This is a genomic window from Clostridium sp. FS41 (assembly GCF_000954015.1).
Taxonomy (GTDB): Bacteria; Bacillota; Clostridia; order Lachnospirales; family Lachnospiraceae; genus Enterocloster; species Enterocloster citroniae.
Window position 1 is genome coordinate 1 of record NZ_JYHN01000061.1, and the last position, 115,343, is coordinate 115,343.

At 48.9% G+C, this 115,343-nt stretch carries 110 protein-coding genes and 1 pseudogene (1 of these 111 running past the window's edge); 98 read left to right on the forward strand and 13 right to left on the reverse strand.

The features are described 5' to 3' along the window. Positions 1–351 precede the first annotated feature (351 nt). From CLFS41_RS14550 to CLFS41_RS14675, 26 genes are all read left to right on the forward strand, one after another. Entirely contained in the window at positions 352–876 is a 525-nt protein-coding gene (locus CLFS41_RS14550) for a hypothetical protein (protein ID WP_082082612.1), read from the forward strand. Beyond that, on the forward strand, positions 857–1,591 hold the full coding sequence (locus tag CLFS41_RS14555; protein WP_007866127.1) for a CpsB/CapC family capsule biosynthesis tyrosine phosphatase: 735 nt from the start codon (positions 857–859) through the stop codon (positions 1,589–1,591). Before CLFS41_RS14550 ends, CLFS41_RS14555 begins: the two co-directional genes overlap by 20 nt. A 27-nt stretch (positions 1,592–1,618) precedes the next feature. Next, positions 1,619–2,407 (forward strand): Wzz/FepE/Etk N-terminal domain-containing protein, encoded by a 789-nt coding sequence (locus CLFS41_RS14560; protein WP_045092879.1) that lies wholly within the window; start codon positions 1,619–1,621, stop codon positions 2,405–2,407. Between the two features lie 3 nt (positions 2,408–2,410). Continuing rightward, positions 2,411–3,154, forward strand: coding sequence for a CpsD/CapB family tyrosine-protein kinase (locus CLFS41_RS14565; RefSeq protein WP_007866119.1), 744 nt, complete (start codon positions 2,411–2,413; stop codon positions 3,152–3,154). A gap of 81 nt (positions 3,155–3,235) precedes the next feature. Further along, on the forward strand, positions 3,236–4,288 hold the full coding sequence (locus CLFS41_RS14570) for an LCP family protein (RefSeq protein WP_045092688.1): 1,053 nt from the start codon (positions 3,236–3,238) through the stop codon (positions 4,286–4,288). Between the two features lie 90 nt (positions 4,289–4,378). Beyond that, a complete protein-coding gene (locus tag CLFS41_RS14575) occupies positions 4,379–5,008 on the forward strand; it encodes a hypothetical protein (protein ID WP_045092689.1) in 630 nt (209 codons plus the stop codon). Between the two features lie 101 nt (positions 5,009–5,109). Beyond that, complete coding sequence (locus CLFS41_RS14580) at positions 5,110–7,053, forward strand: nucleoside-diphosphate sugar epimerase/dehydratase (protein WP_045092880.1); 1,944 nt, start codon at positions 5,110–5,112, stop codon at positions 7,051–7,053. Between the two features lie 255 nt (positions 7,054–7,308). Then, a complete protein-coding gene (gene loaP, locus CLFS41_RS14585; protein WP_330376654.1) occupies positions 7,309–7,914 on the forward strand; it encodes an antiterminator LoaP in 606 nt (201 codons plus the stop codon). Continuing rightward, a complete protein-coding gene (locus tag CLFS41_RS14590) occupies positions 7,904–9,211 on the forward strand; it encodes a DegT/DnrJ/EryC1/StrS family aminotransferase (protein WP_045092691.1) in 1,308 nt (435 codons plus the stop codon). The genes loaP and CLFS41_RS14590 overlap by 11 nt, the downstream gene beginning before the upstream one ends. A 30-nt stretch (positions 9,212–9,241) precedes the next feature. Then, entirely contained in the window at positions 9,242–9,988 is a 747-nt protein-coding gene (locus CLFS41_RS14595) for a sugar transferase (protein WP_052665747.1), read from the forward strand. Positions 9,989–10,031: 43 nt separating this feature from the next. Beyond that, the gene (locus CLFS41_RS14600) at positions 10,032–11,360 is read left to right on the forward strand and encodes a hypothetical protein (protein ID WP_045092692.1); all 1,329 of its coding nucleotides are present in this window, start codon (positions 10,032–10,034) and stop codon (positions 11,358–11,360) included. Next, positions 11,357–12,790 (forward strand): oligosaccharide flippase family protein, encoded by a 1,434-nt coding sequence (locus CLFS41_RS14605; protein ID WP_045092693.1) that lies wholly within the window; start codon positions 11,357–11,359, stop codon positions 12,788–12,790. Before CLFS41_RS14600 ends, CLFS41_RS14605 begins: the two co-directional genes overlap by 4 nt. Positions 12,791–12,834: 44 nt before the next feature. Continuing rightward, positions 12,835–14,064: an ATP-grasp domain-containing protein gene (locus CLFS41_RS14610; RefSeq protein WP_052665750.1), complete on the forward strand. Its 1,230-nt coding sequence runs from the start codon at positions 12,835–12,837 to the stop codon at positions 14,062–14,064. Positions 14,065–14,101: 37 nt separating this feature from the next. Further along, on the forward strand, positions 14,102–14,308 hold the full coding sequence (locus tag CLFS41_RS14615; RefSeq protein ID WP_045092694.1) for a hypothetical protein: 207 nt from the start codon (positions 14,102–14,104) through the stop codon (positions 14,306–14,308). Between the two features lie 56 nt (positions 14,309–14,364). Next, complete coding sequence (locus CLFS41_RS14620) at positions 14,365–15,537, forward strand: polysaccharide deacetylase family protein (protein WP_045092695.1); 1,173 nt, start codon at positions 14,365–14,367, stop codon at positions 15,535–15,537. A gap of 55 nt (positions 15,538–15,592) precedes the next feature. Next, positions 15,593–16,969, forward strand: coding sequence for an MmgE/PrpD family protein (locus tag CLFS41_RS14625; protein ID WP_045092696.1), 1,377 nt, complete (start codon positions 15,593–15,595; stop codon positions 16,967–16,969). Further along, on the forward strand, positions 16,962–17,933 hold the full coding sequence (locus CLFS41_RS14630; protein ID WP_200895095.1) for an aldo/keto reductase: 972 nt from the start codon (positions 16,962–16,964) through the stop codon (positions 17,931–17,933). Before CLFS41_RS14625 ends, CLFS41_RS14630 begins: the two co-directional genes overlap by 8 nt. Positions 17,934–17,944: 11 nt before the next feature. Next, positions 17,945–19,072, forward strand: coding sequence for a phosphonopyruvate decarboxylase (aepY, locus tag CLFS41_RS14635; RefSeq protein WP_045092697.1), 1,128 nt, complete (start codon positions 17,945–17,947; stop codon positions 19,070–19,072). A 16-nt stretch (positions 19,073–19,088) separates the two neighbouring features. Further along, on the forward strand, positions 19,089–19,991 hold the full coding sequence (locus tag CLFS41_RS14640) for a hypothetical protein (protein WP_045092698.1): 903 nt from the start codon (positions 19,089–19,091) through the stop codon (positions 19,989–19,991). A 50-nt stretch (positions 19,992–20,041) separates the two neighbouring features. Beyond that, positions 20,042–21,193 (forward strand): HpcH/HpaI aldolase/citrate lyase family protein, encoded by a 1,152-nt coding sequence (locus CLFS41_RS14645; RefSeq protein ID WP_045092699.1) that lies wholly within the window; start codon positions 20,042–20,044, stop codon positions 21,191–21,193. 35 nt (positions 21,194–21,228) lie between these two features. Further along, positions 21,229–21,747, forward strand: coding sequence for a fumarate hydratase C-terminal domain-containing protein (locus CLFS41_RS14650; RefSeq protein ID WP_082082599.1), 519 nt, complete (start codon positions 21,229–21,231; stop codon positions 21,745–21,747). Then, positions 21,731–22,600, forward strand: coding sequence for a fumarate hydratase (locus tag CLFS41_RS14655; protein ID WP_045092700.1), 870 nt, complete (start codon positions 21,731–21,733; stop codon positions 22,598–22,600). The genes CLFS41_RS14650 and CLFS41_RS14655 overlap by 17 nt, the downstream gene beginning before the upstream one ends. A 68-nt stretch (positions 22,601–22,668) precedes the next feature. Continuing rightward, positions 22,669–23,151: a VanZ family protein gene (locus tag CLFS41_RS14660; RefSeq protein WP_052665751.1), complete on the forward strand. Its 483-nt coding sequence runs from the start codon at positions 22,669–22,671 to the stop codon at positions 23,149–23,151. A 16-nt stretch (positions 23,152–23,167) separates the two neighbouring features. Then, a complete protein-coding gene (gene glmM, locus CLFS41_RS14665; protein WP_045092701.1) occupies positions 23,168–24,598 on the forward strand; it encodes a phosphoglucosamine mutase in 1,431 nt (476 codons plus the stop codon). Between the two features lie 22 nt (positions 24,599–24,620). Continuing rightward, positions 24,621–25,067 (forward strand): helix-turn-helix domain-containing protein, encoded by a 447-nt coding sequence (locus CLFS41_RS14670; RefSeq protein WP_045092702.1) that lies wholly within the window; start codon positions 24,621–24,623, stop codon positions 25,065–25,067. A 21-nt stretch (positions 25,068–25,088) separates the two neighbouring features. Beyond that, entirely contained in the window at positions 25,089–27,350 is a 2,262-nt protein-coding gene (locus CLFS41_RS14675; protein ID WP_045092703.1) for a hypothetical protein, read from the forward strand. Positions 27,351–27,460: 110 nt separating this feature from the next. On the opposite strand, the gene CLFS41_RS31175 is transcribed toward CLFS41_RS14675, so the two are convergent. Next, positions 27,461–27,553 (reverse strand): DUF6783 domain-containing protein, encoded by a 93-nt coding sequence (locus tag CLFS41_RS31175; protein ID WP_322746753.1) that lies wholly within the window; start codon positions 27,551–27,553, stop codon positions 27,461–27,463. Between CLFS41_RS31175 and CLFS41_RS31180 the strand changes: the two genes are divergently transcribed. The 16 genes and pseudogenes from CLFS41_RS31180 (at position 27,527) to CLFS41_RS14750 (ending at position 46,826) form a co-directional block, all read left to right on the forward strand. Then, complete coding sequence (locus tag CLFS41_RS31180) at positions 27,527–27,634, forward strand: hypothetical protein (protein WP_306797695.1); 108 nt, start codon at positions 27,527–27,529, stop codon at positions 27,632–27,634. The two genes, CLFS41_RS31175 and CLFS41_RS31180, sit on opposite strands and share 27 nt — an antisense overlap. Next, positions 27,613–28,809, forward strand: coding sequence for a nucleotide sugar dehydrogenase (locus tag CLFS41_RS14680; RefSeq protein WP_045092704.1), 1,197 nt, complete (start codon positions 27,613–27,615; stop codon positions 28,807–28,809). Before CLFS41_RS31180 ends, CLFS41_RS14680 begins: the two co-directional genes overlap by 22 nt. Positions 28,810–28,859: 50 nt before the next feature. Beyond that, complete coding sequence (locus CLFS41_RS14685; protein ID WP_242856871.1) at positions 28,860–29,990, forward strand: glycosyltransferase family 4 protein; 1,131 nt, start codon at positions 28,860–28,862, stop codon at positions 29,988–29,990. After that, positions 29,987–31,501 carry an oligosaccharide flippase family protein gene (locus tag CLFS41_RS14690; protein ID WP_045092705.1) on the forward strand — a complete coding sequence of 505 codons (1,515 nt, stop codon included), beginning with the start codon at positions 29,987–29,989 and terminating at the stop codon, positions 31,499–31,501. The genes CLFS41_RS14685 and CLFS41_RS14690 overlap by 4 nt, the downstream gene beginning before the upstream one ends. A gap of 42 nt (positions 31,502–31,543) precedes the next feature. Further along, a complete protein-coding gene (locus tag CLFS41_RS14695; RefSeq protein ID WP_045092706.1) occupies positions 31,544–32,581 on the forward strand; it encodes a glycosyltransferase family 2 protein in 1,038 nt (345 codons plus the stop codon). A 10-nt stretch (positions 32,582–32,591) separates the two neighbouring features. After that, positions 32,592–33,857: an O-antigen ligase family protein gene (locus tag CLFS41_RS14700; protein WP_242856872.1), complete on the forward strand. Its 1,266-nt coding sequence runs from the start codon at positions 32,592–32,594 to the stop codon at positions 33,855–33,857. Beyond that, the gene (locus tag CLFS41_RS14705; protein ID WP_045092707.1) at positions 33,854–35,125 is read left to right on the forward strand and encodes a hypothetical protein; all 1,272 of its coding nucleotides are present in this window, start codon (positions 33,854–33,856) and stop codon (positions 35,123–35,125) included. Before CLFS41_RS14700 ends, CLFS41_RS14705 begins: the two co-directional genes overlap by 4 nt. Beyond that, positions 35,122–36,945: a diguanylate cyclase gene (locus CLFS41_RS14710; protein WP_045092708.1), complete on the forward strand. Its 1,824-nt coding sequence runs from the start codon at positions 35,122–35,124 to the stop codon at positions 36,943–36,945. The genes CLFS41_RS14705 and CLFS41_RS14710 overlap by 4 nt, the downstream gene beginning before the upstream one ends. Continuing rightward, entirely contained in the window at positions 36,946–38,655 is a 1,710-nt protein-coding gene (locus CLFS41_RS29015) for a glycosyltransferase (protein ID WP_052665753.1), read from the forward strand. 70 nt (positions 38,656–38,725) lie between these two features. Continuing rightward, entirely contained in the window at positions 38,726–39,625 is a 900-nt protein-coding gene (locus tag CLFS41_RS14720; protein WP_007861462.1) for a 6-hydroxymethylpterin diphosphokinase MptE-like protein, read from the forward strand. Continuing rightward, positions 39,622–40,662, forward strand: a complete 1,041-nt coding sequence (locus CLFS41_RS14725) for a glycosyltransferase family 2 protein (RefSeq protein ID WP_007861460.1) — start codon at positions 39,622–39,624, stop codon at positions 40,660–40,662. The genes CLFS41_RS14720 and CLFS41_RS14725 overlap by 4 nt, the downstream gene beginning before the upstream one ends. A gap of 18 nt (positions 40,663–40,680) precedes the next feature. Continuing rightward, on the forward strand, positions 40,681–41,352 hold the full coding sequence (locus tag CLFS41_RS14730; protein WP_045092709.1) for an acylneuraminate cytidylyltransferase family protein: 672 nt from the start codon (positions 40,681–40,683) through the stop codon (positions 41,350–41,352). Beyond that, positions 41,352–42,563 carry a glycosyltransferase gene (locus CLFS41_RS14735; RefSeq protein ID WP_045092710.1) on the forward strand — a complete coding sequence of 404 codons (1,212 nt, stop codon included), beginning with the start codon at positions 41,352–41,354 and terminating at the stop codon, positions 42,561–42,563. Before CLFS41_RS14730 ends, CLFS41_RS14735 begins: the two co-directional genes overlap by 1 nt. Positions 42,564–42,619: 56 nt before the next feature. Beyond that, positions 42,620–43,618 carry a radical SAM protein gene (locus tag CLFS41_RS14740; RefSeq protein ID WP_007861444.1) on the forward strand — a complete coding sequence of 333 codons (999 nt, stop codon included), beginning with the start codon at positions 42,620–42,622 and terminating at the stop codon, positions 43,616–43,618. A gap of 22 nt (positions 43,619–43,640) precedes the next feature. Next, positions 43,641–45,380: an EAL domain-containing protein gene (locus CLFS41_RS14745; RefSeq protein ID WP_045092711.1), complete on the forward strand. Its 1,740-nt coding sequence runs from the start codon at positions 43,641–43,643 to the stop codon at positions 45,378–45,380. 216 nt (positions 45,381–45,596) lie between these two features. Continuing rightward, a pseudogene (locus CLFS41_RS14750) lies at positions 45,597–46,826 on the forward strand (sugar transferase). 100 nt (positions 46,827–46,926) lie between these two features. On the opposite strand, the gene CLFS41_RS14755 reads toward CLFS41_RS14750, so the two are convergent. After that, positions 46,927–48,054, reverse strand: coding sequence for a glycoside hydrolase family 88 protein (locus CLFS41_RS14755; RefSeq protein WP_007861435.1), 1,128 nt, complete (start codon positions 48,052–48,054; stop codon positions 46,927–46,929). A 430-nt stretch (positions 48,055–48,484) separates the two neighbouring features. Here CLFS41_RS14755 and CLFS41_RS14760 point away from each other — a divergent pair, with 430 nt between their 5' ends. The 7 genes from CLFS41_RS14760 to CLFS41_RS14790 all read left to right on the forward strand — a co-directional run bounded on the left by CLFS41_RS14760 (position 48,485) and on the right by CLFS41_RS14790 (position 56,211). Beyond that, on the forward strand, positions 48,485–49,834 hold the full coding sequence (locus CLFS41_RS14760) for an ABC transporter substrate-binding protein (protein ID WP_045092712.1): 1,350 nt from the start codon (positions 48,485–48,487) through the stop codon (positions 49,832–49,834). 80 nt (positions 49,835–49,914) lie between these two features. Next, positions 49,915–50,808, forward strand: coding sequence for a sugar ABC transporter permease (locus tag CLFS41_RS14765; protein ID WP_045092713.1), 894 nt, complete (start codon positions 49,915–49,917; stop codon positions 50,806–50,808). 6 nt (positions 50,809–50,814) lie between these two features. Beyond that, positions 50,815–51,666, forward strand: a complete 852-nt coding sequence (locus tag CLFS41_RS14770) for a carbohydrate ABC transporter permease (RefSeq protein ID WP_007861431.1) — start codon at positions 50,815–50,817, stop codon at positions 51,664–51,666. Positions 51,667–51,844: 178 nt separating this feature from the next. Further along, a complete protein-coding gene (locus CLFS41_RS14775; RefSeq protein ID WP_045092714.1) occupies positions 51,845–53,443 on the forward strand; it encodes a glycoside hydrolase family 28 protein in 1,599 nt (532 codons plus the stop codon). Positions 53,444–53,478: 35 nt separating this feature from the next. Further along, complete coding sequence (locus CLFS41_RS14780; protein ID WP_007861427.1) at positions 53,479–54,525, forward strand: LacI family DNA-binding transcriptional regulator; 1,047 nt, start codon at positions 53,479–53,481, stop codon at positions 54,523–54,525. Beyond that, positions 54,494–55,345 carry a sugar phosphate isomerase/epimerase family protein gene (locus tag CLFS41_RS14785; RefSeq protein ID WP_007861425.1) on the forward strand — a complete coding sequence of 284 codons (852 nt, stop codon included), beginning with the start codon at positions 54,494–54,496 and terminating at the stop codon, positions 55,343–55,345. The genes CLFS41_RS14780 and CLFS41_RS14785 overlap by 32 nt, the downstream gene beginning before the upstream one ends. A 41-nt stretch (positions 55,346–55,386) precedes the next feature. Continuing rightward, positions 55,387–56,211 (forward strand): RNA methyltransferase, encoded by an 825-nt coding sequence (locus tag CLFS41_RS14790; protein ID WP_007861424.1) that lies wholly within the window; start codon positions 55,387–55,389, stop codon positions 56,209–56,211. A gap of 5 nt (positions 56,212–56,216) precedes the next feature. Here CLFS41_RS14790 and CLFS41_RS29020 read toward each other — a convergent pair whose 3' ends face one another. Continuing rightward, positions 56,217–57,623, reverse strand: a complete 1,407-nt coding sequence (locus CLFS41_RS29020) for a GntR family transcriptional regulator (RefSeq protein ID WP_052665754.1) — start codon at positions 57,621–57,623, stop codon at positions 56,217–56,219. A gap of 208 nt (positions 57,624–57,831) precedes the next feature. Between CLFS41_RS29020 and CLFS41_RS14800 the strand changes: the two genes are divergently transcribed. The 20 genes from CLFS41_RS14800 (at position 57,832) to CLFS41_RS14900 (ending at position 79,394) form a co-directional block, all read left to right on the forward strand. Further along, complete coding sequence (locus CLFS41_RS14800; protein WP_045092715.1) at positions 57,832–59,523, forward strand: methyl-accepting chemotaxis protein; 1,692 nt, start codon at positions 57,832–57,834, stop codon at positions 59,521–59,523. Between the two features lie 242 nt (positions 59,524–59,765). Then, positions 59,766–61,667, forward strand: a complete 1,902-nt coding sequence (locus tag CLFS41_RS14805; RefSeq protein ID WP_045092716.1) for a sigma-54-dependent Fis family transcriptional regulator — start codon at positions 59,766–59,768, stop codon at positions 61,665–61,667. A 261-nt stretch (positions 61,668–61,928) separates the two neighbouring features. Further along, positions 61,929–62,873 (forward strand): nickel ABC transporter permease, encoded by a 945-nt coding sequence (nikB, locus tag CLFS41_RS14810; RefSeq protein WP_045092717.1) that lies wholly within the window; start codon positions 61,929–61,931, stop codon positions 62,871–62,873. A gap of 12 nt (positions 62,874–62,885) precedes the next feature. Then, on the forward strand, positions 62,886–63,743 hold the full coding sequence (locus CLFS41_RS14815) for an ABC transporter permease (RefSeq protein WP_045092718.1): 858 nt from the start codon (positions 62,886–62,888) through the stop codon (positions 63,741–63,743). Positions 63,744–63,755: 12 nt separating this feature from the next. Continuing rightward, complete coding sequence (locus tag CLFS41_RS14820) at positions 63,756–64,760, forward strand: ABC transporter ATP-binding protein (RefSeq protein WP_242856874.1); 1,005 nt, start codon at positions 63,756–63,758, stop codon at positions 64,758–64,760. Beyond that, positions 64,757–65,716 carry an oligopeptide/dipeptide ABC transporter ATP-binding protein gene (locus tag CLFS41_RS14825; RefSeq protein ID WP_045092719.1) on the forward strand — a complete coding sequence of 320 codons (960 nt, stop codon included), beginning with the start codon at positions 64,757–64,759 and terminating at the stop codon, positions 65,714–65,716. The genes CLFS41_RS14820 and CLFS41_RS14825 overlap by 4 nt, the downstream gene beginning before the upstream one ends. 22 nt (positions 65,717–65,738) lie before the next feature. After that, entirely contained in the window at positions 65,739–67,310 is a 1,572-nt protein-coding gene (locus CLFS41_RS14830) for an ABC transporter substrate-binding protein (RefSeq protein WP_045092720.1), read from the forward strand. Positions 67,311–67,337: 27 nt separating this feature from the next. Next, entirely contained in the window at positions 67,338–68,561 is a 1,224-nt protein-coding gene (locus CLFS41_RS14835) for an amidohydrolase family protein (RefSeq protein ID WP_045092721.1), read from the forward strand. 5 nt (positions 68,562–68,566) lie between these two features. Next, positions 68,567–69,394 carry an HAD hydrolase family protein gene (locus tag CLFS41_RS14840; RefSeq protein ID WP_045092722.1) on the forward strand — a complete coding sequence of 276 codons (828 nt, stop codon included), beginning with the start codon at positions 68,567–68,569 and terminating at the stop codon, positions 69,392–69,394. Between the two features lie 287 nt (positions 69,395–69,681). Continuing rightward, the gene (locus CLFS41_RS14845) at positions 69,682–70,683 is read left to right on the forward strand and encodes a 4-hydroxythreonine-4-phosphate dehydrogenase PdxA (RefSeq protein WP_045092723.1); all 1,002 of its coding nucleotides are present in this window, start codon (positions 69,682–69,684) and stop codon (positions 70,681–70,683) included. A 23-nt stretch (positions 70,684–70,706) separates the two neighbouring features. After that, positions 70,707–71,738 carry an aspartate/glutamate racemase family protein gene (locus CLFS41_RS29025; protein WP_052665755.1) on the forward strand — a complete coding sequence of 344 codons (1,032 nt, stop codon included), beginning with the start codon at positions 70,707–70,709 and terminating at the stop codon, positions 71,736–71,738. 20 nt (positions 71,739–71,758) lie between these two features. Next, complete coding sequence (locus CLFS41_RS14855; protein ID WP_045092724.1) at positions 71,759–72,433, forward strand: hypothetical protein; 675 nt, start codon at positions 71,759–71,761, stop codon at positions 72,431–72,433. Positions 72,434–72,620: 187 nt separating this feature from the next. Further along, a complete protein-coding gene (locus tag CLFS41_RS14860; RefSeq protein WP_052665757.1) occupies positions 72,621–73,280 on the forward strand; it encodes a class II aldolase/adducin family protein in 660 nt (219 codons plus the stop codon). A 63-nt stretch (positions 73,281–73,343) separates the two neighbouring features. Further along, positions 73,344–73,688, forward strand: coding sequence for a cupin domain-containing protein (locus CLFS41_RS14865; protein WP_227161857.1), 345 nt, complete (start codon positions 73,344–73,346; stop codon positions 73,686–73,688). A gap of 18 nt (positions 73,689–73,706) precedes the next feature. Further along, a complete protein-coding gene (locus tag CLFS41_RS14870; RefSeq protein ID WP_045092725.1) occupies positions 73,707–75,224 on the forward strand; it encodes an FGGY-family carbohydrate kinase in 1,518 nt (505 codons plus the stop codon). 1,179 nt (positions 75,225–76,403) lie between these two features. Beyond that, positions 76,404–76,604: a hypothetical protein gene (locus tag CLFS41_RS14880; RefSeq protein ID WP_045092727.1), complete on the forward strand. Its 201-nt coding sequence runs from the start codon at positions 76,404–76,406 to the stop codon at positions 76,602–76,604. 3 nt (positions 76,605–76,607) lie between these two features. Then, complete coding sequence (locus CLFS41_RS14885; RefSeq protein ID WP_045092728.1) at positions 76,608–77,036, forward strand: hypothetical protein; 429 nt, start codon at positions 76,608–76,610, stop codon at positions 77,034–77,036. Further along, on the forward strand, positions 77,021–78,175 hold the full coding sequence (locus tag CLFS41_RS31005) for a bifunctional DNA primase/polymerase (protein WP_052665759.1): 1,155 nt from the start codon (positions 77,021–77,023) through the stop codon (positions 78,173–78,175). Before CLFS41_RS14885 ends, CLFS41_RS31005 begins: the two co-directional genes overlap by 16 nt. Further along, positions 78,159–78,872 (forward strand): AAA family ATPase, encoded by a 714-nt coding sequence (locus tag CLFS41_RS31010; RefSeq protein WP_045092729.1) that lies wholly within the window; start codon positions 78,159–78,161, stop codon positions 78,870–78,872. Before CLFS41_RS31005 ends, CLFS41_RS31010 begins: the two co-directional genes overlap by 17 nt. Positions 78,873–79,061: 189 nt before the next feature. Beyond that, positions 79,062–79,394 carry a hypothetical protein gene (locus CLFS41_RS14900; RefSeq protein WP_045092730.1) on the forward strand — a complete coding sequence of 111 codons (333 nt, stop codon included), beginning with the start codon at positions 79,062–79,064 and terminating at the stop codon, positions 79,392–79,394. 792 nt (positions 79,395–80,186) lie between these two features. Here the strand turns inward: CLFS41_RS14900 and CLFS41_RS14905 are convergent. From CLFS41_RS14905 to CLFS41_RS14915, 3 genes are read right to left on the reverse strand one after another with little or no spacing between them, the layout of a single operon-like run. Beyond that, the gene (locus CLFS41_RS14905) at positions 80,187–80,459 is read right to left on the reverse strand and encodes a type II toxin-antitoxin system YafQ family toxin (protein WP_045092731.1); all 273 of its coding nucleotides are present in this window, start codon (positions 80,457–80,459) and stop codon (positions 80,187–80,189) included. A gap of 2 nt (positions 80,460–80,461) precedes the next feature. Beyond that, positions 80,462–80,671, reverse strand: a complete 210-nt coding sequence (locus CLFS41_RS14910; RefSeq protein WP_045092732.1) for a hypothetical protein — start codon at positions 80,669–80,671, stop codon at positions 80,462–80,464. 21 nt (positions 80,672–80,692) lie between these two features. After that, positions 80,693–80,902: a helix-turn-helix transcriptional regulator gene (locus tag CLFS41_RS14915; RefSeq protein ID WP_045092733.1), complete on the reverse strand. Its 210-nt coding sequence runs from the start codon at positions 80,900–80,902 to the stop codon at positions 80,693–80,695. Positions 80,903–81,148: 246 nt separating this feature from the next. Between CLFS41_RS14915 and CLFS41_RS14920 the strand changes: the two genes are divergently transcribed. From CLFS41_RS14920 to rny, 14 genes are all read left to right on the forward strand, one after another. Next, positions 81,149–81,433, forward strand: a complete 285-nt coding sequence (locus tag CLFS41_RS14920; RefSeq protein ID WP_045092734.1) for a hypothetical protein — start codon at positions 81,149–81,151, stop codon at positions 81,431–81,433. 88 nt (positions 81,434–81,521) lie between these two features. Further along, entirely contained in the window at positions 81,522–81,824 is a 303-nt protein-coding gene (locus CLFS41_RS14925; protein ID WP_045092735.1) for a hypothetical protein, read from the forward strand. Between the two features lie 348 nt (positions 81,825–82,172). Continuing rightward, complete coding sequence (locus tag CLFS41_RS14930) at positions 82,173–82,424, forward strand: DUF6809 family protein (protein WP_045092736.1); 252 nt, start codon at positions 82,173–82,175, stop codon at positions 82,422–82,424. A gap of 33 nt (positions 82,425–82,457) precedes the next feature. Further along, positions 82,458–82,679 (forward strand): hypothetical protein, encoded by a 222-nt coding sequence (locus CLFS41_RS30765; protein WP_242856876.1) that lies wholly within the window; start codon positions 82,458–82,460, stop codon positions 82,677–82,679. Continuing rightward, positions 82,680–83,582 (forward strand): site-specific integrase, encoded by a 903-nt coding sequence (locus tag CLFS41_RS14935; RefSeq protein ID WP_242856878.1) that lies wholly within the window; start codon positions 82,680–82,682, stop codon positions 83,580–83,582. A 214-nt stretch (positions 83,583–83,796) separates the two neighbouring features. Next, positions 83,797–84,294 (forward strand): QueT transporter family protein, encoded by a 498-nt coding sequence (locus tag CLFS41_RS14940; RefSeq protein ID WP_007861423.1) that lies wholly within the window; start codon positions 83,797–83,799, stop codon positions 84,292–84,294. Between the two features lie 177 nt (positions 84,295–84,471). After that, positions 84,472–85,857 carry a UDP-N-acetylmuramate--L-alanine ligase gene (gene murC / locus CLFS41_RS14945; RefSeq protein WP_045092895.1) on the forward strand — a complete coding sequence of 462 codons (1,386 nt, stop codon included), beginning with the start codon at positions 84,472–84,474 and terminating at the stop codon, positions 85,855–85,857. A 350-nt stretch (positions 85,858–86,207) separates the two neighbouring features. Then, entirely contained in the window at positions 86,208–87,629 is a 1,422-nt protein-coding gene (locus tag CLFS41_RS14950) for a DnaD domain protein (protein ID WP_045092737.1), read from the forward strand. A 15-nt stretch (positions 87,630–87,644) separates the two neighbouring features. Continuing rightward, the gene (locus tag CLFS41_RS14955; RefSeq protein WP_045092738.1) at positions 87,645–88,625 is read left to right on the forward strand and encodes an ATP-binding protein; all 981 of its coding nucleotides are present in this window, start codon (positions 87,645–87,647) and stop codon (positions 88,623–88,625) included. Between the two features lie 118 nt (positions 88,626–88,743). Beyond that, on the forward strand, positions 88,744–89,913 hold the full coding sequence (locus CLFS41_RS14960) for a ribose-phosphate pyrophosphokinase (protein ID WP_007861419.1): 1,170 nt from the start codon (positions 88,744–88,746) through the stop codon (positions 89,911–89,913). Between the two features lie 329 nt (positions 89,914–90,242). After that, the gene (locus tag CLFS41_RS14965; RefSeq protein WP_045092739.1) at positions 90,243–91,286 is read left to right on the forward strand and encodes an acyltransferase family protein; all 1,044 of its coding nucleotides are present in this window, start codon (positions 90,243–90,245) and stop codon (positions 91,284–91,286) included. Between the two features lie 383 nt (positions 91,287–91,669). Beyond that, complete coding sequence (recA, locus tag CLFS41_RS14970; RefSeq protein WP_040415863.1) at positions 91,670–92,767, forward strand: recombinase RecA; 1,098 nt, start codon at positions 91,670–91,672, stop codon at positions 92,765–92,767. After that, entirely contained in the window at positions 92,764–93,390 is a 627-nt protein-coding gene (locus tag CLFS41_RS14975; protein WP_045092740.1) for a regulatory protein RecX, read from the forward strand. The genes recA and CLFS41_RS14975 overlap by 4 nt, the downstream gene beginning before the upstream one ends. Positions 93,391–93,551: 161 nt before the next feature. After that, positions 93,552–95,066 carry a ribonuclease Y gene (rny, locus tag CLFS41_RS14980; protein WP_347468568.1) on the forward strand — a complete coding sequence of 505 codons (1,515 nt, stop codon included), beginning with the start codon at positions 93,552–93,554 and terminating at the stop codon, positions 95,064–95,066. A 95-nt stretch (positions 95,067–95,161) separates the two neighbouring features. On the opposite strand, the gene CLFS41_RS14985 is transcribed toward rny, so the two are convergent. Then, positions 95,162–95,863: a cyclic nucleotide-binding domain-containing protein gene (locus tag CLFS41_RS14985; RefSeq protein ID WP_007861412.1), complete on the reverse strand. Its 702-nt coding sequence runs from the start codon at positions 95,861–95,863 to the stop codon at positions 95,162–95,164. Positions 95,864–96,140: 277 nt separating this feature from the next. Between CLFS41_RS14985 and CLFS41_RS14995 the strand changes: the two genes are divergently transcribed. From CLFS41_RS14995 to CLFS41_RS15020, 6 genes are read left to right on the forward strand one after another with little or no spacing between them, the layout of a single operon-like run. Beyond that, entirely contained in the window at positions 96,141–97,058 is a 918-nt protein-coding gene (locus tag CLFS41_RS14995) for a phosphate/phosphite/phosphonate ABC transporter substrate-binding protein (protein ID WP_045092896.1), read from the forward strand. 23 nt (positions 97,059–97,081) lie between these two features. Continuing rightward, positions 97,082–97,855 carry a phosphonate ABC transporter ATP-binding protein gene (phnC, locus tag CLFS41_RS15000; RefSeq protein WP_045092897.1) on the forward strand — a complete coding sequence of 258 codons (774 nt, stop codon included), beginning with the start codon at positions 97,082–97,084 and terminating at the stop codon, positions 97,853–97,855. Further along, the gene (phnE, locus tag CLFS41_RS15005; protein ID WP_007861407.1) at positions 97,845–98,624 is read left to right on the forward strand and encodes a phosphonate ABC transporter, permease protein PhnE; all 780 of its coding nucleotides are present in this window, start codon (positions 97,845–97,847) and stop codon (positions 98,622–98,624) included. Before phnC ends, phnE (CLFS41_RS15005) begins: the two co-directional genes overlap by 11 nt. Continuing rightward, positions 98,621–99,403 carry a phosphonate ABC transporter, permease protein PhnE gene (phnE, locus tag CLFS41_RS15010; protein WP_007861405.1) on the forward strand — a complete coding sequence of 261 codons (783 nt, stop codon included), beginning with the start codon at positions 98,621–98,623 and terminating at the stop codon, positions 99,401–99,403. Before phnE (CLFS41_RS15005) ends, phnE (CLFS41_RS15010) begins: the two co-directional genes overlap by 4 nt. 33 nt (positions 99,404–99,436) lie before the next feature. Next, positions 99,437–100,279, forward strand: coding sequence for a metallophosphoesterase (locus CLFS41_RS15015; RefSeq protein ID WP_045092741.1), 843 nt, complete (start codon positions 99,437–99,439; stop codon positions 100,277–100,279). Positions 100,280–100,319: 40 nt separating this feature from the next. Then, positions 100,320–101,057 carry a phosphatase gene (locus tag CLFS41_RS15020; protein ID WP_045092742.1) on the forward strand — a complete coding sequence of 246 codons (738 nt, stop codon included), beginning with the start codon at positions 100,320–100,322 and terminating at the stop codon, positions 101,055–101,057. Between the two features lie 48 nt (positions 101,058–101,105). Here the strand turns inward: CLFS41_RS15020 and CLFS41_RS15025 are convergent, their stop codons facing one another. From CLFS41_RS15025 to CLFS41_RS15035, 3 genes are all read right to left on the reverse strand, one after another. Next, positions 101,106–103,172, reverse strand: a complete 2,067-nt coding sequence (locus tag CLFS41_RS15025) for a thioredoxin domain-containing protein (protein ID WP_045092743.1) — start codon at positions 103,170–103,172, stop codon at positions 101,106–101,108. 56 nt (positions 103,173–103,228) lie between these two features. Continuing rightward, complete coding sequence (locus CLFS41_RS15030; RefSeq protein ID WP_045092744.1) at positions 103,229–104,695, reverse strand: GntR family transcriptional regulator; 1,467 nt, start codon at positions 104,693–104,695, stop codon at positions 103,229–103,231. Between the two features lie 91 nt (positions 104,696–104,786). Further along, positions 104,787–105,296 carry a PAS domain-containing protein gene (locus CLFS41_RS15035; protein WP_045092745.1) on the reverse strand — a complete coding sequence of 170 codons (510 nt, stop codon included), beginning with the start codon at positions 105,294–105,296 and terminating at the stop codon, positions 104,787–104,789. 204 nt (positions 105,297–105,500) lie between these two features. Between CLFS41_RS15035 and CLFS41_RS15040 the strand changes: the two genes are divergently transcribed. The 4 genes from CLFS41_RS15040 to CLFS41_RS15055 all read left to right on the forward strand — a co-directional run bounded on the left by CLFS41_RS15040 (position 105,501) and on the right by CLFS41_RS15055 (position 108,070). Further along, positions 105,501–105,989 carry a hypothetical protein gene (locus CLFS41_RS15040; protein WP_045092746.1) on the forward strand — a complete coding sequence of 163 codons (489 nt, stop codon included), beginning with the start codon at positions 105,501–105,503 and terminating at the stop codon, positions 105,987–105,989. Next, positions 105,986–106,504 carry a permease gene (locus CLFS41_RS15045; protein ID WP_045092747.1) on the forward strand — a complete coding sequence of 173 codons (519 nt, stop codon included), beginning with the start codon at positions 105,986–105,988 and terminating at the stop codon, positions 106,502–106,504. Before CLFS41_RS15040 ends, CLFS41_RS15045 begins: the two co-directional genes overlap by 4 nt. Positions 106,505–106,591: 87 nt before the next feature. After that, complete coding sequence (locus CLFS41_RS15050; RefSeq protein WP_045092748.1) at positions 106,592–107,134, forward strand: N-acetyltransferase; 543 nt, start codon at positions 106,592–106,594, stop codon at positions 107,132–107,134. Between the two features lie 63 nt (positions 107,135–107,197). Beyond that, complete coding sequence (locus CLFS41_RS15055) at positions 107,198–108,070, forward strand: Cof-type HAD-IIB family hydrolase (RefSeq protein WP_045092749.1); 873 nt, start codon at positions 107,198–107,200, stop codon at positions 108,068–108,070. Between the two features lie 21 nt (positions 108,071–108,091). Here CLFS41_RS15055 and CLFS41_RS29035 read toward each other — a convergent pair whose 3' ends face one another. The 3 genes from CLFS41_RS29035 to hcp form a co-directional block, all read right to left on the reverse strand. Continuing rightward, positions 108,092–109,039, reverse strand: coding sequence for a DUF6179 domain-containing protein (locus CLFS41_RS29035; protein WP_052665762.1), 948 nt, complete (start codon positions 109,037–109,039; stop codon positions 108,092–108,094). A 32-nt stretch (positions 109,040–109,071) separates the two neighbouring features. Then, positions 109,072–109,620 (reverse strand): DUF6323 family protein, encoded by a 549-nt coding sequence (locus CLFS41_RS15070; protein WP_045092750.1) that lies wholly within the window; start codon positions 109,618–109,620, stop codon positions 109,072–109,074. 325 nt (positions 109,621–109,945) lie between these two features. After that, the gene (gene hcp / locus CLFS41_RS15075; protein ID WP_045092751.1) at positions 109,946–111,583 is read right to left on the reverse strand and encodes a hydroxylamine reductase; all 1,638 of its coding nucleotides are present in this window, start codon (positions 111,581–111,583) and stop codon (positions 109,946–109,948) included. A gap of 362 nt (positions 111,584–111,945) precedes the next feature. Between hcp and CLFS41_RS15080 the strand changes: the two genes are divergently transcribed. The 5 genes from CLFS41_RS15080 to CLFS41_RS15100 all read left to right on the forward strand — a co-directional run. Next, positions 111,946–112,569 (forward strand): helix-turn-helix domain-containing protein, encoded by a 624-nt coding sequence (locus tag CLFS41_RS15080; RefSeq protein WP_007861381.1) that lies wholly within the window; start codon positions 111,946–111,948, stop codon positions 112,567–112,569. A 57-nt stretch (positions 112,570–112,626) separates the two neighbouring features. After that, positions 112,627–113,100 carry a GyrI-like domain-containing protein gene (locus tag CLFS41_RS15085; protein ID WP_007861374.1) on the forward strand — a complete coding sequence of 158 codons (474 nt, stop codon included), beginning with the start codon at positions 112,627–112,629 and terminating at the stop codon, positions 113,098–113,100. A gap of 2 nt (positions 113,101–113,102) precedes the next feature. Next, positions 113,103–113,567 carry a GNAT family N-acetyltransferase gene (locus CLFS41_RS15090; RefSeq protein ID WP_007861373.1) on the forward strand — a complete coding sequence of 155 codons (465 nt, stop codon included), beginning with the start codon at positions 113,103–113,105 and terminating at the stop codon, positions 113,565–113,567. Between the two features lie 52 nt (positions 113,568–113,619). Continuing rightward, positions 113,620–113,991 carry an ACT domain-containing protein gene (locus tag CLFS41_RS15095; protein WP_045092900.1) on the forward strand — a complete coding sequence of 124 codons (372 nt, stop codon included), beginning with the start codon at positions 113,620–113,622 and terminating at the stop codon, positions 113,989–113,991. Between the two features lie 125 nt (positions 113,992–114,116). Further along, a protein-coding gene (locus CLFS41_RS15100) for a M28 family peptidase (protein WP_045092752.1) crosses the window boundary here: on the forward strand, positions 114,117–115,343 show its 5' portion. Its footprint extends 789 nt past the window's final position; only the first 1,227 of its 2,016 coding nucleotides appear in the window; it begins with the start codon at positions 114,117–114,119; the stop codon falls past the right edge of the window.

Genomic DNA, 115,343 nt, shown 5'->3' on the forward strand with positions numbered 1-115,343 from the left:
ACCACAGAATAATCATTCTGTGGTGATGAGTCTGCATATCAAATAATGAGAACCTGCATTGTATGTATTTTATAACAAAATGTGGGGGGAGTCAATATACATAAAGCTGTTTTTTCTCCAATACAATGAGGCCGGGAAGGATAAAATCATGAACCGGCCTTTTCGTCATGGGTATTTTTTCTTTTGAAGTTCCACTCAAAAGTCACAATACCCATTTTTATTTGATTTTCATTTAAACATTGTCATCAAAATACCGCAGAATGATTATTCCGTGGTGGATAAAAATAAGGGGACATGTTAAACAGTGGCTTTCATATGTTGGATGATATTACACATGGAAAGGATGGTCATATGGACACTGGAGTACAGGATGGTTTGATTATTGCGGAGGACGATATCCTGAGAGATGGAGGACAGTATCCGGAATATACCGCCACCATGTTTATCGTGATTGAAAATTATTATAACGGAATCGCAAAAGATTATTTACAGACATTTTATTACGAAGAACCTTTTTACTTTTTTGGGCTTGATAATATGCTGATTCAGCTTGAGAACGTTATGGACATGGCCGGTGTTCCGCGCAAATGCAATGAATACCGATATCTAAGCAAGAATCCGCCTGCGCGGAAACGGGCAAAGGGGACTGAAAAAAGGAACAGTCCTGTACCTCTCCAGCATGTAAGGTTTAACCCTAACAACATATGTTCCGCCAAGAACATTTTCTCCATCAGGGTGTATTCCAGACGGAACGCAAGCATTCAGGGAACCCTGAAGAATTCCAAAGGGCAGATGAATTTCAGAAGCGGTATGGATGTGATCCGTGGGATCCACGGGTGGATGGAAGAGGTAGTGAATGAGGGAGATGAATTCTGATAAGGGATGGGTGGACATACATACCCATATACTGCCGGGGGTTGATGACGGGGCTGGGGACTGGGAGGAAACCATAACCCTGCTGAAGATGGCATATGAGCAGGGGACACGCCATCTGATAGCTACCCCTCATTTTTCGCGCAGACAGGAAGTTGGCCGTTTAAAAGAACTGTGCAGGCGCCTGGAGAGGGAAGCCGGCAGCATTTCCAGTGATTACCATGTAAGCCTGGGGCAGGAGATCATGTATTTTGAGAGTATCCTGGAATACCTGGGCGAGGGAAAGGCCCTGACACTGGCAGGGAGCAGGTATGTGCTGGTGGAGTTTGCACCCGGGGACAGCTTTGGCAGGATAAGCAGGGCAGTCCGTCAATTAGTGCAGGCATCCTATTTTCCGGTAATCGCGCACGTGGAACGTTATCCGTGCCTTGCCCGGGATGAGTTGTTGAAAGAACTGATCGATTATGGTGCATATCTGCAGGTGAATTTTAAAAGCCTTACCGGTGTGTGGATGGACAAAAGACTCCGGTGGTGCAGACGGAATCTGAAAAAAGGGTATATTCATTTCCTGGCAACAGACATGCACAATATAGCGGTCCGTCCCCCTGGAATGCAGGAAGGGATATTGTGGCTGAAACGGAATGCGGGCGAGGAGAAAGCAATCCGGATCCTGCGGGAAAATCCCGAATTTATACTGGCAGACCGGATGCTGCTGTAAGAAAAAAGTGTGGAAAAGGTAACAGTGATGGAAAACAAACTATACGAAGACAGAGATGAAAATGAAATAGAGATTGATGTAATGGAACTGCTGTATGTGTTCAAGAAAAAGGCATGGATCATCATACTGGCCGCAATTGCGGGATGTATGGCGGCGGGCCTTTACAGCGTGATGATATTAAACCCGGTCTATACATCAACATCTATGGTGTACGTTCTGTCTAAGGAGACAACATTGACTTCGCTGGCAGATCTGCAGATCGGCAGCCAGCTGACAAAGGATTACAGTGTCATGATAACCAGCAGGCCGGTACTGGAACAGGTGATCGAAAAGCAGGGCCTGGATCTGACCTATGACCAGCTGAAAGAAAAGATTACGATCACCAACCCCACGGATACCCGTATCCTCAATATGACGGTATCGGATGAAGACCCTGTAAGGGCCAGGGCAATCGTGGACGAGGTGGCCAGGGCCTCATCTGATTACATAGGCGATATTATGGAAATGATACCGCCCAAGATCATAGAAGGCGGTGTAGTCCCGGACAAGCCGGCTTCCCCCAATGTGACAAGGAACGCTGCGCTGGGAGGCATGGCGCTTGCCGTGATATCCTGCGCAATCATAACCCTTCAGGTCATTATGAATGACACCATACGGTCTGAGGATGATGTGTCTAAGTATCTGGGAATCAGTGTCCTGGCCGCCATACCTGATAACGGTGAGGCGGAAAAAGAGCAGCCTATAAAGTTCCGGGGCAGAAAAGAGAGCCGGAAGAAACAGAAACCAGGATATAAGAAAAAAGGCAGGGAGGATTAAGGAATGGGACAGACATTAAGCCTTAAAAATACAGGCAGGAAAGATTACCATTACGAGGAAGCGGTCAAGACGCTCCGCACCAATATCCAGTTCTGCGGAAATAACCTGAAGACCATTATGTTTACAAGTTCATTGCCCAGTGAAGGAAAGAGTGATACGACCTTTGCAGTTGCAGCCTCCTTTGGGAGTATAGGCAAAAAGGTACTGCTGATCGATGGGGACATCCGCAAGTCTGTGATCGTAAAAAGGCATGAGATCCAGGGAAACCCCTGCGGGCTGTCCCAGTATTTAAGCGGACAGAAAACAGCGGAGGAGATCTGTTATGGGACAGATGTGGAGAATCTGGATATTATCCTTGCAGGCCCCTATTCGCCCAACCCATCGGAACTCTTAGAGGATCCCCTGTTTAAGGAACTGCTGGACCGTGCCAGGTTAAAGTATGACTACATTATCATAGATACGCCGCCCATGGCAAACCTTATAGACGGAGCCATTATAGCCAGCCTGTGTGATGGGGCCGTGATCGTTATTAACAGCGGGACCATCAGCTACCATCTGGTGCAGAAAGTAAAAAGCCAGCTGGAAAAAAGCGGGTGCCGTATCCTGGGGGCTGTGCTGAACCGGGTGGGGACGGATTACGATAATGGATACTATAAAAAATATTATGGAAAATATTATGGAAGATACTATGGAAAAACTTACGGCGGAGGGGGCGAGAAATACCAGATCCTGGATGAGGCCAGGTGAAATGAGGCCAGGTGAAATGAGGCCGGACCAGATGAAGCCGGACCAGATGAAGCCGGGCAGGATTCGGAATGAGGATATGGAATGAAACGGATCAGAATAAAACGGAATCAGACCCGCAGCTGGTGGAAGCAGGTATTTACAGCAGCCGGCGTGGTCCTCCTCGCTTTCTTTGTTTACCATACCTGCCAGTTATATCTGGACAGGAAGGCGTCGGCAGAGCAGGCGGCGCAGTGGCGCCAGGACCAGATCGGATCCACTGCAAAGGGCATGGGGGACAGGATCGAGTATGAGGGAAAGACCTACCGGCGCAATACTTATGTAAAGGCCATCCTGTGTATGGGAATAGACAGGACCGGAAGCCTGGGGGAATCCAGGGTAGCGGGACAGGGGGGACAGGCGGACGGAATCTTTCTCATAGCCCAGGACACTGCAAGGGACAGGGTAAAAATCATGATGATCCCCAGGGACACCATGACGGAGATCACTCTGACAGACCTAAGCGGCAATGAACTGGGACAGGGGATACAGCATCTGGCCCTGGCGTATGCCTATGGAGATGGAAGGGAAAAGAGCTGCCAGTACATGGCGGATGCGGTGAGCAGGCTGCTTGACGGGCTTTCCATAGATGGATATATGGCTTTCAGCATGTCGGTCATACCGGTTGTGAATGACGGGGTGGGCGGCGTTGCCGTAACCATAAAGGACAGGGAACTGGAAAAGGCGGATCCTGACTTTATTTATGGAAAGGATCTTACGCTCCGGGGAAAACAGGCTGAAGCCTATATCCGTTACAGGGATACAAAACAGGCTCAAAGCGCAATCGGCCGAACGGAGCGGCAGAAATCCTATATAGAGGGTTTTTTAAAGGCGGCCAGGAAAAAGGCCGGCCGGGATGATGGCTTTGTGCCATGGATCCTGAAAGAAATAGAACCTTACATGATAACAGACATGACAAAGGACAGATATTTGGATATGGCCCTGGCATTTATTGAAAAGGGGCAGGATGTGGGGATAGGCGATATGCTGACACTTCCGGGTAACGCTGTGGAAACGTCAATCTATGATGAGTACTATCCTGACAAGGATCAGATCCGTCCATTGATCCTGGAACTGTTTTACAGACCGGAGGAATAGACGGGTACAAAAAGGGAAAATAAGTATAGCAACAACTACTTATTGATAGAAAGATACAAAATTATGCAATGGAAAGGAAGAGTGAGAACTATGAGAAAAAGAATCACAACAATCGCATTGGTTGCTGCACTGGCTGCATCACAGTCAGTATGCACGTTTGCGGCTAACAGCCCGGGAACAGGCCCGGTGATCAGCGATGGAGGCAGCGATGGAAGCAGTTATGACGCGGGAACCCGCACCAACACAACTGCAAAAACCGGGACTACCACCAACAAGGTACAGTTTGGCGGAGGAGTACAGACCAACAGTAGGGGGCAGGCCGTGGTAGGCGATACGGCTCTGGAACTTGTAAAGGACACTGGCAGCGCTGTTGCCGGACTTCCGGAGAGCGTGGTTAACGCCATCAACGGCATCAACAGCGGGCGTCCGCTGAATGAAGCTGTTCCAGGTGTGGACCTGACCGGGTACAGTGCACTGGTTGGAACCCAGGCAATCGTTACAAAGGATGCCTCAACCAATGCTGAGAAGGCAGGGGCAGTGGAAGTTCCTATGTATATCCCCAACCTGGTTGACGGACTGGGAAATGTACAGGTGCTTTTCTACAATAACTTAACCGGAACCTGGACTGTAATACAGCCAACCAGGATCGATACAGCGTCCAAGATGCTCTATTTTAACATTCCAAACTCAGGTACGGTTTCAGTTATTTACAAACGTTAATGCCAATGCTCTGAGCGGCTGGAAAAAAGGTGGGTATGAAAGTGGCATGTAAAAACAAACTTGTTTTAGAAAAATGTCTGCCCCATAGCAAACGGGTAAGAATGGGGGTCCTCTGGGCCTATGACATGGCAATGGTCTGGATTTGTGCATGCCTGGCTCTGGGGCTTAGATTTGACCTGAACCTGTCGGCCGTCCCGATCCAGTATGCCAGGGAACTGTGGAAGTACGGTTTTCTGCAGATGGCAGTGGTGTCCCTCGTATTTTACGGGGGACACCTGTACGCCATCATGTGGGGAACAGCCGGTATACGGGAAATGGTACTGGTAGGCCTGTCCTGCCTGTCGGCTGCACTGGTGCAGCCGGTTGGGATACTGCTGTTTGATGCACGGATGCCCAGAAGCTATTATGTGCTGTGGTTTGTGCTTATGACGGCAGCGTCCATGTGGGGGCGCAGCAGTTTTCAGGTGATGCAGAGAATCGTAAACAGGCTGAACCGGGCGATGGACAAGGAAGAGCCTCCCCGTGTCATGATCATTGGCGGAGGAAAGGCAGGGACCCTTATTGTCCGGGAGATGAAGGGCAGTGAGAAGATCCACGGCCTGCCTGTGTGCATTGTGGATGACGACAGGGACAAGCAGGGCCGGATGATCGATGGTGTTCCCATAATGGGGACCAGGCAAGACATCGCAAAGCTTGTAAAAGAAAAGGAAATAGATAAGATATACGTTGCCATCCCGGCCGCCGCGCCTGAGCAGATACGAAATATTCTTGGAATATGTCAAAAGACAGGATGCCAGGTTAAGACACTTCCCGGCGTATATCAGCTGATGAACGGCGAGGTGAATATTTCCAGGCTCCGGAAGGTAGAGATCGAGGACCTTTTAGGCAGGGAGCCGGTCCGTACCAATCTGGATGAGATCATGGGCTATGTAAAGGATAAGGTAGTCCTGGTCACCGGGGGCGGTGGTTCCATTGGCAGCGAGCTGTGCAGGCAGCTGGCGGGACACAAGGTAAAACAGCTCATTATATTTGATATATATGAAAATAATGCCTATGAGATCCAGCAGGAACTGAGACGTAAGTACCCGCAGATGGATCTGGTGGTGCTGATCGGTTCCGTGCGCAATACAAACCGTCTGGAATATCTGTTCCGTACATACAGGCCAGACATTGTATATCATGCAGCGGCCCATAAGCATGTGCCTCTGATGGAGGACAGTCCCTGTGAGGCCATTAAAAATAATGTGATGGGAACCTATAAGACAGCCAGGGCAGCCATCAAATATGGGGTAAAACGCTTCATTCTCATTTCCACGGATAAGGCAGTCAATCCCACCAATATTATGGGCGCAAGCAAACGGCTCTGTGAAATGGTTGTGCAGATGAGCAACCAGAAAAGCAGTACGGAGTTTGTTGCGGTCCGCTTTGGAAATGTTCTGGGAAGCAACGGAAGTGTCATCCCGCTGTTTAAAAGACAGATTGAAAGCGGCGGACCGGTAACTGTGACACATAAGGATATCATACGGTACTTTATGACCATACCGGAGGCGGTCAGCCTGGTGATACAGGCAGGAGCCTATGCAAAGGGCGGGGAAATATTTGTCCTGAACATGGGAAATCCGGTCCGGATTCTGGACATGGCCGAGAACCTGATCCGTTTGTCCGGCTATGAGCCGTACAAGGACATTGATATCTGCTTTACCGGACTCAGACCCGGGGAAAAACTGTATGAGGAGCTGCTCATGGATGAAGAAGGTCTCCAGAAGACGGAGAATGAGCGCATTTTCATAGGAAAGCCCATAGAAATGGATTATGACAGGTTTGAGCGGGCGCTTCACCGTTTGGGGGAGGCTGCCAAAAGCGAGACAGGAAACGTACGCCAGCTGGTACATGAACTGGTGCCGGAATACCATTACAAGGGTATGGACTCAGATCTTGCTGCCGCAGAGGCTGCAGCGGGTCGGGAATCCGGTGTTGTGGCTTTGAACGCAGACCGGTTGACCGGGCATAAGAAGGTTGCAATGTATCAATTGGGATTAAAGTAGGATGAAAAGGGTATGAAAGCAGAATTGTCGCTTTGCCGCATTCTGAGGTCATACCTGTTATATTGTTACTCTCAGTGGACAAGGGGACACATGCCGCAGAAGCGCAAATCTGTGGCGCAAAGCCGTGTGTCCCCTTGTCCACTTAGGGTAAGCCTTTTTCTATGGAAAGATTGCCGGATCCTTTGGAGAAACGTAAGGCGGCAGGTCTTGTCCATGGGATGGCGGAGCATGCCCTTTTGAGTGGAACAACAAACCGTGAAATCAATTAGGATTGAGGAACTGAGAACGGATAAAGTCCCTGAAAAGCTGGAGGATATGGGAATGGAAAACTGGTATGCAGTGCAGGTGAGGACCGGAAGGGAAGAGTCTGTTCTGCATTTGATCAAAAAGATTGTGGACAGGACAGTGCTGACAGAATGTTTTATCCCGTACTGTGAACGGATGAAACGCTATCAGGGTGAATGGCATAAGGAGCGGTCTGTTTTATTCCCAGGTTATGTATTCCTCATTACAGAGCGGGTGGATGAATTGTTTCAGGAGTTGAAAAAAATACCGGAATTTACAAAGATCCTTGGAGATGGTGCGGGGTTTATACCTTTAAGGGAGGAAGAAAGGAAAATGCTGACAGATACAGGCGGCCGCGATCATCTGTTTGAAATGTCCCGGGGATACATTGTGGGAGATCAGGTGATTATTACCTCCGGCCCCATTAAGAAAATGGAAGGAAAGATCACATTTATTGACCGACACAAACGGTTTGCTGTTGTGCAGATGGACATGTTCGGAAGAAAAATTGACGTAAAAATAGGACTGGAGATCGTTAGAAAACAATCCAAGGGAGAATATAAACATGGTAACTAATAAATTCTTATCTGACCCAAGATTTCAAGGGATCAAGCCGTTTGAGAGTAAGGTTTGGCTTTCTTCCCCTACTATGCACGGTGATGAGCAGAGATGGGTAGACGAGGCAATCACAACAAACTGGGTGAGTACGGTTGGAGCAAATATAAATGAAGTCGAGTCTGCTGCTGCTGCAAAGGTCGGGCGTGGATATGCTGTTGCACTGTCAGCCGGCACGGCAGCACTCCACCTTGCTGTTAGACTCTGTGCTGAGCGAATCTACGGACAGTCAAAGATAGGCAAAGGTTCCCTGGAAGGACACAAAGTATTCTGTTCTGATATGACCTTTGGCGCAACGGTAAATCCCGTAGCATATGAGGGAGGAGAGGCTGTTTTTATAGATACGGAGTATGATACTTGGAACATGGACCCGGTTGCCCTGGAAAAGGCGTTTGAGATTTACCCGGATGTGAAGCTGGTTGTAACAGCCCATCTGTATGGAACTCCTGGGAAGGTTGATGAGATCAAGGCTATCTGTGAGAAGCATAGAGCGCTGATTGTGGAAGACGCGGCCGAGTCCTTTGGTGCCACATATAAGGGCGTCCAGACCGGTATGTTCGGTACAGAGTCAGTAATTTCCTATAATGGCAACAAAATTGTGACCGGCAGTTCCGGGGGAATGCTTTTGACCGATAGCCTGGAGGATGCAAACAAGGCAAGAAAATGGTCCACACAGAGCCGGGAGGATGCGGCGTGGTATCAACATGAGGAGCTGGGGTTCAACTATCGCATGAGCAATATCATAGCAGGTATTGTTCGCGGACAGCTTCCTTATTTGGAAGAACATATCAGGCAGAAGAAAGCAATTTATAAGAGGTACAAAGAAGGCTTAATCGACCTCCCTGTGGAGATGAATCCCTTTGACGCTGAGAACAGTGTGCCGAACTACTGGCTGAGCTGTCTGACCATTAAAAAGGAAGCAATGTGTCCGCAGGTCCGCGGTGAAAAGGACTCGCTTTATATCAGCGAGCCGGGAAGGTCCTGCCCTGCAGAGATTTTGGAGGCCCTTGCCGCTTTTAACGCAGAGGGCCGTCCGATCTGGAAACCGATGCATATGCAGCCTGTCTACCGAATGCATGGATTTGTTACCAGGTTTGGATCGGGGAGGGCTGGAAGTAACGCCTATATCAAAGAGGAGGATGTGGTGGATGTGGGCGCTGATATTTTTGAGAGAGGACTGTGCCTTCCCAGTGACAACAAGATGACGGCAGAGGAACAGGATGTTGTGATAGATATTATACATAGGTGTTTTGAGTAACAATAAAAAGTTGAAAGATAGGAAGGATTAATGGGGATGAACAAAGATGTTGCCGAGCAAATGGAAATAAGAACAGATATCCCAAAACCACGTAATACAATTTATTCAAAATATATAAAAAGGTTGCTTGACATTCTGCTGAGCGGGATTGCAATCATTGTATTGAGTCCATTGTTAGTGGTTATTTCTATTCTAGAACTGGTGTATCATGGAAAGCCTATTTTTTATATTGATAAGAGGCCAGGAAAAGATGGAAAAATTTTCGGTGTATATAAGTTTCGCTCCATGTCTAATGAGTGTGATAAGAATGGAAAACTTCTTCATCCAAGTAAACGTATTACGCCATTTGGCCGTATATTGAGAAGATATTCTCTAGATGAATTAGCAAGCCTTTTTAATGTGTTTAATGGGACTATGTCAATCATAGGCCCACGTCCATTGATGATTGAATATTTACCACTTTATAATGAGCGTCACAAGTATCGTCATAGTGTTCGCCCTGGACTTGGGTGCTGGAAGATTGGTGGAGATGACAAATTGACTGCGGCGTCCTGGACGTGGAATGTACAGTTTGAGAGCGATATATATTATGTTGAACATGTCAGCTTCCTCCTTGATGTCAAAATGGTATTAAAAACAATTAAGATTATGCTTTCTAAAAGTGAAATGAGAACGAACTCCGATAGGATTAGGTTTAATGGAACAAATCTTAATGAAACACGACCGAGGCATGAAATTATAAAGGAGGAAGCTGAAGTAACGGAAAAAGGGCAATGAGGAAGACATCATTGGGGCATAGGTTGGCAGGAGATTTTAATGTATGTATATAAAAAATAGGTATTTTAAAATATATAAATATGGATTCATCACTTATGGTATTGACAATAACTCGCTGGTTGATCGGTTTTGTGCATTTATTCTTGCAATCAGCTGTATTTTGCAGCATTATAAGGGCTTTTACAAGAATGCTGGTTTTTCTGCTCTTCTTGTAATATCGCCATATATATTGCTAAAGCTGCTGAAGAAAATGGTAAATGGGAAATTTGATTCAAGGTGTCTGTTGGCGATTAGTCCTTTGATGTTGTTCCAGCTTTATAAGACATTTTCTCACGATATAAGCTTTAGCAAACTGTTGTATGGTGCGTTTATGATGGTTTTCTTTTTTGCAATTGCAAGTGGCTGTGTTAATGTTCGGTATTTTGTAAAATCTGCAACACATATAAGCTGCATTGCAGGCGTTTGTTTGATCATACAATACATACTATATTATCTATTGCATTTTCATCTCCAATTTGTCCCCACATCTCTCCTGCTTCCGGAAAGCAGTATATGGATACTTGGGGCTAAAACCGGCTTAATTAATATAACAGGCAGAAGTAATGGTTTTTATAGACCAAGTGCCTTCTTTTTGGAGCCCTCTCATCTATTTATCTACTGCTTCCCTGTCCTGTGCTTGCTTTTATTATCTCCTAATATGAAGCCATGGAGGATGAAGATGGCGTTTATTATTACGGCGGGCATGGTCCTTTCCACATCAGGTATGGGACTTGGTGTGGCAATAGGATTATGGGGGGTGTATTTTGCTTTATATAAAAACGGGAAAAGTGATGAGAATATAGCAAGGATCCGGAATTTGATTTCGCCTAAGAATGTGGGGATTTTAATAGTATTTCTTACTGTGTTGACTGTAATGTATTTTGAGGTGGATATTTTTCGGAATATTGTAATACGGATTTTTAATTCCGGATCAGGCAATCAATCAACGGCGATCAACGGAAGGGTCAGGCTGGCAAGGATGCTGGTCGGAGGCTTGTCAGGTAAGTCATTCATATTTGGAGTGACAGATAATGTCAGTGAGATAGAATTCAATTTGTCAGGATTTTATGCAACGTTGTATAAGTATGGGCTTATTGGGATCTTTCTTTCGTATGCATTTTATGTCCAGGGATTATTTAAGCTAAAAGGAGCATACTTTTGGTTGACTTGTATCATTGTAGTTATTTCCTTTTTTACGGCTCATACACATGGAACCTTTTATATGATGTACTACATTATTGTACTAATGGATGGACACTATGCGTATGATAAGAAATTTCTGAAAAGGTCCATAAAGACCGGGAGTCCATGGAATGAAGGATGGCACATATGAAAACAACTGAGTCAGTGAATACAAAAATATTATTAAAGTCAAGTTTTTGGTATGTGGTATCAAATTTTTTGACGCGGGGTCTAGTCTTTATTACCACACCTATTTTTACCAGACTGATGACAACAAAGCAATATGGGAATTTTTCTGTATTTGCAAGCTGGCAATCCACCTTTCTGATTATCTGTGGTCTGGAAATATACGCGACATTGAATAGGGCAAGATTTGATTACAAAGAGGAAGGGGAACTGGACAGCTACATTACATCCTGTCTGGTCCTGAGTAGTATGATAACAGCTGTTGCGCTGGCGTTATACTTAATTTTTCCGGAATTCTTTCACAGGCTTCTTCTCCTAGACCGGAAGTATATCCTTATTATGTTTGCCTATCTGTTTGCACAACCTGTTTTCTTAATGTTTCAGGCAAAACAGAGAGTTGAATACAAATATAAGCTTAGCTCCGCCATATCCTTTGCATTAGTAGTGGGATCTTCTCTGATAGCAGTGGCTCTGGTGTATTGGCTGGAGGATGACCGGCTGCTTGGCAGGATTATTGGACAGTATGTTCCATATATTATTGCCGGTGTTATATTCTATGTTTTTTTTATAAAAAAAAGTGCAGTCATACGTCTGAAATCCTGGAAATATGCATTGGCCATGGGACTCCCTTTAGTATTTAGTTTTCTTGGAAGTCAGATCCTTTTAAATTCAGACCGGGTGATTGTGCAGCATTTGTGTTCATCGGACGAGGTTGCATGGCTTGTGCTTGCGACAACATGCGCACATATCATGCTGATTTTTGTTCAGTCCCTCAATAATGCCTGGGCGCCATGGTTTTATGATAAACAGGACAATCAGGACTATTTTGCTATCAGAAAGGCATTTCGGGTCTATATGTGTTTTATTCTGTTCTGTACGTTCGGTGTATTAATGATTGGCCCTGAGATTGTAAGGATATTGGGGGGTAAAAGTTATGCGGAATCCGTATATGTTCTTCCCGCAAATATGCTGTGTGGAGTGTTTACGGCTTTGACATCACAATTTGTAAATCTTGAAACATTTTATAAGAAAACACATTATGCAGCAATTCTAACTTCTATTGTAGCAGTTATTAATATTGGTTTGGATATAGTGGGGGTGTTGATGTGGGGATACCGTGCCGCATGTTATGTGACAGTTTTCTGCCAGATCTTATTAATTATGATGCATTATATCATAACCATCAAGATGGATATCAGTAAGATACTTCCTGCAAAAGATTTGGCTGCAGAACTTCTGGTATCTGTAATATTAATTCCGGTTTCGCTGATATTTTATCGGTTCACAGTGATTCGTTGGGGATTTATCATGGTACTCATTCTATGTTCAGGAATTGCAGCTGTAACGAAACGCCAAGAAATACTAGGATTTGTTAAAAGATATAGGAAAGTGTAGTGGCACTGCTACTTAAAATGAGAAAACTGGGAGGAAATGTTTATATGAAAGCCTTTGTGTTGGCAGGGGGCTTGCCTCAAATAACATTAATTAAGGAATTAAAAAAACGCAATATTGCAACAGTACTTGGAGATGGAAGCGAAAACGCCCTTGCACGCCCTTATGCGGATCAGTTTTGCCAAGTCAATATTTTTGATATAGAAGCGGTGAGAAATATTGCTGTTCAGGAAGGCGTTGATTTTCTGATCACCTGCTGTGCGGACCAGGTGCTTTTAGTTGTAGCCCAGGTATCGGAAATGCTGGGGCTTCCTTGCTATCTTGATTATAAGACTGCAAAGATGGTATCTGATAAGGAACTGATGAAAAAGGTTTTTGTTGAGAATAGGGTACCCACATCACAGTATGTTGTAATGAATGAACTGGATCTGTCCCGAATCAGGAATTTGCAATATCCTCTTATTGTTAAACCTGTGGATGCTTATAGCTCTAAAGGGGTGAGAAAAGTGCGGAATATGGAAGAATTGAAATGCGCTTTTGATGATGCAGTGCAGATCAGTCGTACTAAAACTGCATTGGTAGAAGAATTCTTTGCCGGGGAAGAGATTAGTGCAGATATTTTTGTGGTGGATGGAACGGTGCATATTCTGTGCGTTTCCAACAGCGAAAAAATAAGGGATGATGATCGTTTTGTCATCTTCCGCGGCAGGTTTCCAGTGCATGCTTCTCCTAAACTGTTTGCTGAAATCAGGAAAGTTTCTCAACAGATTGCAGATGCTTTTGAGATTGAAAATGCACCTATGCTGGTACAGATGATTACAGACGGAGAGCAAGTGTCTGTTCTAGAATTTTGTGCACGTACTGGAGGGGGAATGAAATACCTGCTTATCAGACATTCTTGTGGGGTTGATGTCATAAAAGCAGTGGTTGATCTAACTATGGGAATTAAGCCGGTTATTGAGGTTTGCACACCTGAGAATAAATATATTGTTAATGACTTCATATATTGCAGGCCTGGCGTTTTTGATCACATGGAAGGGTTTGAGGAACAACTGAAAGAGGGAAACATATCTGATTTTCATTGCTTGAGACCGAGGGGGATGAGGTTTAATGGTATTACAAGCAGTAGTGACCGTGTAGCAGGAGTTACGATACAAGCAGATACCATAGAAGAATTCAACCAAAAACACAGAACGTTTGTAGATTCTGTAAAAGTATTAGATACGGATGGGAATGATATTATGAGGCATGATCTGTTGCCTGAGCTTACAGTATAAACTAATATTAATGCTGTATTTACAAAGGAGTAAGAGGATGAAAAAACTGGTTGTATTAGTATTGTGCCTTGCGAGTTTAAATATGATTTTGGTCGGATGTGCACACAAAGGAAATATATCTGAGAAACATGCAGTTCAAAGTGTTGATGCTACAAGTGCTGTTATGCAGGAAAAAGATGCCCAAGACGCGAACGAAACACTGACGGCTGTAGGTGGGGGGGGGGGCATTCTGATCAAGAGATAGCGGATGTATCGAAACAACCGACTTTGCTGCAAAAAGGAGTAAAAGAGTCGAATGGAATGTTTTATGAAGGGGAGAATGGTAGTTGGCATATTTATGGAATACCTGAAAAAGCCAGTTTTGTATCCCTTTCAGGTGGAAAGAACAGTATCCCGGAGTGGATGGCAACAGGAGAAATTGTATATGTAGAACTTAATTCAGATTCACCAGTGGAGTTGGTTTTCAGGGCTTTTAATGAAGAATATCCAGATGGATTCAGGTTATTGGCAATACAGGAGAGTGCGGTTTATAAGATACCGGATTTGAGCTCTTTTTCCGGGATTGATGTTAGACTACAGGTTTCGAGTGGTGAGGAACATATTGATACGGTTCTAAATCCTAAAATCAGTTTTACATTACCCGATTACGGAAATCCAATGCTAACAATTATTGATGCTGACGGGGGAATCCTCTATCTAAAAGATATTCTTCCTCTCTGTAATGAGATGGGGGTAAGTATTTCAACTGCGGTAACGACTACTCGAATTGGCAGCAGTAGCAAATGGATGACTTGGGAGGATATTAAAACCTGTCATGCTATGGGGGCAGAGGTGTTGTGCCATACCTATTCCCATCCAACCCCCAATGATCTGTTATTGCTATCAGATCTAGAGATTAGGGAAAGGTTGACTACAGCTAGAGATAAGTTGTTAGATGAGGGAATTGAAACCGGAGATATTCTTGTTTATTCATCCAGTACAGGATATGAGATACGCATGTTAAATGCAGCAAGATCTGTATTTAAAGCTGGAATCATTATTGGAGGAAATACGATCAACTCAAAGGATTCGGATCCATATAGACTAAAACGCTATAGGATTGATTTTGCATCCGGTGATGGTGATAAGTCCAGGGAAGATTATGATTTAGAAGATATTAAAAGATATATAGACACAGTATCAGTTTGCGGTGGTTGGGAAATTATGATGTTTCACACTTCAAATACAAAATGGTGTCAGTTGGTGGAAGTGGACACAGATGGGCAGCCTGTATATGACGAAAATAATGAGGTGATTCCATTGTATGATCAGGAAGGAAAACCACTTACTGACAGCGATGGAAGTGAATATGAAAGAACTGTGGGACATCTGGTGTATGTACCAATGCTAAAGGAGGCAATTGAATATGCCAGAAGCAAGGGCGTTGAAATTGTGTCGGCAAAAGATGGCTATGAGGCATATTTCCAGCATTGACCCCCAGTTGACTATTAAGAATAAAAAGTAAATTGATGAGATTGGAGATTGGTGCGTGAATACTTCAAACAGGTTTATTAATTCAATAGACAGGATTCAAAGGCAGATGGTACCGGAGAATGTCTTAAATAGAGCAAGGCAATCCTTGCTTGATTATGTTGCGGTTACAACTGCAGGGGCAAAATTTCAAAATAAGAAGATTAAAGACTATATTGCATTTGCTAATCCGGAACAGGGAGAGTTTACGGTAATTGGAACAAAAGAGACTTTGGCATTAAAAGAAGCCGTATTTCTCAATGGTTTAAATGCCCATGCACTTGATTTTGACGATGGAACCAACTCCGGGATCATACATCTGGGTTCTCCCATTTTTTCACTGCTTCTTCCACTGGCCCAGAGGTATGATGTAAAGATTGAGGATATGCTGAAGGCTGCAGTTATTGGTTATGAAACTTCTTATACAATGGCTGTTTCCATCCAGCCCGGACATAAAGCACTTGGTTATCATGCAACCGGTACCTGCGGTGTATTGGGGGCAGCGATAGCAGCATCCTATATGCTGGACTTTTCGGAAGAAGAGAGGTACAACGCGTTTGCGGCAGCATGTGTATCCGCCACGGGGATGTTAAAAGTCCTGGATGACGGCTCGGAACTGAAACCCTACAATGTGGCAAAGGCTGCATTGCTTGCGCTCACCTCTATACAGCTTGCAAAAGCAGGTTTTAAGGGACATCCGGATCCACTGGGGGGAAACCGCGGCTATTTCAGGATGATGACAGGAAAAGAGGATATAGAGTTAAAGCCCATGGTTTTGAATGGTACATACGCGATCCAAAAGACCTACACAAAGCCATATGCCTCCTGCCGTTACACGCACCCTTCCATTGAAGCCGTCATTCAGCTGAGAAATGAGTATGGCCTTACAGCAGGGGATGTGGAGAGCATTCATATCAAAACGTATTCACTGGCTGTCAGCGGCCATGACCATGTGGATATCCTGGGATCCTATTCGGCAAAGATGAGTATACCTTACAGCGCAGCGGCAGGCTTCCTATACGGTAAAGCAGGCCTGCAGGAGTTTAGTGAAGCAGGTGTTCAGGACAAGGTTGTCCTTGATCTGACAAAGAGGGTAACGGTTGTCCCGGATGAGGAAATCAGCGCAGCGTTCCCAGCGGTTCAGGCTGCGGTAGTGGAGCTTAAAACCACGGATAACAGGACACTTGAAAAACGTGTTGACTTCCCCAAAGGGGAGCCTGAAAATCCGCTGAGTGATGAGGAGTTTAAGGAACGGTACCATGGGCTGATGGATTATGCAGGCATCGGCAGGGAAGCCGGCAGCCGTATTTTTGATACTGTTTACCGGGAAAATGTGTCTGTGAGAGAAATACTGGAACTGTTTATAACGGAAAGGCAGGAGCCTGCAGATGAATAAGAAAATAAAACTGGTTCTCGGCACAATGACATTTGGTGAATCCGTGTTTCATCCGGACGTGGAGGCATTTATCCAGACGTTTCTCCATGCCGGATATGAAGAATTGGATACCGCTTATGTGTACAACGAAGGCCGGTGTGAGGCCCTTTTGGGGGAAGTGATAAAGAAAATGGGTAGGGATAAAATAAAAATCTCTACCAAGGTCAACCCCAGGATATCCGGAAAACTGGACGGAGAAGCTGCCTTTAAACAGCTGAACGAGTCCCTGGACAGATTGGGGATTGACAGCGTGGATACATTTTATCTTCATTTTCCTGATCTGAATACTCCTGTGGAGTCCGTACTGGAAGCCTGCGCTGTTCTTTATGATCAGGGAAAATATAAAGAACTTGGACTCAGCAACTTTCCCGCCTGGCTGGCGGCAGATGTTTACCACAAGTGCAGGGAACATGGCTGGGTACTGCCAACAGTCTATGAGGGCATCTATAATCCGCTGACCAGAAAAGCGGAAACAGAATTAAATACAGCCCTGGATTACTTTGGGATGCGGTTCTATGCCTACAATCCTATGGCAGGTGGATTGCTGACAGGACGGTATGGCAGGTTTGAGGAAACACCGGAGCAAGGGCGGTTTACACATCGGCCCAACTACCAGAAACGGTATTGGAAAAAGTCTTACTTTGATGCGGCGGATGTGATAAAAGCAGCATGTGAACGGAATGGCATCAGCATCATTGAGGCGGTATACCGCTGGCTGGCGTATCACTCCATGTTGAATGAACGCCGGGGGGATGCCATCCTGGTGGGAGCGTCTAAGCTGAGCCACTTAAAGCAGAATATGGAAGCTGTGAATGCAGGTCCGCTGCCCTCAGATGTGACCGATGCTTTTTCTTCAGCCTGGGAACTGTGTAAAGCGGACAGCCCGGAGTACTTCACATTTTTTAAAGGCACTGCAAAAGAGTAGTAGGAGGAGAGATGTTAGATCAAAATCTAGTGTTGGATGAATTGAAAAAGAATGGTGTAACCTTTTTTACCGGGGTACCGGATTCATATCTCAATGGTTTTTGCAATCATATATTAAAGAACGCACCGGACCGAACGATTATTGCGGCAAACGAAGGCAATGCCATAGGGATTGCCTCAGGGTATTATTTTGCCTCAAAGGAGATACCGCTGGTATATATGCAGAACAGCGGAATGGGCAATACGGTAAATCCTCTTGTGTCATTGGCGGACGAGCATGTATATGCTGTACCTATGCTGCTGCTGATTGGATGGCGGGGACGGCCGGGTACAGGCGACTGGCCGCAGCATGAGCTGCAGGGGGAGATCACTCCCGGCCTCCTGGATATTATGCACATCCCTTATACCGTGCTGGAGGATGACAACGGGAAGATAGGAGATGTACTGGCCGCAGCTGTCTCTTATGCCCGTGAGAACCGGAAGCCTTACGCACTGATTGCTCCAAAGGGGGTTATGGCCGGGGAAAAGACAGACAACAGGGATGACAGGTATCCGATGAACCGGGAAGAGGCGATTGAGATCATACTTGACCATTTGCCTTCTGAGACGATTTATGCTGCCACCACGGGACGGGCTACCCGAGAACTCTTCTTTTTGAGGGAGAAGCGAAAGGAAGGTAAGGACCATGATTTCCTGAATGTAGGAGCCATGGGACACACATCTTCGGTTGCCCTTGGAATTGCACTGGAGAAGAAGGACAGGAAGGTGGTTTGTCTGGACGGCGACTCGGCAGTGATGATGCACCTTGGGGCTATGACCATGGTCAGTAAACTGGATGTACCCAACTTCATTCATATTGTTTTGAATAACGGTGCCCATGAATCCGTGGGCGGGCAGCCTTCTGCCGGTCATCTGGTGGATCTCACCGGAATTGCCCAGGCGTGCGGCTACCGGACGATCGGAAAACCTGTGGGCACAAGGGAGGAACTGATCAAAGCTTTGGATGATTTAAAGAATAGTGGTCAGGCCTCTTTCATAGACGTCCGGATCCATAAGGGGCTTAGTGGAAAGCTGCCGCCCCTTGATTTCTTACATAAAGAGGCGGTTGACGGTTTGATATACGAACTCAACAAAGATTGAGGGAAAGGATCATTGAATGAACAGTATGGAAAAAACAAGAGAATTTTTAAAATCAATTGGACTCCCGGGCGGTGATGCATACCATCTCCCTGACTCTAAGAAGCGGTTTGCTGACGGCGGGCAGTACCGCTTTGAGGTTCCTGGTATCCAGGGGCCCAAAGCTATGATCGCTCTATTGGAGGCAATGGATTCCTATGGACTTTACCTGCACCGTGTTACCCAGACCCAGGGTATCATGCGTATGACAGATGATGAGATCACAGAAATGGTGGAGTATGCCAAACAGTGGCAGACAGACCTGATCCTTGCCATTGGTCCGAGAGCGACCACTGACACATCCGCTTCCGTGCATACGGAGGAGGGGGTGAGAATGGGATACCGCCTGCGCGGACAGGAGCAGATCGTAAGGGCGATCGAAGATGTAAAACGGGCGGCACGCCTGGGCTGCAGAGGCTTCCTTGTCTATGACGAGGGCTGTCTTTATGTGCTCAATGAAGCGAGGAAGGCGGGGGAGATACCAGCTGACTGCCATTTTAAACTTTCGGCTCATGCAGGGCATGGCAATCCTGCGGCAGGTAAGCTTTTGGAATCCATTGGCGCGGACTCTCTGAACCCTGTGCGCGACATCCAGCTTCAAATGCTGGCATCGCTGCGTCAGGCAATTGACATCCCCATTGATATCCATACGGAGAATCCTAAATCTACAGGCGGCTTTATCCGCCATTATGAAGTTCCGGAGATGATCCGGGTTGCCGCGCCTATCTATCTCAAGACAGGAGGCTCTGTGGCTGCTACCCACAGCTGGGACAGCACGGAGGATGATGCAAGAAAGCGCGCAAAGCAGTGTCTTCTTGTAAAGAGAATGATCGATGAATATTACCCGGAGGCTGTATGGTCTCCACGGGGGAGCCTTGTCTAAGGCGGACCCGGATTACTGAATAGATAAAAGAAAGGAAAATAAAGTGACTTATGAGACACCATTTGTATAACCCTGATTTTAAATTTGTTGTGGAGCCGGAGGACTTTAACAAGTACACGGAACGTGAAATGCTGCAGTATTGTTTAGGCGCAACCATGTATATGCCTGGGACAAAGGATTTTGCCCCCAAGATCATTTCCGGATCAATGCCCGGATTGACCACCATTGTCCTTTGCTTTGAGGATGCCTGCCCGGTGGATCAGGTGGAAGCTGCTGAGGCAAATGTACATAGGCTTTTGGATACCGTTGCCGATGCTGTTGATGCAGGAGCCCTGTCCCCGGAAAAGATACCTCTTATCTTTGTCCGCATCCGCAATCTTGCCCAGTTCAAACGCTTTGGGGATGCATTGACAAAACGCCAGGTGCGCTTTCTCTGCGGTATCAATTTCCCTAAATTCAATGCTGAGAACGGATATGAATATTATGCCTATCTAAAAGATCTAAATGAGCGGTTTGGAGAGATCCTTTATGGCATGCCGATCATTGAAGACCCGGAAGTGGCTTATAAAGAAACCCGTATGCAGGAACTGGTGGGCATTAAGAAGATCCTTGACAAGTACCATGACCTTGTTCTGCAGGTGCGTGTGGGCGGAACCGACTTCTCATCGGTATTTGGCGTGCGCCGCGGTGTGGATTATTCCATTTATGACATCATGACCGTCCGTGAGTGCCTTGCAGATATTGTAAATGTCTGCGGCCGTGAGAATGATTATGTGATTTCCGGACCGGTCTGGGAATATTTCCGTGCTCCCAAAGCAATGATGTTTGAGGAACTTCCCCATCACGGACTGGAGGATTATCTGATGAAACGGCTGCCTATTGTAAACAATGAGATCGATGGTCTGCTCCGGGAGGTGATCCTTGATAAGGCCAATGGTTTTGTGGGCCGCACTGTCATCCATCCCACTCATGTAAAGTTTGTTAACGCGTTGATGGCTGTTACAAAGGAAGAGTATGATGATGCCTGTATGATCCTGGGACATACACAAGGCGGCGTTGTCAAGGGATCCGGGGCTAACAAGATGAATGAAGTTAAGCCGCATACCAATTGGGCCAGAAAAGTGTGCAACCGTGCCAGGGCATTTGGCGTGATCGAAAACGAAGGGGCTTATATTAAGCTGTTTGCTGTCAACGAATCATAACAGGAACCAGATGTACATCATTACAAGGAGGACATATGGCAATGGAGATCAATACGCCCATTACTGAGGAGTGTATTGCCAAGCTGACGATTGGAGACACGGTATATATATCCGGCAGTATATTTTGCGGCCGCGATGCTGTTCTGCCCAAGGTGGTACAAATGATCCGGGAGAACAAAAATTTTGATCATGGCATTGAGTTAAAAGGCAGCGTGATATTTCATACCGCTGTAAGCCCGGCAGGAGTAGGTCCTACTTCCAGCAATAAACTGGAAATTGAGAGCAGTATTGGGCCCTTATCTAAGGCAGGTGTAAAGCTGCATCTGGGCAAGGGTGAAATCGGCAGAGGAACCATTGAGGCGTTAAATCAGAACCATGCCGTTTATGCAGTCATACCGCCGGTAACGGCCCTGCTGGGTGATAAGACAAGGGGGCAGGAATTGGTGGCATTTCCGGAATTGGGAATGGAGGCACTGTACCGGCTGAAGGTTGAACGGTATCCCGCAATCATTGCAGCTGCCCATGGAAGGAGTATTTATGAGCAGCACGTTTGATTATGAAAAGGCAGTGGAACTTGTAAGAAGTGCCCTTGTGGAGGCAGGGTCAACCTTTCGGGAGGATAAGAAGCATGCCTATGAAAGGGCGATCAAACATGAAAAAAATGAGAAGGCCAGATGGGTTCTTGAAACAATCCTGGAAAATGCGGAAGCTGCTGAGAGAAACCACAGTCCTCTCTGTGATGATACGGGTATTCCTCATCTTGTGTTGGAGGTAGGGCCTGACGTTTTTGTGACAGGAAGGATGTTGGATGCGATCAGGGATGGAATCGCAAGCGGGTTGAGAGAACTTCCCGGCCGCCCCATGGGGATTATGGGAGATGATAACCGCAGGGTCGACCAGTCCGGCGGTCTGGATCCCGATCCTGCCGGTGTTGAACCAGCACCCATTCTTCTTAGAACATGTGGGGATAATGTGGTCCGGCTCCATATCATGATGTTTGGCGGCGGGCCGGCGATCAGGGCCAAGACATACAGGGTGTTCCATAAGCACAACACCCAGGTGGTCATTGATGAGATCGTGAAATGGGCAACAGAAGGAATTGCCCAGCTGGGATGTTCACCCTGTACGCTTGCTGTGGGCATAGGGCGTTCTCATTTTGAAGCAGCATCCATGATGCTGCAGGCACAAGCGGATGGATGCTATGATGTGCAGTCGGAGATGGAAGCGGAAATTACCAGGCGGGTCAACGAGTCGGATATCGGACCATTGGGATTACATGGAAGGACCAGTGTGATCGCAACGTTTGTAAAGGTTGGTCCCCAAAGGGCAAGCGGTGTGAGGATAGTTTGCGTCAGGCCCGCCTGCTGCTTTGAGCCGAGGATCGCAACCGTAGATTTAATACAGTAAAAAATGTAAGGCAGGTATGCGATATCGATTATTATTTATCATCAGCCCTGGCATCGCTGACCCCCAATATGATTCTGGCCGCCCTGGCACTGGCCGCAACCGCCGGTTTGATATGCATTTGTGCCTGTCACAGGCGCAGGCCGGCGCTGGCACAGTGTGGGGCGGTTGTTATCCTGGTCTTTTATCTCGTACTGGTGTTTGCATCCACCGTATTTGGCCGGGAACCGGGAAAGGCATATAGATATGAGTTGACGCTGTTCTGGTCGTACAGGGAGATCATGGCGGGAAGGACAAAACTGATAGCAGAAAATTTCTGGAATGTGATGATGCTTTTGCCGGTTGGGGCGCTTCTTCCCACGGCGTATGCAAAAATGAAATTATCATCAGTTACAGCGGCAGCCTTTGCGGTTTCCCTTACCATTGAGCTGACTCAGCTTATTACAAAGCGTGGCCTCTTTGAGTTCGATGACATGTTCCATAACACGTTAGGGGCAATCATAGGGTATGGGGTCTATCAATTGATCAGGACACTACACAACATTACAGATTAAGGAGAGAAAAAAACTCATGGCCAAATACTTCGGCACCGATGGCTTCCGCGGCGAAGCCAACAAAACACTGACAGTGGAGCACGCATACAAGATCGGCCGGTTCCTGGGCTGGTACTATGGCAGGGAACATGATGGCAGGGAAGAAGGAGACAGGGAACAAGGAGACCAGGAACAGGTAGACAGGGAACAAGTGGACAGGGAACATAAGACATGCCGGGTTGTCATCGGAAAGGACACCCGGCGTTCTTCCTATATGTTTGAGTATGCCCTGGCAGCGGGGCTTACAGCGTCCGGCGCGGACGCCTATCTTCTCCATGTGACCACAACCCCCAGTGTCTCATATGTGGCCCGGACGGAAGGATTTGACTGCGGTGTTATGATCTCGGCCAGCCACAATCCCTATTATGACAACGGCATCAAGCTCATCAACGCCCAGGGGGAGAAGATGGATGAAGACACGATCCTTCAGGTTGAAGCATACCTGGACGGCATTTCCGGGGAGATACCCCTAGCGGTCAGGGAGCGGATCGGCCGCACCGTGGATCATGCCGCGGGCCGGAACCGGTACACGGGCTATCTCATTTCCCTGGCCACCCGCTCCTATAAGAACATGAAGGTGGGACTGGACTGTGCCAACGGGAGCGCATGGATGATCGCTAAAAGCGTGTTTGACGCCCTGGGGGCATCCACCTATGTGATCAACAATGAACCGGACGGACTGAACATTAACACAGGCTGCGGTTCCACCCATATGGAGGGCCTGATCCGATTTGTGAAGGAAAAGAAACTGGATGTGGGCTTTGCTTTTGACGGGGATGCGGACAGGTGCCTTTGTGTGGATGAGAAGGGAAATCTGGTTGACGGGGACCTGATCCTCTACATCTATGGCCGCTATATGAAAGAGCGGGGGAAGCTGGCTGGGAATAAGATCGTCACCACGGTCATGTCCAACTTCGGCCTGTATAAAGCCCTGGATGAAGCGGGCATTGAGTATGAGAAAACAGCGGTGGGAGATAAATACGTGTATGAAAACATGGCCTTAAACGGTTACCGCATCGGCGGTGAGCAGTCGGGCCATATTATTTTCCGAAAATATGCAACCACAGGGGACGGTATTCTCACAGCCATCAAGATGATGGAGGTGATCCTGGAGAAAAAGCAGCCCCTTAGCAGGCTTGCGGAGCCGGTCCATATCTATCCTCAGGTCCTTGAGAATATCCGTGTAAAGGACAAACAGGCGGCCAGGGAGGACCGGGATGTGCAGGATGCGGTGAACCGCGTGGAACAGGAACTGGGAACAGAGGGGCGCGTCCTGGTAAGGGAAAGCGGTACGGAACCTGTCATGCGTGTAATGGTGGAGGCCCGGGACGGGGACAAGTGCAGGGAATATGTGGACCGGATCATACGGGTGATGGTGGATAAAGGCCATCAGGATGTGCTGTCTTAAGGGGAAAAGAGGAGAACGGGAAATGCCGGATACAGAAGATATTTTCATACAGACCTTTAACGGGTTTGATGTATGGATCAATGGCAGGGCTATCTACTTTTCCAGCAGCAGGGCCAAGGAACTTCTGGCGATCCTGGTGCATAAGAGGGGAGGCAGCGCCTCCCTGGCACAGCTGGCATACCTTTTGTATGAAGAGACGCCGGAGGATACGGCCAAGCAGAATATAAGGGTGGTGGCTCACCGCCTGCGCAGGATCCTGAAGGAACATGGGTGTGAGGAGCTGGTGATCCACAGACGGGGAGTTTATCTGATCGATCCAGGGTTATTTACATGCGATGTATATGAATTTATGAAAGGGGACAGGAAGTATTTGTCCGCTTACACCGGAAGCTATATGCCGGAATATCCATGGGCTTCTGATACGGTTCCCTATCTGGATGTGATATATGGGAAATACAGAGAGGGATAAGAAGCCGGGAGGGGGAGAAAAATGGGATACATAAAAATGATCATCGGGACAGCTGCATTTGCTGCCGCGGTTTTGATCATGCCGGCTATCCCTGCAAAGGCAGCGGATGGCTGGCAGCAGGACTCGGCCCAGGAGTGGGTCTATGTGGAACACGATAAAAAACTGGTGAACCAATGGGTTCTCTGGCCGGACGGAACCATGCGCTATGTGGGGGACAACGGCCGGATCGCTGCGGACCGCTGGGTCAATGTGGGAGAAGCCCGGTACCGTGTGCGCGCAGACGGTTCCAGGTATGAAAATGAGTGGTTCAGCCTTGTATCCAAGCCATCGCTGCCCTCAGCCTCCCCTGTCACCAGCTGGTACTACGCGGGAAATGACGGAATCATTCTGAGAAACGGATGGTATGAGCTGGGAGGAAAGGACTACTATTTCTATGAGTGGGGCAATTCTCCCAGAAAGGCATTCTTTAATCTGGAGGACAAGCGGTATTACGTGGATGAGGAAGGAGCCAGGAAGGCCCCGGGCTGGTTTTCCATTGACAAAGTGGACAGCAGGGGAAAACCCTACAGCAACTGGTATTACGTGACCGGGGACGGCTTCCTTTTAAGGGACGGGTGGCATGAAGTGGAAGGCATGACCTGCTATTTTGATACCTACGGCATAGCCTACCGCAACCGATGGTTTAACCTGGGCGATGACCGGTATTATGCGGATAAAAACGGAGCCCGCCAAAGCGGCTGGTTCTCCATTTCCGGCACGGGGGGCAATGGACAGGAATATACCAACTGGTATTACGGCGGCTCCAACGGCGTGCTCTGGCGCAACGGCTGGAGGGAGATGGACGGAAACTGGTACTTTTTTGACACCAACGGCCTGAATTACAGAAAGCGCTGGTACACGGACGGAAACGGGGAACGGTATTATCTGGATGAAAATGGAGTCCTTCAGGAGGATGGCTGGTTTAAGATTGAGAATACCAACAGCAGCACCGGCGCCGTGTCCGAGAGCTGGTACTATGCCTTAGAATCGGGTGCGGTGCTCAAAGGCGGTTTTAAGGAACTGGAGGGAAGGAAATACTATTTTGATTCCAACGGCTATAATTACCGGAAGCGGTGGATGAATGACGAGGATGGCAGGAGACGCTACATCGGGGAGGAGGGGTTCCTGTACCAGGACCGGTGGTTTGTCATGAGCGGCCTGGATTCCAGAAATTCGGAGTACAATAACTGGTACTACGCGGGCAGCGATGGATATGTACGCAGTGACGGCTGGTATAAGATTGATGGGCAATCCTACTGTTTTAATTCTTCCGGCGTGATGCGTACGGGTTGGCTGACAAAGGAGGCTGACCGTGATGATGACGAGGATTCCTATTACTACTGCGGGGAGGACGGCGCCAGGGCCGCGGGATGGCAGTGGCTGAAGATCCCGGACAGCTGGCTGGATCAGTCCTACGTGCTGGATTATGTGCAGGAGCACGGACAGTACGCCTATTTTTATTTTAACCGGTCCACGGGGAATAAAAAACGTTCCTCAGGCTGGAAAAAGGAAGTCAAGGTGGATGGGGTGACCTATTGCTTTGATGAAAAGGGGATCATGCATCTGGGGTGGGTGAAGCTAAGCGGCACAACACCGCAGATAAAGGGATACCGCTATTTTTACCAGCCGGAATCAGAGGGGGATCAGGCGTTTACAGAGGGAGAAAAGGCAGCCGGGACATGGTTAAAGCTGGAGGGGCCGCCCGACCTTGGAAGCGCGGGGCAAAAGGAATGGTACTACTTTGACCGGTCGGGGAAACCCATATGCGGGCCGGAAGACGGCTACGCCGTGGAAAAGATCCACGACAGCTACTACGTATTTGACATGTATGGAGCCGCCCAATACGGGTTGGTTGAGGTGAAGGGCGAGTTTTATTATTGCGGAGCGCCGGAGGGGGACAGGAAATGCGTTATTGGAAAAACAATGGTGGACGATGGCATGGATTCCTCCCGGTCCCGGTATTATTTTGACCTGAAGGGAAAAGGGATCACGGGTATAAAAGACGGAAGCTTTTACTACAAGGGAAAACTTCAAAAGGCGGACTCCGCTGCAAAGTACGAGGTATTTGATATACCCGGGGAAGGAAAGCGCCTGATCAATTCCAGCGGGAAGATCATGAAGAATACAAAGGTGACGGACGGAAATGACCAGAGGTGGACCCTTGGCTCAGGAGGAAAGATAGTAAGCTATGGTTCCAATGAGGTGGCGGAGATCCTGGAACCGGAGGCTGTGGTCTCCTACTAGAGCGTGTTTGTAAATTCATTCCCGTCATCTGCCCTAAGGAATCCCCCAGGCTCTGCCCGGTACCCCTTAGGACAAAGCACGCCCCATTTCGCGGGTTATTTGGGCCAAATTCAGTTAGCGTAGCCCGCTACGCCGCCTTCATTTAGCCCAAATCCCCCACAAACTGTGACGCACAGCTGCCAGAAAGCAATTTTCAAACACACTCTAGAGCGTGCAAAGAGCAATCTTTAACACGCTCCAATACGGCAAGGAGGAAGGTCGGATGGAAAAACAGCAAAAGATAGCGGTGGCCGGCATGGGATATGTGGGGCTGTCCAATGCCGCGCTGCTTGCACGGGACAATCCTGTATGCGCAGTGGATATACAGCCTGAAAAGGTGGATAAGGTCAATAGGGGGCGGTCGCCGATCGCGGACCCGCAGCTGGAATCCCGCCTGGGTGAAAAAGGCCTGATGCTGTCAGCCACAACAGATATCAGGGCAGCGTATGGGGATGCGGATTTTGTGATCATTGCAACGCCCACTGACTATGACGCGGAGCAGAACTATTTTGACACATCCTCTGTGGAAGCCGTGGTGGAAGCGGCATTAAGGATCCAGCCGGACGCCTGCATTGTCATAAGATCCACGGTTCCCCTGGGGTTTACAAAGGAGATCAGTTCCAGGTACCCGGACGGATGCATCCTGTTTTCCCCGGAGTTTCTAAGGGAAGGCAGGGCTCTTTATGACAACCTGTATCCCTCAAGGATCATCCTGGGGCTGGATACAGGGGACCCTGTCCAGATGGAGAAGGCCCGCCTGTTTGCCGGCCTTCTAAAGGGGGCGGCCCTGAAGGAGGATGTCCCTGTCCGCTACATGGATGCAACCGAGGCGGAGGCCGTTAAGCTGTTTTCCAACACATATCTGGCCATGAGGGTGGCTTTTTTTAATGAGCTGGATACCTATGCGGAGGTGTACGGGTTAAACACCAGGAACATAATAGAGGGCGTGTGCCTGGATCCAAGGATCGGCACCCATTACAACAATCCCTCCTTTGGATATGGGGGATACTGTCTGCCCAAGGACACAAGGCAGCTGCTGGCCAATTATGGGGGCATTCCCAACTGTATTATGACAGCCATTGTACGAGCCAACCAGACCAGGAAGGACTTTATTGCAGGACAGGTGTTAAGCAGATCCCCAAAGGTTGCAGGGATCTACCGCCTGACCATGAAGGCGGATTCGGACAACTTCCGCCATTCCTCCATCCTGGGGATTATGCGGCGGCTGGAAAAAAAGGGCGTTAAGATGGTCATCTATGAACCCGCTTTGAAAGCCGGAGCATTTTTAGGCATGGAGATCATCTCTGATCTGGAGGAGTTTAAACAGAGATCGGATGTGATCCTGGCAAACCGGTATGACAGGCAGCTGGAGGATGTAAGGGACAAGGTATATACCAGGGATCTGTTCCTGTGTGACTGAATAGTTACGGATTAAGAAAGATAAAGATGAGGATAAAGGCAGGGATGGGCATGAAGATTGGAATGATCGGACATAAACGGGTTCCCTCCAGGGAGGGCGGGATCGAGATTGCGGTGGAAGAGACAGCCCTGCGCCTGGCGGCCATGGGACATCAGGTGGACTGTTACAACCGGTGGCAGGATTTTAGCAGGAAGGAGGACCGGGCTCCCAGGGAGTACAGGGGGATCCGCCTGATCCGGATCCCCACCCTGTCCCATCCGTCCCTGAATGCATTTGTCTACTCCGTACTGGCTGCCATACGTGCTGTGTTCGGAGGGTATGATGTGCTGCATTTTCATGCGGAAGGGCCCGACGCCATGACCTTCCTGCCCAGACTGCTGGGAATCCCCGTGGTGGCAACCATACATGGGCTGGACTGGCAGAGGGCCAAATGGGGAAGGTTTGCCACCCGTTACCTTTTGTGGGGGGAGAAAAATGCGGCCCGTTACTCCAATGCCCTGGTGGTGCTGTCCCGTGGGAACCAGCGCTACTTTATGGATACATATGGAAGGGAGTCCGTCTATATACCTAACGGGGTGGAGATGATACCCTGCCGGGAGCCGGAGGAGATCGGGCGCAGGTGGGGCCTTAAGAGAAACACCTATATCCTTTTTCTGTCAAGGCTGGTGCCGGAGAAGGGCCTGCACTACCTGCTGGAAGCATATAAAAACATGAACACCCAAACCCGCCTGGTCATAGCGGGGGAACTTACAAAAAACAATGATTATGTAAACCGGATACGCCGCATGGCAGAGGGGGATGAGAGGATCCTGTTCACGGATTTTGTCCAGGGCCGTGTGCTGGAGGAGCTTATGTCCAATTGCCGGGTCTATGTGCTTCCCAGTGATATTGAGGGCATGTCCATCAGCCTGCTGGAGGCCATGAGCTGCGGAGCCAGGTGCCTGGTCAGCGACATAGAGGAGAACGTGGAGACTGCCGGAGGATATGCCAGGTATTTTCCAAAAGGGAATGTCCCCGTGCTGGGCTCCTGCCTGGAATCCATATTGGGCGAAGATGAGGATCTCCATGACCGGGAAGGGCAGATGTCCTTTGTAAGGGAGCGTTACAGCTGGGATACCGCAGTACAGGAACTTTTGCAAGTCTACGAAAATGTAAGAAAGAAAACCACAGCACAAATATGAGAACTGAAAAAAGTATCCGCAATCTATTTTATGGTGAGGTCAACATAATCTTTACCGTGCTGCTGAGCATGGTCACCAGAACCGCGCTGGTCCGTATCCTGGGACTTTCAGCAGTGAGCCTGAACGGGTTATTTACGGAAGTGATCGCTGTTTTGTCCCTTGCGGAGCTGGGGGTGGGTTCTGCCATCACTTATCATCTGTACCGGCCCCTGGCTGAACATGACAGGAAAAAGGTGGTACAGCTGATGTGGTTTTACAGGAGCGCATACCGGATGATCGCAGGAGTGATCCTGATCTCCGGCCTGGTCTTCCTGCCCTTTGTACCTTGGCTGATCAAGGATGCGGCGTTTAATGTCAGATATTTGAGGCTGGTGTATGTGATATTTTTGCTGAAAACAGTCAGCTCCTATTTTTTCTCCTATAAGAGGACGCTTCTGGACGCGGACCAGAAAATGTATCTGATCTCCATGACCAATACAGTCTTTCGGTTTATTACCGTGGCCTCCAACCTGGGGATTTTGATCCTCACACAAAATTTTATCGCCTACCTGTTGTCTGACGGGATCGTCACGGTGGCCAATAACATTGCCATCGCCCATATTGCGGACCGGCAGTATCCTTTTTTAAAAGAGGCACGGAAACTTCCAAAGGAGGAGCAGAAGAAGATATTCTTCCATATCAGGCAGCTGTTTATCGGGACATTATCAGGTAAAATCACCAATTCCACGGACAATATCCTGATCTCCGTTTTGGTGGGGACCTTGCAGGTTGGACTCTATTCCAACTATTCCCTGATCATTTCCAATGTAAGGAGGATACTGCTCCTGATCCCCGATGCGGCGGCGGGAAGCATTGGGAACCTGGCAGTGTCTGAGACCAGGGAGCGGTGCCACCAGGTCCTGTGCCGAATGACGTTCATTATTTTTATGGTCACATCATTTTGCGCATCCTGCATCATGTGCATGTCGGATCCCTTTGTGGAGATCCTGTTTGGAAGGGAGTATCTTATGGACGATATCCTGAAATACTCCTTTGTGGTGAACTTTTTTTACTATGTGGTCAGGGAGCCGCTGTGGCGGATGATGCTGGTGTCAGGATTATTTTCCAAGGATAAAAACATATCCATTGCCGGAAGCAGCATAAACCTGATCGTCTCCGTGGCGCTGGGGCTGAGATGGGGGATTCTGGGAATTATGCTGGGGACCACGTGCACCCTTGTCATCCAGATCATTTTAAAGACCAGGCTGCTCTACCGGGAGTTCTTCTACATGGATCCGGCCTATTATCAAGGGCTTATGGTAAAGATTTCCACAGCGGGCCTGTCTTCGGTCCTGGTCTGCAAAATGCTCTGTGACAGGATTACCCTGGCATCCCCCTATGGAAGGCTGGGCGTTTACTTTGCGGTGGCGGGGAGTGTCTCGGTGATATTGTCCGTTGTATGTTTCCATAAAATGGAAGAGTTCCGCTATTGCAGGGATCTGGCAGCCGGAATGTTTCAGAAGAATACGTAAAGAAAACGGCTCAGAAGCCGTCTGTACAAAAGGGAGAAAACAATGAAATTTTCCATTGTGGTTCCTGTGTATAACACGGAACCAGCCTATTTCCACCAGTGCATGGAATCCATATTGGGACAGGATTACAGGGGAAGATATGAGGTGATCCTCATTGATGACGGGTCCACCACGGATATCGGCAGGATATGTGATGAGTACGGGCGGAGGGATCCGCGGGTCGTGGTGGTGCACCAGGAGAACAGGGGCGTTTCCGAGGCAAGGAACCAGGGAATCTGCAGGGCGTCAGGGGAATGGCTGTATTTTGTGGATCCCGATGACTGGATCCAGACGGATACGCTTAAAAGCGCGGCGGAGCAATTGGAGCAGCATCAGCTGGATATTCTCTGCGTTGCGTATCAGGAGGAATACGGACAGGAGTCCATTTCCTATGGATACGGCTGGTCAGAGTACCGGGATCTGGGCCCGGAGGTCATAGATACCATCTGTCTGGGACTTATGGATCCTTCATACTGCAGCCTGCCCTGCTCCTTTGGTTCGGTGTGCACCCAGTTTTACAGGGCGGATTTCCTGGGAAAAGGGCATCTGATGTTCCCGCCTGACCTGCGCAGGATGGAGGACACCATGTTTAATCTTCAGACCCTGGAAGCAGCCCCGCGCATGGGGGTATTGGACCGGGTGTTTTACCACTACCGGCAAAACCCCTCCTCTGTCTGCAACCGGTATAACCCTGGGATCCAGGATCATATACTGGCGTTTAATGGGGCGCTGTACCGATACATACAGGGAAAACCCGGGGAATGGAAGCAGGCGTTTGAATATAAGATGACCAGGAATTACTGCGAGATCCTGCGCTTATATTATTTTAATCCCGGATGGACAGGCGCCAGGGTGCAGAAGCTGGTACAGTGGAACCGGCTGGTCAAGCACACGGCCTATGCCCAATATCTGGGAAAGCACAGTTATAAACATATATGGAAAAAGAGCGGACGATACGGGGTCATATTATTCCTGACCTATAATCTGCCGTCTTTTTTCCTGCTGCAGTGTTTTTGGAAAGCGTACAATGGGACCAGGTGATCATTTGGATGTGAAAACAAGTAGAGGGATCGAAAGATTCATGGCAGGGACATTTATCCTGATCATGACAGCTGCGTTTTATGCCACAGCTGAATATAAGGGGGGATTGCCGGTCCTGCCTGTGGGAATACGCTATGCGGCGGATGTGCTGGTCATAGGCATGGGTGCTTTATGGATCATGGTCACGGTGGATATGCCTAAGATCCGGTTTCTATATTCCATCTCTGTTGTCATGATGGTCCCGGTCATGGGCATTGGACTGATATCCATGGCCATATGGCTGATCCGGTGCCAGGAGACATCCTTTGTCACCAGGGGGACCATCAATATCGTATGCCTGCTTTTAAATATATTGTGCGCCGGCGCGGGGTACTATATGTTTGGAAAAAGGACCGTTTCTTATATGCTCTATGCCGCATGCGCCACCATTGTCATCATTGCATTGGATCTTATAAAGACCTATGGGGCGGGAAATGTCCTGTCGGAATATGTGACGCTGATCACCACATTTTCAAAGAATACCGGCCCGATCATGAGAAAGCTGGAGCTGCACGACCTGACCCAGGGGCTGGGCGTGTTTGTAATGTATTATCTGTACTGCATCAAAAACAGGCAGTGGCACATTGGGGAGCTGATGGCGGCAGCATTTTTCTTTTCCACAGGTCTGAAGAGAATCGATGTGCTGGCAATCCTCACAGCGATTGCAGTGGGACTTTTGTATGATGTTGTGTCTGAAAAAATGAAGACAGCCCTGGTGGCAGTCCTGGTGGCAGGGTTGTTTGTATTTTCCTATCTGTATCTGTTCCTCATAAAAAAGGGCTGGTATCAGCCGCTTATGGATCACCTGGGGATCGATACCATGAGCAGGGGGTACATATACGATTTCTTTAAAGAGTACTATGAAATGTCCCCCTCATTTTTGGGATATGGGATCCGGTATATTTTCAAAATAAGATACGACTACAAACAATATAATGTGGGTCCCTATGTTCCGGGCATGGCCCACAACGATATCATGACCCATTTTATAGAACTGGGATTCTGGGGATTTATTTACTGGCTGTGGAGCAATACCTGGTATAAGGTCATGGCAGTGAGAAAGAAATTCGGATCACGCGCCTCTGCATTCATGCTGATGACAGTGGTATATTCTTTTGTCACATACATAACTGACAATACATTTTTTTATTATTCCATCAACATGATGGCGCATATCACCGTGATCGCATACACAGACCAACACCGCAAGACAAAAGAAGGGGGAGACGGCACATGATCAATAAAAGCAGTATGTTTGTATTCCTGAATACGATCCGAATGTACAAGTGGAAACTGATGCTGTGTATGGCGGCAACCGTGCTGGTGCTGGGATGTAAGTTTTATGAGAGCAGTTTTAAAGTCTCAACCATCTGGTTTGCCTACAATTATGAGAGGGCATCCAAGGGACTGAATCCCAACGGGTCCCGGTTTAACGCCTATGAGATCAAGTCGGAGGAGGTGCTCAGGCGGGCCCTTACCCTGGCCGGGGTCACGGAGATAACCCCGGAAGAGCTGGGAGAGCATATAACCATCCAGGTGCCTGCAAAAAGCGGCCGGGACTATATTGCTACCCAGTATAAGGTCACATATACGGCCAACGGGGACTTAACATCCGTGGATGCCCGGTCCATGCTTCAGATGGTTGCCTATGCTTACCTGGAATATTTTTATGCCAATTATACGGACAATCTCTCCGTGCTCCAATATGAACCGGCGGACCTGGAGGGATTGGAGTACCGCCAGATCGCCAGCTACTACAACACAAAACTGATCCAGCTGAAGAATTATGTGAATGGCAGGATTGATGAGAATAAAAGTTTTATCTCAGATGACGGCATCACCTTTCAGGATATCGGGGCCCGGATCGATAATCTCCTTCAGATCAACCTTGCTAATTTCCGTTCATTTGTCACAGAGAAGGGGGTATACAAAAACAGGCAGGCCTATGTGGACCTGCTGGATTACAAAAATTATAAGGACCGAAACATATACTCCATTAACACCAAAACATACGGTTTATATAAAAGCTGCATTGACCGGTATGATCCGAAGATGACAGGGGTGGTGCTGGTGCCCTCCGTGGACAAAAACCAGGATTTTTATATGTCCAAGACAAAGACGGGCATCGACCATCTGGCGGAATATGCAGTGGATGCGGAGGAGATAGCGGAAAAGAAACAATCGGATATTAAAAACAGGCAATCCATCATTGACCATATCAGCGTATCCGTAAACCAGGCGGATGACCTTATAAAGGCGGAAGGGATGATCCAGGCCATTGATCTGGAATTAAGGGATATTTCCCGGCAGGCCGTACAGATCGACATGGAATATTCCAGGTACAAAAACAAGGACTATGTCACGGTAAAGGATAACGAGATCGGCCCTCTTACCAGAATGGGCTTTGTAAAGGCCGTTATCATAGGGGCTGCGTTTACAACAATGGCGGCAATGGCTGTAATGCACAATGAGAAAAAGCGCAATGCAAGGGAGGATGGGAAGTGAAAGATTTCCAGATTGTCCGGTATGTAAGCAGCTGGAAATACCTGATCGCTTTATGTACGGTCATAGGAGGCGTGGTTTTTTACAGCTACTTCAGCCGGCAGCAGGTGTACACTGCTTACGCAATTATTTCCTACACAAATTTGGATGCTAAAAGCGGAAAAACCCCATCGGGAGCCGACATTGATGTCAGTGAAATATACTCCCCCAATGTGGTTGCGGATGCAATTGAAAAGCTGGAAAGCAATGTCAGTGTGGATTTTGTCAGGAGCAGGATAAAGGTGGAGCCCATTGTCTCAGATGAGGAGCAGAAACGGAAGGAGGCGATCCTAAAAGAGGGGGAGGAGTATGAGGAGTATCCCACAGACTATTATATTACCTTTTCCGTGGAAAGCGATTACTCCGAGGACTTTGCAAAAAATATGCTGAACACCGTGCTCAGCAGTTATTTCGATTTTTACAGCGAAAAGTATGTTGCAAGGGCGGTCATACCAAACAATGTGGTGAATATAGGCAATGACAATTACGATTATATTGAGATCATTGAGATCATGAAGCAGTCCATAGGTGAGATACTGGAGTATCTGGACAGCAACCAGGCCGGCTTCCGTTCCTCCAGGACAGGATACAGCTTTTATGATCTGATCACGTCCTACCAGCTGCTGGAGGCAGTGAGCCTGGACCGGCTGTATGTGAACGTGCTGTCGGGACAGAAAACAAGGGACAGGGCGGTTCTCATTGAAAAGAACAATGCAGAGATTGAAAGCCTTCAGATCCAGCTGGAAAAAATGAAGGCCCAGTCTGCCGAACTGCTCCTCACCATTGCCCAGTACAACCCAAAGATCCTGGAAGCCCAGGAGTACAGTACGGATACAAAGGATGCGGAGACTGCCAATTCCATCATCCTTCAGGACATTTATGAGAGAAAGGACCAGGAGGGAAATATCCTATACAGTGAGAATACATATGATACCCTGATCTCACGGTATGTGGATTATAACAAAGAGATATTCAGCCTGGAGCAGCAGATCGAGGAAAAGCAGTATATCCTGTCGTGTTTTCAGGCAGAGGACAGCGGGGCGGCTTCCGAAAGTGAGCGCATAAATGAGGGCATAAGCGATGAGGAGCTGATGGAGGGGATCAACCGTCTGGCCGAAAAGCTGAATTCCCTCCATGAGATCGTGGCCCAGACCGGCCGGGAGTATAACGGCTATTTGGTCAGCAAGAACATTGCAATGCAGAACAGCGTGGATGCATTTTCCCAGCTGAACCTGAAGATCTATATGGCGATGGCTTTTGTGCTGTTCTTCGGGATCGGGTGCTGCGGGGCGATCGTCATTGGGCGGATCGGGGATATTGTGGAATACACCCTGTACGTGGACCGAAAGACCAAACTCCCAAGCCGTTTAAGCTGTGATGAGCGGATCGAGAGCATTAAGAAAAGAGGGGCGCTGGGGACATTTACCTGTGTGGTGCTTTCCATTGACAACCTGAGAGAGGTGAACCGCGCCATCGGATATGCTGCCGGAGATAAAATATTGGAAGAAATTGGAGATACATTGAAGGCATTATCAAGGGAATACGGCTTTATCGGCTATAATGGGGCAAACCAGTTTTTGTGCCTTCTTGACAATTGTACCGGTGAAAAAGCGGAGTTCATGCTGAGTTTATTAAGCGAATCCATTAAGCAGTTCAACGAGGGGAATCCCGGGGTCATGATAGAGATGAAAGCCCGGATCGCGGACTCAAAAAAGACGGGGATTTATCAGATCAATAAACTCATTTCAAAAGCATATGAAATGGAAGGGGAAAAGATAGGTTAGATGATGGAGACAGGTTTAGTCAGTGTAATAATCACCACGTATAAACGGGAATTCTCCATGCTGAAGGAGGCCCTGGACAGTGTGCTGGCCCAGACATACGCTCGGATGGAGATCATTGTGGTGGATGACAATGGGGAAAAGGGAGAAAGGTCCCTGCAGATTGAGGAAGGGCTGAAGGCATACCCCCAGGTCCGGTATATAAAGCTGCCTGATAATTCCGGGGCCCAGGTTGCGAGAAATACCGGGATCCAGGCCAGCAGCGGTGAGTTTATTGCGTTTTTGGATGATGATGATCTCTGGGAACCGAAAAAGCTGGAAATGCAGATACCCTGTTTTGAAGATCCGCAGGTGGGACTGGTGTTCTGCCAGGGCTATGTATTTGAAGACGGTGACATGGAACACAGGCGTTTATACCACCGGGAGGGGACCTTTAAAGAAACCGTGGATTTTGACGGGATGCTGGAAAATGACACCGTGGGAACCACTTCCCAGGCGGTTGTAAGAAGGTCGGCGCTGGATGACTGCGGAATGTTTGACGTGGCCCTCCCAGCCAGGCAGGACTATGAAATGTGGCTGCGGATCCTGAAAAGGTACAAGGGGGCAGGGGTGGATGTCCCCCTGTTTAATATGAGGATCCATAAGGGGGAGAGGATCACCTCCCATCCCATGAAGGGGATCCGGGGATACCAGAAAGTTTACCGGAAGTATAAAAAGGATTTTAAGAAAAACAAAGCGGCCCGTACCAACATGCTGAATGAGATATGCTGGAGATTATGGAAGCAGGCCCACCGGTACCCGGAGAGTATGGTGTACGCGGTCAGGCTGTTTTTTGTGAACCCCGGATTTGTGCTGAAAAAGGGGCTTATGGGGAAACTCCGCCGCGTCATTAAATGGCTACTGGCCGTTCTCCTGTCTGCGCTTCTCCTGTTTGCCGCCTGGCAGAAAATACAGGCGGACCAGAACACGCTGGAACTTTCCTTTTACCATGTAAAGTCGGAAAAGGTCAAGGAGGGGTTCCGTATCGTCCAGCTTTCAGACCTGCACCTGAAGGAATTCGGGGAAAAGAACCGGGATCTTGTTGAAAGGGTGAACGCCCTGTCGCCGGATATCATTGCGGTCACGGGGGATATGAACATGGAGCACAATGACGATTACCATGTGGTCCTGGATCTGTGCAGGCAGCTGGTGGAGATCACTGATGTCTACTATGTGATGGGAAACCACGAGCTGGTGGATTACGCCCACCGGAAGACCGGTATCAGGGATGATATAGAAAAGACCGGTGTCCATATGCTCTTTAACCGTGCAGAGATGATTCAGGTAAATGGCAATGAAATCTGCATAGGCGGTCTGATCAATGAACCCTACAACTACGTGGAGTATGGGGGAAAGAAGTTTATGGATGAATATGTCCGGAGTGAGGACTTTAAGCTGCTTCTGGTCCACTATCCCGAGTATTTTATGGGGGAACTGGAGGACATGCCAGTTGACCTGGCGTTATGCGGCCACACCCATGGAGGAATCGTCCGTCTGCCTTATATAGGCGGGGTATACGCAACGGAACAGGGATTTTTCCCCCCGTTCACAGAAGGGCAGCACGAAGTAAATGGATCCGTGGTCATTGTCAGCAGGGGGCTGGGAGAGAGCCATAAGATACCCAGGATCAATAACAAACCGGAGATCGTGATCGTGGATGTGAACTGGTATTAAACAGTTGCAAAATATTCAGACAGGAATTGGCTGCAGGACAGATGCCGGAGGATGCGGCGGGGGAGGGAAGATGAAGGAACGGGCAATGAAGGAGGGGAACATCAAGGCGCGGATTAAAGCCGCTGTGGTACGCTCTGATATCTTATCAGCGTTTCGCAGGCGGGCCGTGGCGGGAATGGGGGAAATCTCATTCCGCATTATGAAACGGTCATATGGGCAGACCGCCTATGGAGACAGGATCAGGGCATTCAGGGGAAGATATGAGGGAAAACGGTGTTTTATCATAGGAAACGGGCCCAGCTTAAGACCCGAGGACCTGGATCTGCTGAAACAGGAATACACCTTTGGGGCCAACCGCATTTACCTCATGTATGGCAGGACCCTGTGGCGGCCCACCTTTTATGTCTGCCAGGACAAGGACATGCTGAAGGCGGAACAAATGAATATCACAGGAGGGAAGGCCGGGGTGGATCCCTGCAGCTGCTTTATCGGCTATAACTCCATGAAAAAGACCGGGACCCGGTTTCCGGATTCCAATCCATACCTGATGGATAACCGGGCGGCCCTGTGGAGGAAGGAGGGGCTTCCTTTTTCATTTGACTGCGAAAGGCAAGTGGCTGACGGGACCACGGTCACCTACTCCAGCATCCAGCTGGCAGTGTATATGGGGTTTACCAGGATCTATCTTCTGGGAATGGACCACCACTTTCCACATACCATTGATAAAAACAGGAGGATCACATATGATGCCGCGGTCCGGTCACATTTTGACCCAAGATACAAGGACATCTATGAGACCGTGGAGCAAAAGAGGAAGATCGTCCTTGCCGTCTATGATCAAGAGATGGCGGAAGCGGCTTATAAAAGCGCACTGGCGGCAGCGGGCAGCAGGGGAGTTGGGATATTCAATGCCACCAGGGGCGGTGAGCTGGAGGTGTTCCCAAGGGTCAGATTGGAACAGGTGATATGACAATACAAATGATGAAACAGATGACGAAACAGATTTCCATTATTATTCCCATGTATAATGCCCAGGCATACATAAAGCGCTGTATTGGCTCCGTCTTAGACCAGGGATTTGAGGACCTGGAGGTCATTGTGGTGGATGACGGGTCCGCCGATGACTCCTGCCTTGTGGCCGGCAGCTTTGGGGACGGCCGGATCCGGCTGGTAAGCCAGGGGAGAAAGGGCGTGTCATGGGCCAGGAATACCGGACTGGACCTGGCACAGGGAAGATATATTATCTTTATGGACGCGGATGACCAACTTTTGGACCATGCATTAAAAACCATGTATGATACCATATCATCCAACAAAGCGGACCTGGCCGTGTTCGGATATATCAATGAAAAGAATGGCGTGAAGTATGAAAAACGCTTTGAAGCGCCTGAGACCATGGGGCGGGATGCGGCGTTTATCCAGGTGTTCAGGAACCCGGCCTTTCGCGGCGTGTTATGGAATAAGATTTTTGTAAGGGAGAGGATGGAAGAAAGCCACATCAGGTTCCCTGCCGGCTATACCCATGGGGAGGACCTGGTCTTTGTGACGGAATATCTGAAGCAGTGCACCCGTATCTGCGTGGATCCCAGGCTGGTGTACATGTATGCCGAGAACCCCAATTCCCTTTGCAGGCAGATGTACCATGTCAATGCATTTAATGACAACTACCTGATCCTGTATGAAGCGGAAAAGGCTGTTTACACCTGTATCAGCAGGGAATCATCCGCGGTGCTGCATGCATTTGCCTTCAAACATGTGGAAACCTGCATCGATATCCTGAACCGCCTGGCCCACTTTGGATTGTTCCGCCATCAAAAGGTAAAGGAGATTTCCAAAGATGTAAGAAAACATGCAAAACAGTATCTGTTTACAAGGGACCAATATCCGAAAAAATGGATCAATGTGATCAGCGTACTGCTGATCAGCGCCTCCGGCCCTCTGTTCATGCGGGTGTATCATGTGGTTAAAAAGATTGCCTGGAGCCTGGGATTTCGGAGCAAGGTATGATAAAGGAGGAACCGTCTTATGAAAACTGCCTGTTTTATTCCCATTAAAGCCAATTCGGAACGTGTTCCCGGCAAAAACTTCCGGGTCCTTAACGGCAGAAAGTTATATGAATATATCATCAGCCATGCCATGGAAGCATGCTGTTTTGACGCCATCTATATTGACACAAACAGCCCTGAGATCACTGAATATGCCCTGGACCATGGGCTTCAGGTGATCGAGCGCCTGGAAGCCCTTGCCCAGAATACCGCCAATGGGAACGACCTGTTAGTTTACCATCAGCAGCTCCACCCGGAATATGATTACTATTTCCAGCTGTTTGCCACCGCGCCGTACCTTCAGCCGGACTCCATAAAAGGCTGCGTCAACGCGCTGGTGGACAGCGAAACCTATGACTCCTGTTTTACGGCATTAAAAAACCACGGGTTTTACTGGCTGGATACCCATCCGGTGAATTACCGCCCGGGCATCCTGCCCAGGAGCCAGGATATGCAGCCGATCATTGAGGAAACCACGGGCCTATACGGTATCTCAAAAAACTCCCTCCAGCGGTACCGCTGCCGTATCGGCAGGAAACCCTGCATATTCTTTGTGGACAAGTTTGAAGCCATTGACATCAACACGGAGGAGGACCTGGTGATGGCCGAGTACGTGGGCCGGACCCATTGGCATTATGAGGAGATAGATTAATGAAAATTCTGATCATAAATAAGTTCCTAATGCCAAAAGGAGGTTCTGAGACTTACATCATCCAGATCGGGAACTGCCTGGAGCAAATGGGCCATGATGTCCAGTATTTTGGGATGGATGAACCGGGCCGCACCCTTGGAAACCGTATCAACCAGTACACATCAAACATGGACTTCCACACCAGGGGCTTTGGCCGCCTGGCCTACCCCCTGCGGGTCCTGTATTCCAGGGAAGCCAGGCAGAAGCTTACGCGGGTCCTGGAGGATTTCCAGCCGGACGCGGTCCATATCAATAACTTCAACTACCAGCTGACCCCTTCCATTCTCTATGGCATCAGAGACCATGAAAGGAGATCGGGGAAAAGGGCGGCCGTCCTGTATACGGCCCATGATTACCAGCTGATCTGCCCCAACCACATGCTGAATTCACCGGGGGACGGACGGAACTGCGAACTGTGCGTGGATGGTCACTATGTTAGCTGCGTCAGAAAACGGTGCATCCACCTGTCCATGGCAAAGAGCCTGTTGGGCGCTGCGGAAGGGATGGTGTACAGAAAACTAAAGGTATACCAATACATTGACCGGGTCATCTGCCCCAGTTATTTTATGGAAGAGAAGATGAATCATGTGGATCTGTTTCGGGGCAGGACCATCACCATGCATAATTTTGCCGTCCGTGGGGAGGAGGTCCCCGGCGTAAAAAAGGACTATATCCTGTACTTTGGACGATATTCCAGGGAAAAGGGGATCGGGACCCTTCTTAGGGCCTGCAGGGAACTGCCGGATATCCCCTTTGTCCTTGCGGGCGCGGGGCCACTGGAGGACAGGATCAGGGGCATCCCCAACATAAAGAATCTGGGGTTTGTCAAGGGGGAAGGGTTAAACAGGCTGATCCGGGAAGCCCGGTTCAGTATCTATCCCTCGGAATATTATGAAAACTGTCCCTTTTCCGTCATAGAATCCCAGCTGCTCAGGACCCCGGTCCTGGGGGCCAGGATCGGAGGAATCCCGGAGCTGATACAGGAGGGAGTGAACGGCGCCCTGTTTACCAGCGGGGACCTGGGAGATCTGAAGGAGAAGATCAGGTATCTGTGGGACCGGCCCCAGCTGTGCGCACAGTGGTCCGATCGCTGCAGGGACATCCCATATGACACCGTGGAGACGTACTGTAACAAACTGCTGGAACTATATGGAGCAGGCCGGGAGGGGTGATGGCCGGGACTGCGGTGGATCCTGACGGTGACCAATCAGGAAAGCAAGGAGAGAAAATGACAAGGAATCTGTATGGAACCGTGATCGTAACATACCGCTGCAATGCACACTGCAATATGTGTGATTGCTTTAAATACCCCACAAAGCCGGAGGAGGAGATCACCCTGGACGTGGTCGGGAAGCTGCCTGAGATGGCATTTACCAACATCACCGGAGGGGAACCCTTCATACGCAGGGATATACCGGATATCGTAAGGGAGCTTTATAAAAAGTCGGACCGTATCGTGATCTCCACCAACGGTTATTTCACGGACCGTATCATTGACCTGTGCAGGGAATTTCCAAAGGTGGGGATACGTATCAGCATCGAGGGCCTTCAGGAGACCAATGACCGGATCCGTGGGATCCCGGACGGATTCAACCGTGGTTACCGGACCCTGACCGCCCTGGTTGGAATGGGGCATCCGGATGTGGGATTTGGGATGACGGTCCAGGATATGAACTGTGAGGACCTGGTCCCCCTCTACCGCCTGTCGGACCAGATGGGGATGGAGTTTGCCACAGCCGCACTGCACAATTCCTTTTATTTCAGGAAGAACGATAACCGCATAGAAGATAAGAAAAAAGTGGCTGAACATTTTGAACAGCTGATCTGTGAGCTGTTAAAAAGCAGTTCACCCAAGAAATGGTTCCGGGCGTATTTTAATCACGGGCTGATCAATTACATATACGGGAACCCCCGTCTGCTCCCCTGCGACATGTCCAGAAACGCATTTTTTATCGACCCTTTCTGTGATGTGATCCCCTGCAACGGAATGTGCCAAAAGGCGGTCATGGGAAACTTAAGGGAACAGGAGTGGGAGGAACTGTGGAACTCAGAGCAGGCCAGGCAGGTGAGGCGCCTCACAAGGGAATGCCAAAGGAACTGCTGGATGATCGGAAGCGCATCCCCCGCCATGCACAGATATATCTGGGTACCGGCCTGGTGGGTTATAAAGCACAAGTTTCTTAAGGGGGGACGGTATTCCCTGGATGAAAATTCTTTTATATTATGAAAATAGCGGCAGGAGGGCGACAATGGATGAACATAGAAAAACCATAATGATGGTGGACAGCCGACCTGTACAGAGAGAGAAAGTAAAAGAAATACTTGAAGGCACATATGAAATCAAGGAAGCTGAAAGTGAGGAGGACGCCATCCTGCAGCTTACATGGGCAGGTCCTGTGGATGCCATACTTCTGGGCAGCCTGATGCATGGGAGCAGGACCATGGGTTTTCTGGACCATATCCGTAAGTCCGGTTACGCCTCCGTCCCTGTTATTGTAATTCTGGAGGATTCCGGGGAAGAACGCGGTTTAAAAGCCCTGGACCACGGGGCGTGGGATTACGTGACCGGGCCCATCCGGCCTAAGACGCTGAAAAACAGGCTGGACCATGCGCTCCTGTCCCACAGGATGCCCCTGTCTCCCGGGAGCTCTCCTGGGAGTGAGCTTTCTCCATACAGCACATCACTTCACAAGGAGTTTTGCTATATGAGGGACCGGGACCGGCTTACAGGATTGTATAACCGTGAAAAGATGTTTGCGGAAACAAGGCGTATGATCGACCGGCATATGGATATCTTGTTTGTATTTCTGCGTTTTGATATAGATAGGTTCCGGCTGTATAATGCTGTGTTTGGCGAAAAAAGGGGAGATAAGCTTCTCCTGCTGCTGGCAGATACCATAGAGGGCATAACCGGGTGCTTTGAGTTCTGTACCTATGGAAGGATCAACGCGGACACATTCTGCATATGCGAGCCATATGACTGTGAAAAGCTGAACATGCAGGTGCAGATGGTAAAGGAGGAACTGGCCGGATTTGAGGAGGACTATCTCTTGGAACCCACGGTGGGCGCGTATATTGTGGAGGAGCCTGATCTTGCAGTGGAGGAGATGTATATACGGGCATTTATAGGAAGCAAAAAATGCAAAAACAAGTTTGCCTCCTATCTGGGATTCTACGATATGGACGAGGGGATCAGGGAGGCGGAGGAGGCAGCCATTGTCAGCAGCATGCAGACAGCCATGGATGAGGAGCAGTTTGTCGTCTATTTCCAGCCCAAATTTGATATTACCAATGAAAGGGATGTTGGGGCGGAGGCATTGGTGAGATGGAAGCATCCCGATACGGGCCTGCTGTCACCAAAGTATTTTATCCCTGTTTTTGAAAGGAACGGTTTTATCTCCAGGCTGGACTATTATGTATGGGAGCATGTGTGCAGGCTCATACATAAGTGGCTTCAGGACGGGATCAGCCTGCACCCCATTACGGTGAACATATCAAGGATCAGTCTGTATAACCCCAAGCTGTCATGCATTCTGCTGGAGCTGATCAGAAGGTATGATGTGCCTATCGGCCTGCTGAATCTGGAGATAACGGAAAGCGCCTATGTGTCCGACCCGGAAGTGATACAGGAAGCGGTCCGGAGACTGCACCAGGCAGGATTCATATTGCTCATGGACGATTTTGGAAGCGGTTATTCTTCCCTGAACATGCTCAAGGACATTGAGGTGGATGTACTGAAAATCGACATGCAGTTTTTGTCTGGCGGCGTATCTCCCGGGAAAGGGAAGATTATCCTGGAGTCCGTGATCCAGATGGCAAATAACCTGGGGATGCCTGTTGTCATGGAGGGAGTGGAGACTCAGGAACAAAAGCGGTTCTTATACAAAATAGGCTGTAATTATGTACAGGGATTCTATTATGCCAGGCCCATGCCCCAGGAGGAGTATGAGACAAAATATATTTACAGGAAAAAAGAGGTTAGGGGATGACCCGGGGGTTAAAAGAGTGAGAGCACAGGGGGAAGGAACACCATGAAGAACGCAAGGACAAAGCATCTGGATTTTATTATTGGGGATATGCTGGCTTTGGGCATGGCCCAGTTTCTGATGATGATCCTGAACCAGGATAAACTGAACAGGGTGCTGTATACGTATTACATCCAGCTGGGGATCCTGCTGGTGGTCATCACCCTATCGGTTGCATTTATGACCGATGGCTACAGTAATATCCTTCACAGAGGGTACCTGAAGGAAATGATCGCGGTAAGCCGTCAGATGACCATAACCTTTGCAGTGGAGGTCATATGTCTGTTTGCATTCCAGTTAAGCGGGCTTTTCTCAAGAGTGGTCCTCTTTGCCATATTCGTTCTCGGCATCCTGTTTATATATGGGGAACGTCTGCTGATAAAAAGATTCCTGAAAAGGAAATACCAGAAAATCAAATATGCCCGGACGATCATGGTGATCGCCACAAAACAGCAGGCAGAAGTTTTGATCGGGCGTTTGTCTGCCAGGGATTTTTCAGTCTTTCATATCCAGGGACTAGCGGTTACTGACCGGAATATGAAGGGGGAGAGGATACAGGGGATTACGGTGAGTTGTTCCATGGGTGAGGTGACCGATTATGTAACCGGCCATATTGTGGACGAGATCCTGTTAAGCATACCGGATGATCCCCAGCAGGAATCGGAACTGGCCAATCAGTTCCTGTCCATTGGAATGGTGGTCCATGTCTATATTGAACAGTTTCTTCAGGACATACCCAGGAAGACCCTGGAAAAGATCTGCGATATAAATGTGGTAACCTGCTATAACCGGGAGATCCCCCCGAGATCATTGTTTTGCAAACGGATGCTGGACATTGTGGGGAGTCTGATGGGGGTGGTGATGGCATTTGGGGTGGGCCTTGTGATCGGACCCATGATATACATGAAGTCTCCGGGTCCCATTCTTTTTTCCCAGATCAGGGTGGGAAAAAATGGCCGCAAATTCAGGTTATATAAATTCCGTTCCATGGTTATGGATGCGGAGCAGCAGAAGGAAAGCCTGATGGCCCGCAACAAGATCCGTGGAAATATGTTTAAGATCGATGACGATCCCAGGATCATTCCTGGCATTGGCTAATTTATCAGAGGGACCAGTCTGGATGAATTTCCCCAGTTCTTTAATGTGCTCAAAGGGGATATGAGCCTGGTGGGGACAAGGCCGCCCACCGTGGACGAGTATGAGTCATACAGCTTTGCCCACAAAAAGCGTCTGGCCATGAAGCCGGGAATCACCGGCCTGTGGCAGATCAGCGGAAGAAGCGACATCACGGACTTTGAGCAGGTGGTAAAACTGGACAGCCGGTATATTGACCAGTGGGATTTGGAAATGGACCTGAAGATTATTTTCAGGACGATCCTTGTCATGCTGGAACGAAAGGGGAGCGTGTGACAGCGGGTATGACAATGGGTATGACAGGGGGTATGACAGCGGGCAGAAAACAGTCCGGTACACGGACCGGACTGAGGGCGGCTATTCCGGGGCAAAGTTATTACCGTGACCGGAACATGGTTTCTATATAGGCGAGAATAAGTGGCGCGATTCCTTTTGCATCATTTTCCACCACGGGTTCGCGCATATAATAGTCAAAGGTCCCTTCACGCATATCTGAGTTGCCAAGACCGGCCACCAGACAGATGCCCCCAAGCTGCAGTTTTCCGTCTTTTTCGGAAAGATAAGTTTTGCAGATGCCATTGAAGGCCCTTTCACCGTAACAGTAATATTCATCAGGCAGATATCCCAGCCGGACGCTTTTCATAATGGCATACGAGAAAATAGCTGAGCCGGATTCCTCCAGATAATTAGGAAGGATACCGCCCCGGTTAACTACCTGGTACCACATGCCGGAATTTTCATCCTGGTAGGGCAGCATGGCATCGATCAGTTCCCTGTAGATTGAATTCATGCGTTTCTTTTCTTCCTTCATGAAGTCGGGCATGACTTCCATGGTGTCGATCAGGGCCATGGCGTACCAGCCCATGGCTCTGAGCCAGAACGTATCAGACAGCCCGGTGACCTTATCACACCAGAACATCCGGCGGGAGTCGTCATATGCATGGTAATAGAGGCCGTTCCTGGTATCACGCATCAGCTGATAGACATTTAAAAACTGCTCATATGAGTCCATACAGTTTTTGCAGCTGTTATATTCTGTCTCATACTGCATATAAAAGGGCTGTGCCATATAGAGGCCGTCCAGCCATATCTGGTTGGGATATATTTTTTTGTGCCAGAAGTTGCCTGTGGATGTGCGCGGCTGTCCAAGAAGCTGGCTGTAGACCGTGTCCATGGCCCGGCGGTATTTTTCCCTGTGTGTAAGATGGTAAAGGTCAAAGAGTGTTTTGCCCGCGTTTACATTATCAAGATTATACTCCTTGGGGTTATAAGATAGGATCGATCCGTCTTCCTTAACAAAGTAATCAATAAATCCATCGGCAAAATCCAGAAACTGTTGTTTCTTTGTTATATAATACAGTTCAATGACAGCATTTATCATACACCCATCAATGTAATTCCAATTGGGCTTTCTTCCTTCTTTTATGTTCTCAATATTCCATACAGGAGCTTGCGGTGTACTCTGTGCAAGCAATTGATCAATATAACAATCCAGAATTTCCATCTTTCAAATACTCCTTTATAATTATCGGTAATATGCCTTCAGTCAAATACATCATAATGTGATGCGGAAACGTTTGCAATAATATCAATGGTAAATATTCCTATTAATGATCGGAAATATCCCAAGTTGTAAAAGATTATTACTACAAATTCCATAAAAAATTGAATATATAGCTTTAGAAATATATTACCACAAAGACACCACAAAGATAAATGTAAATCATGCACAAAAATATATGAAAATACTATACATAATGCACGGTTGACATCGAACAAAAATGGTGTTACTATGAAAATACAAGAAAATAAAATGCATATTTGCTTGAAAAATCGAATTGTAATAGCTTACAAATAGCAGATATGCATAATATTTTAAATTTATTTGCAAAGGTTTGCAAATTGAAAAAGTAAGAATGGAAGGGAGAAAAAGAATGAAGAAAAGAATGAAAAAGGCAGTATCACTGGCTCTGGCGGCAGCAATGGTATTATCTCTTGCAGCCTGCGGGAATGGAGGCGGCTCCAAGGAGGGAACAAGTCAGGCGGCAGCTGAAAGCGGTGCGGAGTCAGACGGAGAAGTAAACCTTAAGTTTTGCTGGTGGGGAGGCGATTCCAGGCATGAAGCCACTGAAAAGGCTGTGGAGGCATTCATGGTCAAGTATCCGAATATTAAGGTGGAATGCGAGTATGGCGCATGGACCGGATGGGAGGAGAAACAGTCTCTGGCAATCCAGGGAGGCAATGCTGCTGATGTGATGCAGATCAACTGGAACTGGATTACCTCTTACAGCGGCAACGGCACCAACTTTGCCAATCTGGAAGATTACAGTGAGGTCCTGGATCTGGCACAGTTTGACCAGGGCAGTCTGGAGCAGTGCAAGGCCGATGGCAAGCTGATGGCTGTGCCGGTAGCGATGACAGGGCGTTTGTTCTACTGGAATAAAACCACATTTGATGAGGTTGGATGTGATATTCCTGTGGATGAAGCTTCTCTTTTAGAGGCGGGAGCAAAGTTCAAGGCATTTAATGAGGGTTACTATCCTTTGGCCATGATGGAATATGACCGCGCTGTTTTTATGGTGTATTATCTGGAAAGCGTATATGGGAAGCCCTGGGTTGAGAATGGAGAGCTTCAGTATACGGCGGAAGAGATCCAGTCAGCTATGGATTTCATGACAAAGCTGGAGGAAGCTCATGTTATCCCGACCATTGCCACGCTTCAGGGTGATATGGCTGATTCTCTGGATAAGAATGCAAAGGTTATTAACGGCCAGTATGCGGGTGTGTTTGAGTGGGATTCGGCAGTTACCAAAGTTCAGAAGGCAATTGTGGAGAGCACTGATAAGCCCGGACAGGAACTGGTGATCGGTGATTTTATTAAGTTTGGCGATTACAATGGCGGTTTCACCAAGATTTCCATGGCTCTGGCAGTATCCGCCAATTCAGCCCATCCGAAGGAAGCGGCTATGCTGATAAATTATCTGTTAAATGATGAAGAAGGCATCGAAATTTGCGGTACTGAGCGAGGAATCCCCTGTTCAGCCCAGGGGATGGCAGTACTCAAAGATAAGGGGATCGGTGACGCCCTTGTTATGGAAGCCAATGAAAAGGTTTTGGGATATTCCAAATTCCCCCTGGATCCCATGTTTGAACACAATGACTTAAAAGCCAATCCGGACGGAGTATATTATAAAGTGTTCGGCAAGTTAAGCGCAGGCGACATCAGTTCGGCCAAAGCCGCAGAGGATCTGATGAAAGGCATTGATGACTGTTACAATTACTAACAGTATGGGGTTTGCAGCAGGCATGCTGCCTGTGTAAAAGCAAAAAGGCTTTTTGAACAAGAACATTTGGAGGTAACCGTATGAAAAACAAGAAAGGATTCCTGGCAATGAACATCGGCCTGTTTTATATTCTCCCGTGGCTGGTCGGATTTCTTTTGTTCAAGGTATATCCGTTTGCATCTTCGCTGTATTACAGCTTCACTAACTACGACTTGTTTAACGGCATAACAAAGACAGGGCTCATGAATTACGAAAAGATATTTACTGATGAAGATATTATCAAAGCATTTGCGGTTACCTTTAAGTATGCCATATTTGATGTACCCCTGAAGCTGGCCTTTGCACTGTTTATTGCCTATATTCTGAACTTTAAGCTGAAAGGCGTTAATTTTTTTAGGACAGCTTACTATATCCCCTCCATTCTGGGCGGTTCCATTGCCATCGCTATCCTGTGGAGGGCCGTGTTCAATACAGATGGTTTGATCAACACGGTAATCACATTTTTCGGCGGTCCTAAGATCAACTGGATGGCCGGAGCAAACAGCGCTCTATTTGTGATCGTGCTTTTGCGTGTGTGGCAGTTTGGCTCTGCCATGGTAATATTTCTGGCAGCATTAAAAGGTGTGTCGGAGGACCTCTATGAGGCTGCTTCCATTGACGGGGCCGGAAAATGGACTCAGTTTTTTAAGATCACTGTGCCGCTGATCACGCCGGTTATCTTTTATAACCTGATCACACAGCTCTGCCAGGCGTTCCAGGAATTTAACGCTCCGTTCCTGGTGACAAAGGGAGGACCGAACGGAGCCACGACCCTGATTTCAATGCTGATTTACAATAATGCATTCCTGCGTCATAAGATGGGCATGGCAAGTGCCCAGGCATGGATCCTGTTCCTGATTGTCATGACTTTGACCGCGGCTGCATTCATAAGCCAGAAAAAGTGGGTCTATTATTCAGATGAGGAAGGAAGGTAGGGCCTGATGACAAGAGAGACAAAACATAAAATCAGTACAATAATCCGTTATACTCTTTTAATCCTGGTTGGTTTCATTATGGTATATCCGTTGATCTGGATGGTGGGCGCTACCTTTAAGACTAATTCCGAGATATTCACCAGCGCATGGTTTATTCCCAAGAATCCTGTGTTTGACGGTTATAACAATGCGTTTAAAAGCTACGGCGGCAAGATAAGCCTGATTACTTCCCTGATCAATACATATAAGATCGTAATCCCCAAGGTGATCTTTACAGTGTTTTCCGCTGTGATTGCAGCATACGGATTTGGAAGGTTTGACTTCAAAGGAAAGAAGATATTTTTTGCCCTGCTGATGTCTACCCTGTTCCTGCCCCAGGTAGTGTTGAACGCACCCCAGTACATCATGTTTAATAAATGGAACTGGGTTAACACCTACCTTCCCCTGGTCCTGCCCTCGCTGTTTGCAGTTGACACATATTTTGTGTTCATGCTGATCCAGTTCCTGAGAGGAGTGCCAAAGGAACTGGAGGAGGCCGCGAAGATTGACGGGTGCAATACATTAAAAACCTTGTGGTATGTGATCGTACCTATGCTGAAGCCGTCCCTTGTGTCCTGCGCATTGTTCCAGTTCATGTGGACGAACAACGATTTCCAGGGACCGTTGATCTATATTTCCGATATGCAGAAGTATACCAATTCCGTATACCTTCGCATGTCCATGGACAGCGATGTGGGATTCCAGTGGAATCGTATCCTGGCCATGTCCCTCATTTCCATACTTCCGTCCCTGATCGTATTTTTCTGTGCCCAGGATTCCTTTATTGACGGTATTGCCGCAGGGGGAGTTAAAGGCTGAGAAAAATTGGAAAATTATAACTGCTCAGGACGTCCGATGTGAAAATGGTGCCAAAACGGACTTATAATTTCTGTAATAGTGGGGAACTCCGGTCAGGGGTCCCCGCTATTACTGTATATGAACCGTATATACTTTACGCCTGGATTGTGCTAAAATATTTTGAAAGGAGTCTGGATCTATGGAACTAAAGGTGATTTACAAAAATGCGCGCTGTGCCGTGCTGGAGATAGGGGATGGAGGAGCATACGAGACCCTGGAACCCTACGATATTTTCCTTAATGGGGAATTTTTTTTGGAAACAGAAAGGACCATAACAAGCCTGTATGATCTAGAACCGGAGACATTTTATAAGGTGGAAATCCGGCGCGCGGCGTTTGGGGACAGAGCGGATGCACAGGAAGATACTGCGTTTTGCGCTGAGGCAGGATTCACAACGGACCGGGAATTTGTGACGCTGAATGTGCGGGATTTCGGTGCCAAAGGAGATGGGATACAGGATGACACGCTGTTTATTCAGTCTGCCGTCATGGCCTGCCCAAAGGACAGCCGGGTACTGGTACCGGCAGGTACTTACCGTATTGTATCACTGTTTCTAAAAGATAATGTGAAGATTGAGTTGGAAAAAGGGGCGGTTTTGTCTGCTGATACAGACAGATCCAGGTTCCCGGTATTGAAAGGGATGATCAAAAGCTTTGATGGTAAAGATGAATACAATCTGGGAACATGGGAGGGGGATCCTCTGCCCATGTTTTCAGCAGTGGTCACGGGCATTAATATAGAAAATGCCGTCATCTATGGCAGGGGAGTGATTGAAGGAAATGCAGGATTCGGTGAAGAAAACTGGTGGCACGATCCCAAAAAGATGAAAACAGCTTTTCGGCCGCGGATGATTTTTCTGGAACGGTGTAAGCATGTGGTTATACAGGGACTCACTCTGCGCAACAGCCCCAGCTGGAATATACACCCTTATTTTTCAGAGCATTTAAAATTCCTGGATCTTAGGGTATTGAGCCCTAAGGACTCGCCTAACACAGATGGTTTGGACCCGGAGTCCTGCAGGGATGTGGAGATCACAGGAATCTGTTTTTCAGTGGGAGATGACTGTATTGCTGTCAAATCCGGTAAGATTTATATGGGAACCACTTACAAAAGACCTTCGGAGGACATTGTTGTATCAAGATGCTGCATGAGGGACGGACACGGTTCAGTTACCATAGGAAGTGAGATGGCGGGGGGAGTTAAGAACCTGACGGTCAGGGACTGTGTATTCCGGCATACGGACCGGGGGCTGCGCATTAAAACCCGCAGGGGCAGAGGGAAAAATGCTGTGGTGGATGGTATCCTGTTTGAGCGTATCCACATGGATCAAGTGAAGACGCCGTTTGTGATCAACAGCTTTTATTACTGTGATCCGGACGGAAACAGTGAGTATGTAAGGACAAAGGAGAGGCTTCCTGTGGATGACAGGACCCCATGGATCAAGCATCTTACATTTCGGGATATAGAGGCGGTGAACTGCCATGTGGCGGCCGCCTATCTGTACGGTCTTCCTGAACGGAAGATAGGAAAGGTGGAGATGGAACGCGTCTCCATAAGCTTTGCACCGGAGGCACAGAAGGGACAGCCGGCCATGATGGAGGGCTGCAGTGAGCAGACCTGCCGCCAGGGGATCTATGCAAATAATATAGAAGAGCTGGTTCTTCGGAATGTGAAGATAGAGGGGCAGCTGGGGCCGGAGATTGAGACGGAACATATAGGACATATAGATAAAAGATAATGGGATAACGGAGGGTTATCAAAACGGGGGTTAATATGGCAGTGACGATCAAGGATATCGCCAAAAGGGCAGGAGTATCCTATTCAACGGTATCAAGGGCGCTAAACGGCATAGGGACAGAGAATACGGAGAATAAGAAGAACATCCTTCGTATTGCCAGGGAGATGGGGTATGTGCCGAACCAGGCAGCCATTAATCTGAAAAAATCCAGATCCTATGTCATAGGGTTGTATTTTTCCGCGATCAGTAAGATGACGTCCCCATTTGTATTGCATGATGTGCTGACAGGAGTTTATCAGATTACAGGGAGCAAATATAATGTAGTGGTTAAGGGTATTGATATGCATGATACAGGCACCCTAAACCCCACATTTTATGATGGGATCATTGTTCTGTCCCAGCGCAGTGAGGATATGGATTTTATGCAGGAAGTTCTGGGTAAAGGTATTCCCATGGTTGTGATCTGCCGTACCGTTGATGTGGATGCTCCCAATGTGACAACAGACGAGGAACGGGCCATGGAACTTGCCATGGATTACCTGATTGAGAACGGGCACAGGAATATTGGGATCATTGAAGGCAATCCGGAACTGGATTCCAGCAGACTGCGCCGGCAGGGCTGGCGCGCTTCTGTGAAACGCCATGGAATGAATCCTGACAGCCTTCCGGTTATCTGTGGAAATTACCGTTATGCCAGTGGATATGCCGCGGCAAGTCAGCTGCTGGCCTATAAACCTACGGCCATGCTTTGTTTTAATGACGAGATGGCCTTCGGGGCCAGAACCGCCATAACACAGGCCGGGCTTGAGGTGCCTGGCGATGTGTCCCTCATTGGGTTTGATAATTGGGATATGTCAGGGTACTCGGATATGCGCCTGACTACGGTGGAGCGTAATATGGGACAGATTGCCAGAGAAGGGGCCAGAGTGCTTCTGCGCCAGCTGGATGATGGGATCATAGATAACCGCAGGATCTATCTGAATAATAAACTGATTATCAGGGATACTGTCAGGAATCTGAATGATACGGTAAGGAATGAGAGGTGGGAGAATGAAACTGAACATAGGCATGAGATGCCATGATCTATGCCCTAAAATGGAGATGGAAAGGGTGTTTGAAGAAGTTAGGGACAATCACATACATCAGATCCAGCTGGCTTTTTCAAAGTCGGTGAGCAATTACGATTTTACCACAGGACATTATAGCCCTGGGTTTGCCCGCTATATTGCCTCGGAACTGGAAAGGAACCATCTGCATGTGGCTGTACTGGGGTGCTACATTAATCCTGTGAATCCCATTGAGGCCCGGCGGAAAGCGGAAGTGGCGCGCTTTATCGAGCATTTGAAATATGCCCGTATTCTGGGCGCCGATATGGTTGGGACGGAGACCGGGCGCCTGGACCCGGATTTTAATGTCACTGGTGAAACTTATACAGAGGATGCATACCGGCTTCTTTTAAAAAGTATGAAGGAGATTGTTTCTGCAGCTGAAAAGCTGGGAGTTATAGTGGGAGTGGAGGGCGTGTTTAACCACACCCTTTACAGCCCGGCCAGGATGAAGCGCTTTCTGGAAGATATAGATTCTCCCAATGTGGAGGTGATCCTGGACGCAGTGAACCTGATCCATCCGGATCAGGTGAGGCCCGAACAGCAAAAGCAGGTCATTGACAGGGCGTTCTCATATTATGGTGACAGGATCAGTGTTCTTCATGTAAAAGATTTTGTATTTGATGGGGAAGATCAGCTGTTCCGCCATGTGGGAGAAGGCCTGTTCTGTTATCCGCCGTTAATGGAACGGGTGAAAGAGATGAAGCCGCATATTACCATGCTGCTGGAGAATTCCAGCAGGGAACGGTTTTGGAAAGACGTGGAATTTCTTCAAAGAATATATGGCAACATCTGATTCGGGAGAACAAAGCCGGTTACAAAAGCAGGAGTTTACATATGCCAAATATAATCGAGATAACGGATTTTGCCGCCCCGGAGCTTGACATTTATGCCCGGCTTACAGAAGGGCAGCTTTTAAACCGGCACGAGCCGGACAAGGGGATCTTTATTGCGGAAAGCCCCAAGGTCATAGAACGCGCCCTGGACGCGGGCTGCGTTCCCATTTCCATGCTGATGGAGATGAAACACGTGGAGAGCCAGGCCCAAAAGATCATCAGGCGTTGCGGTGAGATTCCTGTGTACGCGGCGGAGTTTGATGTATTGACACAGCTTACCGGCTTTCATCTGACCCGGGGAATGCTGTGCGCAATGCATCGCCCGCCTCTGCCAAAGCTTGAGGAGGTCTGCGCCGGGGCACGCCGGATCGCGGTGCTGGAAAATGTTATGAACCCCACCAATGTGGGGGCTATATTCCGTTCGGCCGCGGCACTGAATATGGATGGGATCCTGCTCACATCCGCATGCAGCAACCCTTTGTACCGCCGCGCCATCAGGGTGAGTATGGGGACCGTGTTCCAGATCCCATGGACGTTTCTGGACAGCGGGTATTCCTGGCCGGGGCAGGGGGTCCGCCGGTTACATGAACTGGGATTTAAAACTGCTGCAATGGCATTAAAGGATGATTCCGTCACCATTGATGATACGAAGTTGATGCGGGAGGAAAAGCTGGCCATTATTCTGGGGACAGAAGGGGACGGACTGTCGGCGGGAACCATTGCCGACTGCGATTACACGGTCCGTATCCCCATGTCCCATGGTGTGGATTCCTTAAATGTGGCGGCGGCAAGCGCGGTTGCATTTTGGCAGCTGGGACGTAGGTGATGAAGTCATACATTCTGTATTTTTGTATGTAAAATAAAGGTTTTGAAGTATTGTTCCTGTTCCTCAAAAAAGATGCCAATTTGTTCAGCCAGGCCTTCTGTGTCGTGGCTTTCTATACTTGTAATCATGCGGAGAACCATGGCGGCATATGTCTGGGAAAACTCATTATCCTTTATTCTGAAAAGGGTGAAGGGATATCCCACGGCCAAACATTTTATCAGTTTTTGATAACAGTGGCAGACTGCCGAAGAGGTGCAGTGTTCCGTGAGAAACACCAGGAATACATCCATTACCAGATGATCCATTGCCTTTTCATGGATCCTCTCCAGGATCTGGATCAATTCATGGAATGCCCTGTCAGAGACTCCTTCAAAGGTAAAACGGCTGACGGAGCGGATGGTCAAAGCCAGAAATTGAAGGCTTTCTAAAAAGCAATTCAAGGCCAGCTGAACATTGGCCTGGGACATATCCACATTTTCCTGACCAAGACAGACCTGTATTCCCTTGCCCTGATGGGATTTTACCACACCAAATTCCGTCAGGAAGTCAATGGTACGGCGTATGGTGATCAGGGGGACATGATAGTGGTCCGACATCTGGGGCAGGGAAGGAAGATAACTTCCAATGGGATACTGATCGTGCAGGATTTCCTGTATGATCCGTGTTCCCAGTTTGTAGCGGATTTGAGAACGCTTGTGATAAAAATTCCACTCAAAGGGTATTTGTGCAACGTCATTGTTAAGGATTTCCGGATTGACTGTCTGGATCACATGCAGCAATCGGTCGTTGGCAGATTCATAAACCGTTCTCAATTCGTTGGTAAGGTAATTAACAATTTCGTCTTTTGGCAACAATTCCATTTGTTCCGTGACTTCTTTTAGAATCTTACTTTGACCGCGCAGATATGGAATGCGGGCATATCGGTTTATCTCCCAATAAAAATTGGAAATCAGATTATTATTCAAGGAAGAAATAGCAAAAATATATAATTGTATGGTAAGGGACATCCCGTTAAAATCAATGTCCTTGATTTCTTGCCAGTGGGTCCTCCATGCAGCGTCATCCCGCTGCTTGATCCCGGCTGTTAATAGTGGTCCAAGGAGCAGTGAAGTTACCTGCTTCATATCCTCCAGCCCGTCTTTGCGGGCAGACAGATAAGCGGATATATTTTGCAAAAAATCATTTTCGGATGCTTTGTAGGTTACCTGTGCTGGTTTCGGGGCCGCTATTTTAATGTATCCGTCTTTTTCAAGAAACCTAAGGGCTGCCCTGACAGTGGGTACGGACAGATGGAAGTATGCATTGATTTTTGATATGGCCGGAAGTACATCTCCGAATCTATAATAACCAAAGAGAATTCTGGTGACATAGAAGTCGTAAACAAGTTGGTATAGTTCATTTTGAGGTCTCATTTTGACATCTCCTTGTGGTTCATTGTTACATTTTAGCATATGCGGCATAGGTCTGCTACTGTTTTTATATTGCCTGTTTTCAGCTTATCCTGAAAATATAGGGCCAAATAATTTGCTTATAATTCCAGGTTATGGTAAAATATAATAAACTCATGAGCAGAGTTGCGCTGGAACATGTGGATGATGATAGAGGGAGTGGAGGTTGGAGATGAAAACGTTCAGTATAGGCAGGAAGCTGCTGGTTTCCTATACAGTGATCCTGGTGTTGATGAGTATTGGTTTTGGTGTCAGTATCTTTAATCTGATAAACCTGAATTCTAAAATGGAGGTTTTTTATAAAGGCCCATTTGTTGTCAATGAGAGTGCCAATGTAATCTATTCCAATTTTGAACGCATGCAGAAAGCTACTTACCGTACTATTGTCAATACGGACGAGGAGATCATCCGGGAGGCCATGGCCAATGCCCTGGATTCAGCTAATGTGATCCGCAATGAACTTCCGGTTGTCAGGAAACATTTTTTGGGAGATCCACAAATCATAGACAGGCTGGAGGATTGCCTTAACAGGCTAACGCCCATGCGGGAACATGTCCTGTCACTGGCTCATGAAAATAAAAATAAAGAAGCGGCTGCTTACATGGAAGAAAACAACATACAGGTGATCGGGGAAGCTCAGAAAGAATTGGATAAGCTGATCGAAAGCGGAAACAGCAAGGGACTGCAGCTTATGGAGGAACTGAGGGAACGGCAGGTTCAGGCTATTCTAATTTTGGGAGTAGTGGGTGTTGTGAGTATAATCATTAGTCTTTGTTTTGGCGTGTTTATTTCAAAGGGGATTTCACGCGGAATCAGGGAGTTGGAACAGGCAGCCCGGAACATAGCGGCCGGCCGGCTTTCGGCAGTCCGGATCATCTATGAGTCAGGGGATGAAATGGGGAACCTGGCAGACGACATGCGCAGTATGGCAACCACACTTACAACAGTTATAAGAGATGAGACGTACCTGCTGAATGAGATGGCAGAAGGGAATTTTGACATAAACATCCGGGAGGAGGACAGTTATGTGGGGGAATTGGATTCCGTGCGTTTATCCCTGGATAGAATCATAAGCAATCTGAGGGATACCTTATTGCAGATCAGTCAGTCCGCAGAGCAGGTGGCGGCGGGATCAGAGCAGGTTTCGTCCGGGGCGGTGATCCAGGCCCAGGGAGCAACGGAGCAGGCAGCTTCCATAGAATCACTATTCACTGCGATCAGTGACATATCAAAACAGGTTGAGAATAATGTGAAAAAAGCAAAAGAGGTAAGCGGACAATCTGAGACAGTACACATGGATGCGGAAGACAGCCGCGGGCAGATGCAGGATATGCTGTCGGCCATGGCAGAAATCCGGGACAGTTCAAAAACAATTGAGCGGATCATCAAGACCATTGAAGATATTGCGTTCCAGACCAATATCCTTGCTTTAAATGCAGGGGTGGAGGCAGCGCGTGCGGGGGAACATGGGAAAGGATTCTCAGTTGTAGCCAATGAGATCCGGAACCTGGCCAACAAGTCATCAGAGGCATCCAAAAGTACAGCGGATTTAATAAAGAAATCCCTGGACAGGGTCAACCATGGAGACAGGATAGCAAACCGAACAGCCGAATCACTGATGGAGGTGGTGAAAGGAGTGGAAAGCATAACCGGCTCCATCCGGTCCATCACAGATGCTTCGGTTAAACAGGAAGTGTCCATACGCCGGATTACACAGGAGATCAATCGGATTTCAGAGGTTATCCAGTCTAATTCAGCCACGGCCGAGGAGATCGCGGCAGCCAGTGAGGAATTGTCCTGTCAGGCGCAGTTGTTAAGCGGGCTGGCTGGCCGTTTCAGACTGGGAAGGGCTAATGCTTTATAGGTACTGGCCAAGCCGGTTGATGTTCAGCAATTATATCAGATAATTAGAAAATTTTATTAAAGAATGACTCCCATGGCGTAATGTCGTGGGAGTTTTCTGTTTTATGATCAAAAGGTACAGACACACAGGCACTTGATTTGCTGATGTAATCTGAAGATATATGTGCTAAAATAAAAATATTATTTAACAAATAGATTGAAAATAGCAGTGGGGATAACAAATAATGATGGGGGATAAAGCTTATGGTTAAGATACTGTTCATTATACCATATAAAGAGATTGGTCCGTATGTACAGGAATATATAAAGCAATGCGCTGTTACGGACGTGGATTTCCAGGTAGTGGACATCTATGGGACAAACGAAAAGGTTATTAATGAATATCAGGCAGATATTGTGGTTGCCAGGGGAATGACCGGATATGCGTTTATGAGGGGAAGACCGGATGTTCATTTTGTTGAGATACCGGTGACCAGCTATGATGTCTTAAGCGCGGTCAACAACTTGAGGAAGCGGCATTCCATTGACAAGATCACCATTATCTGGCCAAAGAATATCCATTTTGAACTTTTGGAAGAAATTTTTGGAATATCCATTACCCAATACATTGTAGAAAATGAGTCAGGCATTGAGGGGCTTCTGGACCTGATCGAAGAGGAAGGCGGTTCGGCGGTTATCGGAGGGCTGACGGTAGGGCGTTACTGCAGGGCAAGGAATATGCTGTATGCGCCCATCTATACCACAGAAGAGACTTTGGAGCGCGCTCTGGATGAGACGATCAATATGGCTCATGGCATCAACATGGAGAAGCGGAAAACCAATCTCATGAAAACCCTTTTGGACTACAGCAAGGAATCAATCTGTGTGGTAGACACCGAAGGGAGGATTCTGAACATGAACCGCCAATTTTTCTGCGCGTTTGAACTCCAGAACGAGCGGCAGGAGATGATGATTGACGAAGCGGTGGGGGAGGACAGCTGGTGGAAGAATAAAAAGCAGCTGTTCCAGAAGGAGTCCATACAAAAGCTGCGCAACCGCCTCATGGTTGTGATGTGTATCCCCATTAAGGTGGATGAGATGGAAGAACTTTATTTGATTTCCTTTCAGGACGCGGAAGAAATCAGAAACATGGAATATAAGATCAGAAAACAGTTGAGAGAACAGGGCCTGGTTGCAAAGTACAGGTTTGAGAATATTCTGGGACAATCGGCAGCCATGAAGCAGCTGGTCACCAGCGCCAAAAAATACAGTCAGTCGGATGCCAACATACTGATATTAGGGGAAAGCGGAACGGGAAAGGAGATGTTTGCTCAAAGCATACATAATGCAAGCAGAAGGTGCAATAAACCGTTTGTGGCCATTAACTGTGCCGCGCTGCCGGAGCAATTGCTGGAAAGCGAGTTATTCGGTTATGTGGAGGGAACGTTTACAGGGGCGGTAAAAGGCGGAAAGGCGGGTCTCTTTGAGCAGGCCCATAAGGGAACTATATTTTTGGATGAGATTGGCGAAATGCCGCTGCCGCTGCAGGTAAAACTGCTCCGTGTGCTTCAGGAAAAAGAGGTCAGGCGCCTGGGGGATAATAAAGTGATCCCCATTGATGTGAGGGTGATATGCGCCACCAATGTGAACATTGAGGAGATGGTAAAAGAGGGAAAATTCAGGCTGGATCTGTTTTACCGCATCAATCTGCTCAGCCTGTATGTGCCTTCCCTTAGGGAACGGCCCGGGGATGTGCTGGAACTGTTTATGTCATTTATAAACAAATATTCACGGCGCATGGGGGTTGAGAAATGTCCTCAGATCACAGAGGATGCAGCGGCGCTGCTGGAACAGCATAAATGGCAGGGCAATGTAAGGGAGCTGCAGAACTTCAGCGAGAGGATCCTGATCTTGGGGGAAGGAAACGTGATCGACAGGGAGATGATGAAGCTGGCAGGAATTTTCGACAGAGTTACAATTGAGGAAGACAAGACCGCGGAGGTTAACAATAAAAAAGAGACAGGGGGGATTGATGGAGATGAACTTTTAATACAGACCTTGACCAAAAAGCATGTGACCAAGGATGAATTGGCAAAGCGCCTGGGTATTAGCCGTTCCACATTGTATCGAAGATTAAAGGAACTAAGGGATCAGGAAGAGTCTTGATATCATATTGCAAAAATAGAAACATACATGATACAAATTGTCTCATAAATTGTGCTGAAAAAGCTTCATTCGTGTGTCACTGAATGGAGCTTTTTTCAGTTCCAAAGTTTGAGAAAAGTCTCTTGTATCAAAAATTTACAGAAAATCATTGATATATAAGAAAAAACCGTTAGTTTGTACAATGCCTCCGTGGGCTTGGCACAAAAATTGCTCAATAATTATGCATAAAGCAGGGTGAAGATAGGAAGGAGATGTGTATAGGTGTTAAAGTATGTGTTAAAGAGAATTGCTATGATGATACCTGTGTTCTTAGGGGTAATAGTATTGATTTTCCTGATTCTGCAGGCCTCGCCGGGAGATCCGGCCCAGATGGTTCTGGGGGAGATGGCAACGCAGGACCAGATCAATGCATTGAGGGAGGAACTGGGGTTAAACCAACCGATTTTGATCCAGCTGGGAAATTATCTCATTGGCCTGCTCCACGGGGACTTTGGAAGTTCTTATATGAGTAAGGCGCCGGTTCTGCAGGAGATACTCAGCCGGTTCCCCACAACGCTGCTGCTCGCAAGCCTAAGTGTTCTGATCATGGTCTGTTTTGGGATTCCCATAGGAATCATATCCGCAGTAAAGCAGTATTCCTGGATGGATAACATTTTTATGGCCCTGGCCCTTATCGGGGTATCCATGCCTACATTCTGGATCGGCATGCTGATGGTGCTTAAGTTTTCATTGGATTTGGGATGGCTGCCTTCCTCGGGGTTTTACGGACCTAAATACTGGATCATGCCCGCATTATCCATTGGGATTGCCAATGCGGGAATCATCACAAGGCTGACGCGGTCCAGCATGCTGGAAGTTATAAGACAGGATTATATCCGAACAGCCAGGGCCAAGGGGCAGGCTGAGAAAAAGATCATACTCCACCATGCGCTGAGAAATTCCCTTCTTCCCGTGGTCACCATGATCGGCATCCAGCTGGGGCTGGCGCTGGGGGGCGCCATGGTTACGGAAACCGTGTTCTCCATTCCTGGAATCGGTACCTATATGCTGGCCGCCATTAAAACCAGGGATTATCCTGTGATCCAGGGCGGAGTGATCATCATAGCCATGGCGTTTTCCGTCATTAACCTGATCGTTGACATTCTCTATGCCTTTATCGATCCCAGGATCAAGGCGCAGTACAGAACAAGTAAGAAAAAAAGCTGAGGGAGGGGCACAATGAAAAAGAATAAGAAAAAGGGACAGTTTGCAGAGGTCTGGTCCCGGTTTTGTAAAAACCATCTGGCTTTTCTGGGCCTTGTGATCATAACGATCATTTTTGTGATGGCGGTCATGGCGCCTGTGCTGGCCCCGGAAGGTTATGACAATCAGAACATTTCCATTGCCCTCTCCCAGCCCGGCACCCAGGGGCATATTTTGGGAACAGACAATCTGGGAAGAGACATTTTAGGAAGGATCATTTGGGGAGCCAGATACACGCTGCAGTGCGGCGTGGTGGCGGTTTTTGTGTCCGCCCTGATCGGATGTGTGTGCGGTTCCATTGCAGGATATTACGGCGGCCGGGTGGACAACATCATCATGCGGTTTATGGATGTGTTTCTGGCAATTCCCGGAGTGCTTCTTGCCATTTCAATCGCTGCAGCCCTGGGGCCCGGTATGAAAAATGCGATCATTGCAGTGGGGATCTCCGGCATGCCCGCCTTTGCCAGAGTGGTGCGCTCCGTGGTGATGACCGTGCGGGGAATGGAGTATGTGGAGGCGGCAAGGGCCGTGGATGCAACGGACCTGAGGATCATTATGACCCACATCCTGCCCAATGCATTGGCTCCCATTCTGGTCCAGACAACCTTAAGCGTGGCCAATGCCATTATGCAGACGGCATCGTTAAGCTTCCTGGGTCTTGGTGTCCAGGCACCGGTTCCTGAGTGGGGAGCCATGATCTCAGGGGCCAGGGCCTTTTTAAAGGGATACGGATATATGGTGGCAATGCCTGGCCTTGCGATTATATTCCTAGTATTTTCCATCAACATCATTGGGGATGGGCTGCGTGACGCGTTAGATCCAAGATTGAAATAGGGGGAAGGGGAGATGAATATGACGAAATCAGAAGAAAAACCGTTCCTTTCTGTGAGAAATCTGACGATTCAGTATAGAACGGATGATGGAATCGTACAGGCAGTGAACGATTTAAGCTTTGAACTAAAAAGGGGGCAGACCATTGGACTGGTAGGAGAGACCGGCGCGGGCAAGACTACAACGGCCCTGGGGATCATGGGACTGATACCCAGTCCTCCGGGAAAAGTGGTAAGCGGCGTGATCGAACTCAACGGAGAGGATCTTTTAAAGGCGCCAGATTCCAAGATGAGAAAAATCCGCGGAAGAAAGGTGTCCATGATCTTTCAGGACCCAATGACCGCGCTGAATCCCATTGATACAGTGGGATATCAGATCGCTGAGGTGATCGAACTTCATGAAAAGCTGTCAAAAGCAGATGCCGCGGTCAAGGCCACTAAGATTCTGGAAATGGTGGGTATTCCTGGCGAAAGGTATCATGAATATCCCCATCAGTTCTCAGGGGGAATGAAACAGAGGATCATGATCGCCATTGCCCTTGCCTGCAATCCTGAATTGCTGATCGCGGATGAGCCAACAACCGCCCTGGATGTGACCATTCAGGCCCAGGTGCTGGAAATGATGGATGAACTGAAACGCAAACTCAACACATCCATGATCATGATCACCCACGATCTGGGGATCGTGGCGGAGATTTGTGACAAGGTAGCGGTTATCTATGCGGGGGAACTGGTGGAGCTGGGAGACCTGGCGGATATATTTGACGCCACCGCACATCCCTACACGGTGGGGCTGTTTAATTCCCTTCCCAATATTGCGGAGGATGACAAGAGCAGGCTGTCCCCTATTCCGGGGATGATGCCTGACCCAACCAGGCTTCCGGAAGGCTGCGTATTTGCGGACCGATGTCCAAAAGCAGGGGAGGCCTGCAGGAAAGAGCGGCCCCAGCTGACGAAGATCGGTGAAGAGCATTATGTAAGATGTATTTTGCCGGAACAGGGGAGAGGAGTAGCCAAATGAGTCCTTTACTGGAAGTGAAAAATCTAAAAAAGTATTTTAATACGCCGGCAGGTACGCTCCATGCAGTGGACGGGGTGAATTTTCAGATTGAGAAAGGCGAAACCCTGGGCGTGGTTGGGGAGTCGGGCTGCGGAAAATCCACATTGGGCAGGGTGATCCTGCATTTGTTAGACAGTACGGATGGTCAGATCTTCTTTGAGGGGGAGGATATCACAAAAGCCAGGGGTAAGAAGATGAGCCATCTGCGGGGCGACATGCAGATCGTATTCCAGGACCCATACGCGTCCCTGGATCCCAGGAAAACGGTGAGCCAGATCATAGCAGAGCCCCTGATCATCCAGGGGAAACTGTCCAAGACGGAGATCGAACAGAAGGTTTCCCGGATGTTAGATACGGTGGGATTGGCAAAGCGTGTGGCAAATTCCTATCCCCATGAGCTGGACGGGGGGCGCAGGCAGAGGATTGGGATCGGGCGGGCGTTGATCCTGCGGCCAAAGTTTATTATTTGTGATGAGCCGGTATCTGCACTGGATGTGTCCATCCAAGCACAGATCCTGAATCTGCTCCAGGATCTGCAGGACGAGATGAACCTGACGTACATTTTCATCACCCATGATCTGTCCGTGGTCAAGTACATATCCCATCATATTCTGGTCATGTATCTGGGCCAGGTTGTGGAAAAATGCAGTTCCAGGGAGCTGTTCCGGGAAAAGCTGCACCCCTATACAAAGGCCCTGCTGTCCGCGGTGCCTGTTCCTGATATCCATATGAAGAAGCAGAGGATCCTGCTTCACGGGGAACTGACATCACCCATTGACCCCAAACCCGGATGCCGTTTTGCTGCCAGATGTCCGTATGCAAAGGAAGTCTGCAGCCGGAAGGAGCCGGTATTTGAGGAAGTCAGGGAGGAGCATTTTGTAGCCTGCCATTTTGTAAGAGAGATCAATCATATGTAACTATAATACGAGGAGGTATTTTATGTATAAAAGAGGGAAAGCAAATGTATTGGCAGTTTCACTGGCATTGGCGATGGCATTAGGGGGATGTTCCGGCCCGGGGAGGGCGGAACCGGCAGCCCGGGGCAAAGGAGAAGTGAAGACCACATTGACGGCGGCAAGCTATTCTGATCCCAGAACCTTGAATCCATGGTCATCGGATGCAAGGAATCTTACCAGGGTTGCTCTGAATGTGTTCCAGCGCCTGGTGGACAGAAATGAGACGGATGACGGTTATGTGGGGGTGCTGGCCGAATCCTGGGATGAGACAGATGATGGGATCACCTTCCATATAAGGAAGGGCGTGAAGTTCCATGAGGGGCAGGATCTGACAGCAGCGGATGTGGCTTTTTCACTTCAAAAAGGCTCCACCTATGCAGGGGTTAACTTTGGATGGGACTGGATCGACTTTGATAATATTGAGGTTAAAGATGATTATACCGTATATGTCCCCTACAAGTATCCGTGTTACCTGACTCTGGCTGAGTTTGCAGCCAATAATATGTATATCATGTGCAAGGAGACATGGGACAAATACGGTGAGGAAGTCAGCCTTCATCCAAACGGCACCGGCCCATTTATGCTGGCTGACTGGGTACAGGGCGACCATCTGACCCTGAAGCGGTTTGACGGTTACTGGGGAACGGCTTCCAAACTGGAGGAGATTAATTACAGGTTTATCGCGGAAAATTCCCAGGCCATGATCGAGCTGGAGACAGGCGGGGTGGACGTGGTTCTTGACGTGCTTCCGCTGGAGGTAAAGAATATTGAAGCCAGTGAAAAAATGGAGATGTATTACGGTAAAAATATCGTCATCGACTTTTTACATATGAACTGCCAGTATGAAGTTTTCCAGGATCCCAAGGTGCGCCAGGCCGTGGCCTATGCCATGGACTTTGAGGATATTATTAACGGAAACTATCAGGGCTGGGGCGAGACACCCTATTCCTTTATCACCCCCAGTGTGGCGGGATACAGCAGCCAGTTCGAGGGCGAACACTTCCCCTACGGCCAGAAAGCAAATGTGGAAAAGGCAAAGGAATTATTGGCAGAAGCCGGATATTCGGATGGGTTTGATATTGAAATCATCATTGATGATGACAGCAACCGCATTGCAGTGGCTGAAATCTTAAGAAATAACCTGGAGGCAGTGGGCATACGCGCCAAGATTTCTTCCTCTGATTATGCAACATTCTCCGAAAAAATCTATTCAGGTGAGGCGAAGTTATATTTAAACGGTGTGAACGCCAACAGTATGGAACCTGACAGCGCATTATACCAGAGATGGCACAGCAGCAATATTAAGGATTCAGGCGGTTCCAACTATACAAGGTTCAGCAACGAAGATTTTGACAGGTATCTGGATGAGGCCCGGGGAATTCCGAAGCTGGAAGACCGGTATGACAATTACGCCAAGGCCCAGGCAATTCTGATGGAGAATGTTCCTTCCATCGGATACTTTGTAAGGCAGGCGGCGGCCGCCAAGTCTCCCAGCCTGAAGGGGCTGCGCTCCTATGCAGGTGAGACATGGCTTGCGGACTGCTACTTTGAATAATCATAAATTAAAATTGGAGGTAAGAAAATGAAGAAGAGTGGAAATGTTTTGATCTGTGCAAAAAATGTGATTGCAGGCAAGGAGATGGAACTGAAAGAAAACTGGGCGGTTCTGGTTGAGGACGGCGTGATCGCCAAAATGGGCCCTGCCGGTGAGCTGAAGCAGCAGGTACCGGAAGATATGATCGTTACATATGACCAGGAGACACTGGTGCCGGGGTTTTTTGACTGCCATGACCACATCAGCTGGGATACCAATATGGAAGACTATCTGAACCAGCTGGTGAATCTGGACGCGGTAGAATGTGCGGCCCGCTCTACCAATTATATGAAAAAGGACTTAAATTCCGGCGTGACCACGGGCCGGTGTATCTGTGACGGTTTCCTTATTGACGTAACCAATAAGAGACTTGTTCAGGAGGGTGTTTTAGAAGGACCGGATATTCTGGCAGGGGGGATCGGTATCCGTTCCACAACCGGTCATGGACGTATCGGCAAACCCTTTAACGGTGTCCAGGAGGTCCGCCAGGCAGTCAGGGATAACCTGGTGCTTGGAACAGATGTGGTCAAGCTATTCACCACGGGCGGGTCACTGAGGACCGACACATGGACAAGGCTTCCAAGCTACTACACAAAGGATGAGATTTTTGCGGCCATTGATGAGGCGCACCGTTTCGGAAAGCCCATAACTACTCACTGCCTGGGGGGCCAGGCCATGGACTGGTGTATTGAGGGCGGCATGGACAGCCTGGAGCATGCTTATTTTATCCAGCCATACCAGATCGAAGCTGCTATGAAAGCAGATGTGACTCTGACGCTTACCTCCAACGAATACTGGTTTACCCAGCCGGGACGCCCTGGTGAGATGAATAATAAGTTTTCACAATATCTTCCTGAGGTAAGGGAGTGTATGCGGAGTGTTATTAAGAGCGGCATCAAATACACCTTTGGCACTGACGGGGTACACGGAGGAATCTATGTGGAGGCATGCCTGGCTGTAGAGCAGTACGGAGCGTCCACCAGGGATGCCCTGAAGGCATTGACCATCAACGCGGCACAGGTGTGTGAACTGGAAGATAAAAAGGGCAGCCTGGAAGTGGGAAAACAGGCGGATATGGTGGTCCTGGAGGGAAATCCTCTGGACGATATCCGGTTTGTTAAAAACGTTAAGAATACATATAAAGCAGGAGTTGGCTACCGCTATCCGGAGCTGGATATGACCGTACCGGAACTTGTGGTTTTGGGAGAATGACCGGTATGAAAACATTGTATGTGTCGGATCTGGACGGTACCCTGTTTAATAAGAAAAAAAAGATTTCCCCCTATTCTGCTGACGTGATCAACCAATGCATAAAAAAGGGAATGGATTTTACCATAGCCACGGCCCGGATGCCTTATGGATGTGATTACCGTCTGAAGGACATCCAAATGAAAACACCGGGAATACTGACAAACGGTGTATTTATCTATGAATTTTCAAAGCAGGAATTCTGCTTTACGGAAACCATAGAGACAGTGGCGGCTAAGACAGGGGTCCAGGTGATCCGGGATGCTGGTTTATCCTGTTTTGTGTACCTGTTTAAGGCCGGGACCATAAGCATTTATTATAATGACAAATCTCTGGAGGAGCAGACCCAGTATTACAGTGACCGCGCATTGGCCGCGTGCGGGGAGGTGTGCCTGACAGATGATCTTGATGGTATATGGAGCAAGGGGGAGCCTGTCTATCTTGCCCTGACCGGTACGGAGGAAAAGCTGAAACCGGTATGCGAAAAGCTGGACAGGGTTTCCGGCATCAGCTATGTATGTTATCTGAATATCTACAACGGCCTGTATTGTCTGGAGCTGTTCAGTGAACATGCAAGTAAGCAGAATGCCCTGAAACGGCTGAAAGAAGATGGCGGATATGATGAACTGGTCGTGTTTGGCGATAACCTCAATGACTTATCCATGATTGAGATCGCTGACAGAAGCTATGCTCCTTTCAACGCGCTGGAGGTTGTGAAAGAACGGGTAACAGGTGTTCTGGATGACTGCAGCAGGGACGGGGTGGCGAAATTTTTAGCAAAGGAATGGAATCTGTAAGGAAATCCGATCAAACTCTAAATAAATGCAACTCTTTGGGCAAAACCGTGTCAGTGGACGCGGTTTTGCTTTTTTGTATCTATAAATCCCTTGGAAATCCCTGTGATACATTTGTGACACAATTTTGAGATGGATATGAGAGGAAAATGAATGGGTACTCTTATTCATGTGTAAAAACAATCCCAATCCCCCCTGTTTTAAGGGGAAAACAGGTTGGCATCAAAATTGCTTTTATAAGTAGTAAAGGAAATTATTCCTGATTTAAACAGAAAGAAAGGAGAAATGGTATGAAGGATAAACCTGTGATCGGTGTATTGCTTGGTGACTCGGCCGGAGTAGGTCCCGAACTGGTAGCGAAAGTCTTGAAGAATGGGGAATATGAACAGTATTGTTATCCGGTGATCATTGGGGATGTCAGAATTTTCGAGAGGGGGTGCATGATCGCCGAGGCGGAAATTCCTCACTGTGTGATTAAGGATGTGGGGGAAGCTGACTGGACCAGAGGAATCCCGGTGCTGGACCAGGAGGATCAGAACCCGGATCTGATCCCCTTGGGCAAAAGCAGCGAGTATTGCGGAAAGGCGATCATTAATGCCATCACCACAGCAGTGAACCTGTGCAAGGAGAAAAAAATAGAGGGATTTTTCTTTGCTCCCTTTAACAAGACGGCCATGAAGCTGTCCGGCTGTCCCTTTGAAAGTGAAGATTACCTGATGGCCCATCTGTTTGAACTGACAGGCCCCTTTGGGGAGATCAGTGTTCTGGATAATGTGATCGCGGCGCGCACCACCAGCCATGTTCCCATCAAAGATGTCAGTGAGAACCTGACCGAGGAGAGGATCATGAAGGCGATCAAGCATTGTGCCAAGACCTTGAAACAGATGGGAATCCAGGATCCCGCCATTGGCGTGGCCGCCCTGAATCCCCACGGCGGAGAGGAAGGGACCTGCGGAAGGGAGGAGATCGAGGTCATAGAACCAACTATTAAGAAAGCACAGGAACAGGGGATCAAAGCAATGGGGCCATATCCCGGAGATACGCTGTTTAGGCGGGCCTTTAACGGCGACTTTGACGGAGTTGTGACAATGTACCACGATCAGGGGCAGATTGCCCTTAAAACAGCAGGATTCGAGAGAGGGGTTACCATTTCAGGCGGTATGCCGGTACCTATTGTAACGTGCTCCCATGGCTCTGCCTATGACATTGCAGGGAAAAATATAGTGGACCCCACCTCTCTGGAAAATGCCATGAAGATGACTTGCAGGATGGCCATGGCCATGCGCGGATAACCCTGGCATGGAGGTATGAGCTGATGAAAAAGGTGACATTGATACACACGGTAAAAAGCGTTTTAAATATGTTTGAGGACATGGCGGCAGCGGTTTGCGGCAGCGATATCAGCTTTGACAATATTTACGACAGCTTTCTGGCGGATGATCCTGATGAGCTGGGATATGTCAGTCCTGCCTGCAAGCGAAAGCTGTATCAGGATATAGGCTCAGCCATGGACAACCGGCCGGATGTTGTGGTCGTAACCTGTTCCGCCATGACGGAGACGGTGAGGCAGATACGTCCCTTTATGGATATTCCCCTTATTGCCATTGACGAAAATATGATACATGAAGCAGTCAGACAGGGCAGCCGGATTCGCGTCCTGGCAACCGCGGTCAGTTCCGCGGCAACCACGGAAAAAACGCTTCTGGAGGAGGCCGGGCGTGTTGGGAAAAAGATTCAAGTGGTGTCCACCGACAATCAGAAAGCCTTTGATGCCCTTCAAAGCGGGGACAAAGCACTGCATGACGCCCTGGTGCTGGAACAGGCGGAACAGGTAAAAGGATTCGATCTAGTGGTGCTTGCCCAGGCGTCCATGGCCCATTTGGAGGAAGAGATCGCAGATATGGTCAAGGTGCCGGTGCTTTCAAGCCCAAGCCTGTGCATGCAGGAGCTGAAGACGGTTTTGGACAATGTGAAAAAAACAAAGGTACATACCTTGGACCATGCGGCGTTTTTTGCAGAGGATGTTCCATGGTTTGTAGAATTTTTTGAAAATGTATTTGGAATGGCAGTGGCAGACACTGATCCAGGAGAGGGAGATAACCCCAGGCAGGTCTGGATGGACGGAGGGATCCAGATCATCAGGAAGGACCGCATACAGCCGGATCAGATGATCCGGGATATAAGCCAGTCAGGCCATGACATCCTTCTGGCACATATAGCACTGTCAGTTCCCGATATGGACCAGGTGCTGGCAAAAGCCTATTCCTATGATGAGATCAGGGAAATGCCTCAGGGCAGAAATTGGATTCGGCTTCCCGATGGAATATGTATCGAAATTTTAGATTAGCAGAAGAGGAGAATAAGAAAATGAAAACAAAATTGATCGTTATGCTGACACACCATGATAAGACTGTAACCAATGCACTGGAGACTTTTAACCAGGTAAAGGACCTGGAAGTGGACTGCTGGGGATTTAAGGATGTGGGGATTCCCAGAAATGAGATGGAGGATCTGTTAAAGGCGCTGAAGGACGCCAAAAAGGAGACTTTTTTGGAGGTGGTTACATACAGCGAGAGCCAGTGTATGGCAGGAGCTAAATTGGCGGTTGAGATGGGATTTGACTATCTCATGGGGACGATTTTTTATCCTTCCGTGTGGGACTATCTCAAAGATAAGAACATCAAATACTTCCCCTTTGTTGGCAAAGTATCAGGCAGCCCCAGCATTCTGGAAGGCACTGCAGAGGAAATCGTACAGCAGGGAAAAGAACTGGCGGACATGGGCGTAAGCGGATTTGATATTCTGGCATACCGCCACACCGGCGATGCTGAGGGGATTGCAAGGGAATTTGTCAAAGAGATGAAGGTTCCGGTTGTTGTGGCCGGCAGCGTGAACAGCAGAGCGCGGATGCGGTTTGTGGAAGACATCGGAGCATGGGGATATACCATGGGCAGCGCGCTGTTTGAAAAGGATTATGTAAAGGATGGGACATTCAGGGATAACCTGAAGGCGGTTATAGACTTGATGAACTCTATTAACTGATTAACGTGTACTCTCAGAGTCTCCCCGGACTCATCTTTGCGGCTGAGTTTCCGCCGGCCGAACACAAATTTATTCAACGTACACACTGCGTGCGCCTCATGAATCGGTCAGCTGACAAAAATCATCTCGCTAATTTAAGTACCAGGAGACTATGAGAGTTCATTAAAAATAAGAGGAGGATTTGAAAATGAATCAGAATATCAAGGTTGAATTAAAGGTTGAGGTAGCCAAGCTTTGCCATCTGTTTTGGGAAAAGCATTTAACCACGGGAAATGACGGCGGCGACATCAGCCTGAGGGATCCCGAGACAGGCTATATCTATATATGCCCCAGAGCCAATGAGCGCCACGTGGTGCCTAACTGGGGCATGGTATCACCACAGGATATTGTGGTTGTGGACATAGAGGGAAATGTTCTGGAGGACACCTGGATGCTGCCCACAGTGGAAGCCTCCATGCACTATAAGATCTACAAGGCAAGACCTGAGATCAATGCCATTGTCCACTCACACGCAGTGTTTTCCAGTGTGTTTGCCGCAGTGGGTGAGAATATTCCCCCCTGTCTGATCGAGGCGGCGTTTATCGGCGGAGAGGTGGTCTGCGCAGAATATGGCAAGGTTGGCTCCCAGCTCCTGGCAGACAACATTGTCAGGGCATTGGGAGATAAGAAAAAGGCAGCCCTTCTCCGCAATCATGGAGCTGTTGCCATTGGAAAAACCATGAGGGAGGCTTTTACGGTCAGCGATTACATGGAAAAGATCGCAAAGGTTGCCATGTATGCAAAGGCAATGGGAAGCAGGCCTGTGAGCCTTGATGTTGAGGATATCAAGGACGAGAATCTGATTTAAAATTGCATCGCACGTAAGTGACCAAAAGACGGTCACTAAGTGCTCATAGCGAGGAGGATGTGGATGAAACTGGAAGTTATGAAGCAGGGGGATGCTAAAACCGCATGGGAAGGCCCGGAATTGTGCCGTTACTACTGGAAAACTGAAAAGATCACCTTTGGAACTTCTACCCTGGAGGTGGGGCAGACCGGGGATGTTGATCCGGGACATCCGGAGTCCCAGGAGGTGTTTTATGTGGTGAGAGGAAAAGTTTCACTTCGTACACCGGATACGGATGAACACTATATCCTCAATGAGGGAGATGCTGTTTTGATTCCTGAAACGGTCCCCCATGAGTTGACAAATGTAGGCAATACAACCGCTGTGGTAAGCTGGAGCCTGGCGCCCAGCGTAAGAGAACAGCAGTAAGCAAAAGGAGGTATGGCAATGAGGCTTTTGTTGGGATTAGATATAGGCACCACAGCCATGAAAACAGCTCTTTATGATGAAAAAGGAAATCTGCTGGCTCTTTCCACACAGGAATACACCTTGATCACACCTGAAATCAATGTGGTGGAAGAAAAGGAGGAGGTCTACTGGGAGGCATTTTGCAGCGGTCTGTCAGAACTTAAACAGCAGGTTACAATGAGCAGGGATGATGAGATTGCCATGGGCATCTCCGCACAGGGGGAGACTCTCTTTTTCCTGGACGAGAACGGAAAATCCCTGAGAAATGCCATCGTCTGGCTGGATAACCGGGCGGAAGAGGAGGCGGAAAGCCTTCGCAGGCGGTTTGGAAACGAACAGTGCTATCAGGTGACCGGCCAGGTGAGTTTTGAACCCTGCTGGCCGGCAGCTAAGATCTTGTGGGTAAAAAACCATGAGCCGGAGATCTTTGCAAAGACCAGAAAGTTTTTGCTGATCGAGGATTATTTTATCTACCGCCTGACGGGCCGGTTTGCTACCGAGGGTTCCCTGGTGTGTTCTTCTACCTATTGGGATATCATAAACAAAAGGTACTGGCCGGAAATGCTGGATTTTCTCCAGATCAGGGAGGAGCAGCTTCCCGTAGTCTATGAATCCGCAAGAATTGTGGGCACTATCTGCCCGGAGGCAGCTGCTGAACTTGGGCTGGGCGCTAATGTAACCGTATGTACCGGAGCCCTGGACCAGGCAGCGGGGGCCATAGGCGCGGGAAATATAAAAGAGGGCATGTTTTCTGAAAATATCGGCGCAGCTCTGGCTATCTGCGTGCCTGTGTCAAAACCGGTCTTTGACCCCGCGGGCAGAATGCCCCTTCATTATTTTCCGCTTCCGGATACCTATATGATCCACACCTTTACCAATGGCGGGATGACTCTCAGATGGTTCAGGGACAAGTTCTGCCAGATTGAAAAAATGGCCCAGGAACTGGGAGCCGGGGACGCCTATGACCTGATCAGCAAAGAAGTATCAGAAGTGCCTGCAGGCAGTGACGGGCTGATGATGCTTCCTCATCTGGCAGGATCCCTGGCGCCTGATGTGAACGCAAAAGCCAAGGGAGTCTGGTTCGGATTTACGCTGCAGCACGGAAGGGCCCACTTTATGAGAGCCATCATGGAATCCCTGGGATATATTTTAAAACGCAACATTGAAGCATTGGGGAACATGGGCATAGAAGTAAAAGCGATCCGTTCCCTGGGCGGAGGTGCCAAGAGCCGGGTATGGAACCAGATCAAGGCGGATATCAACCAGATCACCCTGGAAACTGTTAACACAAAGGAAGCAGGCACATTGGGAGCAGCGATCCTGGCAGGCACAGCGGTTGGATTTTTTAAAGATGTGGACAGCGCAGTAAGTTCCATGGTAAGCGTGAAAGAGAGGACCACTCCTGATAAGGAAAAACAAGAGATATACAAAAACGGTTACAGGATGTATAAAAAGCTGACAGCAGATTTAAAAGAGTGCTTTGATGAGACAAAGTAACAGGAGCAGGCAATTGATCCAATCTGCGGAGATCATGGATACACTGGTTGCGGCTATGAGTACGGTGTGGCAATGACCGAGAACCAGGGGGATGCGGACTGTGTGGCGGTGGAAAAGGCTTTAGCTGCGAGGCGGAGCGCACGTTCAGGCCGGAAGATATTGCAGGGGCGTTAGAACGGGCCAAGGCATCTAAAAAGACGCTGAATAAATGCCCCTGTACTTCTGTTTCTCAATGCATCACAGGACAGGAAAATGGACATCATAGGTTTAAACATGTGAATAGCTGAAAGAGAGGTACACTGTGGATCATAACAAAAGGGAATATTCCCTGTTAAACCAGAATGGATTGACCAATAGTGCGTCCCATTACTCATTTACAGATATGAATGGGGAACAGGAAGGAATATTTTATTCAATCAACCAAATGAATGGAGTGGACAGTCAAGGGATCTTTCATTGGCGGCATCTGAATATTTCCCCCATATACTCCTGACAACCAGAGTTGAGAGATGAATGATGGCGAACGCATTTTAGGGGCCGGGAAACCGGCCCCTTTTTCCAGGAGAGAATACTTGAGAAAATACTTGGGCAGATATTTGATGATATTTGATAAAAATGAGGATAAAAATGCTTAATGGGGTAAAAATGTGGTACGGCTTGCGTTTTCTCTAAAAATATGCTAAACTATCCCCTGCAATAAGGTCGCAGATTCCCGGCGCCTATCAGCATTTCAGGGACGATCTGCAATCACAGACCGGTGTGTTCGAGACCTTCCACACCTAAAACAAAACTTCAAACACTACTTATTTATAGCGGTTTATCATGCGCCATGGGGTACTGGGAATCAGTATTTCCGTGGCGTTTCTTGTTGTCTTTGGTTAGGGGGATTTATCATTGTGTGGGTACAGAGTGGGTAAAATAAGTATATAAGAGTTTATAAAAAAATTATAAAATTAATAAAAAATTTATCTGCAGGAGGGGAATTAAGAGAAAATTGCACTACATGCAAATATGGATATATTTGTGCATATATGAGAATGAAAATACTTATATTGACATGAATTATTAAATTTCTATGAAAATATCATCATTTTTCGAGAATGTGTGTTTGCTATAATATTCCTGTAAGCCAATTACATTTGATTAAACCATCTTAAATGAACGAAAGGAGCCAACACAATGAGAGCAAGAGCAATGAACACAGTAGCAGGAGAAAGCCGCCTTATGGACACGGAGGAATTAAGGGCCTACACTAACCTGGGGCGCAACAATGCAATGAAGCTGGGGGAGGAGATCGGCGCAAAGGTAAAAATAGGAAAGCGTGTTCTGTGGGACAAGGTTAAGATTGATCAGTACATTAATGACCTTACGAGGGTATAAGCCTTGGATAAAAGAAACAGTACAGGGCTGAAAGAAGAGTATCAGGACCATACACCAGTTCAGGGAGCGGCGGCAACCGTGGAACCTGTAAATAAGAAGGGATTACGGCTGATCGTTGCGGACGTACTCCCCAGGGGAAAAGAAAATGCTGTAAGCGCAGAGGCGCTATGTAGCCGTTTAGGGCTTGAGACAGTCCGGGAACTGCAAAAGGAGATTGCCAGGGAGAGGGCAGCCGGGGCCGTGATCATCTTCGCCTGTCAGGAGGACGGCGGTTATTTCCTGCCGGGGAACGTCCGGGAGGTTAGAGCATTTATAAAAACATTAGAGAGCCGGGGTAAGAATACGTTAATGGCTTTAAAGTCAGCCAGGGAGCTGCTACGGCAGTGGGGCACCTCTGCCGAAATGGAGATAGACGAATGGAAGGAAACATGAAGCAGTGGGCGTTACACTATGCAGGAATGGGAATGGCGGTATTTCCTATTAAGCCCAGGAGCAAACAGCCGCTTACAGATCATGGGCTGAAGGATGCCTCTAAGGATCCGGCGCAGATTGAAAGCTGGTGGAGCCGCTGGCCTACGGCAAACATTGGAATAGCCACAGGAGCCGTTTCGGGTGGGCTTGTGGTGATTGATCTGGATGTGGATAAGGATAAGGGAATAGATGGCCGTGTAACGCTTCGGGAGTGGGAAGCAGAGCATGAGAAACTACCGAACAGCACGTGGCTGGCGATAACTGGCCGCGGTGGATACCACTATTTTTACCATGATACATCCACTGTCAGGAATCGCACGGGGATTTATGAGGGAATAGATATAAGAGGGGATGGCGGTTATGTTGTGGCGCCTCCTAGCATACACCCAAACGGGAATACTTATGAATGGGAACAGGACCCCATGTTGTATCCACTGGCAGAGGCGAGCGGAGCGGTATTTGATTTTCTTGTAGGTCCTGTAATGAAGGATCCGGAGACAATCCCTTTTGAAATACCGGAGCAGATACCGGACGGACAACGGACAACGACAATGGTCAAACTGGTATGCAGCCAACAGGCAAAAGGGCTTTCAGATGATGCTATCATGGCGGCTGTGAGGGCCGAGAACGAGGCCAAATGTGTGCCGCCTCTTACGGATCAGGAATTGAAGAAAGAGGTATTCCCTGCGCTTACACGCTATCAAAAGGGAACGGCCCCGTATACAGCTACTTACGATCATAAGACACGGAGTTTCCAGCCGATCATCAAGAAGGGGCTCGTGAATCTGGTATCTATGGATACCGTTGAAGAAAAGGAACCGGAATGGCTGGTGACAGACTACATACCCAGAGGACAGATAACAGTCCTGGCCGGGGATGGCGGTTCAGGCAAAACCACGGTTTGGTGTTCTATTGCTGCGGCGGTGAGCAGTGGCGGGCAGTGCTTCCTTAATCAGGATAACCCCTTCGCAAAGAATTGTGTACCGGGGCGGGTAATGTTCTTTTCCTCTGAGGATTCAGCAGAGTATACCTTAAAGGGGGGGGCTGCGGAGATCTGGGGCAAAACTGGAAAATGTTTTATCTTTGGATTTAGCAGATGAACGGTTCCCGGAGATTAAGTTTAATGCCCCCTTGTTGGAGGATTTAATAAAGGAGCATAGGCCGGAACTGGTTATATTTGACCCTTTACAGAGTTATGTGCCGCCTGATATCCAGATGGGGCAGAGGAATGCCATGAGGGCGTGTTTAAACCCTTTGATTGGCCTAGGAGAGAAGTACGGGACAACCTTTATTATTATTGTCCATACCAATAAGCAGGCAGGGTTATGGGGACGTAAACGCATAGCAGACAGCGCTGATATATGGGACATTGCCAGAAGCGTTCTGATTGCCGGGGAGGCCAATGACGGCCTACGCTACATATCCCAGGAGAAAAGCAATTACGGCCCACTGGCTCAGACAGTCCTTTTTCGTCTGGATTCCGGGAAGGTGGAGTTTGAGGGTTATACGGATAAGAAGGACAAAGACTATGTGACGGCAGCGGCGGCCACGTATCAGGCCCCGGCACGTGAGGATGCCAAAGCTTTCATACTGGACTATCTGAAGGATGGGGAGAAGGAAACGGCGGATTTGGATGGTATGATGAAGGCTATGGGGATTTCTAAGGGGACGCTGGAGAGGGCCAAGGCAGAGTTGAAAAAAGATGGGCAGATAGTCTATTTCAGCAGAGGTTTTAAACCTAAGGTCCATTACTGTAAGCTGACCAATCCTATACCCAGTGGAACCGTGCGTGAGTAGGGTAAAAAATATAGTATTTATAAGGGTTTTACCGTACTCCTGCACCTTGCGTGAGTACGGGAGTACGCCATTCCGTACTCCTGCACCTGCGTGAGTACGGGCAGGCCGCATAAAATAAGGGTTTTTGCCGTACTCACGCACGAAGCCTGTGGGTATATGAGAATGGCAGAGTAAAGAGAGGAGAGGCACATGATATTGACCAAATTATTTGAATCAATAGGGATACCGATTTTAACCAGAAACTTAATGGTAGATTACTGCGACAACCGGGGGAATCACTTCCATAAGCCAATGCAGACCATCACGCCGCCGGAATGCATGGAGGATGATATGGAGATAGTCACCAGGATACGGACAGAGGTAAGGCAGCAAGGCTTTACTGTCTGTGGGATATCGGAAGTCCTGGGGGATTTTGAAATGGACGAACTGGAGAACATCTTCAACGGCAGCGATTATGGTAAGTATCCTATGAGAGCATTATACATAGACGTAGAAATGGCAAAGAAAGAGGCCCATCCATAGGCTGATGAATGTGACTATTCCCAGAGCGTGAAGTTTCTGATCTATTAGGTAAACGGGTCCTTCCAGAGACAAGACCCCGATACGGGTCGCCGAGCGCATAGGGTTGCTAGTTTTGGGCGAAAAAAAATGGACGTTTCGTTTCGCTGAATAGGAGGAAAAAAATGGAAGAAAAGGCAGAAAGACGCTATGCCGCAATAGGCAGAGACTTATAATTCCCAACCTGGTTACCATAAAGGAACGCGGTTACAAAACAAACATAAATGCCGCTCTCCTCAGATCAACGAATGTTGGGAATTGTCAAGGCTAACAAACGCTAACATTTGCTAACAATGCTAAGATTTGCTAAGATTTCAAAACGAAACGAATGTTTACAAAACAACACAATTACCAGGGAAAACAAGGGAGTTTCCGTTGTAGTACTCCGCTGCCTTATAGTGTACCCCATTGGTAACGCTATATTATAAGGTGTGCGCTGGATACACAGCTTTCCATGCGAACGTTCGGAACAATAATAGCGTGCGCTCGGTATAGTATCGCACGCATTCAAGTATGTGGCTTGAACGATAAAAGTATGGGAAGAGGACATAAAAGGTCAGGACGTGGCCTGTAGAGCCTGTGAGAGGCAGGGCAGAAGGATACAGTCAGGATGGAGCTGGCAACCATTTGGTTGTGACCGTGGAGCCGGGGAACAGGTTTGTAATTTGGCGGCTGATTTTTCAGCTGTGAACATGGGAAAAAGAGGCAGAGGACAAAGAAAAAGCAGCAGTCCCGGTATGGTTCTGCTGCAATGGTTTACATTCCGAACAGGTCAGAATGTGTACCGGTTCTGTGTAAATGTAGTTCGGTATCGGTTTGCTGATAAATCAATAACCAATCTGGTTGCAAGTGACATTCCCGATAACCAGAGTAATTACCAGACAAATTATGCTCTTTATTTTTGGGCGGTAAGGGAGCTGGAATCCTCAAAGTATCAACTGCCTTTTGGAATAGGGATGCATCAAGGCCGCGTTTCATGCAGGTTCTAAAGTCCTTTTTGAATTTGGTGGAATACCGTACATCCAGCATAGTCAGTCCTCCATCAATTCCTTGATAAGCGCCTCAGTGCTTCCGGTAAAAATATGACCGCCGCCATTCTCCAGCTCTGCAAAAGCCTCTAGTGTTTCCGCATTGGGTGTTTCATCTGGTATGGCGGCTCCTTGAAGGTATGGAATGATGAAAACAAGCTTTCCTTCTGGTATTTGGTCTATCAGATTTTTGGCTAAGTCTCTATTGCTCATGGTTTATACTCCTTCCTGAGATTATATTATGGTTCCATCTGGAAAAATAAATTCTGCCCGGTATAATGCGCCCAAAGAGTTTGCTATATTTTCTAGTTCTTCTTTTGTTAATGTGTTGCGTTTGACTTTTTGATTAAGATTTGATGGGGTAGTACCAATTTTACGAGCCAATTCCGCTTGACTTATACCTTTGTAAGATAAAGCCATATTAATTTTTTGTTCAATGGTCATAGAAACACCTCCTAAAGATAGTATACATTATTTGCTGTATATAATCAAGCAATAAATCAAGAATGTAAAGTAATGAATTAATAAAATGCTTGACAGCATTTAGCGATTGCTGTATAATGTAATTATCAAAGGAAAACAAAAGCAGCCGGGGCAGACAATTCCCCACAAACCTATCAATCGTACCTGTGAGCCAAAAGCAATAGACACGCAAGACTGATAGGGGCTGTACGGAAAGGAGATCACAATATGTCAGAGAGAACATTACTTAAGAAAGTCAGCGAACTTAAGGCACTGGAGGCCCAGAAGAAAGCCATTGAAAAGCAAATGGAAGTCCTGCAGGAGGATATCAAGAAGGAGTTACAGGCCAGGGACCAGGAGGAAACAGAGGTAGGGGACTGGATGGTCAGGTTTAAGGCGGTTATCAGTAACAAGTTTAATGCTAAGGCATTTGCAGCAGATCATCCTAAGCTTTACCAGAAATACATGGGCAAGTCCCAGGCCATGAGATTCACCGTAAACGCACAGGGCTGATAAAGCAAAGCATCCGGCAGAAGGGAGTAACGGTAATTACATAGATCCTCTGACGGGGTTACACACCAGGAAAGGAGATTATCATTAAATGGAGCCTTACAAAGAAAACGTGATTGAGTGGATACGGGACGAGAGCCAAGCATCCCTCACGCTCACCCAAGGGAGGTTTAAATCCCGTATTGAAAAGTTGGCGGCAGAGCGGCCGGGGGAATGTGAACTTTTGGCCAGGAATAAGGATGGCAGTATATTTGCTCATGTTCCTATCAGTTGGGTAAAGATTGGCCCACCACGGGAGGTTTCGGAAGAACAGCGGAGACAGGCAAAAGAACGGATGGAGGCTATGCGCGCTGATGGTCTGTTATCAAAGTCCAGTACAGGCGAAAACAGATAGTTTCCATTTAAACTGCTTAAGGTGCAGAAATGCCCACCTGGAGCAGAGAAACGCAATAGAGCATTTAAAAACCCCATGTGTCGGCAAACACACAGGGCTGAAAAAACAATACCCGACCACACACCAATGCAGTAGGGATATTCTGATTATAGCACAGAATTATCCCTTTGCAATCAAAAAGTAGAAGATTATAACTAATGCAGCGGATGGCGTTCTTGAAATGACCACGAGGAATGCAGCAACTACATCCCCGGAGGGGCAGAGAGTAAAGGGAAAATTCCCCGGACACCTACGCCATATTTATCCACATAAAAGGTTAGAAATGAGAATTCAGAAAGAAGGGATATTATGATTAGATTATTAAAGGAAATATATGGTCTGGTTTATGGGGAACTTACACAGACCGCAGCGGCGCTGGAGCCATTACATAGAGAGATCGAGCGGATCAAAAATCCCCTGAGGGATCGGGAGGGCTTTGAGGAGATACAGGAAATCTGCCTGGAGATAAGCTGTTGTAGTCAGGAGTACGGATTTATCAGCGGCTTTAAATACGGGGTTGCTTTCATGGTGGAGTGTATGGAGTGGCCGGGACAGGAATAGCGCCCCGGCTACGGATAGAAAGGGTGTGAGCACATGGCAGTGGATAAGAATGGAAAGCCTCTGCCGCCGGGAATCCGGCAGAGGGCCAATGGGAAGTATGAGGGCCGGGTAAAGGTGGATTATCAAAGTTATTCCGTTTATGGGGATACCATTACCGAAGTAAAGAAGAAAATGACAGAGCTGCGGTATAAGCTGGAGCATGGAGAGTTTATTGCTAGTTCAAAGATTACAGTTGAGGAGTGGTTCAAGACCTGAATGGAACAGTATAAGGAGAATCAGGTTAAGGCCGGAACGATTATTTCATATACGGATTATTTCAATATATACATAAAGGAAAGCTTGGGCAAAAAGAAACTGGTGGATATCAGGGGGGGGGGGCATATACAGAAACTATATAACGGTCTGGTAAAGAAGGGAATGGCACTTTCAAGCATTAAGGTAGTATCAGCAATCCTTAACGGGTGCTTTAAACAGGCAATGAAGAATGGGTTGATAGAACGTAATCCGGTCCCCATGGCAACCTTGCCAAAAGGGAGTCCAAAGAAACAGCGCCGGGTATTCACGAAAGAGGAACAGGATATTTTCATGGAGTATGCCAAAGGCAGCTATTTATATAACCTGTTTGCCCTGGCAATCAGGACAGGATTAAGAGGCGGTGAAATACGGGGATTGAAGCTGTCAGACGTGGATAAGGCAGCCAACTTATTACACATACAGAGGACACTTAAATATGCGTCAGGTCAGGGATTTTTTGAGGATGTACCCAAAACAGCCACATCCAGGAGAGATATTCCTCTTACTAAGGATATGGTCATGATTATAGACAGGCAGAAAACGGTTTACGGTGAAAAGGTGTTGCGGATGGACGGATATATATTTCACCTACCAGACGGCACACCAATAAGCAGGGAACGGCTGCAAAATGAGATTGACAGGATCGTTAAGCGGATCAATGCAGATGGCACAGCGTTTGAGCGGTTCACTCCCCACTGTTTTCGTCATACATTCGCAACAAGGGCCATAGAGAATGGAATGAAACCACAGACGTTAAAGACTATCCTGGGACATTCCACCTTGTCAATGACCATGGATCTATATTCCCATGTACTGCCCACAACCAGAGCGGAGGAAATGGAATTGATAGCAAATGCATTTTAAAGGAACGAAAACGGCCCTTTTCCTATACAAAAATTTCATTGTGGGTAAATTGTGGGTACGGCTTGCATTTTCCCTCTTAATATGCTAAACTATCCCCTGCAATAAGGTCGCAGATTCCCGGCGCCTATCAGCATTTCAGGGACGATCTGCAATCACAGACCGGTGTGTTCGAGACCTTCCACACCTAAAACAAAACTAAAGGAGACAACAGAATATGAGAGAAAACAACACCAAGCTGTACATGCTGGTCCAGGGGGCCATGATTGCAGCCATCTATGTGGTGCTCACTATGGTGTTCGCGCCCATCAGCTTTGGCCCGGTCCAGTTCAGGATCGCGGAGGCATTGTGCATACTGCCGTTCTTTACGCCGGCTGCCGTGCCGGGACTGTTTGTGGGGTGCCTGCTTTCCAACCTGCTCTGCGGCGCCATGCCGCTGGACGTGGTATTCGGAAGCCTGGCCACACTCATTGGAGCAGCAGGATCATGGTATGTGAGGAGGCACAGGTGGTTTGTGTGTATTCCGCCTATTTTGGCCAATACCATTATCATTCCATGGGTTCTCAGGTATGCCTATGGTTCAGAGGACCTGATCCTTGTGGCAATGGGAACGGTTGGGATCGGCGAGATCCTTGCAATCGGAGTCCTTGGCAATGCCCTGCTCATCACCCTGGTCAGGTATAAAGACCTGGTTTTTAGACATAGGACAGCATAAATGCTGCCTGCGCACCATATATTTTAATAAAGTCCATAATGGAGAATTGCCGTGGAACCGGTAATTCTCCATTTTTCTTATAGCATTTCAGCTTTTTTTTGATATAATAAGGAAGAGATATTTTTGTGCAGACAGCGCTTAAGACAGCCGGGAAGGCACAGGGAAGGACAATTTATTATGTATCAGATAGATTTTAGCAAACCAGAACATGTTCATTTTATAGGAATCGGAGGCATCAGCATGAGCGGCCTGGCCGAGATCCTTCTGGAAGAAGGGTTTACGGTCACTGGCTCTGATTCCCATGAGACAGAGCTTACAGACCGCCTTACGGATAGAGGGGCAAGGGTGTATTACGGCCAGAGGGCTGCCAATATTGAGAAGGAGCCGGGGATTGATGTGGTGGTGTATACGGCGGCCATCCATGAGGATAATCCTGAGTTCATGGCGGTAAAGGAAAAGGGGATTCCCATGCTTTCCAGGGCTGAACTCCTGGGGGAGATGATGCGCAACTATAAGCAGGCGGTGGCTGTGTCCGGAACCCATGGAAAGACCACCACCACATCCATGATCACGGATATACTGCTGGCAGGCGACATGGATCCCACCATTTCCGTGGGTGGTATCCTTCAGGATATCGGAGGCAATATCCGGGTGGGCGGGCCGGAGCTTTTTGTGACAGAGGCGTGTGAGTATACCAACAGTTTCCTGTCCTTTTTCCCAACCATGGAGGTCATACTGAATATTGAGGAAGACCACCTGGACTTCTTTAAGGATATCCAGGACATACGCCATTCCTTCCGGCTCTTTGCTGAGAAGCTGCCGGCTGCCGGACTTCTGGTGGTGAACAGCGGTATTGAGGCGGTGGATGAGATAACAAAGGGCTTAAAGTGCCGGGTGGTGACTTTTGGAAAGGACGCTGCCAGCACCTATACGGCACAGAATATATCCTATGACGAATACGCAAGGCCATCCTATGACCTGGTGGTGCAGGGAGAGATCGTTAATCGCATTACACTGGGAGTGACCGGTGAACACAATGTATATAATTCCCTTGCAGCCATTGCCGTTGCCATGGAACTGGGAGTGGGATTTGATGCGGTTATGTCCGGCCTTAAAAAGTTTACGGGCACGGACAGAAGGTTTGAGAAAAAAGGTGAGGTGGGCGGAGTCACCATCATTGATGACTATGCACATCATCCTCAGGAGATCAGGGCCACGCTGTCGGCTGCGAAGAATTATCCCCACAAAAGGCTGTGGTGTGTGTTCCAGCCCCACACCTATACCAGGACAAAGGCATTTTTAGACCAGTTTGCAGATACCCTTTCCTCAGCGGATGTGGTGATCCTGGCGGATATCTATGCTGCCAGGGAGACGGATACCCTGGGAGTGAGCTCCAGGGATATCGCGGACCGGATCAAAAAGCTGGGCACAGAGGTCCATTATATCCCGTCTTTTGATGAGATAGAAACATTTATTTTGGAAAATTGTATGAACGGTGATTTGTTGATAACTATGGGAGCCGGAGACATTGTAAAAGTAGGGGAAAAGCTGTTAGGGCAGTAGTTATCCACATTATCCACATAGTTTTCAACATTTTATGTAAAGAAGCTATGTGGATTCTTTGATTAACATAAAAAAATGTCAATCAATTCCGAATTTCCAGGATTTATACGGAAAAAAGGGGATTTGGACATGCCTGAGAACAATTATGTCCACTATCTATCCACATTATCCACAATGTCCACAAGTCGGATTGTGTAAAAGTGCGCCTATTTTCTTTTGTAAGTGGATGTGTTATTATATGAATATGCCGCCTGATTGGCATTGTCACTGTATTTGACAGGCTTTTTTCCATGGAGCCCGGTATCGGCGGGCAGGGGGAATGAGCCGGACAGCAGTAAGGAGTGGTGAACATGGGTGGGAATTTGAAGGACAGATGGAGCGTGCCGTCCACGGCGGTGGCTCATGAGTTTATTGATGAATATATGGCGGCTGCCAACGGGGAATATGTGAAGGTATATCTCTATGTGCTGCGCCATCAGGATGAAGAGATTACCATAGAACAGATAGCTGACGCCCTTAACCATACGGAATCGGATGTGCGGAGGGCGCTTTCATACTGGGAAAAGCAGGGCGTGATCACGGCTGCCATGGAAGGGCGGCAGGGGGATTGCCCGGAGTGCCGGGAAGTGCCCCGCTCCAGCGGACAGACTGCCGGTGACCGCGGTTTAAAGGATGGATCTTTAAGGGAAGCTCCTTTAAGGAACCAGGGGGCAAGGGAATATGCTGTAAGGGAACAGGGGATCTATGATCCTGTGGGCCGTGAGCAACATGGCCGGGGACAGGGCTGCACTGATCAGAATCCCCCGGGACAAAACAGCATGGCACAGAGCAGCATGGCACAAAACAGCGCGGCACAGAGCGGTATGAAACAGAACTCCGTGGGACAGAATGACGCGGGACAAAACTCCGCTGGACAGAATGCCATGGGGCAGAATCCCACAGGGCAGAACCTTATGGGACGGAATGCCATGGCGCAGAACCCTGCGGGACAGGCCTCAGGCGAACCTACAATTGAGGTCCGGGAAGCCGGGGACACGCCTGTGTATTCAGCGGAACAGGTAAACCGCCTTTCCCAGGACGAGGAATTTTCCCAGCTTCTCTACATTGCCCAGAAGTATATGAATAAGGTCTTTACACCAAGGGACTGCCAGGTGTTCGCTTACCTGTATGAGGATCTGGGGATGGGAAGCGAATTGCTGGAGTACCTGGTGGAATACTGTGTACAGAATGGCCATACCTCAGTGCGTTACATTGAGGCAGTGGCCAGGAACTGGCATGAAAAGGGGATCCGCACGGCCCAGGAGGCCAAGGATTATTCATCCGCCTATAATAAGGATTCCTTTGCCGTGATGAAGGCATTTGGAATCAACAGCAGAAAGCCGGCCGCGCCGGAGCAGAAACTAATGGATAAATGGTTCAGGGATTACGGCTTTACCAGGGAGGTCGTGCTGGAGGCCTGTGACAGGACCATCACGGCGATCCACAACCCCAGCTTCCAGTATGCGGATAAGATCCTTACGGACTGGAAGAAGTCCGGAGTCCGCGTTCTGGGGGATATCAGGGAACTGGACCACAAACGCATGGCGGACAAGGAGCAGAATGCCCAGGCCAGGGACAAGCGCCTCCAGAAATATGACACAGGCGTAAGCACCCAGGGCAGCCGTCCCAGAAAAGGAGCTCCCAACCAGTTCCATAATTTTGAACAGAGGGACACGGACTACGATGCCCTGATGTTAAAGCAGGTAAAGGAATGGGTAGGCCAGCAGCAATAGTAAGGAGAACAGACAATGGCACTTAGCAATTCCCAGTATGACGCAATCATGAGGGCATATGGAAGACAGCAGATCGAGAACCACCACCAGCTGGAGGAACGCCGCCGGGAGATTTACAGGAAGCTGCCTGTGATCAGGGAACTGGAGGCGGAGATCGCCGGCCGCTCCGTGGCCTGCGCCAGGAAGCTGCTGGAGGGGGAGACGGGCGTTCTTGACAAGCTGAGGGAGGATCTTCAGGATCTGCGGGAACAGAAAGCCCTGATCATTAAGGCGGCAGGTTATCCGGACAACTATCTGGAGCTACAGTACCGCTGCCCTGACTGCCGGGACACGGGCCTGGTGGACGGAAAGAAATGCCACTGTTTCCTCAAGGCCCAGATGAAGCTGCTCCATGACCAGTCCAATCTGGAGGATGTTCTGGAACGGGAGAATTTTTCAGCCCTGTCCTTTGCATACTATGATGACAAGGAGATACTTCCTCAGATCGGCATGACCAATGCCGCCTACATGAGACGGGTGGTGAAGGAATGCCGGGATTTTGTAAAGGAGTTTGATAAGCAGCACGAGAACCTTCTGTTTACAGGAAGCACCGGGGTGGGGAAGACATTTCTCACCAACTGTATTGCCAGGGAACTGATGGACACGTACCATTCCGTTGTTTACCTTACCGCCAGTGACCTGTTTGAGGTTTTTTCCAGGAATAAGTTTGACTATGAGAATGCAGAGGATATGAGGGATATGTACCGCTTTATCCTGGACTGTGACCTGCTGATCATCGATGACCTGGGTACGGAGCTGAACAACAGCTTTACCTCGTCCCAGCTGTTCTACTGCATCAATGAGCGGATGAACATGAAGCGCTCCACGATTATTTCCACCAATCTGTCTCCGGCCCGTTTAAGGGATTCCTACACGGACAGGGTGACATCCAGGATCATGAGCGGGTACAGGATGATCCCGCTGTACGGTGGGGATATCAGACTGTTAAAAAAATAACCGCAAAACATGGTAATTCCTAAGGGATATGCCCTTGACGAACCATGGAGAATGATGGTATAAAAGTATATGCCGGTCCGGCAAAGAGGCCGCCGGCTAAAACAGGAGGATTAAAACCATGTTATATGAGGAAAAGATCATTGAGACTATCCCGGTAGGACCGCTGGGTCTGATTCCGCTGAAAAGCTGTACGGAACTGGGGGACAAGGTAAATGCTTATCTGGTAGACTGGAGACGGGAGCGGGAGAGCGAGCACAAATCTACGATTGCATTTTCAGGATATCAAAGGGATTCCTATATTATAAATGCGATTACGCCCAGGTTTGGCTCTGGCGAAGGCAAGGGGCTTGTACTTGAGTCCATCCGTGGGGATGACCTGTATATCATGGTTGACATATGTAATTACAGTCTCACCTATTCCCTTTTTGGAATGACCAACCATATGTCTCCCGATGACCATTTTCAGGATTTAAAGCGTGTGATCGCGGCCGCTGCGGGCAAGGCCCACAGGATCAATGTGATCATGCCTTTCTTATATGAGAGCAGACAGCACAAGCGCTCCGGCAGGGAGTCCCTGGACTGTGCCCTGGCCCTTAAGGAACTGGTAAACATGGGAGTGGAGAACATCATTACCTTTGACGCCCATGACCCACGTGTCCAGAACGCCATTCCTCTCAGGGGATTTGAGACGGTTCAGCCGATTTATCAGTTCTTAAAATACCTTCTGAAAAATGAGACCGATCTTCAAATCGACAGCGACCACATGATGGTCATCAGCCCGGATGAGGGCGGTACGGGCCGTGCCGTGTACTTTGCCAACATGCTGGGACTGGATATGGGTATGTTCTATAAGCGCCGTGACTACACAAGGATCGTCAATGGCCGTAATCCAATCGTGGCCCATGAGTTCCTGGGAGCCAGCGTGGAGAACAAGGATGTGCTGATCATTGACGATATGATCTCATCAGGGGAAAGCGTGCTGGATGTTGCAAAGGAACTGAAGCGCAGAAAAGCCAGAAAGGTATTTGTATGCGCTACCTTTGGTCTATTTACCGGCGGGCTTACCAAGTTTGACGAGTACTATGAAAAGGGTATCATAGACAGGATCCTGACCACCAACCTGGTTTACCAGACTCCTGACCTGCTTGAAAGACCGTATTACATTGACGTTGATATGAGCAAGTACATTGCCCTTATCATTGACAACCTGAATCATGATGCTTCATTAAGCGATCTGCTCACACCTACCAAGAGGATCAACAAGCTGCTGGCACAGTACCGCAGTTAGGTCTTTAGCGTAGGTACGGTGGACGACACAGCACAGTATGTGTCTGAACCCTGCTGTTCGCAAATGATCCAAAGGCCGTTTTCCGGTAATGAGGGCTGTAAGGTCCCGGGAAGCGGTCTTTCTTTTTCGGGAGCGTACATTGTGTTCGATCGAAGTTTCCCCGGCACCCATCTTTGCGGCTGATTTCCCGCCGGCCGCACACAAATTGATTTAACGTACACACCGTGTACGGCTCACAAATTTATGTACAACCGACAAAAACCCATCTCTCAAATCTGAGTGCCAGGAGATTTTTGGCGAACACCATTATCAAGGGGAGGATATCTTTTATGGAAGACAGGCAGTTTCGCAACCGGATCTACTGGATCACATTTCTGTTCAGTATCCTTGTCATATGGGTGCATTCGTTTAATGCAGAGTTATACCTGGGAGCCACAGAGGCCGCTGCCCGTGCGGGCCGTCTGGAACGTATTCTGGGCGAAGACCTGGGACAGATCGCAGTGCCCGGCTTTTTCATGGTGTCTTCCTATCTGTTCTACCGCAATTTTCAGTGGTCCCTTCTGGCCGCCAAATGGAGATCCCGCATTCAAAGCATCCTAATTCCCTATCTGCTTTGGAATTTTTTGTATTATGCAGGGTATGTGGCAGTCACCCATATACCGGCAATACACGGCCTCATAGGAAAATCTCCCATTCCCTTTAACCTGCCCAACCTTCTGGATGCCCTTATAAACTACGCTTATAATCCCGTATTCTGGTACTTGTACCAGCTCCTTATCCTCATTGCCCTGGCCCCTGTTATCTATCCTGTTTTCAGACGGACTCTGACCGGGGGAGCGGCCCTGCTCCTGATCGCCTTTGCCCTGTGGAAAGGCTGGGATTTTCCGCACCTGAACATGGATGCCCTGTTCTATTTCTGCATTGCCGCCTATATAAGCCTTCACCGCACTGCATGGGGGGCAGGGGCTGAAGCACGCCCGGCACACGCCGGAAAGCTGTTTGCCCTCCTGGGCTCTGCCTTGCTTTTGCTCATTTTTTTGTCCCTTCCGGGAAGCCTTCTGCATGGCAGGGCTCTTGCGATTGTCCTGTACCGGGTATGGGGCGTTGCCGCTGTCTGGTCCGCCCTGGCGGTTCTCCCCCTTCCCCTGGCCGGGGAGTGGATGAAGCATAATTTTTTCCTCTATGCCATCCACTTTGCCTGGGTCCGCCTTTTTAACAAGGCAGGAGCCCTGATCCTGCCTCCTCACCCGGCCTCCGCGCTGGCTGCCTACTTTTTCATGCCCCTTATGATGGTAGCCATCAATACCCTGCTGGTAAAAGTCCTGACCCGCTTTTCACCCGGACTATACCGCATTCTTTCCGGCAACCGCTAAGGCGAGAGCCAAAAGGGACGGCGGATGCAGACAGGCAGAGGAACCCTGCTGCCTTCCTGCTGCCAAACCTTCCTGCTGCCAAACCTTCCTGTTGCCAAACCTTCCTTTCTATGCTATCCTAAAACTACTTCCGCAGGCATCTACCTGCGACAGCTTTGGTCTGCGCCGCGGCGCGGTCTGTTGGGTGCATGCACAGGCACCTGTGAAGGGGCGCTTCGCCCGGTACTCACAAGGAAAGAGCAGCGTGGAAAGGGGGAATCCCGGGAAAATAGTGGTTGACATTTTCATTGAATTATACTATGATTGTAACTGTTAGAGAACATTTGTTCGCATTGGAGGATATGATGGCCAGAGAAGAGAAAAGTAATATAATCAACAGAGATATGAATAAAGAAGAGAAGTTAAAGGCCCTTGATGCGGCCCTGACACAGATAGAGAAAGCATATGGCAAGGGATCCGTGATGAAGCTGGGGGATTCCAGGGCTAATATGAATATCGAGACAGTTCCCACCGGCTCCATCAGCCTGGACATTGCCCTGGGCTTGGGCGGTGTTCCCAAGGGAAGGATCATAGAGGTTTACGGACCGGAGTCCTCCGGTAAGACCACGGTTGCGCTGCACATGGTGGCGGAGGTTCAGAAGAGGGGAGGTATTGCCGGCTTTATCGATGCGGAGCATGCCCTGGATCCCGTGTACGCAAGGAATATCGGCGTGGATATTGATAACCTGTACATATCCCAGCCTGATAACGGAGAGCAGGCCCTGGAGATCACTGAGACCATGGTGCGTTCCGGTGCCGTTGATATTGTGATCGTGGACTCCGTGGCTGCCCTGGTTCCCAAGGCGGAGATCGATGGAGAGATGGGTGATTCCCATGTTGGCCTCCAGGCAAGACTGATGTCCCAGGCCCTCCGTAAGCTGACTGCTGTTATCAGCAAATCCAACTGTATTGTTATTTTCATCAACCAGCTCCGTGAGAAGGTAGGGGTTATGTTTGGCAACCCGGAGACCACCACTGGCGGACGTGCCCTGAAGTTTTACTCATCCGTGCGTCTGGATGTGCGCAGGATCGAAACCTTAAAGCAGGGCGGGGAAGTGACCGGCAACCGTGTCCGGGTAAAGGTGGTTAAGAATAAGATCGCGCCTCCGTTTAAGGAAGCTGAATTTGATATCATGTTTGGCAAGGGCATTTCCAAGGAAGGAGATATCCTGGACCTGGCAGTTAAGGAGAATATCATAGAGAAGAGCGGTGCCTGGTTTGCCTACGGCGGTGCCAAGATCGGACAGGGCCGTGAGAATTCCAAGCAGTACCTGGCGGATAACCCGGCCATGATGGCTGAGGTGGAGGCAAAGGTAAGGGCCAGATATGAGCTGCCGGGAGCCGAAGAAGCCATGGAGGCGGCTGAGAATGCAGCGGCCAAGACCTTGAAGACCAAGGCACCGGAGGGAGCTAAGACCGAAGATGCTCCCGGGCTGGTATGATGGTCACATCCATCACCCCTGTAGATAAGAAAAAGAGCAAAGTCTTCCTTGAGGAAGGCTTTGCCTTTGTTTTATACAGAGGTGAGGTGGAACGGTTTGGCATAGAAGAGGGAAAGGAACTGGAGGAAGCGGTTTACCGCAGGATCCTGGATGAGGTGTTATTAGGGCGGGCTAAGGAGCGCGCCCTATATCTGCTTAAATCATCAGGCAAGACAGAATCCTGGATGAAAAAAAAGCTTTCCGATTGCGGATACCCCGAAGATGCGGTGGATTATGCCATGAATTTCCTGAAGGAGTATGGTTTTATTAATGACAGGGACTATGCAGACAGCTATATCCGATCCTATGGTGAGAAGAAGAGCCGCAGGCAGCTGGTCTATGATCTGCAGCAAAAAGGAGTGTGCCAGGAGTATATTGAGGAGGCTTTTTCACAATCCAAAGTGGATGATGAGGAAAGCGCCAGACAGCTTTTGTGCAAGCGTTTGAGGGGGAAAAGAGAGATTTCATATGAGGAAAAGGGCCGATTATCTGCCTATTTAGGCAGAAAAGGGTATTCTTATGAGATAATCAACCGAGTTATGCGGGAATTAACGGACCATATGGACCAGAATTGGCAGGACTGAAAATTTGTCTATATTGACTGTATTAACGGGAAAATAGAGGGAAGATACTTGACATAATTCTGAAAAAAGTATAAAATTAATACGTTGTAGTTAGTACAATGAAAATTAAATAAGGAGGTGCTCCTGTGTCAGAGATAATGGTCCCTATGATGATTATCGCTATGATAATTGTGGCTATTATTACTTGGTTTGCAGCACGTAACTATGAGCGTAAGCAGTACGACAGCAAAGTAGGAAGTGCAGAAGAGAAATCAAGGGAAATAATAGATGAAGCATTAAAAACCGCAGAGACAAAGAAGCGAGAAGCTCTCCTGGAAGCCAAGGAAGAATCTTTAAAGACGAAAAATGAATTAGAGAAGGAAACCAAGGAAAGAAGAGCGGAACTTCAACGTTATGAAAAACGTGTATTAAGCAAAGAAGAAAACGTTGAGAAAAAGGCAGATGCCCTGGAAAAGAAGGAGGCTGACCTGGTCAGAAGGGAAAATGTTCTCAGTAAGCGCACAGCTGAAGTGGAAGCCCAGTATGAGCAGGGGATACAGGAACTGGAACGGATATCCGGTCTAACCTCCGAACAAGCAAAAGAATATCTTTTAAAATCTGTTGAAGAAGATGTAAAACATGACACTGCTAAATTAATTAAGGAACTTGAAAACAAGGCAAGAGAAGAAGCTGACAAGAAGGCCAGGGATCTGGTGGTGACAGCCATACAGCGCTGTGCTGCGGATCATGTGGCCGAGACAACAGTTTCTGTTGTACAGCTTCCCAATGACGAGATGAAAGGACGCATCATCGGACGTGAGGGCCGCAATATCCGTACTTTGGAGACCCTGACTGGTGTGGAATTGATTATCGACGATACCCCGGAGGCAGTTGTGTTATCCGGATTTGATCCAATACGTAGAGAAGTTGCAAGAATTGCATTGGAGCGTTTGATTGTGGACGGACGTATTCATCCGGCCAGAATTGAGGAAATGGTAGAGAAGGCACAGAAAGAAGTGGAGAACAACATGAGGGAAGAAGGCGAAGCCGCCTGTCTTGAGGTTGGTATCCATGGAATTCACCCCGAACTGGTTAAGTTACTTGGTAAGATGAAGTTCAGGACAAGCTATGGACAGAATGCCCTTAAGCATTCCATTGAAGTGTCCCAGCTGTCAGGACTTCTGGCATCGGAACTTGGAGTGGATGTACGTTTAGCAAAACGTGCCGGTTTATTACATGACATCGGTAAATCCGTTGACCATGATATGGAAGGTACACATGTACAGCTGGGAGCAGATCTTTGTAAGAAGTACAAAGAGTCCGCAACCGTGCTGAACGCAGTGGAATCCCATCATGGCGATGTTGAACCCACCAACCTCATCTCCTGCATTGTTCAGGCAGCTGATACCATATCTGCTGCTAGACCTGGTGCAAGACGTGAGACATTGGAGACATATACAAACAGATTAAAACAATTAGAAGATATCACCAACTCCTTTAAGGGAGTGGACAAGTCTTTTGCTATTCAGGCAGGCCGTGAGGTTCGTATCATGGTTGTTCCGGAGCAGATCAGCGATGACGATATGATATTGCTGGCAAGAGATGTTTCGAAGCGAATTGAGGACGAGCTTGAGTATCCGGGACAGATTAAAGTCAATGTAATACGTGAGAGCCGGGTTACCGACTACGCGAAGTAGTGAATTAGAAAACAAAGATAATGCCCTAAAACCGTAAGAATATAAGATTCTGAGGTTTTAGGGCATTTTTTATATGGGTATTATACCGCCGCGCTTTAGGAGACCGGTTCCCCTCCCTGGGGATTTCCGATCACAAGGGTTCCGTTTGCGATCTCCTCCAGCCGTTTCCTGTCCACGATCACATAACAGTTTCTGGCTTTTTCCAGGACGCCCATGGCGCAGAAGCATTTTAACATCCGCAGCAAGTGGCGGTAGCTGGTGTTAAGGATATCCGCGCAGTTGGTCAGCTGAAATGTAAAGATCTGGTTGACGGAATAGGTAAGGACAAAACGGGAGAGCCGTACCTCCAGCGGTTCCGACAAGGTCTGGGACAGTTCGTTCTCAGAGTTCAGCTTGCAGGTAAGGATCTGGCATATATTCTGCAGGAACAAAAGATCGTTTAACAGAATCTGGCGGTGTTTGGTCAGGTTGATGCCGATACAGGTGCACCGGGTCAGGGCTTTGACGCTGCGGCAGGGCGCCATCTGCCACAGGGAGGCGGCTTCGCCGATAATGGTAAACTGACGGCAGTAGCTGATGCAGGTACTCTTGTCATTGGTGGAGCAGGAGGAGATGATGACCTCTCCGCTTACAAGGAAACACAGGTAGTCGGCGGGATATCCGGCCTGCACAAGATAATCATTTTTATCAAACAGGAGCAGTTCTGAGATGGTAAAAATATCAGCGGACATATAGTTTTCAAGATGGTTGTCCCGGATATAAGAATGCAGTTTTTCTTCATCATACTCCCGTCTCATGTCAGTCCTCCCTCTGCCGCCTGATGGCCTTTCCTCTCCCATTATAGTCAAGGTTTCGGTCTGCCGCAAGAGCGGGAGGCGGTTTTTTGGAAAATTGGCGTAAAATGTAAGTAAACATTATACAAAATGTGACATAGGTCATTTTGCAATGGGAAATCAGTCTGGTATACTTTTTATGATTCATATGCCCTCAGTGCACAACCGTGTGTTCCCCTGTGCGCTGGGAGTGGTAACAGACAAAGAAAACAGCGGTATCATCGAAAGGAGAAACAGGGACATGAAAAAGAAAGTTGTGGTCTGTACATTAGCATTGGGGTTAAGCCTGCTGGCGCTGGCCGGATGCGGCGGTAAAAAAGAGGCATCTGCCGGGGCAAAGGAGTTAAATGTTCAGTTTGTACCCACCAATAATGACGGTTCTATGGAGGCAAAGGCAAAACCCTTTGCAGAATACCTGTCTGAAAAGCTGGGATGTAAAGTAAATGTAACACTGGCCACTGATTATTCCACCATTGTGGAAGCCATGGCTTCAGGAAAGGTGGATATCGGGATCATGCCTCCGGCCGCCTATGTGCAGGCCAGGGATCAGAAAGTGGCGCAGGCGATCCTGACCTCACAGCTGGGAGCTTACAGCCATGAGACAGGCCTTCCTGAGGAGGGAAAACTCAGCGGAACCTTTAAGGGAGAGGTGCTGGTAAAGGCAGACAGTGACCTTCAGACACTGGAGGATCTAAAGGGCAAAAGAATCGCCACATTAAGCCCCAATTCGGCCAGCGGTTATATTTATCCGGTTGCGGAGATGAAGGATCTGGGAATTGACCCAACCAAGGACTGCACCCTCACCACGGTCAATGATATCCCAAGTGAGATGACCGCTGTCTTAAGCGGGCAGCAGGATGCGTGCTTTGTCTTTGAGGGCGCCAGGAACGTGTTTGCGTCCAAGTTTTCAGATCATGACCTGCTGAAGGACTTAAGGGTCCTCTACCTCACGGAAGGGGACATTCCCAATGACGCCATTGCGGTCCAGACAGATATGGAGCCGGAATTAAAGGAAAAGGTCAAGGAAGTGTTCCTGAACATGAAAGATGATGAAGCAGGCCAGGAGGCCATGTCCTTATGGAACCACAAGGGATATGAGGAAGCAAATGACTCTGTGTATGATACGGTAAAGGACTATACGGCAAAAGCAGCTGAGTAAGGTTGGATGGAAAGGGACGCGTTATGATTATATTTGAACATGTTTCCAAAATATACAGCAACGGCGTAAAGGGGCTGGACCAGGTGGACCTGTCCATTGGAGATGGCGAGCTGGTGGCGGTGATCGGCCTCAGCGGCGCTGGGAAAAGTACATTCCTGCGTTCCATCAACCGTCTGCATGATATTACGGAAGGGGATATACGTATCAACGATGTCTCGGTAACCAGGGCAGGGAAAAAGCAGCTAAGGGTCATCCGGCGTCATATCGGCATGATCTCCCAGACATTTAATCTGGTAAAGAGGAGCACGGTGCAAAAGAATGTCCTTTCAGGGCGGCTGGGATATTATCCAACCTGGAAGAGCATTCTGGGAATATTTTCCAAAGAAGATTACAGGCTGGCCAGTGAGGCACTGGAAAAGGTGGGGCTTTTAGACAAGCTCCACTCCAGGAGTGATGAGCTTTCCGGCGGGCAGCAGCAGCGTGTATCCATTGCCAGGACTCTGGTGCAGCAGGCGGATATCATCCTTGCGGATGAGCCGGTGGCATCCCTGGATCCGGTGACCACAAGAAAGATCCTGGAAGACCTGAGACAGATCAACCGGAATATGAAAAAGACAGTGATCATCAACATCCATTCCGTGGAGCTGGCAAAGGAGTTTGCAGGCAGGATCCTGGGGTTCCAGGCGGGCAGGGTTATTTTTGACGGGATCCCGGCAGAACTCACTTCAGAAGAATTGAAACGGATTTACGGAAAGGATATTGGAAGTGAAAAGGAAGGGGCTGCCGATGAAGCTTAAAGATACCATCCATTTCAACTGGTATAAGCATCTGTTCATTGTGCTTGTGATCGGCCTGTGTGTTGCGGCAAGCGCTGGGGTCACAGAGGCGGATATCCTGGATGTGTTTGGAAACCTGGAGCAGATGTCCGGCTTCCTGTCTCGCTTTCTGAAACCTGACTTTTCCTATATTCCCAAGCTGATCGGTCCCATGATCTCCACCCTCCAGATGTCGGTGGTGGGAACTGCCCTGGGGGTGGTGTTTGCAGTGCCCGTGGCATTTTTAGGCACCACCGTGGTGACGGGAAACCGTGTGGTTACATCAGCGATCCGGTTTTTCTTGGACATTATACGCACCATACCCAATTTGCTGCTGGCAGCCCTGATGGTTGCTATTGTGGGGATCGGGGAGTTTACAGGCGTTATGACCATTGCCGTGTTTACCTTTGGTCTGGTTTCCCAGCTTGTGTATGAGGCCATAGAAGCCATAGATGAGGGGCCTATTGAGGCTGCCGTGTCAGTGGGGGCCAACAAGGTGCAGGTTGCGTTCTGGTCCGTGGCACCCCAGATCATGAGCCAGGTGGCCGGGTATACCTTCTATGCCCTGGAGGTAAATGTGCGTGCCTCCGCGGTATTGGGTTATGTGGGCGCGGGAGGAATTGGGATCATCCTTAATTCATCCCTGGCCCTGCTCCAGTACGACAGGGTGTCCATCATCATTCTCCTGATCCTTGTGGTGGTGGCGGCCGTGGACGGCCTCAGTGAGGCGATCAGAAGGAGGCTGGCATGATGACGGATAAGAGAACAAGGAAACAATGGGTGATCGCAGCCGTGGTGCTGGCGGTTCTGGTCTACTCCGCTGCAGGGATCGATTATTCAGGCCTGGCGTATTTTTCACCATCCATGGCAGGGGATGTGTTCCGGGGACTGGCAAAGCCGGCCTGGGGATATATCTATGACGGAAGCGGGGAGGATCTGATCAGCCTTCTGCTTCTCACACTGGGGATCGCATGTTTGGGAACAGCCATTGCAACGATCCTGGCCCTTCCCATTACGCTTTTAAGCTCATCCAACCTGTGGCGTTCCTATCCCTGGGTGGCCAAGGCGGGGAAATTTGTCTGTAATGTGCTGCGGGCATTCCCGGAGCTGGTTTATGCCATTATTTTTGTTAAGATGGTAGGACCAGGGCCCTTTGCAGGCGTGCTGGCCATTGGCGTCCATCAGATCGGTATGCTGGGCAAATTGTATACCGAGGAAATGGAGGCCATGGAGGAGAGCCCGGTGGAGGCCATGACGGCCGTTGGCGCCGGGTTCTGGCAGACCATGTTTTTTGCAAGGATCCCACAGCTTATGCCCATATACAGCTCCCTTTCACTGAACCATTTTGAGATCGCGGTGAGAAGCGCCACCACCTTGGGACTGGTAGGAGCGGGCGGCATTGGAGCGCCTCTGGTATTTGCCATCCAGGCCAGAAACTGGGATAAGGTGAGCGTGATCCTGATCGGTGTGATCGTGGCGGTATTTGCCATTGACAGCCTGGCAGGTTACATTCGCAAAAAGCTGAAATAGGGGCTGAGACAGAAAAAGGAAAGGATATAGAAAATGTATATTTTACATCTGTCAGACATTCATTACAGGAGAGAATTTGGAAAAGGGTTCAGGAACGCCAATGGAGATGGATATCAGAACATGCTGTCCGCCATGCAGAACCCCACGGTTTTCCTGGATGAATGCCTGGACCGGGTGGCAGGGGACCGGGAGACGGTAGATCTGGTGGTTGTCACCGGCGATTTGACGGAAGATGGGAACGCAGAGGATTACAGGAGCCTGAAACACCATATCAGGGAGCGGATCGGGGATGTTCCCCTGGTGGTGACATTGGGTAACCATGATAACAAACAAAGCTTCAGGGAAGGGTGGTTAAAGGAGGGGACGGACGGAGAAAGAACTGCAGGTTCCTGTGACAGCCGGCCCTATCACCGGGTGGAGTGGGTGGATGGGACTGCTGTGATCTCCTTTGACACCTCGGCTCAGGGGGTTCCGGACGGACGGTTGGACGAGGAACGGCTCAACTGGCTCAGGACTGCCTTAAAGGAAGTGGGAAACCACCCGGCCATCCTGGTAACCCACCACCATCTGCTGTGCGAACAGGGGCAGATCCCGCCCCTGCCGGAAAGCGGCAGACTGTTGGAACTGATCGGGGACAGCGGGATCTTCCTGATCCTATGCGGCCATACCCATCACCACTACGCGGGCCTGGCCGCGGGACGTCCCTGCCACATTGCGGACAGCCTGTCCTTTTGCGGGGATAACGTGGGGGGCGGGAAGGTGCGGTTCCAGGAAAAGTACGGTTATAATAGTTACAGGATAGAAGAGGGTATGGTCAGGATGAGCAGAAGCGAGACCTTTGCAAATGGCCGTATACTGGGCACTCTGACGTTTTAAGGAAACTTCAGGGTGCAGTTTTTTTAGGAGGTAATTAAACATGAGATTGGTTTTAGATACCCACACCCACACCATTGCCAGCGCCCACGCCTACTCCACAGTGGCGGAGATGGCCAGGGCGGCGGCGGACAGGAAACTGGAGCTTTTGGCCATCACGGACCACGGCCCGGCCCTGGCGGATTCCAGCCATAAGCTGCATTTTATGAACTATCATGTGCTGCCCGGGGAAATGTACGGTGTCCGTATGATTTATGGGGCGGAGCTGAACATACTGGACTTTGAGGGAAATGTGGATCTGGATGAGGAGATCCTTAAGCGGCAGGACCTGTGTATTGCCAGCTTCCACACTGCCTGCACAAAAGCCGGGACCATGGAGGAAAACACACAGGCCTATTTAAAGGCCATGGAAAATCCATATGTGGATATCATCGGGCATCCGGAGGACGGATACATCCCGGTGGATTTTGAACGTCTTGTAAAAAAGGCAAAGGAGCAGGGGGTATTGCTGGAGATCAACAACTCCTCTGTAAAGACAGCATTTTACCGCCTGAATACCAGGGAGAATATGAAGACCATGCTTAAGCTGTGCAAACAGTACCAGGTCCCTGTTTCCATGGGTACGGACGCCCACTATGCGGGTGCGGTGGGCCTGTTTGACCAGGCGCCCCAGGTGCTCCGGGAGGTGGATTTCCCGGAGGAACTGGTGGCCAATACTTCAACAGAGAGATTCCTGGACCTTTTGGCCCGGAGAAGAAAGAGGCGCTGCCTGGAAGCCTGAGCCGGACGGGCCGCGCAATATGATACGGGCAGAGACAGGCGCCGCGCATTATGATACGGGCAGGGTGGATGCGGGAACGCCGCATGTGTGGTTCTCACACAGATAGTAAAGAACTCCCTGCCCGGGAATAGGATAAGCGTTTGTAAACGGAGCGATCCGGGACAAGCGATCCTCATTCCCGGGGCACTTAAACAGAATGGAGATAGGCGTTTTTTTCTGCCTCCTCATATAATCAAAAAGTTCATCCGGCGCCTTGTTGTCTGCCGATACACACACCAGCTCCCGGGATATGGAGAGGGCTTTCATAAACGCCATGAGAGAGAAACAGTGGGCCGAGGGATACCCCTTTGCACCGGCTGCAAGAAATGCCAGCTGCCGGTCTGCAAACTCCTGCCATCTCGGTTCTGCCGTGAGGGAAGTCAGTGCAAGAAGCACATGGGCGGCGGCTGAATTTCCGGAGGGAACAGCTCCGTCATAGATCTCCTTTGGCCGGTGGATCAGTTCCTGGACATCCCTGCCGTAAAAGTAAAAGCCTCCCTGCCGGCTGTCCCAGAACAGGTCCGCCATCTGCGCCGCCCTTTTAAGGGCCAGTTCCAGGTAATCCACCTCCAGTGTGGCCTCATACAGTGCCAGCAGCCCCAGGCAGTAGTAGGCATAATCGTCAAGATTGCCCGGAAAGGCGCGTTCGCCGTCCCGGTATCTCACAAACATTCTGTGGTTTTCATCCACCAGATGCTGTTCCACAAACATCTGAGCATTTCGGGCCTTTTTCTCATAGGCCTTTTGATCCAGCAGCAGACCGGCTTTTGCATAAGCCGTGATCATCATTGAATTCCAGGAAGTCAAAATCTTATCATCCCTGTGAAGGGCCATCCGTTTGATACGGTGATCATATACCCTTTTGCAGACCGGACTCATGAAAGGGAAGGTATCTTTATAGCCGGGGTTGTGAAGGAGATTGGGAATGTTCTTCCCCTCAAAGTTCCCCTTTTCCGTAATGCCGAACCACTGGCAGAAATCATCGTATTCCCGGGGGGTATCCAGAATCTGTCTGATCTCATCTTTTGAAAATACATAAAACTTTCCTTCCACCCCCTCGCTGTCAGCGTCCTGACCACAGTAGAATCCTCCGTCACTGTCACTTAATTCCCGTTCCACGTAGAGCAGGATCCTTTCCGCGATCTGCCTGTAATAGGGATTGTCCGTGAGCCGGTATCCTTCCAGGTAAGCCAGGGCCAGCAGGGCATTGTCATACAGCATTTTTTCAAAATGGGGAACCAGCCAGGCTTCATCCGTGGAATAACGGGAGAAGCCTCCGCCGATCTGATCGTGGATCCCGCCCCGGGCCATGGCTGTCAGCGTTTGTTCCGCCATGTCCATGGCATGATCCTCATCCCGCGCAGCGTAGTACATCATTAGGAACAGAAGGTTATGGGGAGCAGGGAATTTGGGAGCCCGGCCAAAACCGCCGTGTTTTTTGTCAAACATGGCGCTGAGCTCCTTAAATCCTTCATGGGCCAGTTCCCATGATACAGAATCTTCCGTTCTATCCCCGGCCGTTCCCGTGCCATCCATCCCATCTCCGGCCGTTCCCATCCCATCCGCCCCATTCCCTTCCCTGCCGTGGATCAGGGACATGACCTGCCGGCTCATCTGAAGCAGCTGTTCCCGGTCTGTCTCCCAAAGCCCGGACACCTTTTCAAGGAGTTCCGTCAGCCCAGTCATCCCATACCTGGACCTGGGCGGCAGGTAAGTTCCTGCGAAAAACGGTTTTTTATCCGGCGTCATGATGATGGTAAGGGGCCATCCGCCCCGGCCTGTCATGGCCTGGCAGACCGACATATATACCATGTCAATCTCCGGGCGTTCCTCCCGGTCCACTTTCACAGGCACAAAATGGGTATTTAGGATCCGGGCGATTTCTTTGTCTTCAAAGGATTCGTGTGCCATCACATGGCACCAGTGGCATGTGGAGTATCCGATGCTTAAAAACACCGGTTTTCCTTCTGATTGCGCCTTGAGAAACGCCTGGTCGGACCAGGGATACCAGTCCACGGGATTTTCGCTGTGCTGCAGCAGATAAGGGGATTTTTCGCTGTACAGATGATTGGGCATATTGCTTCCTCTCTTTTCCTGATCGTTTGGGAATAGTATCCGCGGTTTTTCGGATCTTAACCGGAAATCAGGAAAGTCTCACCGGCCACCTCCTCTGCCTGGCTGATCCCTAATTCAAGAAGTGCCTGTTTGGTTGACAGAAAGGCTCTCTCAGACAAAAGCCGGAATGTCCCTGCCAGCAATGCGCTGTCTTTTGCAGCACAGCTTTCCTGTATCCTGTGGGAGATCATCTTCCATCCGCTGACCGGCCCGGGACCTGTTACTTCCGGGCGCAGGACATTTCCCTCTGACAAAAACAGTGTGATCTTGCGGTAGATGTCCCGTATGGTCATAAGGGGACAGAAACGGATCACTGCCTGCATCACGGCGTTGAGCACAGCTGTAGTGGACTCCTTTGTATCCGGTACAGAGGCGGCCATAGCAATGCTGTCCACAGCCTCCTGTGAAAAATAGGGAAATGAATGCATGATAACAGGCTCGCAGGTCACTGCCAGCAGTTGAAGGGCTTCCAGAAAACCCCTGAGATGATCTTCCATCATCAGTTCCCTGATCTTATAGAGGAGCTCAGGCCCGCTGGCGGAAATGACCTGCGTGCCGATTCCGTTCAAGGTCTTGACCACTCCCAGCTGGTTCAGCAGATGGATGGTCCTGCGCATGGTGATCTCAGATACATGGTAGATATCTGCCAGCGCTGACCCGCTTGGCAAAAGCGTTCCAACAGGATAAACACCCTGATTGATTTTACATACAATGTTGATCGCCAGGGTATCGCAGTACCGTGTGCGTCCCTTGCGGGGCGCCCAGGAAAAGACCTCCCTCTGACCCGGTGCCGTGATACCGGGGACTTCCAGCAGGTAAGATTCTATGATTCCATAAAAGATGCCGCTTAAATGCTCCAGGCGCTGCCTGATCCGGACAGGGGGAAGCGTTCTGCTGTTCCGGACGCAGTAATCGTATTCCGCTGATACATCCGTCATCAGGTCATCTGCTTTGGAACTTCCCAGCTTGGAGTAAAGGATATCCAGCAGGGCGCTTTCGGCAAATGAGCTGATGTCATAATAGAGACTGAGGACGGTCCGGCTTCCAAGGGCCAGAAAGGAATTTTCAAACTGCTGGTAGAGATATCTGCCGGGGATGCTGAGAGCCTTTCTGTCACCCGGCTGTACGGACAGGTGGCGGCTGTCACCGTGGATCATGCCGTATAAACAGAGGTCCGGCAGGATTAAATTCAGGGTCCGTATCACATCTAAGAGGGAATGGGCACGTTGTTTGAAAACAGGGCTTTCCAGGTAATCCCTGTATGGTTTGTCAAGGATCGCAGTGGATTTTCCGCGGCAAAGCTTAATAAGGCCACCCTGTTCAAGCATCTTAAGGGCCCTTTGGGCAGGACAGTAGGATACCTGATACTGGCTGGCGATTTCCTTGGCAGAGGGAAAGCGGGTTTCATTATCATAAAAGCCCAGCTGTATTTTTCCTGCCAGGCTCCGATAAATGGTCCGTTCCCTGCTGTTGGAATTGGACATGGGACGTCTTCCTTTCATTAGTATTTATAGTTGCTGAAAAAACATGGTAAGAAATCCATGCTTTAGCAGGAGACAGGGAAGATGCCCGGTGTCAATAGGCGGAGCATACAGCCCGTGAATACTCATCCATCATCCAGTGGAGGTACTGCATCCTTGGTTCGGCTGCATCCGTCTGTTCGGTGATGTCGGACAGGGATGCGGAGAACATGGGACGGCTGTTGGCTGTGGCGCCGGTTAACATAATGTTCAGACGGAACCATAAAAGTCTTCCATCCTTTGCTGGCAGAAGGCAGGCTGTGACAAGATGCTTGCTTCCATTGGCCGCGGCCTCTGTCAGCGCAAGCCTTAATTTGTCAAATTCCTTGGTGTGTTGGCTTAAATACTGGCGCAGACCCATAAAATTGGAAAGAAAATCCTCCTTGGTATAGCCGATCTCCTTATAAAAGGACGCGTTTGCCACCAGAATGGTCAGATCTTCATCCAATATGCACTTGATGATACTGCTGTCCGTACCGGCCATTATTTTGTTGGATTTGTTGGTGGGAGCTGCAGCAGACCTGCTGGGATCACTGTTAATCGATGTATTATTCTGAAGTACCATATTTGAATTGTTCTCCTTTGTCGGTGTAAAAATAATGGATAGATCCCTTTAGCAAACAATATGAAAATCTACCTTGATCATATTATATCTAATAAACGGAATAAAAGCAATAGGGTGATTTGCCTCTTTGGTTGCCTGTGCAACGTACTTTTTAATGGTTTTAAATTATAATGGGCAAAACAGGAAATAACAGGAGGTAGATCAATGAATCTGACATTTACAGGGCTTTTATATGGAGCGGCCGCAGCCTGTCTGGCCGTATCCTTCCGTAAGGACCGGGAAAAGACAAATCAGGCAGTAAAAAAGGGGTTTCGCATGTTTATGGGAGTGCTGCCCCATTTTCTCACCATCCTTTTGATCACAGGCATTCTATTTACAGCCGTGACACCGGGGATGATCCGGGACGTGATCGGAACCGGGTCCGGTTTCAGGGGAATGGTCCTGTCAGCCTTGACCGGAGCAGTTGCCCTGGTACCGGTGCTGGCAGTGTTTCCTATGGTCTCCCGGCTCCTTGAAAGCGGGGCTGGTATTCCCCAGATGGCAGTGTTTATCTCCACGCTCACCACGGTGGGAATTGCCACGCTTCCACTGGAGATACGGTATCTGGGAGTGAAGGCTTCTATTTTGCGCAACCTTTTTTTCTTTGTGTCCGCATTTATCACATCCTGGGCATTGGGGGTGATCCTGGCATGAAGAACAAGAGGATATGGGGGCTGGCAGCGGCCCTGATCGCTGCATTGATTGTGATCCGGCCGGATGGAGCCAAGGATGTGCTTGTGTATACGGGAAAGGGGACGGTTCAGTTTCTGTGGAATCTGATCCCTGTTTTTCTGTGCGTAGGCCTGATGGACGTGTGGGTGGAGAAAGAAAAAATGATGCAGATCATGGGAACGGATTCCGGGCTTAGGGGTATGGCCATCTCACTGCTGATTGGGATTGTAACTGCGGTGCCTATTTACGCACTGCTGCCCATTGCCGGCATGCTCCTGAAAAAGGGGGGCAGGATATCCAATGTACTCATTTTCCTGTGTTCCAGCGCAAGCGTACGGATCCCTCTTTTGCTGTTTGAGATATCTTCCCTGGGAGCTGCGTTTTCCCTTTGCCGCTTTTTAATGAATCTTCTGGCGGTGTTTGCCATAGCGGCCCTGGTGGAGAGGGCGCTGACACAAACGGAAAGGGAGGAGATGTACAGAAGGAACCAATCCTAAAATACGATTGTGCCAAAGTAAAAAACTGTTTATAATGAAGAGAGGGGAAAGGTGAATTTCCCATTGGGGTAAACGGAGGAGCAGCATATGACAACGGTGATCGAAAAGGGAACAGCGGCTGATACGGACGAGCTGGAACAGCTGTATGGCAGGTTACATGAGCATTTGGGAAAACATATTAATTATCCCGGATGGATCAGCGGTATCTATCCGGCCCGGGATACTGCTGAGAGCGGGATCGGGGAAGGGTGCCTGTATGTGGCCAGGGAGTGCGGGAACCGGGAACCGGGGCCTATTGCGGGGACTGTGATCCTGCGCCGTGAGCCTGAGCCGGGATATGAGAAGGCGGACTGGCATACGGACCTGGATTACCGGGACATATTGGTGGTGTACACCCTAGCGGTCCACCCGGATTATCTGAACAAAGGGGTGGGAATGCAGCTGATGGATTTTATCATAAGCCACGCAGAAGCCGAGGGGGCAAAGGCCGTACGCCTGGATGTATATGAAAAGAATCTGCCGGCGATCAGGCTGTACAGAAAGTATGGCTTTCAGTATATTGATACAGTGGATCTGGGATACGGCAAATACGGTCTGGATCGGTTTGAACTGTATCAAAAGCTGTTATAGGCAGCTGGACAGAAAGAAAACACCCCAATACATATGGGGCAGGGATGATGAAGGAGGAACTTTGTGGGAATACGTTTAATTGCGTCCGATATGGATGGCACGCTCCTGGATCGGCATTCTGATGTTTCAGAGGCCAATATCTGGGCCATTCAGGCTCTGGATGAGTATGGAGTGGAGTTTATAATATGCAGCGGCCGCGATTATGGCGGAGCCAAAGCCTTGCTGGAAAGCAAGGGGATCAAGTGTGGGTTTATCTGCCTCAGCGGCGCTGCCGTCTATGACAGGGAAGGAAAACGGCTGCTGGAAATACCCATGGCGCGGCAGGATGTGGCCGATGCCGAGGCAGTGCTTCTAAGCCGGGGGGCAACCATGAAATTCATGACGTCCGGCGGATGGTACAGCACTTCAAAAAGGGAGGCGGTGCTGGACGAACTGTGCAGGCATTGGAACGGCGGCATAGCGGATCCCGGCCGGCTGCCGCCTTTGCTTCGGGAACGGGTTGAGGAGCGGATGGACTCCATCACCTTTATCAGGCATTCCTCGGAGATCCCTTCCCAGGTGTCGGTCTATAAAATATGTGCCGATGACCTGGCGGAGGAAACCGTGATGGAGATAAAAGATGAATTCCAGGCCTATGCGGAGCTGGCAGTGGCCTCCTCCTTTCCCACCAATATCGAGGTCACTGGAAAGAATGCCCAAAAGGGACTGGCCCTTAAGTATTATGCCGGGCGAAAGCAGATCCCGCTGGAGGACGTGATGGTCCTGGGGGACAGCGACAACGACCTGTCCATGTTTACCCAGGACTTTGGCTGGACCGTTGCCATGTCCAACTCCATGCCGTGCATCCTGGAAGCGGCCCGGTACCGCACCCTCTCCAATGAGGAGGATGGGGTGGCCTGGGCGATCAGAACGTATGTGTTTGGAGAAACGGATTAGGGAAATGAATCGGAAAATGGGTTAGGAAAATGATTGGGTCTGGTTTGAAGCGTAGAGCACTGTTTCCAGACAGTCGGAATCAATTCCAAAGCGTATCCGCACAGCATAATCGGAAGCAGCCTGTTCAAAATATGGACCGGCTCCCGGAATCCGGCTGACTGCTGCGCGGATCGCGGGTTTTATGCATGTGCAGATCTCTTCCACGCAAGAAGATAGGAAGCGGGTCCGCAGCAGGTTGCATTCTTCAACGGTCAGCAGAGGTATATCCAAAGCCCTTAGGGCGGAAAAATCCGACCCGGCTGCCTCCGCTGCCAGCAGGCGGCTCACCGTACAGAGAAGGACCGGCTCACACAGATTGTCAAGGTAAAGCTCCCTGTAATCCGGCGATACCCGTTCCATTAGCCTGCATATGGTGTCAGGATGGAAGCGGTTCAGGAAATGCACCTCCATGGCAATGGATTTCAGGTATTTAAAAATCAGATCAATGCCTCTTAGGGGGCTTAGGGGTCTGGGGCCATTTTGCTGGGGAAGCGGGTCCTGGCAGGCGGAACCATCCAGACAGGCAGTTTTGTTAAGCAGCGGATAATCCAGTGTCAGCAAATGGTTTCCCGGGAAAAAGACGGGATCATACCGGACAAAGAATTCAGGCATTCCCTTTAATATGGTATCCCTGTAGTTCGCGCAGCCGTAATCATGAAAACATGGAAGGATGGATTCATAGATTTCCTTGGCCTGCAGGGTCTTTTGGATCACGAGATGTGCACCCCGGTCATAGAGCTCCCTCTCATGGGGCATGCGCCCGGCGCTGATTCCGTGTTCTGTATCTGTTACGCACTCACGGATACAGTAAATAACAGCCTCCATCAGGGCCTGGGCTGCCTCGTAGGAGACAGAGCAGCTCTCCCCGGACGTGTAGCGGACTGACAGTTCTGCCACAATGGGCAGCAGACGTTCGATGTGATATTCCATTGATAACCTCCTTCATAGCCGGGAATGGGGGATTAACGCCAGCACAGGTCTTTTAGGGCCTGGAGATACAAGCCTTTATCCCACCTGGCTTCGCCGCTGAACTGTTCGTATACTCCGCGGCCCTCGCTTTGCTGGTATCCGGAATATCCGGCCCGTACACCTGCTGCAAAACGGTCCAGGCAGGTATCTTCCAGATAGTCTGCGTCTCCGAAGCATACTTCGTCAAACTGCTCCCTCATAAAATTCAAAAGCTCCCGGTCTGTTACGCGGTCAGCGGTGCTGTCCTTGAACTCATAGAAAATATCCTGGAGCCGGGCCAGCATTTCCATATAGTTGTCCTGTTCCAGATAGGGGGAGTCACAGAATGTCCATATGAGGGTTTCCAGGATCCCTTTTCCAAATTCCACGCGTCTCCACTTCCTCAGGCTTTCATTCCTGCACGCTGCCAGCTCCAGGGCTTCTTCCTGGGACAGGGACAGTCCAAAGCGGGCCGTGTCCTCGTTGCATGCTGCCAGCCTTGCCAGCTCCTGGGACTGCTTTCCCTGCCACAGCATTTCATAGAAATCTTTTTCTTCTTCCATATGTGTCCTCCTTCTTGTGGACACCCATTATACGGCGGGTGGGAGACCATTACAAGTCTTGTATTTAGGCCGTTTTTGTGGTATTATAATGGTGTGGAAAATAGAAAAAACATGGCGCCAAGCACAAGCAGGGCGTTATCAGAGATGATCTGCAGGCATACCAGCAGATAGCAACAATTTTAAGAAATCCCATACCGGCGTTGATGACGCCGGTATTTTCATGTCCTGACGCCGGAACGGGAGACGGGATATGGGGTGGGATCAACTGAATTTGAGTGCAGCGCCCTTTTCTTATGGATGGATCAGTTTGTGGGGCATAAGGAATTTATTTCCCAAAGAACAGCTTCATATCCTCATCCACGGTGCCGATGCCTGAGATGCCGAAGTTATCCACCAGCACCTTAGCCACATTGGGGCTTAAGAAAGCAGGCAGTGTGGGGCCTAAATGGATGTTCTTAACTCCCAGGTATAACAGGGCAAGGAGTACGATGACAGCTTTTTGCTCATACCATGCAATGTTATAGATAATGGGCAGGTCGTTGATATCCTCCAGGCCGAATACTTCCTTTAATTTAAGGGCGATCACTGCCAGGGAATAGGAGTCGTTGCACTGTCCGGCGTCCAGCACGCGGGGGATTCCCCCAATGTCGCCCAGATCCAGTTTGTTGTATTTATACTTGGCGCAGCCTGCGGTGAGGATAACCGTGTCCTTTGGCAGGGCCTTTGCAAAGTCTGTGTAATAGCTGCGGCTTCCTGCCCGGCCATCACATCCTGCCATGACCACGAATTTTTTAATGGCGCCTGATTTTACAGCTGCCACAACCTGGTCGGCCAGGGCCAGCACCTGGTTATGGGCAAAGCCGCCGATGATCTCGCCTGTCTCAATCTCTGCGGGAGCCGCGCACTGCTTTGCGTGCCGGATGATCTCAGAAAAGTCCTTTTCCTCCCCAATGGAGCCGGGAATGTGCCTGCAGCCCGGGAATCCGGCCGCACCGGTGGTGTAAAGGCGGTCCTTATAGCTGTCCTTTGGGGGGACGATGCAGTTGGTGGTCATAAGGATGGGGCCGTTAAAGGACTCAAATTCCTCCTTCTGTTTCCACCAGGCATTGCCATAGTTGCCCACAAAGTTGGGATATTTCTTAAAAGCCGGATAGTAGTGGGCGGGCAGCATTTCCGAATGGGTATATACATCCACGCCGGTTCCCTGTGTCTGCTCAAGAAGCATTTCCAGGTCCCGCAGGTCATGGCCGGAAACCAGGATTCCGGGGCGTGTTCCCACACCGATATTGACTTTGGTGATCTCAGGATTTCCAAAGGCCTGTGTATTTGCCTTGTCCAGCAGGGCCATGCCGGACACGCCGTACCGGCCGGTCTCCAGAGTCAGGGCTACCAAGTCATCAGCGGTAAGGGTGTCATCCAGCGTTGAGGCCAGGGCGCGCTGCAGGAACGCATCCACCTGGACATCCTCCTCTAAAAGGACATTGGCGTGTTTGGAGTAGGCGGACAGTCCCTTAAGCCCGTAGGTGATGAGTTCCCGCAGAGAGCGGATGTCTTCATTTTCCGTGGAGAGCACGCCCACCGTGGCTGCCTTTGGCTCAAATGCAGAATCGTCCCCTGACCAGAGGGCTGCATCGGGAAGCTGATCCATGTCTTTTACCAGTAAAAGCAGTTCCTTCTTGGTATCCAGGGTTGCGCGGATACGGCTGACAATGGCCTCTTTGTCAAAATTGGCATTGGTAATGGTGGTAAACAGGTTTAATGTGATCAGGTGGTTGATCTCAGGACGGACCTCAGCGCCTTCCTTTCTCAGCGCGGTGGTGACAGCGGACAGGCCCTTGGTCACATAGACCAGCAAATCCTGCATGGCGGCCACATCCGGCTTCTTGCCGCAGACCCCCACCCGGGTACATCCGGTGCATCCTGCGGTTTCCTGACATTGGTAACAGAACATTTTGTTTTCCATAATGATGGATCCTCCTTTTGATTTCCCAAGGTTTTTATTGTGTTGGCTTTAGTATAATATAATCAAAACAACATGTATGTTGTTGAAACAACACAATGCAAAAATATTTTTCGGTTGTCCAGCGCTGACTCTACGGAGCGTTGATTGTAATCCGGCGCGTATGGGGGTATTCTATAGAGGGCTTGGGAATTGTTCCATAGAGGGTTTGGAAATAAATGTTCCAACATATGCAACGGTTCAGGACATCCGATGTGGAAATGGATGCAAAAACGGACTTATAAGCAAGTTTATCACCCGCTTTTGCCCCATTTTCCCGCTATCCTGAATTGTTGCCAATATTATAGTAAACGGAGGTGGGCATGATGGATTGCGCCAAGGTAGGGGGGCTGATTGCGGGTCTGAGGAAAGAAAAGAAATGGACTCAGAAGCAGCTGGCTGATGCCATGAACATCAGTGACAAGACGATCTCAAAATGGGAGAGGGGACTGGGGTGCCCGGATGTATCCCTGTTAAACCAGCTGTCAGGGATTCTGAATGTAAATATTGAACAGATACTGCTGGGCGATTTAGAGCCCAACACAACAGACGGAGGAAATATGAAAAAAGTAAAGTTTTATGTCTGCCCCAGCTGCAATGCTGTGATGACTTCCACAGGCGAGGGGGAAATTTCATGCTGCGGGCGCAAACTGCCGGCGCTGAGTGCAAAGCCTGAGGACGGGCAGCATTTTCTGAAAGTGGAAACAGTGGAAGATGAATCTTACATTACATTTTCCCATGAAATGACAAAGGAGCATTATCTGAATTTTATCTGCCATGTGACATATGACAGAATGCTGTTTGTAAAACTGTATCCGGAACAGGGCGGCGAGGTGCGCATTCCAAGGATAAGGGGAGGGAAACTCTATTTTGGATGCAGCCGCCATGGGCTGTGGGTGAATGACCGGACACATTCTGGGGCTAGGAATCAGCGGGATAATCAGTTATAATGGATCCATACCCTTGTCCGCTGAGGGTAAGGATTGAGAAATGAGGATAAGGATTGCATGGGAAGATTATCAGTTGATATCATGGAACTGGAGGAGATGACCCTTTATGGTCTGTGGAAAGGGTCAAATGACAAGACGGTTTCCAGTGATATAGATTTTATGTCAAAGGAATATCATGAGGCAGTGGGACGCCGGGACGGAGAAATCCTTCCCTATTTTGTCCTGTCAAGGAATTACGACAAACAGAGCAGGGAGTTTGAATTGCTGGTGGGAAGCACGCTGGAGCATGAAAACCTGGAACGTCTCATCCTGCCCCAGGGGCCTTATGCCCGGATCACCGTAAGCCCCAGATTCGGCAGATGGTGGGGAATGGCCATCGGGGAAGCTAAGCGGTATTTTTATACCAAATGGCTGCCGGGAAGTCCTTATGAAGCATTGAACCTGGAGTACGAATACCACACCCAAAAGAGTAAGGACAGCCATCCCTCCATTGATATTATGTTTGCAGTGAGAAAAAAGGAGAAGGAGTAAGGATGGGACTGTTGTATCAAAGGGCTGGCAAAGAGGACCTGGATCTGCTGGCAGATACCAGGATCCAGGTGTTAAGGGCGGCCAACCGGCTGGATGATGATGTGGATATGTCCTGGGTGCGCAGGGAATCTTATGAATACTACGCAAAGTCCCTTGGGGATAGGACCCATTGCGCCTATCTGGTATTTGACAAAGACCGGTTTGTGGGGGCGGGAGGCGTGAGCTTTTACCGGGTCATGCCCACGTATCATAATCCTACTGGGTGGAAGGCTTATATCATGAACATGTACACCCATCCGGAATACCGCAGAAAGGGAATCGCGCTCCATATGCTGGATCTTTTAGTGAAAGAGGCAAGGCAGGCTGGGATTGGGTTCATTTCCCTGGAAGCAACGGAGATGGGCAGGCCCCTGTATGAGAAATATGGATTTGTAAAAATGAATGACGAGATGGCACTTCCTTTTTAAAAGACTGGAATCAGTGGGAATAGGAAATGTCTGCGAAAGGAGCAGCAGTATGTTGGAGCTTAAGGTGATCCGGGAAGATTTTTCCGTGTGCAGGCTCGGTGACCTTACACAGGTGGATCTGACGGAGGAGTATTATTTTATCGGCAAAACAGATGAGGAACTGTCCCTTGTGTGCAGGACCTGCCGCGTGCCGGGCAATGCCGTTTCCAGAGAGGACGGCTGGAAGGCGTTCAGGATCCAGGGCGTGCTGGATTTTTCATTGATCGGGATCCTGGCAAAGATATCCTCCATTCTGGCGGAGGAGAAGATCGGCATCTTTGTGGTGTCCACCTATAATACGGATTATGTCCTGACCAGGGAGGCTGATTTTGACAGGGCGCTCAAGGCTCTTGGCGCCAGGGGATATGTGATAAAAGACTCATAAAAAGAAGATGACAAAACACTTGACCAATCCTGTTTGCAGGCGTAAACTAAAACAGGAATTGGATTTGGAGGGGCGCAGAAAATAGCACATATTTTCTGCGCCCTTCAGGTATCGAGGTGATGATCATGAACAAGCTGGAGGAATGGGAACAGGCGTTAAAACAGGCTGTGGATACGGGGTATTCCTATGGATTGGCCAGAAGGATGGAAGAATACAAGACCAACCCCGTGCTGGGGTACCGCACGGCGGGTTCCGGTGCGGAGCGGGAGACGGGGGAAATGCTGTACAGGGAGATGGAAGCCCTGGGGCTCTCCGGTGTCTGCAGGGATAAGATCCAGGTGGACAGCTGGGAATTTGAACGTGCTGTGATGCGCTTTACGGACAGGAACGGCCGGGAGCACCGATTTCAGCTGGGGGCTTACCAGACCCAGTTTTGCACCGAGGGATTTCAGGAATTTACCATCATTTATCTGGAAAAGGGAACGGCCCGGTCCTATGAAGGCGTGGATGTAAAAGGTAAGCTGGTGCTGATCGACATTAACCAGAGGGAGGAGTGGTGGATCAATTTTCCCGTGTATCAGGCTTACCTGAAGGGGGCCGCGGCCCTGATCGCGGTTCAGGAGCAGGGATATGGGGAGATACATGATACGGCCCTGAATGCCCAGGATATTGCCGGACCCAGGGAGGCTGCCGCATTTTCCATATCCCGGGCTGATGCCGATATCATAAAAGGATCCATGGAGGACCGGGAGGCAAAGGTGCTCTTTGATGCCAGATCAACGGTAAAGCTGGACCAGGAGGATTATAATATCCTGGGATGCATACCCGGGACAGAGCCGGACGAAAAGATACTGCTCACCGCCCACTATGATTCCTATTTCAGCGGATTTCAGGATGACAATGCGGCGGTGGCCATGATGCTGGGAATTGCCCGGAGCTTGAAGCAGATTGGGTACAAGCCCAGGAAGACCCTGGTATTCTGCGCCATGGCAGCGGAGGAGTGGGGCGTGTCAAACTCCAAGTACGACTGGTCCACGGGCGCCTATGAGCAGGTGTTTACCGCCCGCCCCCAGTGGCAGGGGCAGGTGACGGCCAACCTGAATTTTGAGCTGCCAGCCCATGCCCACGGAGCAAAGGACGGGGTGCGCTGCACCTATGAATACGGGGATTTCATGGAAAATTTTCTTCAAGGGATAGAGGTGGACCGGAGCGCCTACCCGGAAGGAGTGGAAGTCCTTTGTCCCATCCAGACCTGGTCCGATGATTTTTCCATGGCAATTGGGGGGATCCCCTCCATGGTCAATGACTTCAGCGCAGGGGAATTTATGGAGACCCATTACCATTCACAGTAT

Coding starts and splice junctions, on each gene's coding strand:
- CLFS41_RS14805 (WP_045092716.1), top strand. CDS start 59,766: ATGGTTAAGATACTGTTCATTATACCATATAAAGAGATTGGTCCGTAT.
- recA (WP_040415863.1), top strand. CDS start 91,670: ATGAATAAAGAAGAGAAGTTAAAGGCCCTTGATGCGGCCCTGACACAG.
- CLFS41_RS29020 (WP_052665754.1), bottom strand. CDS start 57,623: ATGAGACCTCAAAATGAACTATACCAACTTGTTTACGACTTCTATGTC.
- CLFS41_RS14655 (WP_045092700.1), top strand. CDS start 21,731: ATGAGCAGCACGTTTGATTATGAAAAGGCAGTGGAACTTGTAAGAAGT.
- CLFS41_RS14605 (WP_045092693.1), top strand. CDS start 11,357: ATGAAAACAACTGAGTCAGTGAATACAAAAATATTATTAAAGTCAAGT.
- CLFS41_RS14680 (WP_045092704.1), top strand. CDS start 27,613: ATGGAAAAACAGCAAAAGATAGCGGTGGCCGGCATGGGATATGTGGGG.
- CLFS41_RS14985 (WP_007861412.1), bottom strand. CDS start 95,863: ATGAGACGGGAGTATGATGAAGAAAAACTGCATTCTTATATCCGGGAC.
- CLFS41_RS14815 (WP_045092718.1), top strand. CDS start 62,886: ATGAAAAAGAATAAGAAAAAGGGACAGTTTGCAGAGGTCTGGTCCCGG.
- CLFS41_RS14695 (WP_045092706.1), top strand. CDS start 31,544: ATGAAATTTTCCATTGTGGTTCCTGTGTATAACACGGAACCAGCCTAT.
- hcp (WP_045092751.1), bottom strand. CDS start 111,583: ATGGAAAACAAAATGTTCTGTTACCAATGTCAGGAAACCGCAGGATGC.
- CLFS41_RS14565 (WP_007866119.1), top strand. CDS start 2,411: ATGGGACAGACATTAAGCCTTAAAAATACAGGCAGGAAAGATTACCAT.
- CLFS41_RS14740 (WP_007861444.1), top strand. CDS start 42,620: ATGACAAGGAATCTGTATGGAACCGTGATCGTAACATACCGCTGCAAT.
- CLFS41_RS14845 (WP_045092723.1), top strand. CDS start 69,682: ATGAAGGATAAACCTGTGATCGGTGTATTGCTTGGTGACTCGGCCGGA.
- CLFS41_RS14880 (WP_045092727.1), top strand. CDS start 76,404: ATGAGAGCAAGAGCAATGAACACAGTAGCAGGAGAAAGCCGCCTTATG.
- CLFS41_RS14705 (WP_045092707.1), top strand. CDS start 33,854: ATGATCAATAAAAGCAGTATGTTTGTATTCCTGAATACGATCCGAATG.
- CLFS41_RS14610 (WP_052665750.1), top strand. CDS start 12,835: ATGAAAGCCTTTGTGTTGGCAGGGGGCTTGCCTCAAATAACATTAATT.
- CLFS41_RS14825 (WP_045092719.1), top strand. CDS start 64,757: ATGAGTCCTTTACTGGAAGTGAAAAATCTAAAAAAGTATTTTAATACG.
- CLFS41_RS14555 (WP_007866127.1), top strand. CDS start 857: ATGAGGGAGATGAATTCTGATAAGGGATGGGTGGACATACATACCCAT.
- CLFS41_RS14620 (WP_045092695.1), top strand. CDS start 14,365: ATGTTTTATGAAGGGGAGAATGGTAGTTGGCATATTTATGGAATACCT.
- CLFS41_RS15025 (WP_045092743.1), bottom strand. CDS start 103,172: ATGCCCAATCATCTGTACAGCGAAAAATCCCCTTATCTGCTGCAGCAC.
- phnE (WP_007861407.1), top strand. CDS start 97,845: ATGAAGCTTAAAGATACCATCCATTTCAACTGGTATAAGCATCTGTTC.
- CLFS41_RS14905 (WP_045092731.1), bottom strand. CDS start 80,459: ATGCTGGATGTACGGTATTCCACCAAATTCAAAAAGGACTTTAGAACC.
- CLFS41_RS15015 (WP_045092741.1), top strand. CDS start 99,437: ATGTATATTTTACATCTGTCAGACATTCATTACAGGAGAGAATTTGGA.
- CLFS41_RS14830 (WP_045092720.1), top strand. CDS start 65,739: ATGTATAAAAGAGGGAAAGCAAATGTATTGGCAGTTTCACTGGCATTG.
- CLFS41_RS14630 (WP_200895095.1), top strand. CDS start 16,962: ATGAATAAGAAAATAAAACTGGTTCTCGGCACAATGACATTTGGTGAA.
- CLFS41_RS15040 (WP_045092746.1), top strand. CDS start 105,501: ATGAATCTGACATTTACAGGGCTTTTATATGGAGCGGCCGCAGCCTGT.
- CLFS41_RS14840 (WP_045092722.1), top strand. CDS start 68,567: ATGAAAACATTGTATGTGTCGGATCTGGACGGTACCCTGTTTAATAAG.
- CLFS41_RS14915 (WP_045092733.1), bottom strand. CDS start 80,902: ATGACCATTGAACAAAAAATTAATATGGCTTTATCTTACAAAGGTATA.
- CLFS41_RS14835 (WP_045092721.1), top strand. CDS start 67,338: ATGAAGAAGAGTGGAAATGTTTTGATCTGTGCAAAAAATGTGATTGCA.
- CLFS41_RS14600 (WP_045092692.1), top strand. CDS start 10,032: ATGTATATAAAAAATAGGTATTTTAAAATATATAAATATGGATTCATC.
- CLFS41_RS14660 (WP_052665751.1), top strand. CDS start 22,669: ATGATTCTGGCCGCCCTGGCACTGGCCGCAACCGCCGGTTTGATATGC.
- CLFS41_RS14735 (WP_045092710.1), top strand. CDS start 41,352: ATGAAAATTCTGATCATAAATAAGTTCCTAATGCCAAAAGGAGGTTCT.
- CLFS41_RS14820 (WP_242856874.1), top strand. CDS start 63,756: ATGAATATGACGAAATCAGAAGAAAAACCGTTCCTTTCTGTGAGAAAT.
- CLFS41_RS29025 (WP_052665755.1), top strand. CDS start 70,707: ATGAAAAAGGTGACATTGATACACACGGTAAAAAGCGTTTTAAATATG.
- CLFS41_RS15035 (WP_045092745.1), bottom strand. CDS start 105,296: ATGGTACTTCAGAATAATACATCGATTAACAGTGATCCCAGCAGGTCT.
- CLFS41_RS14995 (WP_045092896.1), top strand. CDS start 96,141: ATGAAAAAGAAAGTTGTGGTCTGTACATTAGCATTGGGGTTAAGCCTG.
- CLFS41_RS14730 (WP_045092709.1), top strand. CDS start 40,681: ATGAAAACTGCCTGTTTTATTCCCATTAAAGCCAATTCGGAACGTGTT.
- CLFS41_RS14580 (WP_045092880.1), top strand. CDS start 5,110: ATGGGGGTCCTCTGGGCCTATGACATGGCAATGGTCTGGATTTGTGCA.
- CLFS41_RS29035 (WP_052665762.1), bottom strand. CDS start 109,039: ATGGAATATCACATCGAACGTCTGCTGCCCATTGTGGCAGAACTGTCA.
- CLFS41_RS15020 (WP_045092742.1), top strand. CDS start 100,320: ATGAGATTGGTTTTAGATACCCACACCCACACCATTGCCAGCGCCCAC.
- CLFS41_RS14925 (WP_045092735.1), top strand. CDS start 81,522: ATGGAGCCTTACAAAGAAAACGTGATTGAGTGGATACGGGACGAGAGC.
- CLFS41_RS14965 (WP_045092739.1), top strand. CDS start 90,243: ATGGAAGACAGGCAGTTTCGCAACCGGATCTACTGGATCACATTTCTG.
- CLFS41_RS14670 (WP_045092702.1), top strand. CDS start 24,621: ATGCCGGATACAGAAGATATTTTCATACAGACCTTTAACGGGTTTGAT.
- phnE (WP_007861405.1), top strand. CDS start 98,621: ATGATGACGGATAAGAGAACAAGGAAACAATGGGTGATCGCAGCCGTG.
- CLFS41_RS14790 (WP_007861424.1), top strand. CDS start 55,387: ATGCCAAATATAATCGAGATAACGGATTTTGCCGCCCCGGAGCTTGAC.
- CLFS41_RS14800 (WP_045092715.1), top strand. CDS start 57,832: ATGAAAACGTTCAGTATAGGCAGGAAGCTGCTGGTTTCCTATACAGTG.
- aepY (WP_045092697.1), top strand. CDS start 17,945: ATGTTAGATCAAAATCTAGTGTTGGATGAATTGAAAAAGAATGGTGTA.
- CLFS41_RS14920 (WP_045092734.1), top strand. CDS start 81,149: ATGTCAGAGAGAACATTACTTAAGAAAGTCAGCGAACTTAAGGCACTG.
- CLFS41_RS14755 (WP_007861435.1), bottom strand. CDS start 48,054: ATGGAAATTCTGGATTGTTATATTGATCAATTGCTTGCACAGAGTACA.
- CLFS41_RS15070 (WP_045092750.1), bottom strand. CDS start 109,620: ATGGAAGAAGAAAAAGATTTCTATGAAATGCTGTGGCAGGGAAAGCAG.
- CLFS41_RS14595 (WP_052665747.1), top strand. CDS start 9,242: ATGGGGATGAACAAAGATGTTGCCGAGCAAATGGAAATAAGAACAGAT.
- CLFS41_RS14860 (WP_052665757.1), top strand. CDS start 72,621: ATGAATCAGAATATCAAGGTTGAATTAAAGGTTGAGGTAGCCAAGCTT.
- CLFS41_RS15050 (WP_045092748.1), top strand. CDS start 106,592: ATGACAACGGTGATCGAAAAGGGAACAGCGGCTGATACGGACGAGCTG.
- CLFS41_RS14570 (WP_045092688.1), top strand. CDS start 3,236: ATGAAACGGATCAGAATAAAACGGAATCAGACCCGCAGCTGGTGGAAG.
- CLFS41_RS15080 (WP_007861381.1), top strand. CDS start 111,946: ATGGATTGCGCCAAGGTAGGGGGGCTGATTGCGGGTCTGAGGAAAGAA.
- CLFS41_RS14690 (WP_045092705.1), top strand. CDS start 29,987: ATGAGAACTGAAAAAAGTATCCGCAATCTATTTTATGGTGAGGTCAAC.
- CLFS41_RS14725 (WP_007861460.1), top strand. CDS start 39,622: ATGACAATACAAATGATGAAACAGATGACGAAACAGATTTCCATTATT.
- CLFS41_RS14640 (WP_045092698.1), top strand. CDS start 19,089: ATGAACAGTATGGAAAAAACAAGAGAATTTTTAAAATCAATTGGACTC.
- CLFS41_RS31005 (WP_052665759.1), top strand. CDS start 77,021: ATGGAAGGAAACATGAAGCAGTGGGCGTTACACTATGCAGGAATGGGA.
- CLFS41_RS14785 (WP_007861425.1), top strand. CDS start 54,494: ATGAAACTGAACATAGGCATGAGATGCCATGATCTATGCCCTAAAATG.
- CLFS41_RS30765 (WP_242856876.1), top strand. CDS start 82,458: ATGGCAGTGGATAAGAATGGAAAGCCTCTGCCGCCGGGAATCCGGCAG.
- CLFS41_RS14855 (WP_045092724.1), top strand. CDS start 71,759: ATGAAAACAAAATTGATCGTTATGCTGACACACCATGATAAGACTGTA.
- phnC (WP_045092897.1), top strand. CDS start 97,082: ATGATTATATTTGAACATGTTTCCAAAATATACAGCAACGGCGTAAAG.
- CLFS41_RS14900 (WP_045092730.1), top strand. CDS start 79,062: ATGATATTGACCAAATTATTTGAATCAATAGGGATACCGATTTTAACC.
- CLFS41_RS15085 (WP_007861374.1), top strand. CDS start 112,627: ATGGGAAGATTATCAGTTGATATCATGGAACTGGAGGAGATGACCCTT.
- CLFS41_RS14575 (WP_045092689.1), top strand. CDS start 4,379: ATGAGAAAAAGAATCACAACAATCGCATTGGTTGCTGCACTGGCTGCA.
- CLFS41_RS14745 (WP_045092711.1), top strand. CDS start 43,641: ATGGATGAACATAGAAAAACCATAATGATGGTGGACAGCCGACCTGTA.
- CLFS41_RS14770 (WP_007861431.1), top strand. CDS start 50,815: ATGACAAGAGAGACAAAACATAAAATCAGTACAATAATCCGTTATACT.
- CLFS41_RS15030 (WP_045092744.1), bottom strand. CDS start 104,695: ATGTCCAATTCCAACAGCAGGGAACGGACCATTTATCGGAGCCTGGCA.
- CLFS41_RS14675 (WP_045092703.1), top strand. CDS start 25,089: ATGGGATACATAAAAATGATCATCGGGACAGCTGCATTTGCTGCCGCG.
- CLFS41_RS14550 (WP_082082612.1), top strand. CDS start 352: ATGGACACTGGAGTACAGGATGGTTTGATTATTGCGGAGGACGATATC.
- CLFS41_RS14930 (WP_045092736.1), top strand. CDS start 82,173: ATGATTAGATTATTAAAGGAAATATATGGTCTGGTTTATGGGGAACTT.
- CLFS41_RS14935 (WP_242856878.1), top strand. CDS start 82,680: ATGGAACAGTATAAGGAGAATCAGGTTAAGGCCGGAACGATTATTTCA.
- CLFS41_RS14870 (WP_045092725.1), top strand. CDS start 73,707: ATGAGGCTTTTGTTGGGATTAGATATAGGCACCACAGCCATGAAAACA.
- CLFS41_RS14590 (WP_045092691.1), top strand. CDS start 7,904: ATGGTAACTAATAAATTCTTATCTGACCCAAGATTTCAAGGGATCAAG.
- murC (WP_045092895.1), top strand. CDS start 84,472: ATGTATCAGATAGATTTTAGCAAACCAGAACATGTTCATTTTATAGGA.
- CLFS41_RS14780 (WP_007861427.1), top strand. CDS start 53,479: ATGGCAGTGACGATCAAGGATATCGCCAAAAGGGCAGGAGTATCCTAT.
- CLFS41_RS14975 (WP_045092740.1), top strand. CDS start 92,764: ATGATGGTCACATCCATCACCCCTGTAGATAAGAAAAAGAGCAAAGTC.
- CLFS41_RS14765 (WP_045092713.1), top strand. CDS start 49,915: ATGAAAAACAAGAAAGGATTCCTGGCAATGAACATCGGCCTGTTTTAT.
- CLFS41_RS14760 (WP_045092712.1), top strand. CDS start 48,485: ATGAAGAAAAGAATGAAAAAGGCAGTATCACTGGCTCTGGCGGCAGCA.
- CLFS41_RS14560 (WP_045092879.1), top strand. CDS start 1,619: ATGGAAAACAAACTATACGAAGACAGAGATGAAAATGAAATAGAGATT.
- CLFS41_RS14960 (WP_007861419.1), top strand. CDS start 88,744: ATGTTATATGAGGAAAAGATCATTGAGACTATCCCGGTAGGACCGCTG.
- CLFS41_RS14685 (WP_242856871.1), top strand. CDS start 28,860: ATGAAGATTGGAATGATCGGACATAAACGGGTTCCCTCCAGGGAGGGC.
- rny (WP_347468568.1), top strand. CDS start 93,552: ATGATAATTGTGGCTATTATTACTTGGTTTGCAGCACGTAACTATGAG.
- CLFS41_RS14645 (WP_045092699.1), top strand. CDS start 20,042: ATGAGACACCATTTGTATAACCCTGATTTTAAATTTGTTGTGGAGCCG.
- CLFS41_RS14615 (WP_045092694.1), top strand. CDS start 14,102: ATGAAAAAACTGGTTGTATTAGTATTGTGCCTTGCGAGTTTAAATATG.
- glmM (WP_045092701.1), top strand. CDS start 23,168: ATGGCCAAATACTTCGGCACCGATGGCTTCCGCGGCGAAGCCAACAAA.
- CLFS41_RS14950 (WP_045092737.1), top strand. CDS start 86,208: ATGGGTGGGAATTTGAAGGACAGATGGAGCGTGCCGTCCACGGCGGTG.
- CLFS41_RS14720 (WP_007861462.1), top strand. CDS start 38,726: ATGAAGGAACGGGCAATGAAGGAGGGGAACATCAAGGCGCGGATTAAA.
- CLFS41_RS29015 (WP_052665753.1), top strand. CDS start 36,946: ATGATGGAGACAGGTTTAGTCAGTGTAATAATCACCACGTATAAACGG.
- CLFS41_RS15045 (WP_045092747.1), top strand. CDS start 105,986: ATGAAGAACAAGAGGATATGGGGGCTGGCAGCGGCCCTGATCGCTGCA.
- CLFS41_RS14910 (WP_045092732.1), bottom strand. CDS start 80,671: ATGAGCAATAGAGACTTAGCCAAAAATCTGATAGACCAAATACCAGAA.
- CLFS41_RS14650 (WP_082082599.1), top strand. CDS start 21,229: ATGGCAATGGAGATCAATACGCCCATTACTGAGGAGTGTATTGCCAAG.
- CLFS41_RS14865 (WP_227161857.1), top strand. CDS start 73,344: ATGAAACTGGAAGTTATGAAGCAGGGGGATGCTAAAACCGCATGGGAA.
- CLFS41_RS14775 (WP_045092714.1), top strand. CDS start 51,845: ATGGAACTAAAGGTGATTTACAAAAATGCGCGCTGTGCCGTGCTGGAG.
- CLFS41_RS14955 (WP_045092738.1), top strand. CDS start 87,645: ATGGCACTTAGCAATTCCCAGTATGACGCAATCATGAGGGCATATGGA.
- CLFS41_RS14940 (WP_007861423.1), top strand. CDS start 83,797: ATGAGAGAAAACAACACCAAGCTGTACATGCTGGTCCAGGGGGCCATG.
- CLFS41_RS15090 (WP_007861373.1), top strand. CDS start 113,103: ATGGGACTGTTGTATCAAAGGGCTGGCAAAGAGGACCTGGATCTGCTG.